This is a genomic window from Nocardia sp. NRRL WC-3656 (assembly GCF_000720265.1).
Taxonomy (GTDB): domain Bacteria; phylum Actinomycetota; class Actinomycetes; order Mycobacteriales; family Mycobacteriaceae; genus Nocardia; species Nocardia nova.
Genome location: NZ_JOJF01000006.1, coordinates 57,045 through 172,387, shown reverse-complemented (window position 1 = coordinate 172,387; position 115,343 = coordinate 57,045). Strand labels below are relative to the sequence as shown.

102 protein-coding genes and 1 riboswitch (2 of these 103 cut by a window edge) are annotated in these 115,343 nt (G+C 69.3%); of the genes, 70 read left to right on the top strand and 32 right to left on the bottom strand.

What is annotated here, in order from left to right:
• Positions 1-168 carry the beginning of a polyadenylate-specific 3'-exoribonuclease AS gene (locus IG65_RS0110820; protein ID WP_030514741.1) on the bottom strand. Its footprint begins 348 nt before the window's first position, so the window shows 168 of its 516 coding nt (coding positions 1-168); its start codon is at positions 166-168; its stop codon lies off the left edge, out of view.
• A 169-nt stretch (positions 169-337) separates the two neighbouring features.
• Here IG65_RS0110820 and IG65_RS0110815 point away from each other — a divergent pair, with 169 nt between their 5' ends.
• The 3 genes from IG65_RS0110815 (at position 338) to IG65_RS0110805 (ending at position 2,590) form a co-directional block, all read left to right on the top strand.
• Positions 338-1,723: a class II 3-deoxy-7-phosphoheptulonate synthase gene (locus IG65_RS0110815; protein ID WP_030514740.1), complete on the top strand. Its 1,386-nt coding sequence runs from the start codon at positions 338-340 to the stop codon at positions 1,721-1,723.
• Between the two features lie 13 nt (positions 1,724-1,736).
• Positions 1,737-2,129: a hypothetical protein gene (locus IG65_RS0110810; protein WP_030514739.1), complete on the top strand. Its 393-nt coding sequence runs from the start codon at positions 1,737-1,739 to the stop codon at positions 2,127-2,129.
• A gap of 146 nt (positions 2,130-2,275) precedes the next feature.
• Entirely contained in the window at positions 2,276-2,590 is a 315-nt protein-coding gene (locus IG65_RS0110805) for a hypothetical protein (RefSeq protein WP_146097653.1), read from the top strand.
• A gap of 7 nt (positions 2,591-2,597) precedes the next feature.
• On the opposite strand, the gene pknB is transcribed toward IG65_RS0110805, so the two are convergent.
• Positions 2,598-4,580: a Stk1 family PASTA domain-containing Ser/Thr kinase gene (pknB, locus tag IG65_RS0110800; RefSeq protein WP_036523989.1), complete on the bottom strand. Its 1,983-nt coding sequence runs from the start codon at positions 4,578-4,580 to the stop codon at positions 2,598-2,600.
• Positions 4,581-4,716: 136 nt separating this feature from the next.
• Between pknB and IG65_RS0110795 the strand changes: the two genes are divergently transcribed.
• Positions 4,717-5,085, top strand: coding sequence for an Rv2175c family DNA-binding protein (locus tag IG65_RS0110795; protein ID WP_030514736.1), 369 nt, complete (start codon positions 4,717-4,719; stop codon positions 5,083-5,085).
• Between the two features lie 329 nt (positions 5,086-5,414).
• Here IG65_RS0110795 and IG65_RS36765 read toward each other — a convergent pair whose 3' ends face one another.
• The 4 genes from IG65_RS36765 to IG65_RS0110775 all read right to left on the bottom strand — a co-directional run bounded on the left by IG65_RS36765 (position 5,415) and on the right by IG65_RS0110775 (position 10,991).
• Positions 5,415-6,608, bottom strand: coding sequence for a phytoene/squalene synthase family protein (locus IG65_RS36765; RefSeq protein WP_081879387.1), 1,194 nt, complete (start codon positions 6,606-6,608; stop codon positions 5,415-5,417).
• On the bottom strand, positions 6,605-8,194 hold the full coding sequence (locus tag IG65_RS0110785; RefSeq protein WP_036523986.1) for an alpha-(1->6)-mannopyranosyltransferase A: 1,590 nt from the start codon (positions 8,192-8,194) through the stop codon (positions 6,605-6,607). Before IG65_RS0110785 ends, IG65_RS36765 begins: the two co-directional genes overlap by 4 nt.
• A 110-nt stretch (positions 8,195-8,304) precedes the next feature.
• A complete protein-coding gene (crtI, locus tag IG65_RS0110780; RefSeq protein ID WP_036523983.1) occupies positions 8,305-9,882 on the bottom strand; it encodes a phytoene desaturase family protein in 1,578 nt (525 codons plus the stop codon).
• Positions 9,879-10,991, bottom strand: a complete 1,113-nt coding sequence (locus IG65_RS0110775) for a polyprenyl synthetase family protein (protein WP_231509135.1) — start codon at positions 10,989-10,991, stop codon at positions 9,879-9,881. The genes crtI and IG65_RS0110775 overlap by 4 nt, the downstream gene beginning before the upstream one ends.
• A 479-nt stretch (positions 10,992-11,470) precedes the next feature.
• Here IG65_RS0110775 and IG65_RS0110770 point away from each other — a divergent pair, with 479 nt between their 5' ends.
• The gene (locus tag IG65_RS0110770) at positions 11,471-12,463 is read left to right on the top strand and encodes a methylenetetrahydrofolate reductase (protein WP_063833572.1); all 993 of its coding nucleotides are present in this window, start codon (positions 11,471-11,473) and stop codon (positions 12,461-12,463) included.
• 150 nt (positions 12,464-12,613) lie between these two features.
• On the top strand, positions 12,614-13,321 hold the full coding sequence (locus IG65_RS0110765) for a hypothetical protein (protein WP_030514730.1): 708 nt from the start codon (positions 12,614-12,616) through the stop codon (positions 13,319-13,321).
• Here the strand turns inward: IG65_RS0110765 and IG65_RS0110760 are convergent.
• From IG65_RS0110760 to IG65_RS0110740, 5 genes are all read right to left on the bottom strand, one after another.
• On the bottom strand, positions 13,305-14,528 hold the full coding sequence (locus IG65_RS0110760; RefSeq protein ID WP_051755710.1) for a glycosyltransferase family 2 protein: 1,224 nt from the start codon (positions 14,526-14,528) through the stop codon (positions 13,305-13,307). The two genes, IG65_RS0110765 and IG65_RS0110760, sit on opposite strands and share 17 nt — an antisense overlap.
• Positions 14,529-14,597: 69 nt before the next feature.
• Positions 14,598-15,305 (bottom strand): hypothetical protein, encoded by a 708-nt coding sequence (locus IG65_RS0110755; RefSeq protein WP_030514728.1) that lies wholly within the window; start codon positions 15,303-15,305, stop codon positions 14,598-14,600.
• 74 nt (positions 15,306-15,379) lie between these two features.
• Entirely contained in the window at positions 15,380-16,141 is a 762-nt protein-coding gene (locus IG65_RS0110750) for a carotenoid biosynthesis protein (protein ID WP_308248202.1), read from the bottom strand.
• A 20-nt stretch (positions 16,142-16,161) separates the two neighbouring features.
• Positions 16,162-17,724 (bottom strand): NAD(P)/FAD-dependent oxidoreductase, encoded by a 1,563-nt coding sequence (locus IG65_RS0110745; RefSeq protein WP_030514726.1) that lies wholly within the window; start codon positions 17,722-17,724, stop codon positions 16,162-16,164.
• Entirely contained in the window at positions 17,721-18,347 is a 627-nt protein-coding gene (locus tag IG65_RS0110740) for an N-acetyltransferase (RefSeq protein ID WP_030514725.1), read from the bottom strand. Before IG65_RS0110740 ends, IG65_RS0110745 begins: the two co-directional genes overlap by 4 nt.
• A 240-nt stretch (positions 18,348-18,587) precedes the next feature.
• Between IG65_RS0110740 and IG65_RS0110735 the strand changes: the two genes are divergently transcribed.
• The 23 genes from IG65_RS0110735 (at position 18,588) to IG65_RS0110620 (ending at position 46,328) form a co-directional block, all read left to right on the top strand.
• Complete coding sequence (locus IG65_RS0110735) at positions 18,588-19,031, top strand: SAV_6107 family HEPN domain-containing protein (protein WP_227462782.1); 444 nt, start codon at positions 18,588-18,590, stop codon at positions 19,029-19,031.
• 124 nt (positions 19,032-19,155) lie between these two features.
• Positions 19,156-19,584: a DUF3040 domain-containing protein gene (locus IG65_RS0110730; RefSeq protein WP_030514723.1), complete on the top strand. Its 429-nt coding sequence runs from the start codon at positions 19,156-19,158 to the stop codon at positions 19,582-19,584.
• Positions 19,585-20,072: 488 nt separating this feature from the next.
• Entirely contained in the window at positions 20,073-20,504 is a 432-nt protein-coding gene (gene mraZ / locus IG65_RS0110725) for a division/cell wall cluster transcriptional repressor MraZ (RefSeq protein WP_030514722.1), read from the top strand.
• Positions 20,505-20,668: 164 nt separating this feature from the next.
• Positions 20,669-21,640: a 16S rRNA (cytosine(1402)-N(4))-methyltransferase RsmH gene (gene rsmH / locus IG65_RS0110720; protein WP_030514721.1), complete on the top strand. Its 972-nt coding sequence runs from the start codon at positions 20,669-20,671 to the stop codon at positions 21,638-21,640.
• A gap of 84 nt (positions 21,641-21,724) precedes the next feature.
• Positions 21,725-22,654, top strand: coding sequence for a hypothetical protein (locus IG65_RS39040; RefSeq protein ID WP_231509133.1), 930 nt, complete (start codon positions 21,725-21,727; stop codon positions 22,652-22,654).
• Positions 22,651-24,573, top strand: coding sequence for a penicillin-binding protein 2 (locus tag IG65_RS0110710; protein ID WP_081879385.1), 1,923 nt, complete (start codon positions 22,651-22,653; stop codon positions 24,571-24,573). Before IG65_RS39040 ends, IG65_RS0110710 begins: the two co-directional genes overlap by 4 nt.
• A 183-nt stretch (positions 24,574-24,756) precedes the next feature.
• Positions 24,757-26,442: a UDP-N-acetylmuramoyl-L-alanyl-D-glutamate--2,6-diaminopimelate ligase gene (locus IG65_RS0110705; protein ID WP_051755708.1), complete on the top strand. Its 1,686-nt coding sequence runs from the start codon at positions 24,757-24,759 to the stop codon at positions 26,440-26,442.
• Positions 26,439-27,959: a UDP-N-acetylmuramoyl-tripeptide--D-alanyl-D-alanine ligase gene (murF, locus tag IG65_RS0110700; protein WP_030514717.1), complete on the top strand. Its 1,521-nt coding sequence runs from the start codon at positions 26,439-26,441 to the stop codon at positions 27,957-27,959. The genes IG65_RS0110705 and murF overlap by 4 nt, the downstream gene beginning before the upstream one ends.
• Positions 27,956-29,032, top strand: a complete 1,077-nt coding sequence (gene mraY / locus IG65_RS0110695; protein ID WP_030514716.1) for a phospho-N-acetylmuramoyl-pentapeptide-transferase — start codon at positions 27,956-27,958, stop codon at positions 29,030-29,032. Before murF ends, mraY begins: the two co-directional genes overlap by 4 nt.
• A 48-nt stretch (positions 29,033-29,080) precedes the next feature.
• Positions 29,081-30,544, top strand: coding sequence for a UDP-N-acetylmuramoyl-L-alanine--D-glutamate ligase (gene murD / locus IG65_RS0110690; RefSeq protein WP_030514715.1), 1,464 nt, complete (start codon positions 29,081-29,083; stop codon positions 30,542-30,544).
• Positions 30,541-32,064 carry a putative lipid II flippase FtsW gene (ftsW, locus tag IG65_RS0110685; RefSeq protein WP_081879384.1) on the top strand — a complete coding sequence of 508 codons (1,524 nt, stop codon included), beginning with the start codon at positions 30,541-30,543 and terminating at the stop codon, positions 32,062-32,064. The genes murD and ftsW overlap by 4 nt, the downstream gene beginning before the upstream one ends.
• On the top strand, positions 32,061-33,236 hold the full coding sequence (murG, locus tag IG65_RS0110680) for an undecaprenyldiphospho-muramoylpentapeptide beta-N-acetylglucosaminyltransferase (protein WP_051755706.1): 1,176 nt from the start codon (positions 32,061-32,063) through the stop codon (positions 33,234-33,236). The genes ftsW and murG overlap by 4 nt, the downstream gene beginning before the upstream one ends.
• A gap of 98 nt (positions 33,237-33,334) precedes the next feature.
• Entirely contained in the window at positions 33,335-34,780 is a 1,446-nt protein-coding gene (murC, locus tag IG65_RS0110675; protein ID WP_051755756.1) for a UDP-N-acetylmuramate--L-alanine ligase, read from the top strand.
• A 46-nt stretch (positions 34,781-34,826) separates the two neighbouring features.
• On the top strand, positions 34,827-35,600 hold the full coding sequence (locus tag IG65_RS0110670; protein WP_081879382.1) for a cell division protein FtsQ/DivIB: 774 nt from the start codon (positions 34,827-34,829) through the stop codon (positions 35,598-35,600).
• Between the two features lie 424 nt (positions 35,601-36,024).
• Positions 36,025-37,245, top strand: coding sequence for a cell division protein FtsZ (gene ftsZ / locus IG65_RS0110660; RefSeq protein WP_030514710.1), 1,221 nt, complete (start codon positions 36,025-36,027; stop codon positions 37,243-37,245).
• 310 nt (positions 37,246-37,555) lie between these two features.
• Positions 37,556-38,281, top strand: a complete 726-nt coding sequence (gene pgeF, locus IG65_RS0110655; protein WP_030514709.1) for a peptidoglycan editing factor PgeF — start codon at positions 37,556-37,558, stop codon at positions 38,279-38,281.
• Between the two features lie 44 nt (positions 38,282-38,325).
• Entirely contained in the window at positions 38,326-39,048 is a 723-nt protein-coding gene (locus IG65_RS0110650; RefSeq protein WP_030514708.1) for a YggS family pyridoxal phosphate-dependent enzyme, read from the top strand.
• A gap of 187 nt (positions 39,049-39,235) precedes the next feature.
• Positions 39,236-40,039 (top strand): cell division protein SepF, encoded by an 804-nt coding sequence (locus tag IG65_RS0110645; RefSeq protein WP_030514707.1) that lies wholly within the window; start codon positions 39,236-39,238, stop codon positions 40,037-40,039.
• Between the two features lie 123 nt (positions 40,040-40,162).
• The gene (locus tag IG65_RS0110640) at positions 40,163-40,465 is read left to right on the top strand and encodes a YggT family protein (RefSeq protein ID WP_030514706.1); all 303 of its coding nucleotides are present in this window, start codon (positions 40,163-40,165) and stop codon (positions 40,463-40,465) included.
• Between the two features lie 75 nt (positions 40,466-40,540).
• Complete coding sequence (locus tag IG65_RS0110635) at positions 40,541-41,374, top strand: DivIVA domain-containing protein (RefSeq protein WP_030514705.1); 834 nt, start codon at positions 40,541-40,543, stop codon at positions 41,372-41,374.
• Positions 41,375-41,508: 134 nt separating this feature from the next.
• Positions 41,509-41,709, top strand: a complete 201-nt coding sequence (locus tag IG65_RS0110630) for a hypothetical protein (protein WP_030514704.1) — start codon at positions 41,509-41,511, stop codon at positions 41,707-41,709.
• 315 nt (positions 41,710-42,024) lie between these two features.
• On the top strand, positions 42,025-45,225 hold the full coding sequence (gene ileS, locus IG65_RS0110625) for an isoleucine--tRNA ligase (RefSeq protein ID WP_030514703.1): 3,201 nt from the start codon (positions 42,025-42,027) through the stop codon (positions 45,223-45,225).
• 527 nt (positions 45,226-45,752) lie between these two features.
• On the top strand, positions 45,753-46,328 hold the full coding sequence (locus IG65_RS0110620) for a C40 family peptidase (protein WP_051755754.1): 576 nt from the start codon (positions 45,753-45,755) through the stop codon (positions 46,326-46,328).
• 114 nt (positions 46,329-46,442) lie between these two features.
• On the opposite strand, the gene IG65_RS0110615 is transcribed toward IG65_RS0110620, so the two are convergent.
• Positions 46,443-47,597 (bottom strand): ABC transporter permease, encoded by a 1,155-nt coding sequence (locus IG65_RS0110615; protein WP_030514701.1) that lies wholly within the window; start codon positions 47,595-47,597, stop codon positions 46,443-46,445.
• 88 nt (positions 47,598-47,685) lie between these two features.
• Here IG65_RS0110615 and IG65_RS0110610 point away from each other — a divergent pair, with 88 nt between their 5' ends.
• On the top strand, positions 47,686-48,099 hold the full coding sequence (locus tag IG65_RS0110610; RefSeq protein WP_036523975.1) for a MarR family winged helix-turn-helix transcriptional regulator: 414 nt from the start codon (positions 47,686-47,688) through the stop codon (positions 48,097-48,099).
• A gap of 56 nt (positions 48,100-48,155) precedes the next feature.
• On the opposite strand, the gene IG65_RS0110605 is transcribed toward IG65_RS0110610, so the two are convergent.
• Positions 48,156-49,034: a UTP--glucose-1-phosphate uridylyltransferase gene (locus IG65_RS0110605; RefSeq protein WP_030514699.1), complete on the bottom strand. Its 879-nt coding sequence runs from the start codon at positions 49,032-49,034 to the stop codon at positions 48,156-48,158.
• Positions 49,035-49,270: 236 nt separating this feature from the next.
• On the opposite strand from IG65_RS0110605, the gene IG65_RS0110600 reads away from it, so the two are divergent.
• The 3 genes from IG65_RS0110600 (at position 49,271) to IG65_RS0110590 (ending at position 54,630) form a co-directional block, all read left to right on the top strand.
• Positions 49,271-50,599: a DNA polymerase IV gene (locus IG65_RS0110600; protein ID WP_231509140.1), complete on the top strand. Its 1,329-nt coding sequence runs from the start codon at positions 49,271-49,273 to the stop codon at positions 50,597-50,599.
• 112 nt (positions 50,600-50,711) lie between these two features.
• The gene (locus IG65_RS0110595) at positions 50,712-51,209 is read left to right on the top strand and encodes a hypothetical protein (protein ID WP_156055553.1); all 498 of its coding nucleotides are present in this window, start codon (positions 50,712-50,714) and stop codon (positions 51,207-51,209) included.
• Positions 51,210-51,363: 154 nt separating this feature from the next.
• Positions 51,364-54,630 carry an arabinosyltransferase domain-containing protein gene (locus IG65_RS0110590; protein WP_156055559.1) on the top strand — a complete coding sequence of 1,089 codons (3,267 nt, stop codon included), beginning with the start codon at positions 51,364-51,366 and terminating at the stop codon, positions 54,628-54,630.
• Between the two features lie 5 nt (positions 54,631-54,635).
• On the opposite strand, the gene IG65_RS0110585 is transcribed toward IG65_RS0110590, so the two are convergent.
• Together IG65_RS0110585 and IG65_RS0110580 are read right to left on the bottom strand one after the other, a co-directional pair.
• Positions 54,636-55,343 (bottom strand): sensor domain-containing protein, encoded by a 708-nt coding sequence (locus IG65_RS0110585; protein ID WP_036523972.1) that lies wholly within the window; start codon positions 55,341-55,343, stop codon positions 54,636-54,638.
• Complete coding sequence (locus IG65_RS0110580; protein WP_231509131.1) at positions 55,331-56,326, bottom strand: hypothetical protein; 996 nt, start codon at positions 56,324-56,326, stop codon at positions 55,331-55,333. The genes IG65_RS0110585 and IG65_RS0110580 overlap by 13 nt, the downstream gene beginning before the upstream one ends.
• Positions 56,327-56,438: 112 nt before the next feature.
• Between IG65_RS0110580 and lspA the strand changes: the two genes are divergently transcribed.
• The 8 genes from lspA to IG65_RS0110540 all read left to right on the top strand — a co-directional run bounded on the left by lspA (position 56,439) and on the right by IG65_RS0110540 (position 64,845).
• Entirely contained in the window at positions 56,439-57,185 is a 747-nt protein-coding gene (gene lspA, locus IG65_RS0110575; RefSeq protein ID WP_051755699.1) for a signal peptidase II, read from the top strand.
• A complete protein-coding gene (locus IG65_RS0110570; RefSeq protein ID WP_030514692.1) occupies positions 57,182-58,108 on the top strand; it encodes an RluA family pseudouridine synthase in 927 nt (308 codons plus the stop codon). Before lspA ends, IG65_RS0110570 begins: the two co-directional genes overlap by 4 nt.
• A gap of 12 nt (positions 58,109-58,120) precedes the next feature.
• On the top strand, positions 58,121-58,780 hold the full coding sequence (locus IG65_RS0110565; RefSeq protein WP_030514691.1) for a hypothetical protein: 660 nt from the start codon (positions 58,121-58,123) through the stop codon (positions 58,778-58,780).
• A 67-nt stretch (positions 58,781-58,847) separates the two neighbouring features.
• A complete protein-coding gene (locus tag IG65_RS0110560) occupies positions 58,848-59,792 on the top strand; it encodes an ADP-ribosylglycohydrolase family protein (protein ID WP_051755749.1) in 945 nt (314 codons plus the stop codon).
• A gap of 66 nt (positions 59,793-59,858) precedes the next feature.
• A complete protein-coding gene (locus IG65_RS0110555) occupies positions 59,859-62,306 on the top strand; it encodes an HAD-IC family P-type ATPase (RefSeq protein WP_030514689.1) in 2,448 nt (815 codons plus the stop codon).
• A gap of 93 nt (positions 62,307-62,399) precedes the next feature.
• Complete coding sequence (locus tag IG65_RS0110550) at positions 62,400-63,239, top strand: PhzF family phenazine biosynthesis protein (RefSeq protein ID WP_030514688.1); 840 nt, start codon at positions 62,400-62,402, stop codon at positions 63,237-63,239.
• A 243-nt stretch (positions 63,240-63,482) separates the two neighbouring features.
• Positions 63,483-64,352, top strand: coding sequence for an EamA family transporter RarD (gene rarD / locus IG65_RS0110545; RefSeq protein ID WP_030514687.1), 870 nt, complete (start codon positions 63,483-63,485; stop codon positions 64,350-64,352).
• Between the two features lie 79 nt (positions 64,353-64,431).
• On the top strand, positions 64,432-64,845 hold the full coding sequence (locus IG65_RS0110540; protein WP_030514686.1) for a VOC family protein: 414 nt from the start codon (positions 64,432-64,434) through the stop codon (positions 64,843-64,845).
• 64 nt (positions 64,846-64,909) lie between these two features.
• On the opposite strand, the gene IG65_RS0110535 is transcribed toward IG65_RS0110540, so the two are convergent.
• A complete protein-coding gene (locus tag IG65_RS0110535; RefSeq protein WP_030514685.1) occupies positions 64,910-65,527 on the bottom strand; it encodes a class I SAM-dependent methyltransferase in 618 nt (205 codons plus the stop codon).
• Positions 65,528-65,566: 39 nt separating this feature from the next.
• Entirely contained in the window at positions 65,567-66,943 is a 1,377-nt protein-coding gene (locus IG65_RS0110530; protein ID WP_369801509.1) for an alpha/beta hydrolase family protein, read from the bottom strand.
• Between the two features lie 231 nt (positions 66,944-67,174).
• Between IG65_RS0110530 and IG65_RS0110525 the strand changes: the two genes are divergently transcribed.
• Positions 67,175-68,476, top strand: coding sequence for a serine hydrolase domain-containing protein (locus IG65_RS0110525; protein WP_369801508.1), 1,302 nt, complete (start codon positions 67,175-67,177; stop codon positions 68,474-68,476).
• Positions 68,477-68,540: 64 nt separating this feature from the next.
• Here the strand turns inward: IG65_RS0110525 and ilvA are convergent, their stop codons facing one another.
• Both ilvA and IG65_RS0110515 read right to left on the bottom strand, forming a co-directional pair.
• Entirely contained in the window at positions 68,541-69,896 is a 1,356-nt protein-coding gene (ilvA, locus tag IG65_RS0110520; protein WP_030514682.1) for a threonine ammonia-lyase IlvA, read from the bottom strand.
• 147 nt (positions 69,897-70,043) lie between these two features.
• Entirely contained in the window at positions 70,044-70,487 is a 444-nt protein-coding gene (locus tag IG65_RS0110515; RefSeq protein WP_030514681.1) for a nitroreductase family deazaflavin-dependent oxidoreductase, read from the bottom strand.
• Positions 70,488-70,594: 107 nt separating this feature from the next.
• On the opposite strand from IG65_RS0110515, the gene IG65_RS0110510 reads away from it, so the two are divergent.
• Complete coding sequence (locus IG65_RS0110510) at positions 70,595-70,828, top strand: hypothetical protein (RefSeq protein ID WP_030514680.1); 234 nt, start codon at positions 70,595-70,597, stop codon at positions 70,826-70,828.
• A 95-nt stretch (positions 70,829-70,923) separates the two neighbouring features.
• On the opposite strand, the gene dnaE is transcribed toward IG65_RS0110510, so the two are convergent.
• A complete protein-coding gene (dnaE, locus tag IG65_RS0110505) occupies positions 70,924-74,469 on the bottom strand; it encodes a DNA polymerase III subunit alpha (protein WP_030514679.1) in 3,546 nt (1,181 codons plus the stop codon).
• 10 nt (positions 74,470-74,479) lie between these two features.
• Complete coding sequence (locus tag IG65_RS0110500) at positions 74,480-74,911, bottom strand: hypothetical protein (protein WP_030514678.1); 432 nt, start codon at positions 74,909-74,911, stop codon at positions 74,480-74,482.
• Between the two features lie 109 nt (positions 74,912-75,020).
• Between IG65_RS0110500 and IG65_RS34570 the strand changes: the two genes are divergently transcribed.
• Both IG65_RS34570 and IG65_RS36760 read left to right on the top strand, forming a co-directional pair.
• Positions 75,021-76,274, top strand: a complete 1,254-nt coding sequence (locus IG65_RS34570; protein WP_081879378.1) for a DUF2235 domain-containing protein — start codon at positions 75,021-75,023, stop codon at positions 76,272-76,274.
• 523 nt (positions 76,275-76,797) lie between these two features.
• The gene (locus IG65_RS36760; RefSeq protein WP_081879377.1) at positions 76,798-77,319 is read left to right on the top strand and encodes a transglycosylase SLT domain-containing protein; all 522 of its coding nucleotides are present in this window, start codon (positions 76,798-76,800) and stop codon (positions 77,317-77,319) included.
• 18 nt (positions 77,320-77,337) lie between these two features.
• Here IG65_RS36760 and treY read toward each other — a convergent pair whose 3' ends face one another.
• The 3 genes from treY to IG65_RS0110475 form a co-directional block, all read right to left on the bottom strand.
• On the bottom strand, positions 77,338-79,764 hold the full coding sequence (gene treY, locus IG65_RS0110485; RefSeq protein WP_051755697.1) for a malto-oligosyltrehalose synthase: 2,427 nt from the start codon (positions 79,762-79,764) through the stop codon (positions 77,338-77,340).
• On the bottom strand, positions 79,761-81,926 hold the full coding sequence (gene glgX / locus IG65_RS0110480) for a glycogen debranching protein GlgX (protein WP_030514674.1): 2,166 nt from the start codon (positions 81,924-81,926) through the stop codon (positions 79,761-79,763). The genes treY and glgX overlap by 4 nt, the downstream gene beginning before the upstream one ends.
• Positions 81,927-82,054: 128 nt before the next feature.
• Positions 82,055-83,020 (bottom strand): helix-turn-helix domain-containing GNAT family N-acetyltransferase, encoded by a 966-nt coding sequence (locus IG65_RS0110475; RefSeq protein WP_036523968.1) that lies wholly within the window; start codon positions 83,018-83,020, stop codon positions 82,055-82,057.
• Between the two features lie 120 nt (positions 83,021-83,140).
• Between IG65_RS0110475 and IG65_RS0110470 the strand changes: the two genes are divergently transcribed.
• The 7 genes from IG65_RS0110470 (at position 83,141) to IG65_RS0110440 (ending at position 90,388) form a co-directional block, all read left to right on the top strand.
• Positions 83,141-84,412: an adenosylmethionine--8-amino-7-oxononanoate transaminase gene (locus IG65_RS0110470; protein WP_030514672.1), complete on the top strand. Its 1,272-nt coding sequence runs from the start codon at positions 83,141-83,143 to the stop codon at positions 84,410-84,412.
• A 148-nt stretch (positions 84,413-84,560) separates the two neighbouring features.
• Positions 84,561-85,406, top strand: a complete 846-nt coding sequence (locus IG65_RS0110465) for an SAM-dependent methyltransferase (protein ID WP_197039815.1) — start codon at positions 84,561-84,563, stop codon at positions 85,404-85,406.
• A 74-nt stretch (positions 85,407-85,480) separates the two neighbouring features.
• The gene (locus tag IG65_RS34565; RefSeq protein WP_036523965.1) at positions 85,481-86,845 is read left to right on the top strand and encodes an FAD-dependent monooxygenase; all 1,365 of its coding nucleotides are present in this window, start codon (positions 85,481-85,483) and stop codon (positions 86,843-86,845) included.
• Between the two features lie 67 nt (positions 86,846-86,912).
• Positions 86,913-88,061: an 8-amino-7-oxononanoate synthase gene (locus IG65_RS0110455; protein ID WP_036523962.1), complete on the top strand. Its 1,149-nt coding sequence runs from the start codon at positions 86,913-86,915 to the stop codon at positions 88,059-88,061.
• Between the two features lie 31 nt (positions 88,062-88,092).
• Entirely contained in the window at positions 88,093-88,773 is a 681-nt protein-coding gene (gene bioD / locus IG65_RS0110450; protein WP_030514668.1) for a dethiobiotin synthase, read from the top strand.
• 57 nt (positions 88,774-88,830) lie between these two features.
• Positions 88,831-89,169: an MmcQ/YjbR family DNA-binding protein gene (locus IG65_RS0110445; protein ID WP_030514667.1), complete on the top strand. Its 339-nt coding sequence runs from the start codon at positions 88,831-88,833 to the stop codon at positions 89,167-89,169.
• A 73-nt stretch (positions 89,170-89,242) separates the two neighbouring features.
• A complete protein-coding gene (locus IG65_RS0110440) occupies positions 89,243-90,388 on the top strand; it encodes an alpha/beta fold hydrolase (protein ID WP_030514666.1) in 1,146 nt (381 codons plus the stop codon).
• A gap of 9 nt (positions 90,389-90,397) precedes the next feature.
• Here the strand turns inward: IG65_RS0110440 and IG65_RS0110435 are convergent, their stop codons facing one another.
• The 4 genes from IG65_RS0110435 to IG65_RS0110420 all read right to left on the bottom strand — a co-directional run bounded on the left by IG65_RS0110435 (position 90,398) and on the right by IG65_RS0110420 (position 94,292).
• The gene (locus tag IG65_RS0110435) at positions 90,398-91,420 is read right to left on the bottom strand and encodes an ABC transporter substrate-binding protein (RefSeq protein WP_030514665.1); all 1,023 of its coding nucleotides are present in this window, start codon (positions 91,418-91,420) and stop codon (positions 90,398-90,400) included.
• A 211-nt stretch (positions 91,421-91,631) separates the two neighbouring features.
• Positions 91,632-92,363, bottom strand: coding sequence for an ABC transporter ATP-binding protein (locus IG65_RS0110430; protein WP_231509129.1), 732 nt, complete (start codon positions 92,361-92,363; stop codon positions 91,632-91,634).
• Positions 92,364-92,491: 128 nt separating this feature from the next.
• Positions 92,492-93,523, bottom strand: a complete 1,032-nt coding sequence (locus tag IG65_RS0110425) for an iron ABC transporter permease (protein ID WP_030514663.1) — start codon at positions 93,521-93,523, stop codon at positions 92,492-92,494.
• Positions 93,524-93,578: 55 nt separating this feature from the next.
• Positions 93,579-93,659, bottom strand: a riboswitch (cobalamin riboswitch).
• A gap of 48 nt (positions 93,660-93,707) precedes the next feature.
• Positions 93,708-94,292, bottom strand: coding sequence for a TetR/AcrR family transcriptional regulator C-terminal domain-containing protein (locus tag IG65_RS0110420; RefSeq protein WP_030514662.1), 585 nt, complete (start codon positions 94,290-94,292; stop codon positions 93,708-93,710).
• Between the two features lie 99 nt (positions 94,293-94,391).
• Between IG65_RS0110420 and bioB the strand changes: the two genes are divergently transcribed.
• The 4 genes from bioB to IG65_RS38435 all read left to right on the top strand — a co-directional run bounded on the left by bioB (position 94,392) and on the right by IG65_RS38435 (position 96,667).
• On the top strand, positions 94,392-95,405 hold the full coding sequence (bioB, locus tag IG65_RS0110415; RefSeq protein WP_030514661.1) for a biotin synthase BioB: 1,014 nt from the start codon (positions 94,392-94,394) through the stop codon (positions 95,403-95,405).
• Between the two features lie 83 nt (positions 95,406-95,488).
• Complete coding sequence (locus IG65_RS0110410) at positions 95,489-95,713, top strand: hypothetical protein (RefSeq protein WP_030514660.1); 225 nt, start codon at positions 95,489-95,491, stop codon at positions 95,711-95,713.
• On the top strand, positions 95,713-96,339 hold the full coding sequence (locus IG65_RS34560) for a DUF2567 domain-containing protein (RefSeq protein ID WP_051755696.1): 627 nt from the start codon (positions 95,713-95,715) through the stop codon (positions 96,337-96,339). Before IG65_RS0110410 ends, IG65_RS34560 begins: the two co-directional genes overlap by 1 nt.
• Positions 96,340-96,490: 151 nt before the next feature.
• Positions 96,491-96,667: a hypothetical protein gene (locus IG65_RS38435; RefSeq protein ID WP_167356813.1), complete on the top strand. Its 177-nt coding sequence runs from the start codon at positions 96,491-96,493 to the stop codon at positions 96,665-96,667.
• Between the two features lie 16 nt (positions 96,668-96,683).
• On the opposite strand, the gene IG65_RS0110395 is transcribed toward IG65_RS38435, so the two are convergent.
• Together IG65_RS0110395 and IG65_RS0110390 are read right to left on the bottom strand one after the other, a co-directional pair.
• On the bottom strand, positions 96,684-97,328 hold the full coding sequence (locus IG65_RS0110395; RefSeq protein ID WP_030514658.1) for a DedA family protein: 645 nt from the start codon (positions 97,326-97,328) through the stop codon (positions 96,684-96,686).
• A 111-nt stretch (positions 97,329-97,439) separates the two neighbouring features.
• On the bottom strand, positions 97,440-98,216 hold the full coding sequence (locus tag IG65_RS0110390) for an NUDIX domain-containing protein (RefSeq protein ID WP_030514657.1): 777 nt from the start codon (positions 98,214-98,216) through the stop codon (positions 97,440-97,442).
• 94 nt (positions 98,217-98,310) lie between these two features.
• On the opposite strand from IG65_RS0110390, the gene nadA reads away from it, so the two are divergent.
• The 3 genes from nadA to nadC are packed head-to-tail and all read left to right on the top strand — an operon-like array spanning position 98,311 to position 102,027.
• Complete coding sequence (gene nadA / locus IG65_RS0110385) at positions 98,311-99,342, top strand: quinolinate synthase NadA (protein ID WP_030514656.1); 1,032 nt, start codon at positions 98,311-98,313, stop codon at positions 99,340-99,342.
• Between the two features lie 44 nt (positions 99,343-99,386).
• Positions 99,387-101,132 carry an L-aspartate oxidase gene (locus tag IG65_RS0110380; RefSeq protein WP_030514655.1) on the top strand — a complete coding sequence of 582 codons (1,746 nt, stop codon included), beginning with the start codon at positions 99,387-99,389 and terminating at the stop codon, positions 101,130-101,132.
• Between the two features lie 34 nt (positions 101,133-101,166).
• Positions 101,167-102,027, top strand: a complete 861-nt coding sequence (nadC, locus tag IG65_RS0110375; RefSeq protein ID WP_030514654.1) for a carboxylating nicotinate-nucleotide diphosphorylase — start codon at positions 101,167-101,169, stop codon at positions 102,025-102,027.
• 6 nt (positions 102,028-102,033) lie between these two features.
• Here nadC and IG65_RS0110370 read toward each other — a convergent pair whose 3' ends face one another.
• The gene (locus tag IG65_RS0110370; protein WP_030514653.1) at positions 102,034-103,206 is read right to left on the bottom strand and encodes a winged helix DNA-binding domain-containing protein; all 1,173 of its coding nucleotides are present in this window, start codon (positions 103,204-103,206) and stop codon (positions 102,034-102,036) included.
• 173 nt (positions 103,207-103,379) lie between these two features.
• Here IG65_RS0110370 and IG65_RS0110360 point away from each other — a divergent pair, with 173 nt between their 5' ends.
• From IG65_RS0110360 to hisH, 8 genes are all read left to right on the top strand, one after another.
• A complete protein-coding gene (locus IG65_RS0110360; protein WP_030514652.1) occupies positions 103,380-104,246 on the top strand; it encodes an arylamine N-acetyltransferase in 867 nt (288 codons plus the stop codon).
• A gap of 65 nt (positions 104,247-104,311) precedes the next feature.
• Positions 104,312-106,078 carry a penicillin-binding transpeptidase domain-containing protein gene (locus tag IG65_RS0110355; RefSeq protein WP_030514651.1) on the top strand — a complete coding sequence of 589 codons (1,767 nt, stop codon included), beginning with the start codon at positions 104,312-104,314 and terminating at the stop codon, positions 106,076-106,078.
• Between the two features lie 233 nt (positions 106,079-106,311).
• Positions 106,312-107,880: a serine/threonine-protein kinase gene (locus IG65_RS0110350; protein ID WP_030514650.1), complete on the top strand. Its 1,569-nt coding sequence runs from the start codon at positions 106,312-106,314 to the stop codon at positions 107,878-107,880.
• Positions 107,881-107,973: 93 nt separating this feature from the next.
• On the top strand, positions 107,974-108,579 hold the full coding sequence (locus tag IG65_RS0110345) for a maleylpyruvate isomerase family mycothiol-dependent enzyme (protein ID WP_030514649.1): 606 nt from the start codon (positions 107,974-107,976) through the stop codon (positions 108,577-108,579).
• A gap of 492 nt (positions 108,580-109,071) precedes the next feature.
• Complete coding sequence (hisD, locus tag IG65_RS0110335; protein ID WP_030514647.1) at positions 109,072-110,409, top strand: histidinol dehydrogenase; 1,338 nt, start codon at positions 109,072-109,074, stop codon at positions 110,407-110,409.
• Positions 110,406-111,539 carry a histidinol-phosphate transaminase gene (locus IG65_RS0110330; protein WP_030514646.1) on the top strand — a complete coding sequence of 378 codons (1,134 nt, stop codon included), beginning with the start codon at positions 110,406-110,408 and terminating at the stop codon, positions 111,537-111,539. Before hisD ends, IG65_RS0110330 begins: the two co-directional genes overlap by 4 nt.
• Positions 111,536-112,168 (top strand): imidazoleglycerol-phosphate dehydratase HisB, encoded by a 633-nt coding sequence (hisB, locus tag IG65_RS0110325; protein WP_030514645.1) that lies wholly within the window; start codon positions 111,536-111,538, stop codon positions 112,166-112,168. Before IG65_RS0110330 ends, hisB begins: the two co-directional genes overlap by 4 nt.
• A complete protein-coding gene (gene hisH / locus IG65_RS0110320; RefSeq protein ID WP_030514644.1) occupies positions 112,165-112,794 on the top strand; it encodes an imidazole glycerol phosphate synthase subunit HisH in 630 nt (209 codons plus the stop codon). Before hisB ends, hisH begins: the two co-directional genes overlap by 4 nt.
• Positions 112,795-112,805: 11 nt before the next feature.
• Here hisH and IG65_RS0110315 read toward each other — a convergent pair whose 3' ends face one another.
• A complete protein-coding gene (locus IG65_RS0110315) occupies positions 112,806-113,282 on the bottom strand; it encodes a hypothetical protein (protein ID WP_030514643.1) in 477 nt (158 codons plus the stop codon).
• Between the two features lie 231 nt (positions 113,283-113,513).
• On the opposite strand from IG65_RS0110315, the gene priA reads away from it, so the two are divergent.
• The 3 genes in view from priA to hisF are tightly spaced (at most 1 nt apart) and all read left to right on the top strand, a layout consistent with a single transcriptional unit that may run on beyond the window.
• On the top strand, positions 113,514-114,245 hold the full coding sequence (priA, locus tag IG65_RS0110310; protein ID WP_030514642.1) for a bifunctional 1-(5-phosphoribosyl)-5-((5-phosphoribosylamino)methylideneamino)imidazole-4-carboxamide isomerase/phosphoribosylanthranilate isomerase PriA: 732 nt from the start codon (positions 113,514-113,516) through the stop codon (positions 114,243-114,245).
• Between the two features lies 1 nt (position 114,246).
• Positions 114,247-115,089, top strand: coding sequence for an inositol monophosphatase family protein (locus tag IG65_RS0110305; RefSeq protein WP_030514641.1), 843 nt, complete (start codon positions 114,247-114,249; stop codon positions 115,087-115,089).
• On the top strand, positions 115,086-115,343 hold the start of the coding sequence (hisF, locus tag IG65_RS0110300; RefSeq protein WP_030514640.1) for an imidazole glycerol phosphate synthase subunit HisF. It continues 516 nt past the right edge of the window; the window shows 258 of its 774 coding nt (coding positions 1-258); the start codon lies at positions 115,086-115,088; its stop codon lies off the right edge, out of view. Before IG65_RS0110305 ends, hisF begins: the two co-directional genes overlap by 4 nt.

The following is a 115,343-nucleotide window of genomic DNA, read 5'->3' as shown; positions in this document are numbered from 1 at the left end:
GGGAAGTTTCGGCAATACATTGCGCCGTACCCACTGCCCGGCTCGCTCGGGGTCGAATTCCGTTGACACCGCGTAATATTCCCGACCGTCCTCGCAGACCACGCCGATCGAAATCAGATCGATCGTCACCCCGTCCTCGATGAATTCGCAGTCATAAAAATATTTCACGCGGTCGTGCCCTTTCCGATTCGGCGTACACCGGCGCTCGCGGTGATATCTCGGCCGAACCGCCCGACCCGGCCCGGCTCGAGGTTACGGCCCCGCCCGCGCCGACGTAATCATCGCCCCCTACCCTCCGGGTTACCCCGGGATTGCGGAAGGTCCGTATTCTGATCTGGTGAACTGGACCGTCGACGTACCGATCGATCGCTTGCCGGAACTGCCACCGTTGCCTGCCGAGCTCCGTCGGCGACTCGACGCCGCACTCGCCCGCCCCGCCCTGCAGCAGCCGTCGTGGGATCCCGAGCAGGCCGCCACCATGCGCACCGTCCTCGAGAGTGTGCCGCCGCTGTGCGTGCCCGCCGAGGTCGAGGAGTTGCGCCTGCGACTGGCCGAGGTGGCCCGCGGCGAGGCCTTCCTGATGCAGGGTGGCGACTGCGCGGAAACCTTCGCCGACAACACCGAGCCGCATATCCGCGGCAACATCCGCACCCTGCTGCAGATGGCGGTGGTGCTGACCTACGGCGCGAGCCTGCCGGTGGTGAAGGTGGCCCGGATCGCGGGCCAGTACGCCAAACCCCGCTCGGCCGATGTCGACGCACTCGGCCTCAAGTCCTATCGCGGCGACATGGTCAACGCGCTGGTCGCCGACGCGGCCCAGCGCGAGCACGACCCCTCGCGGCTGGTGCGCGCCTACGCCAACGCCAGCGCGGCGATGAACCTGGTGCGCGCGCTCACCGGCGCCGGGATGGCCGATCTGCACAAGGTGCACGACTGGAACCGCGATTTCGTCGCGCAGTCGCCGGCCGGTGCCCGCTACGAGCAGATGGCCTCCGAGATCGACCGCGGCCTGGCGTTCATGAACGCCTGCCGGGTGCAGGATCCCAGCCTGCAGTCGGCCAAGATCTACTGCAGCCACGAGGCGCTGGTCCTCGACTACGAGCGGGCGATGCTGCGGCTGTCCCACAACGCCGCCGGCGACCCGGTGCTCTACGACCTGTCCGCGCACTTCCTGTGGATCGGTGAGCGCACCCGGCAGCTCGACGGCGCCCATATCGCCTTCGCCGAACTGCTGGCCAACCCGATCGGCATCAAGATCGGCCCGACCACCACGCCGGATCAGGCGGTGGAATACGTCGAGCGGCTCGATCCCACCAACGAGCCGGGCAGGCTCACCCTGGTCGCGCGGATGAGCAACACCAAGGTGCGCGACGTGCTGCCGCCGATCATCGAGAAGGTGCAGGCCACCGGACATCAGGTGATCTGGCAGTGCGATCCCATGCACGGCAACACCCACGAATCCTCCACCGGCTACAAGACCCGCCACTTCGACCGCATCGTCGACGAGGTGCAGGGCTTCTTCGAGGTGCACCACGCACTGGGCACCCATCCGGGCGGCCTGCACATCGAGCTCACCGGAGAGAACGTCACCGAATGCCTCGGCGGCGCCCAGGACATCTCGGATCTGGACCTGGAGGACCGCTACGAGACGGCCTGCGACCCGCGCCTCAATACCCAGCAGTCCTTGGAATTGGCATTCCTGGTCGCCGAGATGCTGCGGTGACGGATCGGCCGTAGTGGACGTCGTATTTCGCAATGACGAGGGCCCCTCGCGCGGTGACGGCCGCCCGCGCGGGGAAGGGCCGGCCAGCGCGCAGAGCGCGCTCCGGATCGGCAACGCCGATCGCACCATCCTGCGGTTGCTGCGCGATCGCGACCGCGACGGGATTCCGTCGGAGGTCGTGCTGCGCGACGGCAGCCGCCTGCTGATCTTCAACATCTGCTGGGGCTACGAGATCTCCTGGGAGTTCGACGTGTCCCACGGCTACGCGCCTGCCGCTGCCGCCGCGCAGATCACCACCAACATCAGCCCGAGTATCGGCGGGGTGCCGGTGGAGGTGTTCACCACCGCGGCGGTGGTGGCGATCAACGATCCGGAGACCGGTGATCCGTTGCTGGCGGTCGGCTGACACCGCCTGCCGGGGAACCACGCGATCGTGACATGATCCGCAAAAGTTAGCTGTCCAGTTGCTGAACGCTCGAACCTGCACTAGGTTTCCAGGCGTGACCCTGCAGCGGCAATGGGCTGTGCGGGAAATGTGCTGAGAGGATCGCTATGCAGAGCGCATCGGTAGCCAGGGGATTGCAAACTGCGAGCAGGCCGATCGCCGCCCTCGCCGAACATGTGCTCGAGATCGACGGTGTCCCGGTGACGATCGTGATCGAACGCCCGGAGGTCGACCGCGCCGGAATCGCGTGGCGCTGCCGGGTGCGGGTGGTGCGCGGCAACGGCCGGCTCGAACATTCCCAGGTGGTGGGCGCCAGTGCCAGCGCGGTGCTGCAGCAGGCGCTCGACCTGGCCAGTCGGCGGCTGGGCATCAGCGAGGCCGAACTGCTCGGCGGCGCGGATGTGGGTGGCGTGCTCGGCTGAGCGCGGATCAGAACGGCAGGACGGTGAGGGTGACCGTGGATCCGGGCGCCACATTCGAACCGCCGAACGGGGACTGCACGCGGACCGTCCCGCGGTCGCCGCTGAACACCTGGTTCAGCACGACCTTGAGGCCCATCCCCTCGAGTTCGGAGCGAGCCACGGCGGCGTTCTTGCCGGTGACATCGGGAACCTGGATGGCGTCGGAGACGATCAGCGTCACCGTGGCGCCGGAGAGCACCTGGGTGCCGGCGGCCGGATCGGTGCCCGCGACCTGACCCGACTTGATCCTCGCGTCGAAGTCGGTGCGGGTGTCACCGACGGAGAGTCCGGCGTTCTGCAGCGCCGCCTTCGCCTCCTCGACGGTCTTGCCGCGCACATCGGGCAGCTTCACCGGCTGCGAACCCTTACTGCGGTAGACCTTCACCTGCGCGCCGGTCGGCAGAACCGTGCCGGGGGACGGATCCAGTTGCGCCACCGACCCTTTCGGGGCGGTGCTGGGTTTCTCGCCGCCGTCGACGGGGGTGAGCCCGGCATCGCGGATGAGCTGGTTCACCGTCTTCGTGTCCTGGCCGGGCTGAAACTGCGGCACGTGCGGCTGTCCGCTGGACACCAGGACGGCGACCGTCGACCCCTTCAGCACCTTCGCCCCGGCGGAGGGATCGGTGCCGACCACCCCGCCGACCGGAATGATGTCGGAGGCCTTGTCGCGCACGGTCGTCCCGAATCCGGCGTCCTTCAGCTTCGCGGTCGCCTGTTCGGTGGTCATCCCGGCGATCGCCGGCACCGACGAATAGCGGCCGACGCCCAGCCACCAGCCGCCGATGCCCAGCAGCAGCGCGAGCACCACCACCACGGCCGCCCAGATCAGCACCCGGCGCCGGGATCTGCCGCGATCGGGTACGAATTCCGGCCGATGTGGCGGGGCCGGTGGCTGGTGCGGACGCTCCGGTTCGGGCTCGGGCATCGGATGGGCCGCGGTCATGACCCGGGTGCGGGACGGTTCGGACGCGAGCCGGGTCGTCGCCTCGGTGACCGGCTGCGGGGTGTGGGCCGGTCCGGGGGCCGCGGCCGGGGTCTGCACGACGCGGTATCGCGCGGACAGGTGTTCGGCCGATTCCCGGGGGGCCGGTACCCGGTAGTCGGGCAGATGCAGCACGGTGGCGATGCGATTCAGTTCGGCGGCCATCTCGGTGGCATCGGCGAAGCGATGCGCGGGTTCGCGGGCGGTGGCGTGCGCGACCAGATCGTCGAACTCCGGCGGCACGCCCTCGATGAACCGGCTCGGGCTCGGCACGTCCTTCTCGACCCGCTGATACGCGATCGACAGCGAGGTGTCGCCGGTGAACGGCGCACGGCCGGTGAGCATTTCGAAGATCAGGATGCCGAAGGAGTACACGTCGCTGCGGGCGTCGGCGTTCCCGGCGGTGACCTGTTCCGGCGACAGGTACGCCGCGGTGCCGAGAATGACGCTGGCCGAGGTCATATTCGAGCCGGCCACCGCCCGCACCAGGCCGAAGTCGGCGATCTTCACCTCACCGGCATCGGAGATGAGCACGTTCTCCGGTTTGACGTCGCGGTGCACGAGTCCCGCGGCGTGCGCGACCCCGATCGCGCGCAGCACCGGCTCCGCGACCGCGCGCATCGCGTGCGGCGGCATCGGGCCGCGTTCGCGCAGCAGTTCGCGCAGGGTGCCGCCCTCGACGAGCTCCATGATGAGGAACGGATACTCCCCGTCGATGCCCTGGTCGTAGACCGCCACGAGCGAGGGGTGCTTCAGCTTGGCCACCGAGCGGGCTTCGAATTCGAAGCGGGTCAGGAACTGCGGGTCGCCGGCGAACTTGGGGTCCATCACCTTGATCGCCACGGGCCGGTCCAGCCGGGTGTCGACTCCCCGGAACACCATCGACATCCCACCGCGCGCGATCGGCGCGTCGATGCGGTAGCGCCCGTCCAGCGTCTGGCCGATCAACTGCTGTCCTCCGAATTTCACCTAGCGGTTGCCGCCCCCGTGACGGCACCCCCGATCGTATAGGCGTGCGCCGTCATGGTCGCTGATGACGTGCTCACGCCCCCGTCGAAACCGGGCGTACGCCGTATCCGGATGCCGACGGACTACCGTTGTGCGGGTGAGTGCATTTCCTTGCAGCGACGATGTCGTTCCCGAATCGGTAACCCTGCTCCCGTTGCCGGATGTGGCCGAACAACTCGGCATCGCGGTGACCAGAGTGCATCAGATGCTGCGCGATCATCAATTGATCGCGATCCGCCGCGGCGGTATCGCCGGTATCCCGAAAGATTTCTTCGATTCCTCGGGCGCGGTCGTCAAGCCCCTGACCGGCCTCATCACGGTGATGCGGGATGCGAAATATTCGAACGAGGAAATCCTCGAGTGGATGTACGCCGAGGACGACACCCTGCCCGGCCGTCCGATCGACGCCATGCACGGGCCGCTCGCCCGCGAGGTCGTCCGCCGGGCCGCGTCCGAACCGTTCTGAGGGGAGCGTTCGGTCCCGGATCGGGAGCGCGCCCGCTCAACGCTGCGAGTGCCGCGCGAGATAGTCGGCGGTGGCGGTCGTGCCCGCCAGGTTCGGGTGGTACGAGCTGACCATCCTGGTCGGATGGTCGAGGCTCGGGCGATAAAAACCGTCCGTTCAGGCGTCCGCCGCGCAGTGGCGGTCGGCGTCGGGCAGTTCGACCGCGGTGACGCCGGTGGCGGCCCTGAGCGCGGCCTGCAGGCCGTCGTAGGTGTGCCGCGCGGTGGTCGCCGTGTACGGGTCGAGGGCGATGGCGGGGCAGAGGTCCGTCGGTGACGGTGAGTTCGGTGTCAGGCGCGGGGCACGTTCGGCCGTGCCGTGCGGAACGCGCGGGGGACCGCGGTGTGAGAAACGCGGGGGAGCGGGGCGCGCAGCGGCGAGGCCGGATTCGCCGGGCGGCGCAATCCGGAACCCAATTCCGTGACCGCGACCCGGAGCCGCCGTGCGGTGGGAACCGTTGCGCGGCGGTCGAATACGGCGTAGTCGTGGCGCTCGATCTCGTCGAGGATTCCGCCGTACAACACGGCCGCGGTGCGAATGGCGGGGCGTACCCGCGGCCGGAGCAGATCGATGCCCGGCGCGGCGGTGCGATAGACCGCGCGGTTGGTCGCGATCAGATGTGCCAGGGCGCGGCGGACCCGCGGATCGGTCCGGCCGGTACGCCGGCAGTGAGCGAGCAGATCGGCGTCGACGCCGAAGGCCGCGAGTTCGTCGCCCGGCAAATAGATGCGCCCGCGATCGAGATCTTCGGCGACATCCCGCAGAAAGTTGGTGAGCTGGAACGCCTCACCCAGCGCGGCGGCCGCCGGTTCGGCCTCGGCCACCGGCACCACCGTGCCGAGGATCGGGAGCAGTTGCAGTCCGATCGCCGCGGCGGAACCGCGCATGTACTCCCGCAATTCGCCCATATCCGCATACCGATTCCGGAACAGCGGGCTACCCGGCACATCCATCCGCATGGCATCGAGGAACACCCGGAAGTGTTCGGGCGCAATGCGATACCGGGCGACGGTGTCGACGAGGGCGGCGAGTACCGGGCCGTCGATCGCCACGCTTTCCGCGAGCGGGGTCTCGGCCTCCGTTGTGCAGGCAGCGGCCCACCGCATCTCGGCGAGGAGCCCCGCATCCTTCAGTGCCGTACGGAGTTGCGTGTCGATTCGGTCCAGGCGCAATGCCGCCGTGAGATCGGCGTTTCCGGAATCGGGCGCGGCCTGACTGCTCATGCGACCGGAGGCGAGATCCCTTGCCGCCCCGGAGCGCTGGGCGCCGAGCGCGCCGAAATCGGCCGCGTCGCATGTGCTTTCGGCGCAATCCACGACATCGTCGACGGTACGTGCGAACGCGTAGAGCGCGTGCACCGCCGACCGCTGCGGCGGTGACAGTAACCGGGTCGCCAGGAAATAGGTGCGGCCGTGTTCCGCCGTGATGGCTCTGCAATGCCGGTATGCGGCCGCCAGTTCGGCGTCGGCGCCGCGGCCGGTCATTGCTTGGGTCTGCCCGAATCGGCGCGCAGCCGCAGCGGATCCACCTTGCGCAGCGACAGCGCCGCCACCACGGCGACGAAGGTGGCCGCCGCGACGTGCCAGACGTTGTAGAGGCCGATCGAGCCGCCCGGCTGGAACACCAGCATCAACCAGGTGCACAACCCCACCAGGATCATCAGGGTGGTGGTCGACATGGCGAACCCGGCGGCCAGCGCCAGCGGCCACGAGTAATACCAGGGCAGCGCCGCCGGCGACAGGATCACGATCGCGACGAAGGCGATGAGAATGCCCATCACCGCATCGCGTTCGGAGCTCTTGTAGCGCCACCAGGTCCACACCAGGATGGCGACCAGTGCGAGCGCGCAGAGTCCACGCGTCCACACCAGCACCTCGCCGAGATTCAGCGGCGTCACCCAGGTGACCATGTGCGCCATGATCGTCGGCAGCGAGAGCCAGTTGATGATCTTCTTCGACCCCGACAGCGCGGTCAGCCAGCCGATACCGACACCCGCGGCGGCGGAGGCGGCCACGAAGACCACCGCGAACACCGACACGCCGAGGCCCGCGATCTTGACGAAGGTCCGAATCGGGTGCGGCAGCGGCCCCTTGTTCTCCGCGGCTCGCCGCTCGCGTTCGTGAATCATCCAGATCCAGACCAGGAACGGCAGCGCCACCCCGGCCGTCGCCTTGATCGCGACACCGATCGCGACCACCACGATGCCGGCCGCGTGGTGGCGCTCCAGCACCAGGGCGATGCCGGCCGCCATCAGGCCGACCATGAGCATCTCGTTGTGCACGCCGCCGATCAGATGGATCAGCACCAGCGGGTTGAGCACCGCCAGCCACAGCGCCACCGTCGGCTTACCGCCGAGGTGTTTGGTCATATAGGGGACGGCCCACATCATCAGGGCCAGTCCCGGCAGCATGACCAGGCGCATCGCGATGGTGCCGGCCACCACGTTGTCACCGGTGATGCTGGTGATGGCCTGCCCCATGAGCAGGAAGATCGGGCCGTAGGGTGCGGTGGTGGTGGTCCAGACCGGGCTCACATTGTCCAGCAGCACACCGGGATTCACCACCGGCCCGACCTTGTACGGGTCGAAACCGTCGCGCAACAGCGCGCCCTGCGCCAGATACGAGTACACGTCCTGGCTGAACATGGGCACCGCGAACAGCAGCGGCAGGATCCAGATGCCGACGATCACCCGCAGTTCGTTCAGCGTCACGGTGCTGCCGGGGCCGCGACGGGCGCCGGTGCCGATGGTGATGCGTCCCAACCGGACCCACGCGATGATCATCGACAGCACACCCAGCCACACCACGATGGTGGCCAGCGCGTAGCCGTGCCCGAATCGCAGCCAGGACAGGTGGGCCGCTTCCAGCAGGGGATCGCTGCGGCGCACCGCGCCGGCGCCCAAGCCGCCGAAGGTGATCAGAACCGCGCCCCAGAAGCCGAGCAGGGCGGCGTGGCCCTCGGGGCTGCGGAAGAAGTCGCCGGCCCAGCGCACCCACCAGCGCACGGTGTGCACGGCCGGCTCGGGGACCGGCACGGTGGTCACCGGCACCGTGGTAACGGTGCTGGTCATCGGCGCTGTCGCGGGGGCAGTGTCCATATCGGGGGTCGGCATGGTTCGTCTTCCCCCCGGGAATGTCGGTGCGGTGCGGAACCGCGGGAGTGGTCAGTTCGCGGGCCAGTTTAATGGGTTGTCGGCAACCCTAGCGCGCCGGTCGGCGCCGTGGCGCCGTCGGCGTGCCGGAAGGGGCCGGCAATGCGTTCGGCGGCCAGTTTTCCGGACAGCAGCGCGGTCGGCACGCCGACCCCCGGCGTGGTCCCGCATCCGGCCAGCACCACGTTGGCCGGGGTGCGAGCGAGATTGCGGGTGCGGAACGGTCCGGTCTGGCGGAACAGGTGCGCGGCCGAGAACGGAGTTCCGGCGATCATTCCCTGCTCATGCCATGTCTGCGGCGTGTCGAGGTGATCGACGGTGAAATGTGCGGCGATACCCCGGTATCCGCGCTGCTCCAGCACGGCCAGCAGTTCTCGCAGGTACGCCGGTCCCAGACGCGGCCAATCCAGGGGCGCGGCATCGAGATTGGGGCACGGTGCCAGCACCGACAGCGGTTCGTAGCGGCCGGTGGGCCGTTCGACGACCTGGCCGGGATCGCTGAGCGCGGGCCGGGTGATCAGCAGCGACGGATCGCTCATCAGTCGCCCGCGGCCGCGCCGGGCGGCGATTTCGGCGAACGTCTCCTCCCAGGCCCGGCCGAAATCGATGGTGTGGTGGGCCTGTAGCGGCCACCGCGCCGCCACCTCGGCCGGGATGGTGCCGTGCGCGACCACCGCGGAAGGGGCCGCTCGCAGCGGGCGGTGCCGGCGAATGCCGAAGCGGCTCAGCGAGCCGAGGTCGGCGGTCAGGACCACCGCATCGCAGTCGAAGTCGCGCCCGTCGGCGGTGCGGACCCGCCGGGCGCGCCCGGCGTGGTAATCGATACCGCTGACCTCGCAGTTCAGTTCCAGTTGCCCACCGGCGCCGGTGAACGCGGCCGCCAGCGTCGCGGTGATCGCCCGCATGCCGCCGACCGGGTAGTAGACGCCCAGTGAGGTGTCCATATGCGGAATCGCGCCGTAGACGGCCAACGCCTGCGCGGGTGCGGTCCCGGCGTAGAGAGCCTGAAAGGTGAACAGCCGCGCCAGCTTCGGATCGCCCAGGATGCGCTCGACCCGCGGGCCGAGCCGGCCGAACGCGCCCAGCCGCACCAGTTCCCACAGCGCCGCGCGCTTCTCGGGTATGCGGACCATATCGAGCGGGGAATCGAAATTGGTGTCCATGAACTGGTCGTAGGCGCCGGCGTAGATCCGGGCCAGCCAGTCCCGCAGGTTCCGATAGCGTTGTGCTTGTGCGGCTCCGCATGCGCGGCGCACCTCGGCCGCCATCCGTTCCGGATCCGGATACACCCCGATCACGCTGTCGTCGGCGAAATGCGCCTGGTAGGCGGGATCGAGGCGGTGGATCCGCAGTCCGTGGGCCGCGGCGTCGGTGCCGACCGCGGCCAGCGCCTCGTCGATCAGCCCGGGCAGGGTGAGAACCGTTGCGCCGGAATCGATCTCGTAGTCCGGCCCGCGATAGAGGCCGACTCGCCCGCCCGGATGATCGGCGCGTTCGAGCAGGGTCACCCGGCGCCCGGCTCCGGTCAGATACAGCGCCGCCGCCAGCCCGGACAGGCCGGCGCCCACGACGACGATCCGATCGCACCGTCCGGCAACGGTTTTCACGACACCCGCCTGGTCGCGGCCAGCGCCATCGCGCGCAGCCGATCGCCGGCCTCGGGGGTGACCGAACTGGCCGCCAGCGCGCCGAGGCCCCGGTCGGTGAGTTCGGTGATGCGGCGCTCGACATCGTCGACGGCGCCGAGCCCGGTGATGAGGTCGCGCAACCGGGTGACCTGATCGGGAGCGAGGTCGGTGCCCAGCGACGAGCGCAACAGCCGCGCCGCGGCGGGATCGGTGGCGTCGGCGCGGCGCAGCGCCTCGGCGACCAGGACCGTGCGCTTTCCCTCGCGCAGGTCGTCACCCGACGGCTTGCCGGTGACGGCCGGATCGCCGAAGACGCCGAGCAGGTCGTCGCGCAACTGGAACGCGATGCCGATATCGGTGCCGAACTCCCGGTAGGCGGCGATCAGCTCCGGATCGGCCCCGGCCAGCGCGGCGCCGAGGTGCAGCGGCCGCTCCACGGTGTAGGCGGCGGTCTTGTACCGGTTGATCCGCAGCGCGGCGGCCACCGAATCGTCGGCGCCGGCCTCACCGTGCACGTCGAGCAACTGGCCGCCCATCACCTCGGTGCGCATCGCCGCCCACACCGGCGCGAACCGTGCCCGGGCCGCGGCGTCCAGGCCGGCGGCGGCGATCATGTCGTCGGCCCACGTCAGCGCGAGATCGCCGATCAGGATCGCCACGCTCACTCCGAAATGCGCCGAATCGCCGCCCCAGCCGTGGTCGCGGTGGCGATCTTCGAAGTCCACGTGCACGGTCGGGAAGCCGCGCCGGGTGCGCGAGGAGTCGATGATGTCGTCGTGGATCAGCGCGCACGCCTGCACCAGTTCCAGGGCCGCGCACGCGGTGAGCACCGATTCGGCCTGGTCACCGGATGGATCGCCGCCCGCGCCGAGCCATCCGGTCCAGGCGAACGCCGGTCGGGTCCGTTTGCCGCCGCGCAGCACGAAATCCTCGAGGGCGGCCGTCGCGGAGATGACGACCGGCCCCAGTTCGGCGACCAGTTCGCGGCGGTCGGCGAAGAATCCGGTCAGCGCCTGTTCGACCGCGCGCACCAGCGCCGCGGAGTCGTTCGGCGCCGGACGTGCCGGGCTGGCCGGACCAACGGACAACGCAACCTCCAGGTAGTTCGTCGTATCGGCGAGCCGATGCCGGGTACGCCGGGGCGGCTCCGGCGTGCCGAGGATGTGGCCGGGGCGAGACCCTGTGTATGCACCGGCGACAGCTGCGGCGGTCCCGGCCGGTCGTCGCGGGGAAGTCGTATCGCGGCGTCCAGCGGCCCATTGTGAACCTTACTGCGTCGGTTCCGTCGCCCGACAGCGCCGTAGCCGGCGCGTGACCGGCACCGCATCGCATCGGACGGGAGAGATCGCGGCCGGTCGGCCGATCCGTGCGCGACCGTCTCGTGGCGCTCGGGGTGGTCGGTCGACAGATCGTAGGCGGGTGGGGACCGCCGGCCCGGCGTCGTCGGGGCGGACGGTGGGCCGCGACGGCGATGCACAGCCCCGGCCGGAGGCGCACCAGCCGCTGGACCGGCGCGGATCCGGGCCGGGCGGCCCGTGGGGAGAGGGTGTCCTACTACACTGGACCGGTGAGTTTCGACAATGTACGGGGACGATCGACCCCAGGCCGACCTTCCCGGACGCCGTCCGGAACTCCCTCCGTGGTGGGGCAGCTGGGCCGCCGCCCCGACGGCACCATCCCGTTCTCGGTGGAATTCAATCCGCCGCGCGATGCCGCGGCCGAGGCGCGGCTGTGGCGCGCCGCCCGTGAATTCGAGCGGATGCATCCGGCGTTCGTATCGATGACCTACGGGGCGGGCGGATCCACCCGCGATCGCACCGCGCGCATCACCGGGCAGCTGGCCCGCGAAACCACACTGCTGACCGTCGCGCATCTGACCGCGGTCGGGCACAGCGTGGCCGAACTGCGGTCCATCGTCGGCAGCTACGCCGATGCCGGCATCCGCAACATGCTCGTGCTGCGCGGCGACCCGCCCGGCGATCCGCTGGGGGAGTGGCGCAAACATCCCGACGGTGTCGAATACGCCGAGGAACTGGTCCGCATGGTCTGCGAGCTCGGCGACTTCCACGTGGGAGTGGCGTCGTTCCCGCAGGGCCACTACCGGTCTCCCGACCTGGAGCACGACACTCGCTACCTGGTGTCGAAACTGCGTGCGGGAGCGGAGTATTCGATCACGCAGATGTTCTTCGACGTGGAACACTATCTGCGGCTGCGGGATCGGGTCGCGGCCTACGACGCCGAACAGGGCGCCAAGCCCATCATTCCCGAGCTGATGCCGATCACCTCGCTGCGCACCGTGCAGCGGGCCGAGGAGTTGTCGGGCCGGCCGCTGCCCGCGCGGGTCATGCAGCGGCTCGAGCAGGCGGCCGGTAACGATCCGGAGGCCAATCGCAACGCCGTGCGCGCGGTGGGCATCGAGATCGCCACCGAGATCGGGCAGCGACTGATCGACGAGGGTGCGCCCTGCCTGCATTTCATCACCTTGAATTTCGCCAAGGCGACCACCGAGGTGCTCACCAACCTCGGCTATACGGTGACCCCGGCGGCCGTCAGCGCCTGATCGGCGTTTCGCGGGCGAGTTGCCGCGCATTCGCCTCCACCGGCGGTACCCTCTCGTGCACCGTGACGACGCGGAGGTCCCCGAGTCATGCTGTGCGGCCCGGCGGACCGACCCTGGTGCGGATGTTCCGCTGAACTCAGGAGAACCCCGATGGCCGTGGTGACCAGTCTCGTCCGTCTTTCCGCAGCGCTCACCGTGACCGGTGCGCTGACCTTCGCCGGCGCCGCCGCCGCGACCGCCGCCCCGCCCGACCCTGCCGCCACCATCGCCGCCGTGGGCCAGAACCCGGCGGCGGCGACGGATTTGCTGACCGCCTATCAGACCGCGGTCGAATCGCTGAAACAGCTGGGCATGCAGCCGTTCCTGTATCCGTCCGGGTCGGCGTTCTGCCAGGACGGCAGCACCCTCGGACTCGTCCCGGCGCTGGCCGGCGCGGTACCCGGGCCTTGGCCCAAGCTGGCGGTGCCGGTGCCCGGACTGGATCTGTCCGCGGTGAAGGCCGGGCAGACGATGTTCGCCTTCGTCCCCTACGGCATGGGCCCCGACGGCGCCGACACCACCGGTATGCAGGTGGCCTGGTTCAACGTGTCCAACGGCCGCGGCGGATTCGCCGCGATGGGCCCGCTGTCCCAGGTCGTCGGCTCGATGGTGCCGCCGAATCTGCCGCCGGAGGTGCGCCCGGCGTTCGAGCAGGCGATCCGCAACTTCTTCCTGGCGGCGCTGCCGGTCGGCGGCGTGCGCGCGGTGCCGGTGGACACCGGCTCCGGAACGGTGCTGGCGGCGGTGTTCGGCACGGTCCGCAACGGCGCCAACACCTGTGCGTTCCTGCCGACGGTCGGCGTTACCTCGGTGCCCTGAGTTCGGCGCGCCCGGGCCGGGAACGGTCCGGGCCGTCCGGCACCGGGCGGCCCTTCCAGCGCAGCGCCCCGCGCCGATGCAGCAGCCACGACCGGCCCGACAGGCGCAGATACGCGCCGATCGACACCGGATGTGCCAGCGCCGCACCGATATCGGCGCCGCGCGGCAGCGTCCCGGATTCCAGTGAGCGGGCCAGCAGCCGGCTCGCGACACCCGCGCCGTAGCCGGCGACACCGATCCGCCGGACCCGGCCGCGACCGAACAGCGCGGCGAGGCCGGGCAGCACGTACGCGACCGCGGCCACCATATCCACCGCCAGGGCACCGGCCGGGCCGCCGTAGGCCGACCACAGCCAGCGGGTGTAGCCGCCCTCGACTTCGGCCGCGCCGCGGTACATGCGGGTACTAGCCAGCGTCCCCGCCGCCACCAGCACGGTGCGATGTCCGGCGCGGCGCAGCACCCGCGCCAGCGCCAGATCCTCGGTGATCGAACCGGCCACCGCCGCATGCCCGCCCACCGCGCGATAGACCGCGGTGTCGAAGACGAGGAACTGCCCACACGCCACCGCGGTCGACGGCCGCAGGCCGCGATCGGCGAGCCGCACCGGCAGCGTCGTGGCCCACGACCAGCACAGCAGCGGCTGCACCAGCGCCTCCGCGAGCGATCCCGCCCGCTGATACGGCCAGGGAGACACCGAACCCGCACCGCTGCGGCGCAATTCGCTCACCGCCGCGGCGATCGCCTGCGGGCGCAGCCGTACGTCGGCGTCGAGGAAGATCAGGACGCCGGGCGGTGGGTCGGCGGTGACGCCCGCGAGTTCGGCCAGACGCGCGCAGGCCGCGTTCTTGCCGGTCCATCCGGGTTCGGGGTCGGTGTCGGCGGCGACCACGGTGAATCGGTCGTCGTCACCGATCGCCTCGACGGCGGCCGCGAAGGTGCCGTCGGTGGATCCGTCGTCGAGGATCCAGATCCGCATGCGCGAAACACCTTGCTGGGCACGCAGATCCGCGATCAGCCGCGGTAGTCGTGGTGCTTCGTCGCGGGCCGGGACAGCGATGATCACCGGCTCGATCGCGGGGGTGGCATCTGCCCGCAGCCGCCGCATGCCGAGCCGGTTCACCAGGGCCATCGCACATCCCGCGCCGGCCACGATCGCGCCCGCCGTGACGAGCGGCTCGACGACCGACCGCGCACCGAGCCGTGTCATGTGGCCGTTCCCGGCGGCTGGGCCGAGACGGCGGAGGCGGTGCTCACGGGCGCCCATCGTGGCCCCTGATCAGGCGTCCTGCTTCACCCGCGGACGCCACGGCGGCGTGGGGTTGCGATTCAGATACGCCAGCACCGCGACCATGGCGGCCACCGCGAGGGTGATGCCGCCGACGATGCCGGCCCATCCGGCGAAGGAGCGGGTGTTCGGGTCGGCGTAGTTGACCTCGGCGCGCACGGTGCTCACATCGCCGGCCGGCAGCTTCCACGAGACCGTCGAATCGCCCTGGCGAGTGCCGTTGGTGGTGGCCACCCGGGCCGGGAAGGCGACGGTGAACTGCACGTCGGAACCCTGCGGCGGAACGGATTTCAGGTCGACCCGGCCGGTGAGGGTGACCTTGTCACCGGTGCGGATGAACTGCAGGTTGAACATGCCCTGCGTCTGATCCGACAGCGCGCCCAGCTGCTGCACCTCGCCGAAGGTCAGGTCGTCGAAGTAGACCTGGCTGCCGACGTAACCGTCCTGGCTGTAGGGCTCGACCCGGATCTTCGCGGCCAGGGTTTCGGGGGCCTTCAGCTCGGGGCCCTTGTCCTTGTCGTTGGCCGGGATCACGGCGGCCACCAGATGGCCGGACACGCGGTCGTTGGAAGACACGCCCATCGATACCTGGACCCGCAGGCAGCCGGTCAGCAACGGCGCCAGCAGCAGCGCCAGCAGGGCTACGGACCAGAGGCGATGACGCCGTGTTCGCCGCGGCGTGTGGGTCGACTCTGGCATCGATGGTGTCGGACTCGGCTGCACGGCACACATCGTGCCATGAGCCACAGTGATCGTCGGCACGCGACGGGCGTTTACGGCGGCGCGGGCAGCCGGTCGCGGTGCCGCGCCGCCCGCAGCACCCATACCGCCGTGGGTACGGCCACCAGCCCGAGACCGATCAGGCCGTACCCGGCGGACGCGGGCAGATCCAGGAACACCGCATGGGCCAGGGCCGATCCGAACCAGGTCCACAACAGCACCGCGATCGGTACCGCGGGTCCGGCGCCGCGCGGTGCGCAGCGGCGTTCGAGCACGGCGAGCAGTGTCGCCATCAGGGCGCCGACCGCGAACCAGCCGACGTAGTTCGTATACGGGATATCGCCGATTCCCGGCAGGCCCGGGTGGGCCGAACACCAGGTCCACTGCCCGTCGGCCACCATCTGCGGGTCGAGATAGAGGTCCCAGCCCACCGCCCCCACGGCCGTCGCGGCGACGCGGGTGACGGTGCGGCGGCACAGCAGCCCGGTCGCCACCCAGATCGGGTAGAGACCGCCGACCCAGGCCACCGGCACGAGCAGCGGCACCTGCGCGAGATCGGGACCCAGCCGGCCGTGCGCGTAGTGGTAGCAGCCGAACGGGAATCCGCTTGCGGTGCCGATCATCTCGGCGACCGCGCCGACGCCGCCGACGATCACCGCGTAGCCGGCCGCCCAGCCGATGCCCCGGGCCACCCAGGCGTGCAGCAGTGCGGTGGCCGCCGACAGCGCGACGATCAGGATCGTCATCCGATCGCGCGCCGAGCCGTCGGTGAGGGGATAGGCGATCTGGGCCGCGACCCAGGCCACGGCGGTCACCGCCGGCCATTGCCGCGCCGTCATCGCCGAGTGAAGCGACCGCGGCGCAGCGATCGCAGCACCAGCCCCGCCGCGGTACGCCCGCTGGCGCCCGACACCCCGCCGCCGGGGTGGGTGGAGGCGCCGGTCAGATACAGCCCGGGCGCCCCCGGCACCTTCTGTCCGGACAGTTCCGGAATCGGCCGCCAGAAGAACATCTGATCCATCGACATCTCCACATGCATGACATTGCCGCCGATGAGCCCCAATTCGGTCTCCAGATCGGCGGGTGTCTGCACATACCGCTGCCGCACCGAATCGGCGAAACCGGGTGCGTAGGAGTCGACTTCGGCGATGATGCGGTCGGCCTCGCGCTCACCGTGCGCGCTCCACTCGCTGCCGTCGGCGAGCCGGTGCGGATGCCACTGCGCCCACAGTGACAGCTGATGTTCGCCGGGCGGTGCGATCGTGGGGTCGAGGGCGCTGAAACTCATGGCCAGCACCACCGGCCGCGGCGGCAGTTCCCCGGCCAGCGCGGCGGCGTGGGCGAGTCGCAGCTGCCGTCGATCGGTCACCAGCAATTGCAGTCCGCGCGTCGACTCCTCCGGAGTGGCACCGGGGTACACGGGGAGCGCGGAGGTCGCGGTCCGCACGACCATGCCGATGCCGGGGCCGACCCGGATACGCCGCCGCCAGTCGGCGAGAACGGTGTCGTCGAATCCGCCGCGCCGCAACAACTCCAGGGTGGTGAGCACGTGTGTGCCGGAAATCACGGTGCGGGCGGACAGGTCGCGTCCGCCGGCCGTGCGCACCCGCCAGCCCTCGCCCGCGCGGCGCAGTTCGGTTACCTCGTCACCGGCCGAGACGGTGCCACCGTCGGCGCGCAGCCGCGCCACCAGTGCCGTGGTGAGCGCACCGCTGCCGCCGACCGCGCGGCCGGGCGGGAGCGTGTGCATCAGGGCGGCGAAACCGGCCATCGGCGCGGTGCCGGGTTCCGACATCGGCGGTCCGGACTGCGCGCCGAACCAGGCCAGCGCCGCCTTCAGCCGTTCGTCGTCGAACCAGCTGTCCAGCAAGGCATCTCCGGACTGCAGGAATTCACGTGACAGCGCGCTGCCGCCGCCCCGGGCGTCGAGGCCCCAGAACGCGCGCAGGAACCGGCCCGGTGTCGGCGCGCCGCCGAACGCCCGCATCACCCGTTGGGCCCGGGGACCCCAGGTGCGGACGAACCGCCGGTAGGCCTCGGCCTCGCGGGGACCGCAGGCCCGTTCGATCGAGGCGCAGGTGCGGTCGACATCGCGGTGGAAGACGATCGGCTGGGCATCCGAGCCCACCGGTGCGGGCGCGAAAGCCCAAGGGTCGCAATCGATGTAGCGCAGGCCGAACTTCTCCAGCTCGAGTTCCTCGATGATGCCGGTGTGGCGGATCATGATGTGCGCCGAGGAACCGCGGTCCATGAGATGGCCCGGGAAGCGCTCGACCGTCGATACCGCGCCACCGAGCACCTCGTCGCGCTCGAGGACCTCGACCGGATGTCCCGCGCGTGCCAGATAGCAGGCCGCGACCAGTGCGTTGTGGCCGGAGCCGAGAACCAGTGTCGTCACTGTTCGGGCGTCCGTAACGGCAGCCGGCGGCCGAGCACGGCGAAGCGCCGGGTATCGCCGGAGAAGACGAAATGCCGGACCACATCGGTGAATCCCTGCCGGCGATACAGCCGCCAGGCGCGGTTGGCCTCGCGGTCGACCTCCGGGGTGGACAGCAGCACCGCCGCCTCCGTGCGCTGCTCGAGCAGCCGGACCAGCAGGGTCTCGCCGATGCCGCGGCCCTGAGCGGACGGATGGACGTGCAGTTCGGTGAGTTCGAAGTAATCCGACAGCAGGGCCCGCGCGGTCTGCTCCGGCCAGCCCGAGCGGCGCATGCCGGTGTGGACCTGCTGATGCCACCACTGGTGTGGCGCGCCGCGATAGCCGTAGGCGATCGCCACGATCGGCGCGGTGCGCAGATCGACCTGGCCGCTGTCGTCGGGGACCACCGCGGCGACGGCCTGCCAGCCCGGCCGGGTGGTGTGTTCGGCCCACATCGGGGCGCGGTGGTGTTCGGTGCCGCGTGGATAGTCCATCGCCGCGACGTACACGGCTAGGGCGTCGTGCAGCCGGTGGCGCAACGTCGCGGCCGAGAGGTCGACGACGACGGGCGCGGGGGTGTGGCGGGGCCTGACGGCGGTCATGAGCGGGGAGCCATATCTTCGGGGCCGTCTCTGTCTGTCGAAGGTGTCTGTGGTGTCGGGGGCGGGCGTCGGAGTTGGGTGCGTGGGGTGCGGGGTCCCCATCCAGGGTGCGCGGCGCGCGTTCGGCGCGAAAGTCTGTCGGTGGTCGTCTCTATATTCACATTCAATTGAAACGTTCGAATACCTGTTCGGTTCGGCACGGTCGACCGGGCGCGGTATGCGAAATGTGGAGGTGTCGAGATGGCTGGTCGGATGGACGATCCACGACGTGCCGGCCGGGCGGGCGGACTGCTCGACCGGGCGGACACGATGGTGCAGCAGGCCTGGGCCGAACCCGATCCGCGTGAGCGGCTGCGCAGCGCCTACCTCGCGGCGCTGCGCGGGGCCGGGGCCGTGCTGGCCGCGACCGGTGCCGACCGCGCACCGCGGGCCCGCTCCCGCAACGCGTGGGTGCTGATGCAGCAGGCCGCACCGGAATTCGTGATGTGGTCGGACTACTTCAGTTCCTTCTCCGAGACCCGGGCCGCGCTCGAGGCCGGACTGGACCGGGCGATCAGCGATACCCAGGCCGACGAGTTCGCCTCGCGGGTGGAGGCATTCCTGCGCGATGTGGAGGATGCGCTGGCGATTACGGCGGCCCGGTTGCGTCCCGCTCCGGGCTGGCTCGCCGACGGCACGGCGTGAACATCGGCGAGTAGGTGGTAGCGCACTGATCGAACTCGTATCATTGGTGGCAGTAGCCGCCAAGGTCGGCTACTTGTCGTCTACCCGGAGGCGACAACCAGGACCTAGTGCCGGGGGAGGTACCGTGCCACTCTCCGAGCACGAGCAGCGCATGCTCGAACAGATCGAGAGCGCGCTCTATGCTGAGGACCCTAAATTCGCCTCGACCGTGCGTGGTGGTCGGCTTCGCTCTGCCACCGGAAGACGCAGACTTCAGGCGGCCGCGCTCTTCGTCCTCGGCCTCGTTCTTCTCATTGCGGGAATCGCCCTGCCCGTCAAGCCCGGCGGATTCCCCATCATCAGCCTGCTCGGCTTCATCGTGATGTTCGGCGCGGGTGTGCTGTTGCTGCTGGGCGGCTCGGGTATGACCAAGAGCGGCCGAGGCGGCGGCGACGCCCCCTCCGGTCCCGGTGGCATTCCCGGCCGTGCGGCAAAGGGTAAGCAACGCAAGGCCGGTGGCTTCTCCGCCCGCATGGAAGATCGGTTCAGGCGCCGCTTCGAGCAGGACAGCTGAGCCTCCGCTCGCGTCCGCGGGAGCGGAGGCGAGCGGCCGAATGTGGTTGCGCGATGATTGCCGTGCCCAGCGGCGAGTAGCCGACAACTGAACCACCTCGAACGACACGCCGTGATGTGCGGCGTGTCGTTTTTCTTTCGCGGAGTGATCCGGATCGCGTTCACGGGGTGGCGGATTCGTCGGTCCCCGCATTTCCCCACCTTTCCCCACGCCCGGTCCCCACTCTCACCCACCACCGGCCGGGGCCGCTCCCAGCTGCGGGTTTGCTGATGGTTGTCGGGCTGCCCGGCTCGCCGGCGGCGCGTGTCGGGGGAACTCGACGAAATCTCCCCACCGCGGTGATAGCTGAGCTGACCTGCTCAATCCCCGAGCCGGGGACCGAGATCACCGCGGCTTTCGATTGAAAGTGGGGGAAAGTGGGGTAATGTGGAGCGCGCACTGATAAGAGCCGATCCAGACGAGGTGATCGAGCGGGAGGTGTCGAGACTGTGTTTCTCGGTACCTACACGCCTCGGCTGGACGACAAAGGGCGACTGACGTTGCCTGCGAAGTTTCGCGACGAACTGGCGGGAGGGTTGATGGTCACGAAAGGTCAGGACCACAGCCTTGCCGTCTATCCCAAAGAAGAGTTCACCGCCCTGGCGCGGCGAGCCGCGGCGGCGTCCCGAAGCAACCCGCAGGCAAGGGCTTTCGTTCGTGCCTTGGCGGCGTCCACGGACGAGCAACGTCCCGACGGACAGGGCCGGATCACGTTGTCGGCCGAACATCGCCGCTACGCGAATCTGTCCAAGGACTGCGTGGTGATCGGTTCGGTCGATTTCCTCGAGATTTGGGACAAACAGGCGTGGGATTCCTACCTCGCCGAGCACGAGGAGGACTACTCGCTGGCAGGAGACGAGTCGCTGGGCGGAATTTTCTGATCCGAGACAGGCGAGTGCCCTGCGGCCTCTGCCCGGCACGGACCCTGACGTACTTCCCCAACGCCAGGTGCCGTGTTCGGTCAGAGACCCCGGGGCATTGGCTGTCCACTCGTTAGGCCATCCACCCGTCGCAAGCACCGTGAGCCAGGATCCGGGAGGTCGAGGTGAACCATGACAGCGACCGCCCCCGCCATGTTCCGGTTCTTTTGCGTCGTGCCGACGAAATCCTCGGCCCCGCACTGGAATCCGGCGGAGTCCTGATCGACGCCACGCTCGGTTTGGGCGGGCATGCCGAACATTTCCTGCGGACCTATCCCGCGATCCGCCTGATCGGGCTCGATCGCGATACCGAGGCGCTGCGCCTGGCGGGCGAGCGGCTCGCGCCCTTCGCCGATCGAATCACGCTGGTGCACACCAGATATGACGGCCTGCCCGGCGCGCTGCGCCAGGCCGGGCTGCCCGAACGCGGCTCCGTGCGCGCGGTGCTGATGGATCTCGGTGTGTCCTCGATGCAGCTCGACGAGGCCGAGCGGGGATTCGCCTATTCGGTGGACGCCCCACTGGACATGCGGATGGACCCGACCTCCGACCTCACCGCGGCCGATGTGCTCAACACCTACAGCCACGGCGATCTGGCCCGGATCCTGAAAACCTATGGCGAGGAACGCTTTGCGGGCCGGATCGCGAGTGAGATCGTCCGCCGGCGCGCGCAGCGACCGTTCACGACCAGTGCCCAACTGGTGGAACTGCTCTACGACGCGATCCCCGCGGCGACCCGGCGCACCGGCGGGCACCCCGCCAAACGCACCTTCCAGGCCCTGCGGATCGAGGTCAATCGCGAACTCGAGTCGCTCGAGGCCGCGGTGCCGGCGGCGTTGGCGGCGCTGGAGGTCGGCGGCCGGATCGTCGTCATGTCCTACCAGTCGCTGGAGGACAAGGTCGTGAAACAGATCTTCGCGCAGGCCTCGGCCTCGCGCACACCACTGGACCTGCCCGTCGAATTGCCCGGCATGGGACCGGAATTCGCGATTCTGACCAGGGGCGCGGAGAAGGCGAGCGAAACGGAGATCGAGGAGAACCCACGCGCGGCGCCGGTGCGCATGCGGGCCGCGGAGCGAATACAGGCGGCCGGGTGACAGCGATCCGGCGACGGGGGTATTGCCGGTTCGGCAGCACTACGACGGGCAGTCCCACAGGAAATCGGTAGGGGAGGCAGGAATATGAGCGTGCGGACACGGGTGGACGCACCACAGCGGACGCAGCGGTCCGCGCCGCGGCGAGCGCACAGCGCCGACCGCGTGAAATCCGGTGCGGCCCAACGCGCCTATGCGCGCCGGCGCAATCGGGCGGGGGAGCGCGTGCTTCCGCCGCTGCCCCGGCGCGCCGGGTCGATGATGGCCGGACGGCTGCCGTTCGTGGCGGCGATTCTCGCCCTGCTCGGCTGCGGTCTGCTCGCGACCCTGGTGCTGACCACGCATGCCGCCGAGGACAGCTATCAGCTCAGCGACGCCCGCCGCATCAACCGGCAGTTGCTCGACGAGCGCGCGGCACTGCAGCGCGAGGTCGAGGCCGCCGACTCGGCGCCCGAACTGGCCAACCGCGCACGCGAACTGGGCATGATCCCGGCCAAGGATCCCGCCCGCCTGCTCGTGGCGCCCGACGGTTCGGTCACGGTGGTCGGCAAGGAGACTCCGGCCGAGGGCGCACCGGTGCCTCCGCTGAACACGACTCCCGCCAAGCCGGGTGCGCTGCCGCCGAAACTCGCTCAGGCTCAAGGGGAACGGCTGGTCCCGGTGACCACCACCCCGGCCCCGCCGGCTCCCGCTCCCGGTCCGGCCGATCAGAATCCGCCCCCGGCGCCGACGACGACCGCGCCGCGGCCGCCGGCCCAGCCGACGCAGGTTCCGGCACCGGTACAGGCCGCACCGGCGGCGCCGGCGGCACCGCCGGCCGGGACTCAACCGGCGGCACAGGCGGCCCCGGCCGCACCCGCTGCCGAGCCGGAGCCCGCGGCGCAGGCGGCGCCGGTCGCACCCGCGGGTATCCAGCCGACGGCACCGGCCGGTCCGCCCGCACCCGTAGCACCCGCCGCGCAGCCGGCCGGCACTCAGCCGGTGGTCCAGGCGGCACCCGAGGGGGCCGATCGATGACCGGCCGCGGCGGAGGCAGAACCGGCGGAGGTGCCACGGGACGCGGCCGGGCGGGTGTGCGATCCACACCCGCCCGGCCGCGCCGCGCTCCCCGCCCGCGGGCGGGTTCGCCCGCGGATGCCTCCACGCGGCTGCGGTTCGGAGTCGGGCGCGTCCTCATGCTGGTGGCGCTGCTCGTCGTCGCGATGCAATTGCTCTGGCTGCAAACGTTTTCCGCGCCCAACCTGTCGGCCGAGGCGGCCAGCCAGCGCACGGTCCATCAGACCGACTGGGCGCAACGCGGCGCCATCCTCGATCGGGACGGCCGCAGGCTCGCGTTCACCGTCGTGACCAAGAAGCTCAACTTCCGGCCGGTGGCCGTGCGCAAGGATCTGGCCGACGCGCGGGCGAAGAGCGACAAGGCGCCCGAGGTCGACAAGCGGCTGGAGGAGATCGCCAAGACGATCCACGAGAAGCTGGGCAAGGACGCGCCCCCCGAAGCGGAACTGCTCGCCAATCTGCGCAGCGACGACCAGTTCACCTATCTGGCCTACAACGTCGACTCCCGGGTGGCCGACGAGATCACCGAGAAGTTCCCCGAAGTGGGGACCGAGCGTCAGGACACGCCGGTGTATCCGGGCGGCGCGCTGGCGGCCAACGTGGTGGGCGCGACCGGCTGGGACGGGCACGGCCAGGTGGGGCTCGAGGCGTCGATGGACGCGACGCTGGCCGGCACCGACGGTTCGCACACCTACGATCGCGGCTCCGACGGCGCGGTCATCCCCGGCAGTGAGCGCGACAAGGTGCCCGCGGTCAACGGCTCCGATGTCGAACTGACTCTCGACTCCGATCTGCAGTACTACGTGCAGCAGCAGGTCCAGGAGGCCAAGGACAAATCCGGCGCGCAGGACGCCTCGGCGGTGGTGCTGGACGCCCACACCGGCCAGGTGCTGGCCATGGCCAACGACAACACCTTCAATCCGGCGCAGGATCCGAAGTTCTGGGCCTCGGCCGATATCGGCAATCCGTCGGTGACCAATGCCTACGAGCCCGGTTCGGTGAACAAGATCATCACCGCGGCGGCCTCCATCGAGTACGGCCTGACCAATCCGGACGAGGTGCACCAGGTCCCCGGTGAGATCCACATGGGCGGCGTGGTCGTGCACGACGCGTGGTCGCACGGCGTGATGCCCTACACCACCACCGGCATCTTCGGTAAGTCGTCGAATGTGGGCACGCTGATGCTCGCGCAGCGGGTCGGTGAGGACCGATTCGCGGATATGGTCAAGCGTTTCGGCCTGGGGCAGCGCACCGGTGTCGGACTGCCCGGCGAGAGCGGCGGCATCGTGCCCCCGCGCGACCAGTGGTCCGGCTCGACGTTCGCGAATCTGCCCATCGGACAGGGCCTTTCGATGACGCTGCTGCAGATGACCGGGATGTACCAGGCCATCGCCAACGACGGTGTGCGGATCCCGCCGCGCATCGTCAAGGACGTGATCGGCCCCGACGGGCACCGCACCGGCGAACCGCAGCCGGACGGCGTGCGGGTGGTGAGCCCGCAGACCGCGAGTACGCTGCGGCAGATGTTCCAGGCCGTGGTGCAGCGCGATCCGATGGGTTATCAGCAGGGTACGGGCGCGCCTGCGGCGATCGAGGGCTATCAGATCGCCGGGAAGACCGGAACCGCGCAGCAGATCGACGACAAATGCCAGTGCTATTCCAGCGATCGCTACTGGATCACCTTCGCCGGAATCGCCCCGGCCGACAATCCGCGCTACGTCATCGGCATCATGTTGAACGCACCCGTGCGCAGCACCGACGGCAGTGGCGGGCAGTCGGCGGCGCCGCTGTTCCACAGCATCGCCTCCTGGGCGCTGCAGCGCGATCGGATTCCGCCGTCCACCGTGCCGCCGAAACAGCTTGTGCTCCAGGCGATGTAGTGGTGTGTGCGGCTGAATGTCCGGTTTCGGAACCGTGGGTGTCCGTCTGCGGCCCGCCGCACGGGCGGGTGCGGGCGCGGTGAGTCCGGGGAGCCGGTGCGCGCGAGGCGGCCACGCTGCGTGGCCGTCGATCGCCCACAGGTAACCTGACTCCCCGACCCCGAATCTCGACCCGATGCACAGATGTGCGCCCACGAAAGGAGCCTGGTGCCCGTGCAGCCCAGCCCGCAGGTGCTTCGCCCCGCCGTTGCGTTGTCGACGCCGGTGCAGGCCGCTGCCGAACTGACCGGTGCGCGGCTGAACTCCGGCGACCCGGCCGGGATCGAGATCACCGGCATCGAACAGCGCTCGAATGCCGTGCAGCCCGGTGACCTGTTCGCAGGTCTGGCCGGTGCCAAGGCCCACGGCGCCCGCTTCGCCGCCGACGCCGTGGAGCGCGGTGCGGTCGCGGTGTTCACCGACGCCGCGGGGGCGGAGCTGATCGGCGAACTGGATGTGCCGGTGCTCGTGCACGACGATCCGCGCGCGGTACTGGGCGAACTGTCGGCGGCTGTGTACGGTCACCCCTCGCGGCGACTACAGGTCATCGGCATCACCGGCACCTCGGGTAAGACCACCACCTCGTATCTGGTGGAGGCGGGCCTGACCGCGGCCGGGCTGTCCACCGCGCTGATCGGCACGATCGAGACGCGGATCGCGCGGCGCGTCGATCCGAATCCGGAGGAGACCGCGGCCGGTGCGAGCGCCACCGTCGAGTACCGCCGGGTGCCCAGCGCGCTGACCACACCGGAGGCGCCGCAGCTGCACGCGATGTTCGCGCTGATGGTGGAACAGGGCGTGCAGGCCGTTGTGATGGAGGTGTCCAGCCACGCGCTGGCGCTGGGCCGCGTGGACGGTGTGCACTTCTCCGTCGGCGCGTTCACGAATCTGTCGCAGGATCACCTGGACTTCCACGCCGATTTCGAGGACTACTTCGCCGCCAAGCGCCGGCTGTTCGTCCCGGATCCGGGCGCGCCGCAGCGACAGGTCGCGGCCGACACCTGTGTGATCTGCGTGGACGACGCCTGGGGCCGGCGGCTGGCGCGGGAGGCGGGCGGGCGCGCCCGGGTCGTCACCGTGGCGACCACGGACTGCCCGACCGGGGAGACCGAACCGGAGTGGACGGTGACCGGCGCCGCCGCACTGGCCGACGGCGGACAGCAGTTCACCGCGATCGGCCCCGCGGGCGAGATTCCGGCGCGGCTGCGGCTGCCCGGGCGCTACAACATCGCCAACGGCCTGCTCGCGATCGCGGTGTGCGCCGCGGCGGGTGTCGACGCGGCGGTGGCGGCCGCGGCGCTGGGCGAGGTGGACGTGCCCGGCCGGATGCAGCGGGTGAACGCGGGACAGGATTTCCTGGCCCTCGTCGACTACGCGCACAAGCCGGCCGCGGTGGAATCGGTGATCGCGACGCTGCGCCGGCATCTGCGCGACTCCGGCGGCCGCCTGGCCGTGGTCGTGGGCGCCGGTGGCGATCGCGACGCCGGTAAGCGGCCGCTGATGGGCGCCACCGCGGCGCGCGGCGCGGATCTGCTGGTCATCACCGACGACAATCCGCGCACCGAGGATCCGGCCGAGATTCGCGCCGCGATCCGCGCGGGCGCGCTGGGCATCGCCGAGGCCGAACGCGGTGAGGTGCGCGAGATCGGCGATCGGGCCGCCGCCATCGCCGCCGCCGTGGATTGGGCACGGCCGGGGGATGTGGTGCTGGTGGCAGGTAAGGGACACGAGACCGGGCAGGAGATTGCGGGTGTGAAGTATCCGTTCGACGACCGTGAGGTGCTGGGACAGGCCCTGGAACGTAAAACGAAAGACCTGACGGTTTCATGATCGAAATGACTCTGCGGGAGATCGCCGAGATCGTCGGCGGCACGCTGCACGATGTGGGCGATCCCGCGGTGACGGTGACCGGTGCGGTCGAATTCGATTCGCGCCGAATCAATTCCGGCGACCTGTTCCTGGCCCTGCCGGGGGAGCATGTCGACGGGCACGACTACGCGGGCAAGGCCGTGGCCTCCGGTGCGGTGGCGGTGCTGGCGGCGCGGCCGGTCGGCGTGCCGGCGATCGTGGTCGAACCCTTCGCCCCCGCGGCCGGCGCGTCGGCGAATCGTTCCTATGTGCTGGCCCACGACACCGACGGCTCGGGCGCCGCGGTGCTGGCGGCGCAGGCGAAACTGGCGCGGGCGAGTGTGGACCGGCTGGCCGCCGCCGGCCTGAACGTGGTCGGGGTGACCGGTTCGGCCGGAAAGACCTCCACCAAGGACCTGCTGGCGCGCGTGCTCGCGCCGCTGGGCGCGGTGGTCGCCCCGCCCGGATCCTTCAACAACGAACTGGGCCATCCGTGGACGGCGTTGCGCGCGGGAGCCGACTCCCGCTTCCTGGTGCTGGAACTGTCCGCGCGCGGTCCGGGCCATATCAAGGCGCTGACCGAGATCGCACCCCCGCGGATCGGTGTGGTCCTCAACGTCGGCACCGCGCACCTGGGTGAGTTCGGCGGCCGGGACGCCATCGCGCAGGCCAAAGGCGAACTGGTGGAAGCGCTTCCGCCCACCGGCGTCGCTGTGCTCAACGCCGACGACCCGCGGGTGGCGGCCATGGCCGAGCGGACCCGGGCCCGGGTGGTGACCTTCGGTCAGGCGTCCGGCGCGGACGTGCGGGCCACCGACATCGTGCTCGACGCCGAGGCGCGGGCGCGATTCACCCTGCACGCCAACGGGTCTCACACCGAGGTGCATCTGGCGGTGTACGGCGAGCACCAGATCTCGAACGCGCTGGCCGCGGCCGCCGTGGCGCTGGAATGCGGTGCGGATCTCGACACCGTGGCCCGGGCCCTGGCCGGTGCGACGGTCGATTCGGCGCACCGGATGGATGTGCGGACCCGGGCCGACGGGGTCACCGTCGTCGACGACTCCTACAACGCCAATCCGGATTCCATGCGTGCCGCGCTCAAGGCGCTGGTGTCGATGTCGCGCACCGGCGGTACGCCGGATGCGCCGCGCGGCCGGCGCAGCTGGGCGGTCCTGGGCGAAATGGCCGAACTGGGCGAGGAATCGGTCGTCGAACACGACAACATCGGACGGCTCGCGGTGCGGCTGGACGTCGACCGGCTGATCGTGGTCGGCACCGGGCGCCCGGCCCGCGCGCTGCACCAGGGCGCGGTCATGGAAGGCTCGTGGGGCGAGGAATCGATCCTCGTACCCGATATCGAATCCGCGATCGCCCTGCTGGACAACGAGATCGCGGCCGGTGACGTGGTACTGGTCAAAGCGTCGAACTCCGCCGGTCTGTGGGCGGTGGCGCAGCACGTGCTCGCATCGGGTGGGCAGGGCACGGAGGCAGCTGGATGAGGCAGATTCTGTTCGCGGCGGGGATCGCGCTGGCGGTATCGATCCTGCTGACGCCGCTGCTGATCCGCATGTTCGCCCGGCGCGGATTCGGCCAGGAGATCCGCATCGACGGCCCGGAGAGTCATCAGGCCAAGCGCGGCACCCCGACCATGGGCGGCGTCGCGATCCTGATCGGCATGTGGGCCGGATATCTGGGCTCGCATCTGATCGGGATCGGCTATCACGCCGACGGGCCCTCGGTCTCGGGTCTGCTGGTTCTCGGTCTGGCCACCGCGCTCGGCGTGGTCGGCTTCATCGATGACTTCATCAAACTGCGCAAACAGCGCAACCTGGGCCTGACCGCCGCCGGTAAGTACATCGGCCAGCTCGGCGCCGCGGTGATCTTCGGAGTGCTCGCGCTGCAGTTCCGCGGCGCGGGCGGACGCACCCCGGCCAGCCGGCATCTGTCGTACGTGCGCGAGATAAACACCGTCTCGATGAGCGTGATCATCTTCCTGGCGTTCGTCTGCCTGGTCGTGGTCGCGTGGTCGAACGCGGTGAATCTGACCGACGGTCTGGACGGCCTGGCCGCGGGTTCCATGAGCCTGGTGCTGGGCGCCTACGTGATCATCACGTTCTGGCAGTACTACCACGCCTGTGAGTTCAAGGCCGAGGCCGGCTGCTACAACGTGCGCGATCCGCTGGATCTGGCGCTGGTGTGTGCCGCGGGCGCGGCGGCGTGCGTCGGATTCCTGTGGTGGAATGCGGCTCCCGCCAAGATCTTCATGGGCGATACCGGTTCGCTGGCCCTCGGTGGCCTGCTGGCCGGATTGTCGATCACCACCCGCACCGAACTGCTCATGGTCGTGATCGGCGCGCTGTTCGTCGCCGAGACCGTGTCGGTGGTGCTGCAGGTGGCGGTGTTCCGGACCACCCGCAACCGGTTGTTCAAGATGGCGCCGTTCCATCACCATTTCGAGTTGAGCAAATGGGCGGAGACGACGGTCATCATTCGGTTCTGGCTGCTCGCCGGAATCGCGGCGGCGGTGGGTCTGGGCTTGTTCTACAGCGAATACCTCTCTCAGGTCGGGTAAGCAGCGATGGTCGAACATACTCCGCGGGCCCTGCGATCACCGGGTCCCATGCTCGAATTTCTGCGTGGCCGTGACGTTCTCGTCGCGGGATGGGGGGTGTCGGGCCGCTCGCTGATCGAGCCGCTGCGCGATATCGGCGCCCGCCCTGTCGTCACCGACGCCGGGGAGAAGGCGATGGCCGAGGCCGCCGAACTCGGCCTCGACACCGCCACCGCCGCCGAACTGGTCGAACCCGGTGCGCTGGAACGGTTCGCGCTGGTCATCACCAGCCCGGGCTGGCGACCGGGTTCGCCGGTGCTGGTCTCCGCGGTCACCGAGGGCGTTCCGGTCTGGGGCGATGTGGAATTCGCCTGGTGGGTGGATCAGGCGCGGCTCTACGGTCCGGTGCGCAAATGGCTGGTGATCACCGGAACCAACGGTAAGACCACCACCACCCAGATGACCCACGCCATCCTGCGCGCGGCCGGATTGCCCAGCGTCGCCTGCGGCAATATCGGACTGCCGATCCTGGACGCGCTGCGCCGCACCCCGGGACCGCAGATCCTCGCGGTCGAGCTGTCGTCGTTCCAGCTGCACTGGGCGCCGTCGGTGCGCCCGGAGGCAGGCGTGGTGCTGAATGTGGCCGAGGATCATCTGGATTGGCACGGCGGTCTCGACGCCTACGCCGCCGCCAAGGCGCGTGCCCTGACCGGACGGGTCGGCGTGGTCGGCCTGGACGACCCCGTCGCGGCCGCGCTGGCGCGAAAGTCCAAGGCGCGCCGCACCGTCGGCTTCCGGATCGGGGTGCCGGCCGACGGCGAACTCGGCGTGGTCGACGGCAAATTGCTGGACCGCGCCTTCACCAAGGCCGCGATCCTGGCCGAGGTCGGCGATATCAGCCCGCCCGGACCCGCCGGTGTCGCCGACGCGCTGGCCGCGGCCGCGCTGACCCGCGCCATCGACGTCGCGCCGCAGTTCGTCAAGGAGGGCTTGGCCGAGCACAAGGTGGGCCCGCATCGCGCCGCCTTCGTGCGGGAACTGGCCGGAGTCGGATTCGTCGACGATTCGAAGGCGACCAATCCGCACGCCGCGCGGTCGTCGATCCTGGCGCATCCGCAGGTGGTGTGGATCGCCGGTGGTCAGCTCAAGGGCGCCCATATCGACGATCTGATCGAGGAGGTCGCCGAGCGCCTCGTCGCCGCGGTGGTCTTCGGTCAGGACGCGCCGATCATCGCGGCGGCAATGGCGCGACACGCGCCGGATGTCCCGGTGGTCGAGCTCGGTTCGGGTGACGATGCACAGATGAGCGGGGAACCCTCCACGGCCTCTCTGGTCGCCGAGATCGACGGCGCCGACGCGGTGATGGCCCGCGCGGTACGCATCGCCGCCGGATACGCGGGGCGCGGTGACACCGTCCTGCTCGCCCCGGCCGCGGCCTCCCTGGACATGTTCGCCGACTACACCCACCGCGGCCGCAGTTTCGTGGCGGCGGTGCAGGCCCTGGACGAGAGAGATATCGGGAGCCAGCAGTGACGAAACCGGCGCGCAAGCCCGTGGGCACCTGGTTCGGTGCCTGGCTGGCGCGCCCGCTGGCCGATTTCCACCTGGTCGTCACCATCGCCACCCTGCTCACCGTGCTCGGGCTGGTGATGGTGCTGTCGGCGTCCAGCGTGGAGGCCTACGCCGACGGCGGTTCGGCGTATTCGCTGTTCATGCAGCAGGCGTTCTTCGCGGCACTGGGCGCGGCGCTGTTCTACGTGGCGCTGCGGATCCCGATGCGCGTGCTGCGGCAGCTGTCGTTCCCGCTGTTCGCGGCGTCGGTGCTGTTGCTGGTGCTGGTGCTGATTCCCGGCATCGGTTCGCAGGTACAGGGATCGCGGCGCTGGTTCGACCTCGGATTCGTCTCGGTGCAGCCGTCGGAGATCGTGAAGGTCACCCTGATCCTGTGGGGTGCGCACCTACTGGCGACCCGCCGCAGCGACCAGGCCGGCTACAAGGACATTCTGGTGCCGCTGGTACCGGCCGGTCTGCTGGTCTGTCTGCTGATCGTGCTGGAACCGAACCTGTCGACGACCATCGCGGTCGGCCTGGTGCTGGTCGCGCTGCTGTGGTTCGGCGGGTTGCCGGTGCGGCTGTTCGTGACCATCGCGGTCTCCGGTGCGGTCGCGGCGGGAATTCTGGCGCTGTCGGCCGGCTATCGCTCCGACCGCATGCGCGCGTTCTTCAATCCCGGCGACGATCCGCAGGGCATCGGCTATCAGGCGCGCCAGGCGCTGTTCTCCCTCGCCGACGGCGGGATCTGGGGGCGCGGGCTCGGCCAGAGCCGGGCCAAGTGGAGTTATCTGCCCAACGCGCACAACGACTTCATCTTCGCCATCATCGGCGAGGAACTCGGATTTCTCGGATGTGCCCTGGTGCTGGGGCTTTTCGCGCTGTTCGTCTTCGTCGGCCTGCGCATCGCCAGCCGGTCGGCCGATCCGTTCCTGCGATTGCTGACCGCGGCCGCGACCACCTGGATCACCGGGCAGGCGCTGATCAACATCGGCTATGTGGTGGGTCTGCTGCCGGTGACGGGCCTGCAGTTGCCGCTGGTGTCGGCCGGTGGTTCGTCGCTGGCGATCACGTTGATGATGTTCGGCCTGATCGCGAGCGCGGCCCGGCACGAACCCGAGGCGATCGCCGCGTTGAAGGCCGGGCAGGACGGGCGGTTCAGCCGGTTGCTGCGGCTGCCGATCCCGGAAACCTACGCACCCGCTCGCGCCGGCCGGGCCCGCGCGGTCTCCGGCCCGCGCCGGCGGGAACTGCCGCCGGCGCGCAAGCGGTCGGACAAATCCGGTCGGTCGCGCGGCGCGGGCACGTCCCGCGGGGCCGCTCAGGCGCGGGGTGGGGGTGCGGCGATACCCCGGCGGTCGATAGATTCGGATTCGGCACGACGACGCAGCGCCGACGCCGGACGGCGGGAGGCGCGCGGAGCGTCGTCGTGGCGCACGACCCGGGCCTGGGAGCCCAGCTATCCGATGACACATGCGAGAGAACGAGGTAATTCGAGGTGACAACCGGCGAGAGCGGCGGCACGACGGGTTCCGGGCAACGGACGCTCTCGGTGATCGTCGCCGGTGGGGGCACGGCCGGGCATATCGAACCCGCGATGGCGGTCGCGGACGCACTGCGCCGGCTGGATCCCTCGATCCGGATCACCGCACTGGGCACCCAGCGCGGGCTGGAGACGACGCTGATCCCCGAACGCGGCTATCCGCTGGAGCTGATTCCGCCGGTCCCGCTGCCGCGTAAACCCACCGCCGATCTGCTGCGCCTGCCCGGCCGGATCCGCGCCGCGGTCGCCCGCACCCGCGCGGTGATCGATGCGGTCGAGGCCGATGTGATCATCGGATTCGGCGGCTACGTCTCGGTGCCCGCCTACCTCGCGGCCGGTGGAGGAGTGCTGCGACGCTCGCGCCGGGTGCCTCTGGTGGTGCATGAGGCCAATGTGAAGGCCGGGATCGCGAACAAGCTCGGCGCCCGCCGCGCGGCGCGTGTCCTCGCCGCCGTGCCGAATTCGGGTGTGCACGCACGTGGGCGCGCCGACGCCGAGGTGGTCGGAATTCCGGTGCGCGACTCGATCGCCACTCTCGACCGGGCCGGATTGCGCAACCAGGCCCGCGACCACTTCGGCCTGCCCCAGCAGGGGCCGGTGCTGCTGGTCTTCGGTGGCTCCCAGGGCGCGCGCCGGTTGAACGAGGCGGTGTCCGGCGCGGCCGCGCAACTGCTGGCGGCCGGCATCTCGGTGCTGCACGCGCACGGTCCCAAGAACACCCTCGATCTGGAGGGCATCGATACCGAATCCGGTCGTGACGGCGCGAAATACGTTGCCGTGCCGTATCTGTCGCGGATGGATCTGGCCTATGCCGCCGCCGACGCCGCGGTGTGCCGCTCGGGCGCGATGACCGTGGCCGAGGTGTCGGCGGTCGGCCTGCCGGCGTTCTACGTGCCGCTGCCGCACGGCAACGGCGAACAGGAGTTCAACGCCCGCCCGATCGTCGCGCAGGGCGGTGGCAGAATCGTCGCCGATGCGGAGATGACGCCGAAGTATGTGATGGACGAGGTGATCGCGCTGCTCACCGACCCGGCCGCGCTGACGAACATGTCGGTCGCCGCCGCCGGTGCCGGACATCGCGACGCCGCGGATACGGTGGCGCGAATCGTGCTGGAGGTGACCGGACGGTGACCGGAGGAAACGAGACGGCCGCAGTGGGGGCCGCGGACCCGGTGAACCACACCGGGCAGGCTCCCGCCGAACTGCCGGAACTGTTGCAGCGGGTCCACATGGTCGGCATCGGCGGTGCCGGCATGTCGGGGATCGCGCGGATTCTGCTCGCCCGCGGCGGCGAGGTGTCGGGCTCGGACGCCAAGGAGAGCCGCGGCGTGCTGGCGTTGCGGGCGCGCGGGGCCCAGGTCCGCATCGGCCACGACGCGAGTGCGCTGGATCTGCTGGAGGGCGGTCCGAGCGCGGTGGTCACCACCTATGCCGCCATCCCGAAGACCAATCCCGAACTGGTCGAGGCGAATCGGCGCGGTGTGCCGGTGCTCATGCGTCCCACGGTCCTCGCGGAACTGATGCGCGGTAACCACACCCTGCTGGTGTCGGGTACCCACGGCAAGACCTCCACCACCTCCATGCTGGTCGTGGCGTTGCAGCACTGCGGCTTCGATCCGTCGTTCGCCGTCGGCGGTGAGCTGAACGAGGCGGGCACCAACGCCCATCACGGCACCGGCGGTTATTTCGTGGCCGAGGCCGACGAGTCGGACGGCTCACTGCTGCAATACGATCCGGACGTCGCCGTGGTCACCAACATCGAATCCGATCATCTGGATTTCTTCGGCTCCGACGAGGCCTACGTCCAGGTGTTCGACGACTTCGTGGCGCGACTGGTCCCCGGCGGGCTGCTCGTGGTCTGCCTGGACGATCCGGGCTCGCTGGCACTGGCCCGCCGGGTCGCCGAGCGCGTCGCGGCCGGGGAGCTCGATATCCGGGTGGCCGGCTACGGCTCGGCGGAAACGGTCGACGTGCCGGTGCCGATGCAGGCCCGGCTGGTGGCCTGGGAGCCGCGCGACGTGGGCGGTGTGGCCACGGTGCACTTGGGTGACGAACCCGCGCCGCGCACGCTGCGACTGTCGGTGCCCGGCCGCCACATGGCCCTCAATGCCCTCGCCGCGCTGCTCGCCGCCCGCGACGCCGGGGCCGACGTGGACGAAATCCTGCAGGGCCTGGAGGGATTCGGTGGCGTTCACCGGCGCTTCCAGTTCGTCGGGCGTGAGAACGGGGTGCGGGTCTTCGACGACTACGCCCACCACCCGACCGAGGTTCGGGCCGTGCTCGGCGCGGCGGCCGAACTGGTCCGCCAGGAGGCGGCCGACGGCGCCCGCTCCCGGCAGGGGCGGGTGATCGTGGTGTTCCAGCCGCATTTGTACAGCCGCACAGCCACCTTCGCCGAGGAGTTCGGCGCCGCGCTGTCGCTGGCGGACGAGGTCGTGGTCCTCGACGTCTACGGCGCCCGCGAGAAGCCGCTGCCCGGGGTCAACGGCGCACTGGTGGCTCAGGCGGTCACCAAACCCGTGCACTACCAACCGGATATGTCGCGGGTGGGCCGGCAGGCCGCGAGCCTGGCGCGTGCGGGGGACGTGGTGATCACCATGGGAGCCGGGGACGTGACGATGCTCGGCGGGCAGATTCTGGACGGACTGCGGGTACGCCCGTCGACGGGACGGTGAACCCGGCACCCCCGCCCGGCGGTGCCGGCCGGAGAGGGAGGTGGATATGACACGCCGCGCGACGATCGACGAGTCCGATCCGGACGCCGAGGACGAGTTCGCGGACGGCGACAACCGTCTCCGCCGCGCCGGGACCCGCGCGCGGCTGCCCTTCGACGGCCGGTGGCGGCGAATCCTGCTGTGGGGCGCGCCGATCGTGGTCGTGGTGATCGGGCTGCTCGTGGTCGCCTACTTCACTCCCGCGCTCTCGGTGCGCACCGTGCAGGTCGAGGGGGCGTCCGCGGTGCCCGAGCAGGATGTGCGCGCGGTGCTGCAGATCCCCGGCGGCCGTTCCATGCTGCGCATCGACACCGACGCGATCGCGCGCCGGGTCGCGTCGCTGCCGAAGGTGCGGGCGGCGCGGGTCCAGCGAGTGTTTCCGTCCACGGTGCGGGTCACGGTGGACGAGCGCACCGCGGTGGTGTTCTTCGACAGTCCGCAGGGACCGCATCTGCTCGACGCCGACAGCGTCGAATTCGCGATCGAACCGCCGCCGCCGGGCGTCGCGAAGCTGGTCACCGACCACCCCGGCAGCGCCGATCCGGTGACCCGGGCCGCGGTCGCGGTTCTCGACGCCGCCCCGCCGGCGCTTCGTGCGCAGGTGGGAGAGGTTGTGGCGCGGTCGGTTTCGGATATCGAACTGAAGCTGCGCGACGACCGTACGGTGGTCTGGGGCGGTGCGGACGACTCCGAACGCAAAGCCGCGGTGGTGCTTCCGGTGCTGACGCGCCCGGGAACGGTATACGACGTTTCGAGTCCCGATCTGGTAACGGTAAGATAGTGACACTCGTTGTGCCGTTGCGGTTTTCGACCGGCGGCCGGGAGTCGATGGCCGTGCGTGATGGCCGTGGCACCTGGGCCCGTCCGGGTGCCGCAGTCGCGTGCGGGGCCGGTGAATCCGCGGTCGTGCGGATATCGAGACTCGATCTCGGTGTCTGCGGCGGCCGTTTGCGGTACCATGCCCGACGGGCTCGGACGAGACGGATCACACAAGATTCTGACCCTCGTGTCGGCGCGCCTGCGCACGGATCGCGACGGGTGCGAATAGCGTTCCGCACCAGTCGGATACTTGACATAACGCCAACCCTATGGTTCAGGTTTAGGGTTTGTCCGAGTGAAACCCCGGGCGGACCGGGGACCTCGAATCGGCGCTCTGCCGAGAATCCGAAAACGACAGGCTTTGGATCGAAGGAAGGCGAGAGCCCATGACGCCCCCGCACAACTACCTTGCAGTGATCAAGGTCGTCGGTATCGGCGGCGGCGGCGTGAACGCCGTCAACCGGATGATCGAACAGGGACTCAAGGGAGTCGAGTTCATCGCCGTCAACACCGACGCGCAAGCACTGCTGATGAGTGATGCGGACGTCAAACTCGACGTCGGCCGCGAACTCACCCGCGGTCTCGGCGCCGGCGCGGATCCCGAGGTGGGCCGCAAGGCCGCCGAGGACCACAAGGACGAGATCGAAGAGGTGCTCAAGGGCGCCGACATGGTCTTCGTGACGGCCGGCGAGGGCGGCGGCACCGGTACCGGTGGCGCGCCCGTGGTGGCCTCGATCGCCCGCAAGCTGGGCGCCCTGACCATAGGTGTGGTGACGCGGCCGTTCTCCTTCGAGGGCAAGCGGCGCAGCAACCAGGCCGAGGCCGGTATCCAGGCACTGCGCGAATCCTGCGACACCCTCATCGTGATCCCGAACGACCGGCTGCTACAGCTCGGCGACGCGGCGGTGAGCCTGATGGACGCCTTCCGCTCCGCCGACGAGGTGCTGCTCAACGGTGTCCAGGGCATCACCGATCTGATCACCACCCCGGGTCTGATCAACGTCGACTTCGCCGACGTCAAGAGCGTCATGTCCGGCGCCGGTTCGGCCCTGATGGGCATCGGCTCCTCGCGCGGCGAGGGACGATCCGTGAAAGCCGCGGAGGCGGCGATCAATTCGCCGCTGCTGGAGGCGTCGATGGACGGTGCGCACGGCGTGCTGCTGTCGATCGCGGGTGGATCGGACCTCGGTCTGTTCGAGATCAACGAGGCCGCCTCGCTGGTGCAGGAGGCCGCGCATATCGAGGCCAACATCATCTTCGGCACGGTGATCGACGATTCGCTCGGCGACGAGGTCCGGGTCACGGTGATCGCCGCCGGCTTCGACGGGGGCACCCCGGCCCGGCGCATCGAACCGGCGGGCAGAACAAATATCGGCGCGGGCCGAGCCGGTGACATCGGCCAGTCCACGACCCGCCGCGAGTTCGGCAGCACCCGCCAGCCGGAGCCCGAGCGCGCGGCCGACCCGACGCCTGCCCGTGGCCCGGCCCCGTCCTACGAACCGCGCCCGGTCGCCGAGCCGACCATCGCGCACAACAGCCGCTCACACATTCAGATGCCGGACGAGGACACCGACGACGTCGACGTCCCCGATTTCATGCGCCGGTAGCAGACGCCGATCTCGCTGCCCCCTCCGACGTTTCGGAGGGGGCAGCGGCGTTTGCGGCCCGTGGAGGCCGATCGATGTCCGGGACAACGATGTGTGAGACCGGACACCGCGACGGGAGGCGTCGCACCCGGCGGCGGTGAACGCGGCGATCTCGTGTGGCGGCACTGTCGTGTGCATGAACTAGCACGCCGTGGGTACTTCGGCGGTCATGCTCGCGCTGTGCCCCACTTCGCCGCCTCGCCACATCCGTTCCGGATCATTGGGCGGCGGGCTCGACTCCGAACCGGCGCGGCCTATTAATCTCGGAGATATGACACAGGCTTCGGTTCGGACGCGACGGGTGACGACCACGCGGGCCGGTGGGTTCTCGGTGGCGCCCTACGACTCGTTCAACCTGGGCGACCACGTCGGCGACGATCCGGAAGCCGTGCGCCGCAACAGGATTCGTCTCGCGGAGGGCATCGGCCTGCCGCCCGGCCGCCTGGTCTGGATGGAACAGGTGCACAGTCGCAACGTCGAGATCGTCGACGGCCCGCGCGCCGAACCGGTTCCGGTGACCGACGCGCTCGTCACCACCGTGCCGAATCTCGCGCTGGTGGTCCTCACCGCCGACTGTGTCCCCTTGCTGCTGTCCGACGACGAGGCCGGTGTGATCGCGGCCGTGCACGCCGGACGCGTCGGCGCCCGCATCGGCATCGTGCCGAAGGTCCTCGAGGCGATGATGTCGGTCGGCGCCCAGCCGCACCGTATCGGCGCCTTCCTGGGACCGGCCGCCGGCGGCGAGGACTACGAGGTGCCCGCCGCCATGCGCGACGATGTGGAGGCCCATCTGCCCGGCAGCGCCACCACGACCCGGCGCGGTACGCCGGGGCTGGACCTGCGAGCCGGCATCCGCCGTCAGCTGGAGGCGGCCGGGGTCGGCGCGGTCGCGGTCGATCCGCGCTCCACCATCACCGACGAAACCCTGTTCAGCCACCGCCGCGGCGCGCCCACCGGTCGCATCGCCGGGGTGATCTGGATGGAGGGGGAGCGGTGAACAACGCCGAATCCGAGGTCGGCACAACAGAATCCGGGCCGGGGATGCCGCAGTCTCGCGAGGCCGAGCTTGCCGCCGCTCTCGGCAGCCTGGAAGATCGCATCGATGCCGCGTGCCGCGCCGCCGGGCGCGATCGGGCCACCGTCCGGTTGCTGCCGGTGACCAAATACTTCCCGGCCTCCGACGTGGAGATCCTGTATCGGCTCGGCCGGCGGGAATTCGGCGAATCGCGGGAGCAGGAGGCCTCCGCCAAGGTGGCCTCATTAGGCCATCTGGCGCAGATGCGCTGGCATATGATCGGCCGATTGCAGCGCAACAAGGCGAAATCGGTTGTGCGCTGGGCCGATACGGTGCACTCGGTGGATTCGGAGCGTCTGGTGAGGGCCCTTGACACCGCCACGGCGGCCGCGCGTGCGGACGGAGCGCGCGCGGATCCGCTGCGTGTGCTACTGCAGGTGAGCCTGGATCGCGATCCGGCGCGCGGCGGCGTTGTCCCGGATGATCTCCCGGCGCTCGCCGATCAGGTCGCGAAATCCGAGAATCTGCAGCTCGCGGGCCTGATGGCGATTCCGCCGCTGGGCGCGGACCCGGACCCGGCCTTCGCCGAACTGGCCGGTCTGCATCGCACGCTGCTGGCCGCGCATCCGGGCGCGACCGAGTTGTCGGCGGGCATGTCGGGCGACCTCGAGGCCGCCATTCGACACGGGTCTACCTGCGTGCGTGTCGGTACTGCTCTGATGGGCGCGCGACCGATAACCTCGCAGTAGCAAAGAAACCTCATCAGTCACATTCGAAACATATGCTTGGGGCTGACGAGGTCTGAGCAGGACTTCAACACCCCAGGTCAGTCGGGGCCGTAGGAAGGTCGACCAGGATGAGCGAGCGTAGCGAGCGAGACATCAGCGCAGCCACGAGCATGCTCGTGCTGGAGCCCAGCGTTAGTGAGGTGGGAGCATGAGTACGCTGCACAGGTTCAAGGCCTACTTCGGCATGGTCCCGCTCGAGGAATACGAAGACGACTACGTCGACGACCGTGGCCCTCGGGGTATCGACGACCGTGGTCCGCTGGGTGCGGACGACCGCGGTGTGCGCCGCTCGCGTTTCGACGACGATCCGTACGACGCCGGGCGCTCGCGTTTCGGCGACGACCGCTTCGCCGACGATCCGGGCTACCCGGAGCCGGCCTACAAGGCGCCCTATCAGCCCGGCTACACGGTGCCGCGCCGCTCGGAGTTCGCCGACGAGTCCTACTCCGACGACCGCTACGAGCCCCTGCGCCGCCCGACCCGGATCGAATCCGCACCTTCGGGCCGCTCGCGCGGACTCGGCGGTGGCACTCCGATGGTGCGTGGCACCACGCACGGTGCGCTGGCGGTCGATCCCGAGGCCGAACGGCGGATGGAAGAGCGGCGGATGGAGGAGCGCGCCCGGTTCGAGCCGGCTCCGCGCCGCGCCCCCGTCTTCGAGGACGGAGGTCCGTTGTCCAAGATCACGACACTGCGTCCGCGCACCTATGCCGAGGCCGCGATCATCGGCGAGCGTTTCCGTGACGGTACGCCCGTGATCATGGATCTGGTCGAAATGAGCAACGCCGACGCGCGCCGCCTGGTGGATTTCGCCGCCGGATTGGCGTTCGCGCTGCGTGGTTCGTTCGACAAGGTGGCCACCAAGGTGTTCCTGCTCTCACCGTCGGATGTCGATGTATCGGCCGAGGAGCGCCGGCGCATCGCCGAAAACGGCTTCTACAACCAGAAATAAACCCCGAACCGGGTGCCGCGGCGCGGCGGCGGCCCCGGTCGGGTGAGCCGCGTGGGGGGAAAGGACGCCGGATGCACGGCGCGGGGAGTTTGCAGGACACCGAATCTGAGGCAAAGTGGACAGGTGGCCTTGTTTCAGGTGCTGTATGTACTCCTGTTCCTCTTCTGGCTGTTGCTGATCAGCCGAGTGATCGTCGAGTTCATCCGCAGCTTTGCGCGCGACTGGCATCCGCGGGGGTTCGTCGCCGTCGTTCTGGAGGTGATCTTCACGATCACCGATCCGCCGGTGAAACTGTTGAGGCGCCTGATACCTCCCGTGAACTTGGGGGGAATTCGACTGGATCTGTCGATTATGGTCCTGCTTTTCATCGTGTTCATTCTGATGTCCATCGTCAGCAGGCTCGGGCAGCCGATAGCTCCGGTGTGACAGAATGGGCCGAGAAGAAGAGCTTGCTAGAAGATCTACGCTAGATCTCCGTACGAAGCGCGAAGGGATCCTTCCATGCCGCTGACTCCAGCCGATGTGCACAACGTCGCGTTCAGCAAACCGCCGATCGGGAAGCGCGGCTACAACGAGGATGAAGTCGACGCCTTCCTCGACTTGGTCGAACAGGAGCTCTCGCGCCTCATCGAGGAGAATGCGGACCTGCGCCAGCGAGTTGCTGAGCTGGATGCCGAATTGGCGGATGCCAAGAAGTCGCGTCCCGCGCCGCAGGCGGTGAAACCCGCGCCGCCGCAACCGGAACCGCCGAAGCCCGCGCCCGTTGCGCCGCCGATGCCGGTGCAGGCCGCCGCGCCGGTGGCCCCCAAGGACAACTCCGCCGCGGATGCGAACCTGCAGGCCGCGAAGGTGCTGAGCCTGGCACAGGAAATGGCCGACCGGCTCACCACCGACGCCAAGGCCGAGGCCGAACAGCTGCTCTCCAACGCCCGGGCGAATTCCGAGCGAATGGTCAGCGAAGCGCAGACCCGCTCGGACGCGATGGTCGGCGAGGCGCGGCAGAAGGCCGATTCGCTGCTGTCGGACGCGCAGACCCGATCCGACAGCCAGCTGCGCCAGGCCAAGGAGAAGGCCGACGCCCTGCAGGCCGACGCCGAGCGCAAGCACACCGAGATCATGGCCACCATCACCCAGCAGCGCAGCGTGCTGGAGAGCCGCATCGAGCAGCTGAAGACCTTCGAGCGCGAGTACCGGGTGCGCCTGAAGTCCTACCTGGAATCGCAGCTCGAGGAGCTGGAGAACCGCGGTTCGGCCGTTCCGGTCGACGGTGGCGAGGCCTTCGAGGCGGTATCGAACAGCCACGGTCCGGCGTCGTACGCCAAGGGTGGCAAATAGCTCGTCCCGGGTGCCCGCCACCCCGCCGATACGACGGGGTCCGGCGTCGCATGCCGCTGTGTGGTCGTAGTTCTGCCGAGCCGCCCGGCCCCTCGGGGGCGCTGCGGCCCGCCCTGCCCGCCTAGGGGGTGACCATGCTCGTTCTGACGCTCGTCCTGGCCGCGATCGGCTTCGCCCTGTTGGTGACGGCGTTGACGACCGGATCGGTGATCTGGGCGTGGGGTTGCATCGTCGTCTGCGTGATCGGTGCGATCCTGCTGCTGGTCAGCGCGCTGGCCATGCGTGAACCCGAGGACGGCCCGCAATCGCGTCCCGGCCGGCATGCCAAGCGCTGAGCGGGCACGGGTGCGGTGAACGGGGTGGGGAGCAGGGCACGGAAATAACGTTGCCCGCACTGGCTACAATCAAACCTGTAGATCGGCAGTGATCCGGCCATCACCGGGGAGCCTTCGGAAGAACGGCGCCACCAGCGCCCAGTAGAACCGAACGGGTGAGCCCGTCACAGCTCGCAACGAGAGGTCCGCCCGCCGGAACATCCGGCCGGACAAGCGGGGTGGTACCGCGGCAGCGGCGCACAGGCGCCGACGTCGTCCCCGTGCCCACCGACTGCGCCGAACGAGCGCACTGGCACGAGGGAGACCACAGCCGCCATGGCGGACGAGACATCCACCCGCAACGCCTATCCCCGCGTCGACTTCACCGCCGCGGATGCCGGCTCGCGGCAGGGCGCGAGCGTGTCGTTCCCGGAGCTCGAGCGCCGGGTGCTGGACTACTGGGCCGCCGACGACACCTTCCGTGCCAGCATCGACAACCGCGCCGAGGGGTGCGACGAGTTCGTCTTCTACGACGGGCCGCCGTTCGCCAACGGTTTGCCACATTACGGACATCTGCTCACCGGATATGTGAAGGATTTGGTTCCGCGGTTCCAGACGATGCGCGGTAAGCGCGTGGAGCGGCGCTTCGGTTGGGACACACACGGATTGCCCGCGGAAATCGAAGCGGAGAAGCAACTCGGTATCACGGACAAATCACAGATCGATGCGATGGGCCTCGCGGAATTCAATGCCGCGTGCAAATCCTCTGTGCTTCGTTACACCAATGAGTGGCGTGACTATGTGACACGCCAAGCGCGGTGGGTCGACTTCGACAACGACTACAAGACCCTCGATCTCGACTTCATGGAGTCGGTGATGTGGGCGTTCAAGTCGCTGTACGACAAAGGTCTTGTCTACCAAGGCTTCCGGGTGCTGCCCTACAGCTGGTACGAGCAGACGCCGCTGTCGAACCAGGAGGCGCGCCTCGACGACGCCTACCGGATGCGCCAGGATCCGGCGGTTACCGTCGACATGCTGCTCGAGGTCGCGGCCGACCATCCGCTGCACGAGCTCGACGGCGCCAACGCGCTGATCTGGACCACCACGCCGTGGACGCTGCCCTCGAACCTGGCGATCGCGGTCCACCCGGACATCACCTATGCCCACGTGCGCGGCAAGGACGGTAAGCGCTACGTGCTGGCCACCGAGCGGGTCTCGCACTACGCCCGGGAACTCGGCACCGGCGACGACGGACTCGAGGTGCTTTCGGAGCACTCGGGCGCGGCGCTGGCGGGCCTGCGCTATCGGCCGCCGTTCGACTTCTTCCTCGGCCACCCCCACGCGCACCGCGTGCTGAACGCCGACTACGTGACCACCGACTCCGGAACCGGCGTGGTGCATCTGGCGCCCGCGTTCGGTGAGGAGGACATGGACGTCGCCTCCGCCAACGGGATCGAGGTCGTGCAGCCGCTCGACGCCGGCGGCAAGTTCACCTCGATGGTGCCGCCGTACGAGGGCCTGATGGTGTTCGACGCGAATCCGGTCATCATCAAGGATCTCAAGGCCGCCGGAAAACTGTTGCGGCACGAGACGATCGAACACTCCTACCCGCACAGCTGGCGATCGGGTCAGCCGCTGATCTACATGGCGGTGCCCTCGTGGTTCGTGGCGGTCACGAAGTTCCGCGACCGCATGGTGGAGCTGAACCAGCAGATCACCTGGGTGCCCGAGCACATCCGCGACGGCCAGTTCGGCAAGTGGCTCGAGAACGCGCGCGACTGGAACATCAGCCGCAACCGGTACTGGGGTGCGCCGATCCCGGCGTGGATCTCCGACGATCCGGCCTACCCGCGGGTCGACGTGTACGGCTCACTGGACGAGCTGGAGCGCGACTTCGGCGTGCGCCCGGCGGATCTGCACCGGCCGGGCATCGACGAGCTGGTGCGACCGAACCCCGACGACCCCACGGGGAAGTCGATGATGCGGCGCACACCCGAGGTGCTCGACTGCTGGTTCGAGTCGGGGTCGATGCCGTACGCGCAGGTGCACTACCCGTTCGAGAACAAGGAATGGTTCGAGGGCACGCCCGATCGTCCGGCGCACAGCCCGGGTGACTTCATCGTCGAGTACAACGGGCAGACGCGCGGGTGGTTCTACAACCTGCACGTGCTCTCGACCGCGCTGTTCGACCGGCCGGCGTTCAAATCCGTTGTGGCGCACGGCATCGTGCTCGGCGACGACGGATTGAAGATGTCCAAGTCCAAGGGCAACTACCCCGACGTCAACGAGGTGTTCGACCGCGACGGCTCCGATGCCATGCGGTGGTTCCTCATGGCGTCGCCGGTGCTGCGCGGCGGCAACCTGATCGTCACCGAGCGCGGCATCCGCGAAGGCGTGAGCCATGCGCTGCGCCCGCTGTGGAACGCGTGGACGTTCCTGCAGCTCTACGCCTCGAAACCCGGTGTGTGGCGGACGGATTCGGCGCATGTGCTGGATCGCTACATTCTGGCCAAACTGGCCGCGGCCCGCGATGTGATGACCGAGGCGCTCGAGGTCTACGACATCGCCACCGCCTGCGACGAACTGCGTTCGTTCGCCGACGCGCTCACCAATTGGTATGTGCGCCGGTCGCGTTCGCGGTTCTGGGAGGAGGACCGCGACGCCATCGACACCCTGCACACCGTGCTGGAGGTCACCTGCCGGCTGGCCGCCCCGCTGCTGCCGCTGATCACCGAGGTGATCTGGCGCGGGCTGACGGGGGAGCGGTCGGTACATCTGACCGACTGGCCGGGCGAGACCGAACTGCCGCGCGACCCGGAGCTGGTGTCGGCGATGGACGAGGTGCGGTCGGTGTGCTCGACGGTGCTGAGCCTGCGCAAGGCGCAGAACCTGCGGGTGCGGCTGCCGCTGTCCGAGGTCACCATCGCCGCGCCGGATGCCGAGCGGCTGCGTCCGTTCGCCGATCTCGTGGCCGACGAGGTCAACGTCAAGAAGGTGGACCTGACCACCGATGTGGCCGCCCACGGCCGGTTCGAACTGGTCGTCAACGCCCGCGCCGCCGGTCCGCGGCTGGGCAAGGACGTCCAGCACGTGATCAAGGCGGTGAAGTCCGGCCAGTGGCGCGAGGACGACGGCGTGGTCAAGGCGCTGGTGCCCGGCCACGACGACGGCATCGCGCTGCTGCCCGAGGAGTACACCCAGCGCCTGGTGGCGGCCGAACCCGAATCCACCGCCGCCCTGCCCGGCAATGCGGGCCTGGTGGTGCTGAATTCGGAGGTCACCGAGGAACTCGAGGCCGAGGGCTGGGCCCGCGACCTGATCCGCGACCTGCAGGAGACCCGCAAGTCGCTGGGCCTCGACGTTTCCGACCGCATCACCGTGGTCTTGGAGGTGCCGCAGGAGCGTGCGGAGTGGGCGCGGACCCACCGTGACCTCATCGCCGGGGAGATCCTCGCCACCGCACTCGATTTCGGCGCGGCGGGCGCCGGGGCCGCCGATGTGGTCGGTGGTGTACGCGCGGCGATCACCAAGGCCTGAGTACGCGCGAATCGCGAAACGAGCCCGGTCCGCTTCTGACGGACCGGGCTCGTTCGTTACTGCGCTGCGAATTTCTGCCCGCCTACGGGAAAGGAGCGTGCGAGATCGAGGGGCGCGTGGGGTCTGGTCGCGTCCGCTGTCAAGTCGGGGTCGGGCCGCCGTATACCCAGCTAGACGGGGGTTACACATGGCCGTGGCGGGCGGCGACAGGTACGAGCGGGGCGGGCGATTCGACGATTCCCGGTATGACCTGGGGTGTGTCCTGTGGGGCCGGAGCGGATCACGGTTGCGGATTGGCACTTGTGGTGTGCATGTGACTTGCGCTAAAACAGCTATGTCGCAGCAACCGTCACTCTTTAGTTGAGCTTAGGTGTTTTTCCCGGATCGACCCCCGCTGAAAACTGCACTACCAGGTAGTTGACCGGCTGAGATGCCCGTGGGGAAGCGGCCATCCCAAGTCCATGCTGTGTGCTGTGTAATCGCCGGTCGGCGTGCCGTGGTGGATGCATGTAATGAAGGGCGAGCACATGGCACCGTCATCCGTGCGCGGATCCTCGCGCCGCAGATTCACCCGCTATCTCCTGGCCGCGATCGCCGCGGCCGTCTCCGTATCGATCTGGGCGGGTCCGGCCACCGCCGCACCCGCCGACACCGGCAGTTCCTCCCTCTCCGGCGATTCCGGGAGCAGTTCCGGGTCGGGGAGCGGATCGGCCTCCGGTAGCGCCAGCGGTTCGGCGGCGCTACCGCTGCCCAGCCCGCGGGCGTCGATCGCCCTGAGCATCGCCGGTTCGCAGGCGGGCAAGCCCTACGAATGGGGCGGTACCGGGCCCAACGCCTACGACTGCTCCGGGCTGGTGCAGTGGGCATTCCGGCAGGTCGGCATCATGCTGCCGCGCACCACCTGGGAGCAGGCCACCGCCGGCAGCGCCGTGCCGGTCGGCGCGATGATGCCCGGCGACGTGGTCATCGTGAACACCGACGGCTCGCACGAGGGCATCTACGCCGGCGGCGGCATGCTGCTCAACGCCTACGGGCCCGGCGTGCCGATCGGACTGACGCCGCTGAGCGAATTCGACATCTACGCGATCCGGCGCTTCTTCTGAGCCGAGTGTCCGGGCCGCGGGTTCTCGCGCCGCAGTCCGGACACTCGCCGACTACTCGGCGGTATGCGTGCGTCCCGAATCGCGATCTGCCGATCCGCTCGGAGGAGCGGGAGCTCAGACGCCCACCGCCTGTTCGATCTCCTCCTCGGCGTCGGAGTCCTCGTCGACATCTCCGCGGGCTGCGGCGTTCTCGGGCATCGATGCACTGAGGCGGTGTGCTTCGACAGGCATTCCGCTGGTGGCCGGGACGGCGGAGTGCGCGGCGCCGGGCGTGGCCGCGTGCGCCGGAGCATGTGCCGTGGACTGCGCGTCGCGGCGGCGTTCGTAGACGCCGCCGACCAGCACCAGCACCACACCGGCCGCGAACCACAGCGCCAGGCTCGTGATCCGGCCGCCGAGGCCGCCGTTGCCGTCGAAGTAGAGCAGGCTGCGGGCGCCCTCGACGAATCCCGCGCCGTTCCAGAACGAATGCAGGGCGCCGAAGAAGCCGTTCTGCAGTTCGGGGCGGTAGATGCCGCCGGAGGTGGTGAAGTTCAGCATCACGAACAGCACCATCACCGCGAGCGTGGTCCAGCGCTTCAGGAACGAGTGCAGGCCGATGCCGATGAAGAGGATGCCCGCGGCGTACAACCAGCCCATCGCCCAGATCGAGGCGTAGTCGTGGTCGACGACGTGGAATACCGGTCCGGCGAGCACGATGCCGATCACACTCACGACGAACGAGGTGGCCACCGCGGTGAGTGCCCGCACGGACATGCGCGTGCCCGCTCCGGCGACGCTGATCGCGGCGACGCTGCCGTAGGCGCCGATACTGAGCGCGACGAGCACGAAGAACAGGCCCTGTCCGGTCGGGTCGCCCGAGGCGGTGGGCGCGATGTCGATCGTGCGCAGCGGCAGATTCTGCTGAGCGGTCACGGCGCCGAACACGGTCTCGACGGCCATGGCGGTGGTGTCCGAATTCGCCTTGGCGACAAGCAGTTCGGGGGATTGCGCATCCGGGACGAAGGCGCCGGCCAGATCCCGATGCCGCAGCCGGTCGACGGCATCGGCGCGGTCGGCGAGCGTGACGACCTCGAGCGCGTCACCGGCCCGGTCCTTCAGCGTCTGGGCCATCACCTTGACCTCGGGGCTGTCGCCGACGATCGCGACCTGCGCGTGGTTGGGCTCGGGCTGGTGGAAGGCGCCCAGATAGGCCAGGCCCATGCCCAGGCACATGAGCAACGGGGTCAGCAGATGTCCGGCCATGTGCCGTAGCTGGTGCAGGGACATGTTCGCCACTCCAAAGGTTGGTAAATACAACTATTGTTTGTTGTACTATACAACCATGAAGGGGTCGCAGCCATACCCGTCGCGCACTGTGGCGATTCAGACAATTCAGCGTGAGCTCACCGCGTTCGCCCGTCGCGCCCGTGGTCGCGCCGCGGAACTGCATCCGGAGCTGCCGCTGGTGGCCTACAGCATTCTCGATCTGGTGATCGCGCGCGACGGCTGCCTCGCCGCCGAACTGGCCGACTACTTCGTGCTCGACAAATCCACGATGAGCAGGCAGGTGGCGGCGCTGGAGAAGCAGGGCTACCTCGTCAAGGAGGTCGACCCGGCCAACCGCCGCAATCACGTCCTGCACGCCACGCCCGACGGCAGGCGCGTCGCGGCCGACTCCGAACGCGCGCGCAGTGCCGCCGTGAACGAGCGCTTCCGCGACTGGGACGATCGCGACGTCGCCCAGCTCGCCGCCTATCTGGAGCGCTACAACGCCGCCGACGGCGGCTGAACGCCGCACTTCCCCCACGCCCGTCCCCGGAGGGGCGGGTCGTTACACCGTGCTGGTCACTCTTTGCACAGCTCGCGCAGCAGCGGCCCGTACTGGGGATGGCTGAGCGCGGAGGCGAACTGGGCGACCAGATAGTCCGCCGGATTGCCCGTGTCGTACCAGCGGCCGCGAATCACCTGTCCGTAGACCGGGTTCGAGGCGGCGAACACGTTGATCGCGTCGGTCAGGTACACCTCGCCGGTGCGGTGGGTGTACCACTTGTCGACCTGCTTGCGCAGTTCGTCGACGATGCCGGGGGTCACGACGTATCCGCCGATCGCTGCGTAGGCCGAGGGCGCGTCCTCCGGCTTCGGCTTCTCCCGCAGCCCGCTGATGCGCATCAGGCCGGGCTCGAAGGAATCCTCGACCACCGGCACGCCGTAGCGCTGGGAGTCCGCCGGATCCATCGGCATCAGCGCCAGCACCGGCGAACCGGTCTTGTTGTAGGCGTCGATGAGCTGCTGCGCCCGCGGCACCTCGGCGACGTAGACGTCGTCGGGCCACAGCACCAGCATCGGCTCGTCGCCCAGCGTGCGGGCGGCGTTGAGCACCGGAGTGCCGTTGCCGTAGGGACCGTGCTGGTCCAGATAGGTGATGTGGCCGAGCCGGCCGAGTTCGCCGACCTCTTCCACGGCGTCGGCATAGGCGGACTTGCCGTCGGCGCGCAGCTGCGCCACCAATGCCGGATTGGGACGGAAATGGTCCTGGATCAGGGACTTCCCGCCGCTCACCACGATCGTGATATCGGTGATGCCGGAGGCTACCAGCTCCCGCACAGTGTGCTCGATCACCGGTTTGTCGCCGACCGGCAGCATCTCCTTGGGGATGGCCTTGGTCAGCGGCAGCAGGCGGGAGCCGATGCCGGCGGCTGGGATCACTGCCTTGCGGATGGTCATGAACCGATCATCACACACTTCCGCTGCCGGATATGTCGGTCCCCACGCGTAGATTTCCGGGTATGCACTCTGCCCCCGATGCGGCTACCAGCGGTCTCGTGCCTGGTCAGCGCGCATCCGCCGGGGTCGGTACGGGTGCCGGGGGTGGGTCGGCCGTGCATCTGCACGCACAGAAATCCGACAGCAATTTCGGAGCCGACACGGTGGCGGCGCGCCGCTGGGTGCTGCACATCGATATGGACGCCTTCTTCGCCTCGGTCGAACAGCTGACCCGCCCGACGCTGCGCGGCCGGCCCGTACTCGTGGGCGGGATGGGCGGCCGCGGCGTGGTCGCGGGCGCCAGCTACGAGGCGCGGGTCTTCGGCGCCCGGTCGGCGATGCCCATGCATCAGGCGCGCCGGCTGGTCGGCGTCACCGCCGTGGTGATCCCGCCGCGCGGGGTGGTCTACGGCGAAGTCAGCGGGCAGGTCTTCGAAACCCTGCGGTTGTGGATTCCGGTGCTCGAGACGCTGTCGTTCGACGAGGCGTTCGGTGAACCCGCCGAACTCGCCGGCGCCGATGTCCGGCGGGTGCGCGAATTCTGTGAGCAGCTGCGGAAATCGGTGCGGGAGCGAACCGGGCTGGTGGCCTCGGTCGGCGCCGGCACCGGCAAACAACTGGCCAAGATCGCCTCGGGGCTCGCGAAACCCGATGGGGTGCGGGTGATTTCACCGGCCGAACAGCAGGCGCTGCTGGCCGGGCTGCCGGTGCGCAAACTGTGGGGTATCGGGCCGGTGGCCGAACATCGGCTGCGTTCGGTGGGCATCGAAACCGTCGGTGCGTTCGCGGCGCTGCCCGAGCCGGAGGCGGTCTCGCTGCTGGGCGGCAGTGTCGGCGCGGCGCTGCATCGGCTCGCCCGCGGGATCGACGAACGACCCGTCGCCGAGCGGGCCGAGGCCAAACAGATCAGCGCCGAAACCACCTACGAGACCGACATCGTCACGCTGGCGCAGCTACGCCCGGCGATCGAGGCGATGGCCCAGGACGCACACCGGCGGCTGCTGCGCGACGGCCGCGCGGCCCGCACGGTGGTTTTGAAATTGAAGAAGGGCGATATGAGCATCGTGACGCGTTCGCTCACGTTGCCCTATGCCACCACCGATCCGGCCACGCTCACCGCCGCGGCTCAGCGCTCGGCCATCGATCCCGTCGAACTGGGCTCGATCCGGTTGGTAGGCGTGGGATTCGGCGGTTTGTCCGCGGTGCGGCAAGAATCACTGTTTCCCGAGCTGGACCGCGACACCGGTGCGGTGGGCGCCGCGATCTTCGAAGAGCCGATCGCCGCGTCGGCGCCGGAGCCCGAGCCGGTGGTGCCGCCGCCGACGCGTTCCTACACCACCGAGTTCTGGTATCCCGGACGCGATGTCGGCCATCCCCGGTATGGCCACGGCTGGGTACAGGGCAGCGGGCACGGCCGGGTCACCGTCCGATTCGAGACCCGCTCGACAGGGCCGGGACCGGCGTATACGTTCGCTGCCGACGATGACGATCTCACCCCGGCCGATCCGCTCCTTAGTCTTCATTGAAATTTGGCGGGTAGCGTGAGGCCACTCGTGCACTGCCGCCGGTCGGGTGGGAGCTGTCACGTGAACGGAACCAGACCAACTCGAACGCAAAGGACGAGCATTGAAGCTTCAGATGACTGGACGCATCGCGGTCGCCACCCTGGCAGTCGTGGCTGCGCTCGGCATGTCGGCCTGCGGCAGCGGTGACAAGCACTCGAGCCACAAGTCCACCACGACCAAGGCCGCCGCCACCTCGGCTGCCAACGTGCCGCCGGTGCCCACGGTCGCCGATCTGAACTCGGAGTTGGCGCAGGCGCTGGACCCGGGCGTGCCGGCCGCGCAGAAGGCGCAGTGGCTCGAGGACGGTCAGGACGCCCTGACCAAGGACCCCGAGATGATGCAGAAGCTGACCGACGCCTACCAGCAGAACAACGCCAAGATCAACGTCACCGATGTGGCGTATCTCGGCGGCGACACGCTGACCGCGAAGGTGGACTTCTCCGTCAACGGCGGTGCGCCGACCAAGGCCGACGTGCCGTTCGTCGCCCAGGACAACAGCTGGAAGCTGCAGAAGAGCTGGGCCTGCGCCGGACTGAAGAACCTGGGCCAGCAGTCGCCCGCGTGCGAGTAGTTCTCGTCGTACCGGCCCGAGTCGTCGGCAGGGCGATGACGAGGCGCTATGCCGTGCCGGAGTCACAACGAAACTAAACAAAGACTGAGAAAGGTCGGACGACTTCGCTCGTCCCGGAGACCCCGCGCTAGCATCTGCCTCCGTGACCGACACGATGGTGAGGGCGGACGACACGCCCGCGGCAGGACAGGGACACCGGGTCGACCGGTCACGACTCGCTCGCTGGGCCCAGCCGATCGCGCTGATCGCAGGCCTCCTGGGCGCCCTGTGCGCCATCGCCGTACCACTGCTGCCGGTCCAGGTCGACCACACCACGCTGTCGTGGCCGCAGCAGGGCTCGACCCGCGGCATCGACGCGCCGCTGGTCTCCTACGCCCCGCTGACCTTCGACGCCACCGTCCCGTGCGCGGCGATCGCTCAGTTGCCCGCGCAGGGCTCCACGCTGACCGCGACCATGCCGGCCGGCGCCCCGGACCTGGAGCGCTACGGTTTCGTCGCGCGGGTGCGGCCCGGCACCGACGGTAAGCCCGGTCAGTTCGAAGCGGTGCTGCGCAATCAGTCTCTGGCCAGTGTGCCGGTGGACCGGCTGGGCGGCGACTGCGCGTTCACGGTGCATTCCGAAATCTCGCACACCACAGCGACTTTCACCGGCACCGACGCGAAACCGGTGACGCTGCAGGGTGATTGGCGACCGCAGCTGGTGGGCGTGTACAGCGACCTGACCCGGGCCGCCGGAACCAGCGTCACCGCCCAGGTCGACAGCCGATTCTCCGTGGTGCCCACCGTGATCAAGCGGATCGCGACCGTGCTGGCGGTGGTGTTCACCCTCATCGCGCTGGCCGCGCTGTTCCGCCTGGACCGCCTCGACGGCCGTCGCATCCGGCGCTGGTTGCCGCAGCGCTGGTGGAGCTTCGGCGCGGTCGACGCCGTGGTCCTGGGCGGACTGGTGATCTGGCATTTCATCGGCTCGACCACCTCCGACGACGGCTATCAGTTCGGCATGGCGCGCGCGTCGCTGGTGTCGGGCTATATGGCCAACTACTTCCGGTTCTTCGGTGTGCCCGAGAACCCGGTCGGCACACCGCCGTACGACATCATCGCGCATATGACCGAGATCAGCACCGCGAGTCCGTGGATGCGGATTCCGACGCTGCTGGCCGGTGTGGTCACCTGGCTGGCGCTGAGCCGGGAGGTGATTCCCCGCCTCGGGGTGGCGGTGCGCCACGACCGGGTGGCGGTGTGGACCGGCGCGCTGATCTTCCTGGCGGTCTGGCTGCCCTACAACAACGGTCTGCGGCCGGAACCGGTGATCGCGGTCTGCGTCCTGCTCACCTGGTGTTTCGTCGAACGTGCCATCGCGACCCGGCGCCTGCTGCCGTATGCGATCGCGATCCTGGTGGCGGCGTTCAGTTTCACCGCGGCGCCCTCGGGCGTGATCTGCGTGGCGCCGCTGCTGGCCGGGATGCGCTCGGTGTTCCGCTTCGGCAGTGCCCGGGCGCGCGAGCTGGCCGCCGATCCGCGGACCGGTGAACCCCGCTCCCGCTGGGCCGTGGGGTACGGCTACGGCGCCCTGCTCGCGCCGCTGGCGACGGCCGGTGCCCTGGTGCTGGCCTTCGCGTTCGCGGTGCAGCCGCTCTCGGCGATGTTCGAGATGCGCCGCGTGCACACCGCGGTCGGCCCGTCCGACCCCTGGTACAACGACTACCTGAACTATCAGTGGCTGTTCATGCCGACCGCCGACGGTTCGATCGGGCGCCGCTTCGGCATGGTGGCGATGTGGCTGGGCCTGCTCGTCTGTGTCTTCGTCCTGCTGCGCAAGGGCGGGCGGATCCCGTTCACCGCGGGTGGGCCGGCGCGCCGGTTGCTCGGCATCACCTTCGCGTCGATGCTGCTGATGGCGACCACTCCCACCAAATTCACTCACCACAACGGCGTGTACGCCGGACTGGCCGGTGCGGTGGCGGTGCTGACCGCGGTCGCGGTCGGCCCACGGGTGATGCGGTCGCCGCGCAACCGGGCGCTGTTCGGCGCCGTGGTGGCCTTGGTGATGGCGCAGATCTTCACCAGCGTCAACGAATGGTGGTACGTGTCCAGCTACGGCATTCCGTGGTGGGACAAACCGCCGTCGGTCCACGGCTTCGGGCTGAGCAAGGTCTTCCTCGCCGTGGCAGTGGTGCTGCTGGCACTGGCCGGATGGTGGCATGTGCGCGCACCGGAACCCGGTACTCCGCACCGGATTTCGCGACCGGCGTGGCGATGGGCGAAGATCCCGCCGCTGACCGTGGCCGCGGCGCTGCTGGTGGTGTTCGAGATGGCCTCGTTCGCCAAGGGGGCGGTCGCCCAGTATCCGGCGTTCTCGCTGGCTCGCTCCAATGTGGATGCGGTACTGGGCAAACCGTGCGGGCTGGCCAACGATGTGCTGGTCGAAACCGATCCCAACGCCTCGATGCTGCCGCCATTGACCGGTGACCCGCAGACGACCTTCACCGCCGGCGCCACCGGATTCGTGCCCAACGGGGTCGGCGATCTGACCCCGGAGGGGGAGCCGACCAACAGCAGCAGTATCTCCAGCGCCTTCGACAGCGGGAAGAACCAGGGCGAGGCCGGCACCCAAACCGCCGGTGCGCCACTGCCGTACGGCCTGGACTCGGCCACACCGGAACTGGGCACCGCCGGTGAGCAGGATCCGGCCGAACTCACCACCGGCTGGTACCGGTTGCCCCCGGCCGCCGAGCGCACCGGCATCGTGGCGATCACCGCGGCCGGGCGCATTCGCTCGGTCGACAAGGACGGCGTGGTCACCCCCGGCCAGCGCGTCGAGATCGAATACGGCACCAGCGACTCACCGACCGAGGCGCATGCGCTGGGCTCGGTGATCCCGGTCGATATCGGGCCGAGACCGTCGTGGCGCAACCTGCGGGTGCCGTTCGGCCGGATTCCGCCGCAGGCCGATGTGATCCGCATCGTCGCCCAGGACAGCAGCCGCGACCCCAACCAGTGGGTGGCGCTGACGCCGCCGCGCGTCCCGCGCACCACGACCCTGCAGGACATGGTGGGCTCGCGCAGCCCGGTGCTGCTGGACTGGGCGGTGGGACTGCAGTTCCCGTGCCAGCGGCCCTACGATCACCGCGACGGGATCGCACAGGTTCCGAGCTGGCGCATCCTGCCCGATCGTACCGCCGCACACGACACCACGCTGTGGGAGAGCCACGACGGCGGCGGCCCGCTGGGCTGGAGCCAGCAGTTGCTGAGCTCGCAGACCCTGGCCACGTATCTGAAGGACGACTGGCGCCGGGACTGGGGTGAGTTGCAGCGGCTGACACCGCGCGACACCTCCGCGACCGCCGCGGTGCCCACGGTGACTCGGGAGACCCACGGCGGCATGTGGAATCCGGGCCACATCAACACCGCCTGGGGGTGAGGCCCTTACGGTCCGGCGACGCCTTCCAGTCGCCGGACCTGCTTGGTGGTGAGGTCCTGCAGCGAGGACGGGTCCACCTGCGCCGGTGCGGTTTCCGCGATCTGCACCACGCTGCTGCCGACGACGGCGATCGTGGCCGCGGAATACAGCGACATGCCGCCGCTGGTTGTGCGGATCTGGAACGAGGTCGACGTGGAACCGGCCTTCGGCTGATCGAGCCCGCCCAGCCGGTAGTCGACGGAGGTGCCGTCGGCGTCGGTGCCGGAATAGCTGCGGCAGTCGCGCAGCAGCTTCTGCGCCGCCGCGAACGCCTGCGCCGCATTGCCGTCGGCGTAGCTGGCGATATCGATATCGATGCTCGCGAAGTTCGGCGACGAGTAGTGCACCGCGCCCCGGGCGGACGGCCCGCTGTACAGATCACCCACGGGTGCCAGCACTTTCGCGCATTCGGCCGGATCGGTGCGGGAGCGGTCCGGCGGCGTCTGCCCGTTACCGGCCGAGGCGTCCTCGAGCTGCGTGAAACCGGGGGGAAGATCGGCCGGAGTGAGCAAGTGCGCCCGCAGCGCATCGGAATCGGTGACGGCCGGGGCGGTGATCGGCGGTACGGTCGCCGTCGCGGGCAGCGACGGCAGCGAATCGTCGTGGTGCCCGCATGCGCTCACCCCGACGACGACGCCCGCGAGCACGACCGCGGCGCGATTCACTCGCCCCATCGCACCTGCGTCCGGACGTCCTGGCGCAGCAGCACATCGGTGTGCGGATCGCGGTAGCACTGATTGCCGCCGATGGTGATCGCGCCCGAAACGGGAAGCGGCAGGCCGAGATCCACGGTGATGGTGCCCGCACCGTGCATCAGGTAGTCGATGATGTCGAGGTCGCCCGAATTGTTGGGCAGCTGCCAGGTGGCCGTTTTCGGCGTCTGGGTGATGTCGAGGGCGATGGTCAGCAGATTGCCGTCGCGCTTGGTGAGCGTCGCGGTCGTCATCTGGTCCAGCGGAACCACTCCCGAGACGCGCTGATGCACCGTCCACACCGCACCCTCGCCGACCGCGTCGGCGGGGAAGGCGATCGCCTCGTACACCGCCTGGTAGAAGGCTTGTTCGATGGCGGCGCGCGCGGTGTCGGGCGTCGACGGGGCCGGTGCCATCCGCAGCGCGGTGACGGCGCCGAGGTCGGTGAACTCGATGCCGGCGTGGGATCCGTCGGCCGCGACCAGTTGCTGATCCAGGGCCGGGTCCGGTGACGTGGCCGTGCCGAGGACGAGGTCCACGCCGTCGGCCTTCGCGTCCGCGGTCAGCGGAATGGCCACCGACGGCGGTGAGAAGTCCCGCACCGCCTGATCGTTGATCTGTTGTTCGACGTGGTGGTCGGTGCGCAGGGTCACCTGCTGGGAGGTGCCGGGGCGCACGGCCGGGCGCAGCGGAGCGTGCGGTTCCTCGCCCGGAGTGACCAGGGTGGCGACCGCGGCGGAGATCGGCAGGGTGACCTCCTTGCCGAAACCCGAGGGCTCCACCTCGGCGTCGCTGGTGGCCTCGGTCCCGTCGCTGCAACCGACGCCGAGCGCGGACAGGGTCACCGCCAGCACCATCAACAGCACTCCCGAGCGCGCCGCGCGCGGATTCGGGCCCCGGCCGGACGCGCCCGCGGGGCGCGGACCGGTCACCGAGGCGCAGGAGTGGGAAGACAACACCGTCACGCCGAACAGGGTACGACCGGTTCCTGAAAAACAGCTTTGACTCCCGTCCGGCCACGCGCTGGGTGACAGCACCGCGAACCGGCGATGACGTGATAAGGAATGATGTCTAGCTGTGAATACGGACCGGCCGCGTGAGCAGCACCTCGACGACCCCGACGAACCCCCGCGCGAATCCGCGGCGGATCGGGGCGCCGACCGCGACGACGGATCCGGCACCCGCGGCGACAGCGCGGATTCCGCGACGGCGCCGGGCGGCTCGGGCGCCGGCGCTCCCGGCGATTCCGCGACGAACGGGACCTCCGGCACCCCGGCGGCCTTCCCGCGCCGCCTGCCGTGGCTGCTGTTGATCGCGGCCGTCGTGCTGGCCGTGGACCTCGGCACGAAGGCCCTGGTGGTGGCGAAGATGACGCCCGGCGAACCGATTTCGATCTTCGGCGACGTGGTGCGGCTGACCCTCATCCGCAATTCCGGCGCGGCCTTCTCCATGGCCACCGGCATGACGTGGCTGCTGACCCTGATCGCGGTCGCCGTGGTGATCGGGGTGATCCGCATCGGCCGCACCCTGCGCTCGCTGAGCTGGGCGGTCGGTCTCGGCCTGGTCCTCGGTGGTGCGCTGGGCAATCTGGTGGACCGGCTGTTCCGTTCGCCCGGCCCGCTGCAGGGACATGTGATCGACTTCATCGCCGTCACCAAATGGTGGCCGGTGTTCAACGTCGCCGATTCCTCGATCGTGTGCGGGGCGATTCTGCTGGTGGTGCTGACGGTGTTCGGATTCGAACCCGACGGCACCCGCGCCGGCCACGACGATGACGAGGGCGCCCGCGCCGGTGACGATCAGGACGGGAAGGCGGGCGAATGAGAGAGACACGAGCCATGCCGATCCCCGACGGTCTGGACGGCATGCGGGTCGACGCCGGACTTTCGCGGCTGCTCGGCCTGTCACGGACGGCGGTCGCCGCACTGGCCGAGGACGGTTCGGTGCAGATCGACGGCGCCGCGGCGGGGAAGTCCGATCGGCTCGTGGCCGGGGCCTGGCTGGAAGTGGAGTTCCCGGAACCGAAACGGGAGCTCACCGTCGAGGCCACTCCGGTCGAGGGCATGAAGATCCTCTACGCCGACGACGACATCGTCGCGGTCGACAAGCCCGTCGGCGTCGCGGCGCACACCGGTGTCGGCTGGTCGGGTCCCACCGTGGTGGGCGGACTGGCCGCGATGGGGTACCGCATCTCGACCTCCGGCGCGCACGAACGCCAGGGCATCGTGCACCGGCTCGACGTCGGCACCTCCGGGGTGATGGTGGTGGCGCAGTCCGAGCACGCCTACACGGTGCTGAAGCGGGCCTTCAAACAGCGCACGGTCGACAAGCGCTATCACGCGCTGGTGCAGGGACATCCGGATCCCTCCAGCGGCACCATCGACGCCCCGATCGGGCGGGCCCGCGGCAACGACTGGAAATTCGCGGTCACCGCCGACGGCCGGCCCAGCGTCACCCACTACGACACCGTCGAGGCGTTCCAGGCCGCGAGCCTGCTCGACATCCACCTGGAGACCGGGCGCACGCATCAGATCCGCGTGCACTTCTCCGCGATCCGCCACCCCTGCTGCGGTGATCTCACCTACGGCGCCGATCCGCGACTGGCCGAGCGGCTGGGTCTGCAGCGGCAGTGGTTGCATGCGCGCAGTCTCGGCTTCGCCCATCCCGCCGACGGCCGCTGGATCGAGATCACCAGCGACTATCCCGACGATCTGGAGCATGCCCTGGATGTGCTGCGCGCGGTGTGACGGGTGCGGCCGGTGAGTGAGAAGTGGCGCCCCGCAATCGGTTTCGCGGTCGTGGTGGTGCTGCTGATCGCCGTCGTGGTCCTGGGCTGGGCGCGGCCGCCGCGCGCGTCGGTCCTCGGCACCGACCGGCTCGGGCCGGACTCCGGTGAACGCGTCGCCGACTATCTCGAGCGCGCGCACGAATCGCTGTCCGGCGCCGACACCGCCCCCCGCTGGGCGCTGGTGACCTCCGATACCGGCCTGAACACCGATGCCGTCGTCGACATCGGTGCGGGACTGCGTATTTCGCAGGTGCTCTACCACATTCCGATCGAGCGCGTGTATACCCCGGTGATCACCGTGCCGGTTCCGGCCGGGACCGCCGCGCTGCGGTCCGCGCAGGCGGCGGCCGCCGGCGCGATGGATCACGTGCAGGCCGACGACGACCGCTCCCGGCGCCTGGCGGCGGTGCTGGCCGCGCGGCTGCACTCCGGCTGCGCCTGTGCGGTGAACTTCGTGGTCCGCGGCACCCTCGCCGAGCTGCGAGGTCTGGCCTCGCGCAGCGGGATTCGCAGTGTGCAGGCGCTGCCGCCGGATGCCTCCGCGGGCGCGTTCGCGGTGGTGCCGCTGCTGCCCGAGCACGTCGACGTCGTGGCGCCGGGACCCGACGACGGCCCGATTCCCGACCACTGAGGCCGGCCTGCGCTGTCGGTGCCGCGCGGCATAATCGAGGCGGCGGGCGAGGGGAGAGGATGTGCCGGTGGATCGAGACGCAGGGCAGCGGGACCGGGCGCAGGGGGTGCTACTGGGGACGGCCGCCGGTGACGCACTGGGCGCCGGATACGAATTCACCCATCCGGCACCGGATTCGGTGATCGAAATGCGCGGCGGCGGCTCGCTGCGGTGGGAACCGGGGGAGTGGACCGACGACACCGCGATGGCGGTGGGTATCGCGCTCGCGGCGGCCGAACACGGTGCGCTGCACCACCCGGCGGGCCTGGACGCCGTCGCCCGGGAGTTCGTGCGCTGGTGGGACAGCCGGCCCAAGGACGTCGGATATCAGACGAGTCAGGTGCTGCAGTGGCGCAGCGCCGACGCCGCCGATATGCGCCGGCGCTCCTTCGAACTCGACGGGCTCACCGGCGGCAACGGATCGCTGATGCGCACCGCGCCGCTCGCCCTGTGCTATCTCGACGACCCGGACAACTGCGCCCGCGCCGCCCGGGCGGTGAGCGAACTCACCCACAGCGACGTCCGGGCCGGTGAGGCGTGCGTGCTGTGGTCGTGGGCGATCCGGCATGCCGTGCTCTACGGCGACTACGACGGCGTGCGCGGCGGCCTGGCCTTCGTTGACGCCGATTTCTGGGCCGCGGTACTGGACGAGGCCGAATCCGGCACTCCCGCGGACTTTCCGAAGAATGGCTGGGTGGTGCACGCGCTGCAGACGGCGTGGTGGGCGATCACCCATACCGAATCCCTGCCGGCCGCACTGGAAGCGGCCGTGCGCGCGGGCGGCGATACCGATACCACCGCCGCCGTCGCGGGCGGGTTACTGGGCGCCCGCTGGGGTGCGTCGGCGATTCCGCCGCAGTGGGTCGCGCTCCTGCACGGATATCCGCGGCTGCGCGGCGACGATCTGGTCGCGCTCACCCGCCGCATCGTCGATCGCCGGATCGCACCGCGCGTACGGCCGGATGCCGGATGATTGCCCGCCTGTGGGGCCGGGACCGCGTGCCGTCCGATTCGCCGGAAACGCTCTAGGCTGTCGGACATGTCGATCACCGAGCAGCAAGCGCGCGCACCGGGCCTGACCGCGGCCGAGGTCGCGCAGCGCGTTCGCGACGGGCAGACCAACGATGTGCCGGATCGGGCGAGCCGATCGGTTGCCGACATCGTCCGGGCCAATGTGTTCACCCGGATCAACGCCATCCTCGGCGTCCTGTTCGTGCTGGTCCTGGCCACCGGATCGATCATCGACGGCATGTTCGGCCTGCTGATCGTGGCCAACAGCGTGGTCGGCATCGTGCAGGAGCTGCGCGCCAAGCGGACCCTGGACAAACTCGCCATCGTCGGCCAGGCCAAACCGGTGGTGCGCCGCGACGGTGCCGCCACCGAGGTCGGCCCGAAGGATGTGGTGCTCGGCGATCTGATCGAGCTGGGGCCCGGTGACCAGATCGTGGTCGACGGCGAGGTCGTCGAATGCGAACTGCTCGAGATCGACGAATCCCTGCTCACCGGTGAGGCCGATCCGATCGACAAGTCGGTCGGCGCGAAGGTGATGTCCGGCAGCTACGTGGTTGCCGGATCGGGCGCCTACCGAGCCACCAAGGTCGGCAAGGACGCCTATGCCGCGCAGCTGGCGCACGAGGCATCGAAGTTCACGCTGGTCGATTCGGAGCTGCGCAGCGGTATCGACACCATCCTGAAGGTCATCACCTACCTGCTGATTCCGGCGGGTCTGGTCACGATCTACAACCAGCTGTTCTCCAGCCATCAGAACTGGCAGCACGCGCTGAACGGTATGGTCGCCGCGCTGGTCCCGATGGTGCCGGAGGGCTTGGTGCTGATGACCTCGATCGCGTTCGCGGTCGGTGTGGTGCGGCTCGGCCAGCGCAAATGCCTGGTCCAGGAGCTGCCCGCGATCGAGGGCCTGGCCCGGGTTGACGTGGTCTGCGCGGACAAGACCGGCACCCTCACTGAGAACGGGATGCGGCTGTCGGAACTGCGGGTCGTCGGCGATGTGCCGCAGGACCGGTTGCGCTCGGTGCTGGCCGCGCTCGCCCACGACGATCCGCGTCCCAACGCCAGCGTGCTCGCCATCGCCGAGGCCATGACCGAGGATCCGGACTGGTCGTCCACCGCGGTCGCGCCGTTCAGCTCGGCCAAGAAGTGGAGCGGCATCTCCTATGGCGAGCACGGGAACTGGCTGCTCGGAGCGCCGGATGTGCTCCTCGACCCGGATTCCGGCATCGCCGCCACCGCACAGGACATCGGCGCGCAGGGGCTGCGGGTGCTGCTGCTGGCCTCCTCGGATCGGCCCGTCGACGATCCGGACGCGCCGGGCACGGTGACGCCGCAGGCGCTGGTGGTGCTGGAACAGAGGGTTCGCCCGGACGCGCGCGAAACGCTGGATTACTTTGCCGGCCAGGACGTCTCGATCAAGGTGATCTCCGGCGACAACGCGGTGTCGGTGGGCGCGGTGGCCTCCTCGCTCGGCCTGCCCGGTGGTGAGCACGCCGTCGACGCGCGCCGATTGCCCACCGCCCAGGCCGAATTGGCCGATGTGCTGGACCGCGAAACCACCTTCGGCCGGGTCCGCCCGGATCAGAAGCGGGCGATGGTGGGAGCGTTGCAGTCGCGCGGGCACACCGTCGCGATGACCGGCGACGGCGTCAACGACGTCCTGGCGCTCAAGGATGCCGATATCGGTGTCGCGATGGGATCGGGCAGTCCGGCCACCCGCGCGGTCGCGCAGATCGTCTTGCTGGACAACCGTTTCGCCACCCTCCCGTACGTGGTGGGGGAGGGCCGGCGAGTGATCGGCAATATCGAGCGCGTCTCGAATCTGTTCCTCACCAAGACGGTGTACTCGGTCCTGCTGGCCTTCCTGGTCGGCGTGGCCGGCATCGGATCGCAGATCTTCGATTACGCCCCGCTGTCGTATCCGTTCCTGCCGCGGCACGTCACGATCGCCGCCTGGTTCACCATCGGCATACCGGCCTTCATCCTGTCGCTGGCTCCCAACAACGAAAGGGCGCGAACGGGTTTCGTCCCGCGGGTGCTGCGGCTGGCGGTACCCTCCGGCACGGTGATCGGGGTGATGACCTTCATCGCCTACCTGATCGCCTACTGGAGCGCCGACCAGAGCCTGCCGACCGAGGCGCGCGAGGTGCAGATCGGCACGACGGCGCTGATCACGCTGCTGGTGATCGCGGTGTGGGTGCTGGCGATCGTGGCGCGGCCGTGGAACTGGTGGAAGATCCTGCTGATCGCCGGTTCGGTCGCGGGTTATCTGATCCTGTTCACGGTGCCGTTCACCCGCCACTTCTTCAAACTCGACCCGTCGAATGCCGAGCTGACCGGGGTGGCGTTCGCCTGCGGCGCGGTCGGCGTCGTGCTGGTGGAGGTGGCGTGGTGGGTCACCGCGATGGTGACCGGTGAACAGCGGCACCTGTTCCCGGATTCGCCGGGCCGGAAGCCGCTGGGGCGCAAGGACTGAGCCGCGTCGGCGCGTCAACTGGTCGCATGGTATGGCGCGCCGTGAACGTCCTTGTGCCACGCATCGATTCGCAACGCGGGTACCTTCGGCAGTATGGAGGTCCTGCTGCATCAGATCGATGCGTTCGCGGATGCGCCCTTCACGGGTAATCCGGCCGCGGTGATGCCGCTGCTCGGCTGGTTGCCCGACGAGCTGCTGCAGCGACTGGCCGAGGAGAACCGGCTGTCGGAAACGGCCTTCTACACCTCGGCGCTGCCGGTGGAGGCCGGATTGCCGCCCGGTGACGGCCCGGCCTTCTGGCTGCGCTGGTTCACTCCGGCCACCGAGGTCGACCTGTGCGGGCACGCCACCCTCGCCACCGCGGCGCAGATCTTCGACGATATGCATCCCACCGCCGACCAGTTGTACTTCTACACCCGCAGTGGCTGGCTCGGGGTGAGCCGCAGTGGCGACGAGCTCGAACTCGATCTGCCGCTCGTGGAATCCGTGGACACCGTCCCGGACCCGGATCTGATCGCGGCCCTCGGGGTGCGGCCGCTGCGCGTGCTGACCGGACAGGACGAGGTGGTCGTGGTCGCCACCGAAGCGGAAGTGATTCGTGCCCGCCCGAATTTCGCCGCCTTCCCGGTGCTGCGCCGCGGGGTGATCCTCACCGCACCCGGCGACCGCACGGATTTCGTTTCCCGCTTCTTCGCCCCCGGCGTCGGTGTCGACGAGGACCCGGTCACCGGCTCCGCGCACGCCCAGCTGGCACCGCTGTGGGCCCGCGATCTGGGCCGCGGCGATCTGTCGGCCCGCCAGCTCTCCGCCCGCACCGGCCGCCTGCGCTGCACGGTCAGCGGCTCGCGCGTGCTGCTCACCGGCCGCTGCCGCCGCTACCTCGACGGGGTGGTCCGCCTGCCGCAGACGGAAATCCTGCCGACCTCGCCCTGAACGAATCCGCTCCCGGCGCCGGATCGGGCCGGCGATCGTCGGGCGCCTGTGACCGCGGCGGTCCGCGGCCGTGCCGACGAATGAGCGCGTGGTCCGAAACCGGCTCGACAGGCATTACCGGATGGAAGTAGCGTGCGGCTGGTGCGGGTGCGTGGATCGGTGAACGACGTGGAGGAGGCGACCGGCGCGGGAGGTGCCGCCGGGGGCCGAGGACGGTGGGGGCGCTCTCCGGCCGGTGGCGGTGTGGCGGTCGGCGCGGGGGCGTATCTGATCTGGGGCATGTTCCCCGCCTTCTTCGGATTGCTCGGTTTCGCGGGGCCGGTGGAGATCCTGGCGCAGCGGATTCTGTGGACCCTGGTCGTGGTGCTGGTGTTGCTGCTGGCGGCCGGGCGGTTGCGCGAACTGGGAGCGATCGACGGCCGGACCTGGCGGCTGGCGGCGGTGGCCGCGACGGCGATCTCGATCAACTGGGGGACCTACGTCTACGGCGTGACGTCGGGGCACGTGGTGGAATGCGCGCTCGGCTACTTCATCAACCCGCTGGTCACGGTCCTGTTCGCGGTGGTGCTGTTCCGGGAGCGGCTGGTGTGGCCGCAGTGGGTGGCGCTCGGGCTCGGCGGCGCGGCGGTGGTGGTGTTGACCGTCGACTACGGCAAGCCACCGGTGATCGCGCTCGTGCTGGCCTGTTCCTTCGCCACCTACGGTCTGGTGAAGAAGGTGATCCGGCTCGACCCGATGCGCAGCGTCGCCGCCGAGGGTGTGGTGTCCGCGCCGTTCGCGCTGGCGGTCGTCATCGCGCTGGGGGTGCGCGGGGACGCCGAGTTCGGGCACGGCGCCGGCCACACCGCCCTGATGGTCGCCACCGGCCCGGTGACACTGATTCCGCTGTTGCTGTTCGCCTTCGCCGCCTCGCGGGTGCCGCTGTCGACCATGGGAATTCTGCAATATCTCACTCCCGCACTGCAATTGGCGTGGGGTGTGCTGGTGGGGCACGAGCCGATGCCGGCCTCGCGCTGGATCGGATTCGGGCTGATCTGGACGGCTCTGGCGGTATTCACCGCCGACGCGCTGCACCGATCCCGGCGCTTGGCACGGCGGGACGCGCTGGGTTAATGTCGGATTCGTGGCGATGCTCCCGTAGGCCGACGAGTACCGGTCCGGGGTCGGGATCGTCACTATCAGAGGAGAAATCCTGTCCATCCAGTTCAACCACACCATTGTCGGCTGTCGTGACAATCGGGAATCGGCGCAGTTCTGGGCCGATATTCTGGGACTGAGCGTGGGAACGCCCTGGGGGCCGTTCATTCCGGTCACCGTGCACAACGGTGTCACCTTCGATTTCGCTCCGGTCCCGCCGCATATCACCGAGATTCAGCCGCAGCATTACGCCCTGCTGGTGTCCGAATCCGAATTCGACGCGGCCTACGCGAAGATCCGGGATCGGGGCCTGAGGTTCTGGGCCGATCCGCGGCAGAGCCGGGAAGGCGAGATCAACCACAACGACGGCGGTCGCGGTATCTATTTCCTCGACCCCAGCGGTCACTACATGGAGTTGCTGACCGTGCCGTACGGCGGATGGCCCGCGGCGACCGGCGAACACCGATAGTGTGCGACCGGCGGCCGAATTCGCTTCGGCCGCCGGTCTTTTCCTCGATCGAATTCCCCCGTTGTCAGGGCGAAACCGCGATACCCAGCGACAGTGCGGCGAAGGTTTTCGGTGCCGGAGAATCGTAGAACCGATCCATTTCGGTGATCTCGAATCCGGCCTCGTCCAGTAATCCGCGGATATCGCGATTGAGGTGGCATCCACCGGCGATCACCTGCTGAACCGGATCGAGCCGATGCTGCCAGGCACGCACGTTCGCATCCGGTGCCAGCCCGTGCTCGACGAAATGAAATGTGCCGCCGGGCAGCAGAACTCGCCGCACCTCCCGCAGCGCGACGGCGATATCGGGAATCGTGCACAGCGTCCACGTCGACAGCGCGCTGTCGAAACTGTTGTCCGCGAACGGCAACGACTGCCCGTCCAGGCCCGCCCGCTCCACCGGCACCGGCGAGTCCGCGACCCGCGCCGCCGCCAGTCGCCACCCCAGATCCGCCGGCTCCACGGCGCTGACGCGACTCACCCCGGCGGGGTAGAACGGCACGTTGCGACCCGAGCCGAATCCGATCTCCACCACCCGGCCCCGCAACCCCGCGCACACCCGTCGGCGCAGCCGATCGTTGGCCGGCACTCCACAGACCCGATCCGTCAACCGCGGCAGCACCCGCTCGCTGTAAATTCCCACCCTCTCACTGTGTCAAGTCGCCCTGCGCGCCGCTACCCGTCAGGGCACGGGGGTGACGTATTTGCCGAGCCATGTGGTGATGTAGCTCAGCACCTCGGGTGCGATGGTGGTTTCGATGGTCGGGTATTCCTTCGGGCTGCCGGTATCGGCCGGCTGCATCAGATGGTTGAGGCCGTCGAATACGTGGACGTCGGCATTCGGGTTGCCCGCCAGATCCGCCCGCGCGGCCGGGGCGCTCTGGGCGGCCGGAACCTGCATGTCCTTGGTTCCGTAGAAGGCCAGCACCGGAATACGCAGTGCCTGCAGGGCCGGCGCCGGGTCGTAGTCGACCAGGGCCTGGAAATACGGGGTGGTCAGCTGATCGATCGCCGATTGCGGCTGCCGCTGCTCCGGTGGCAGGGAGTCGTTGTGCTCGGTGGCGAAGCGGCGGATCTGTTCGTCGTCGCCGGCGCGGATCAACGTGGTCAGGGTGGTGATGTAGCCGACCTGCTTGCGGATGGCGTCGGCGTCGGCGTGCTCGCTGCGCAGCAGCAGGTCGTTCTGCGCGAGCAGCACATCCGAGCCGGAGACGGCCGGTCCGGCCATCATGATCACGAAGGCGAGCCGGCTGTCGGGGCGGGTGGCGGCCAGCGGCGCGAGATAGCCGCCCTCGCTGTGGCCGAGCAGGCCGATGTGGTTGCCGTCGATATCGGGACGGCTGCGCAGATAGCCCAGCCCGGCCATGATGTCGTCGGTCAGGTCGGTGTAGCTGCAGGTGTCGAGTTGGCCGCCGGTGCCGCCCACGCCTCGGTCGTCGGTGCGCAGGACGGCGTATCCGGCGCGCGTGAGGGTATCGGCGAGCAGCAGGAACGGTTTGTGCCCGGCGATCTCCTCGTTGCGATCCTGGGGGCCGCTGCCGGTCACCAGGACGACCGCCGGGAACGGTCCCGGCCCGCGCGGCCGGGTGAGCGTCCCGGCGATGGTGATGCCGTCGCTGCGATAGGTCACGTCCTCGGAGAGGTACGGCCACGGCGGGTGCGGCTCCTGCGGGCGCAGCGGAGCCGGCACCGTCCCCCGATGCATGGTCAGTGCCAGATCGTGATCGGACTGGGTGAAGGTTCCGGTGACGGTATCGGCGCGGCGGTCGTAGCGGCCGGTGAAATGCGGATCGCCCGGCAATCCGGGGATCGTGAAGGCGATCGCGTCCGGGTTGGTATCGACCTGTTCGAGCGGCAGATCGAAGATGCCCTGCGCCGGAACCGTCACGCTCCCACCGTCTTCGGTGAAGGTCACCCCGATCGGCAGCTGCTGGTTCGGCAGCGGCAGGACGCCGTTCCAGTCACCGATGACGGGGGCCGGGCGCGGCGTCGCGGTCACCTTGTCGGAACTCGAGCAGGCGGCCACCAGGGCCACGGCGAGCAGCGTGGCCACTGCCACGATCAGATCCCGATGCCGCCGCGATCTCGGCGGTGTTCCCGCCCAGCCGCGGGATTCCGGCAATTCGGACCTCGTTGACCGCAACGATCGCATGTCTCAACCATGACACACCGCAGCGGGTGTAGAGGTGTTTCGGCAGGTCACGACACTGGGTGGGCATGTGGTCCGAAGATCACGGACAGGGTCGGCGCCGTGTGCGGTCCGGCTCGAACCGGTCTCGGGGGTGTCACTGTGCGGACAACGTCGTTGCCCGCACAACGGTACGCCCGTACCGTAGGGTATGTGAGCAACGACGCTTTACCCGCAGGTTCTGCGGCTCTGCCCGCAGGTGTGCGTGGCTCGGCCGCGGTCGAGTTCGAACCCTTGGTGCGCAATTTCGCGCGTATTGTCGGGGGCCGTGCCGGAGCCGGAGGCGGTCTGACCGTGCTTCGGCACGGTGAGCCGGTGGTCGATGTCTGGACCGGCTACTCCGATCTCACCACGCCCTGGACCCGCGATACGGGTAGCGTCGCGTTCTCCGCGACCAAGGGCATCGCCTCCACTGTGATCCACCGCCTGGCCGACCGCGGCCTGATCGACTACGCGGCGCCGGTGGCCGAATACTGGCCGGAATTCGGCGCGGCCGGAAAGTCGCGAATCACGGTGGCGCAGTTGCTCACTCACTGCGCAGGACTGTCCTCGCTGCCGGGTGTCGCCGGCGGACTGGACGAGGTGCTCGACCACGAACTCATGGAACACCGGCTGGCCGCCGCCGCGCCGGACCGGTTGCTGGGGGTGCCGGCCTACCACGCCCTCACCTATGGATGGCTGCTGGCGGGACTGGCCCGCGCGGTCACCGATACGAGTATGCGCGAGCTGTTCCGCACCGAAGTCTCCGAGCCGCTGGGCATCGACGGCCTGCATCTCGGGCGCCCGGCGCCGGACTCGACCACCACGGTCGCCGCGCTCGCCGGTTCCCGGCTGGCGGTGGCCGGCACCGCACTGGGTGCCCTGCTCCTCGGGCAGGCCGGGCGTTTTCCGGGTCCGCCCGGCGCCGCGATTCGTGCGCTGTTCCTGCCGGGCGTGCATGCCCTCTTCGACGGTGACGAGCCGTCGATCCTCGCGACCGAAATGCCCGCCGGCAACGGCGTGTTCACCGCGGGCGCACTGGCCTCGGTCTACGGCGTGCTCGCCGACGACGGCATGATCGCCGGTCGCCGGTATCTGTCGGCGCAGACCATGCGTCATATCCGGCGCGTGCAGACGCGCCGGCTCGATCACGCCCTGTTCTACTTCCCGATGATGTGGCATCTGGGCTATCACACGTTCCCGATTCCGGGGGCCTCCTCCGGATTCGGCCATATCGGCCTGGCCGGATCCTTCGGCTGGGCCGAACCGCGGCTGGGCCTGTCCGTCGGCTTCGTGCACAACCGGTTCACGCCCCAGTCGTTCGTGTGGGATCAGCTGGCCGCGGCCTGGGTGCTGCCGCTGGTGATTCGCGGCGCGCGGGCCATGCGCGACGGCCGTCGTTCGTCGCAGCGCCGCGCTGCCTGATCGGACGCCGAACTGCCCTGTGCCGCAGAACATCTCGCGGCACAGGGCAGTTCGTTCGTAGAGATCAGGTGAGGTACTGGTAGGTGGGGGAGTCGGGATCCAGCTGCTGGCATTGGATCGGCGAGGCCTCCATGCGCGCCAGCAGTGCGTCCAGGCCGGACGGCGCGCCCAGTTCGATGCCGACGAGTGCGGCCCCGGTCTCCCGGTTGTTGCGCTTGACGTATTCGAAGAGGGTGATGTCGTCGTCGGGGCCGAGCACCTCGTCGAGGAACCGGCGCAGCGCGCCGGGTTCCTGCGGGAAGTTCACCAGGAAATAGTGTTTGAGGCCCCGGTGCACCAGTGACCGTTCGATGATCTCGCCGTAGCGCGAGATGTCGTTGTTGCCGCCCGACAGCAGGCACACCACCGTCGACCCCGGCTCGATATCGATCTCCGCCAACGCCGCCACCGCCAGCGCACCCGCCGGTTCGGCGATCACACCCTCGTTCTGGTACAGCTCGAGCATGGCGGTGCAGATGGCGCCCTCGTCGACCTGCATCATTCGGAAAGAGCCCGCGCCCCTGGGGGATTCGGTACCGATGAGCAGCGGCAGCGACGCATGCGACACCACGCGCCCGCCGAATTTCGAGACCGTGGCATAGGGCAGGTCGCCCACCCGCCGCACGGCCGCGCCGTCGACGAACGGATCGATCTGCGGCAGCGTGACCGGACCGCCCGCGACGAGGGCGGCCGTCATCGAGGCGGCACCGGCCGGCTCGACGCCGAGGATGGCGGTGGCCGGCGAGCGGTCGCGCAGATAGGTGCCGATGCCGGCCAGGCACCCGCCGCCGCCGACGGGGATGATCACCAGATCGGGAGCGCTGGGCAGCTGTTCGAGGATCTCCACCGCCACGGTGCCCTGCCCGGCCGCGGTGCGGGCGTCGTCGAACGGCGGGACCATGGTGGCGCCGGTGCGGGCGACGTCGTCGGCGGCCGCCGCGGCCGCCGCGTCGAAGGTGTCGCCGACGGCGATCAATTCCACGAAATCGCCGCCGTGGGCGAGGATGCGGTCGCGCTTCTGCTTGGGTGTGGTGGTCGGTACGTAGATGCGGCCCTGGATCCCCATCGCACGGCAGGCGAAGGCGACCCCCTGGGCGTGATTGCCGGCGCTGGCGGTGACGACTCCGGCCGCGCGTTCGCCCGCATCGAGCTGAACGATCAGGTTGTAGGCGCCGCGCAGCTTGTAGGAGCGGACCGCGGTGAGGTCCTCGCGCTTGAGGTAGACGTTCGCGCCGGTGGCCGCCGACAACCGCTCGATTCGCTGTAGCGGCGTCGGCTCGACGATGTCGGAAATTCGCTTGGCGGCCGCGTCGATCTCGTCCGCGCTCAGTTCGGGCAGCGGAGCGGATACTTTCTCTACGACATCCAGCGGTTCAGACACCCGAACATGCTATCGGTCGCGCTCGGTCCGGCGCGCGGCAGTTTCCGTAGCGGTCCGGAACGCCCGGAAACCGGCGACGCCCGGACCGTAGGCCGGGCGTCGCAGCGGTGATCGTCGTGGACCGGTGACCGTCGTGATCCGGGTGAATCAGGACTTCGGGGTCAGGACGAAGACCGGGATCTCGCGGGCGGTCTTCTTCTGGTAGTCGGCATAGTCCGGGTAGGCCGCGACGGCGCGCTCCCACCAGACTGCCTTCTCCTCGCCGGTCACCTCGCGTGCGGTGTAGTCCTTCACCACATCGCCGTCGCGCAGTTCGACGGTGGGGTTGGCCTTGAGGTTGTAGTACCAGACAGGATGCTTCGGGGCGCCGCCCAGTGAGGCCACCGCCGCGTACTCGCCGTTGTGCTCGACCCGCATGAGCGGGGTCTTGCGCAGCTTGCCGGTCTTGGCGCCGATGCTGGTGACCAGGATGATCGGCATCCCGCGGTCGAGCAGGGTATTCGCTTCGGACCCGTTGGAAGCCTCGTACTTCTCGGCCTGCTCGCGGGCCCAGTCGGATGTGCTGGGTGCGTAATCTCCGGTGAGTGGCATTCCCGGCACAACATCGACGGCCGCGGATGTGTTCCCCACGTCCTTCGTGACCGGATCGCCGCAAATGTTCGGTGGACCGAAATTCCGGATACGTGTAGCCTGACGACATGACAGCGGTCAGCCCCATCGTTCGCCCGGTCCGCCGTGCCACGCATACGGTGCGGATCGCGGGTGTGCCGTGGCCGGTGTACAAACTCGAGTCCGTCGCGCTGGGCGCGCTGCTCGCGCTGATTCTGGGCCTTATCACCGGTTCCGCAGAGCTCGCCGTCCTTGTCGCCGCCGGCGCAGCGGCGCTGCGATGGATCGTGGGAGCCGTTGCCCATCGAGGTAGCACCGCCTGACGGCGACACCACCCGGCGCACGGTAGCCGAATCCACGTGCGCCAGCCGCCTACGCACGGACCATAGAGGAGTCCGGCGTGGCGCCCCGGTGTGCCTCAGCTCGCCAGGCAGCCCGGGCCGAGCAGCGCTTTCAGATCACCCATCAGTGCCGAGGACGGGGAGACCCGCAGGTTGTCGGCGACCTTGAGCATCGTGGTCTTCTCGCGTGATCCGACGTGGCGGATGTGCACATCGGCGGTGCCGGGGTGGCTGGACAGGACCCGCTTGAGCGCGCTCACCTTGTCGGGGGTGCACAGCCGGGTCGGGATCGTCACCGACAGCGGCTTCTCCATACCGATCGACGACAGATCCGGCACCACCAGATCGTTGGCGATCAGCGAGATCCGGTCGTCGCGCACCGAGACGCGCGCCTTCACGAGCACGACGGCGTCCTCGGCGATGTCCATCCCGTACACCGAATAGGCCTGCGGGAAGAACAGCACCTCGATACCACCGGTGAGGTCCTCCAATTGTGCCGAGGCCCAGGGCATTCCGTTCTTGTTGACGCGCCGGGTCACCGAGGCGAGGATGCCGCCGATGGTCACCTGGGCGCCGTCCTTGACATCACCCTGCAGAATCGCCGGAATCGGCGTGTCCGCCTGCGCCGCGAGGACATGCTCGACCCCGTTGAGCGGATGGCCGGACACGTAGAGCCCCAGCATCTCTCGTTCCAGGGCCAGCTTGTGCTTGGCCTCCCACTCCTCGTCGGGCACCTTGACGTCGAAGACCGAGGAAATCGAATCGTCGGCGTCGTCGAGCCCGCCGAACAGGTCGAACTGCCCGATCGCCTCGGCCTTCTTGGTGGCCATCACCGCGTCGATGGCATCGGAATGCACCAGCAGCAGGCCCTTGCGCGGATGTCCGAGGGAGTCGAAAGCGCCTGCCTTGATGAGGGATTCGGTGACCTTCTTGGTGCAGGCGATGGTGTCGATCTTGTTCAGGTAGTCCGAGAAGTCGGTGAACTTCGACTTCTCGGTGCGTGCGGCGATGATCGAAGAGACCACGTTGGTGCCGACGTTGCGCACCGCGCCCAGGCCGAAACGGATATCGGTGCCGACCGGCGCGAAGTTCTGTTCCGACTCGTTGACATCGGGCGGCAGCACCGTGATGCCGAGGCGGCGGCAGTCCGACAGGTAGACCGCGGCCTTGTCCTTGTCGTCGCCGACGCTGGTGAGCAGGGCGGCCATGTATTCGGCCGGATAGTTGGCCTTGAAGTAGGCGGTCCAGTAGGAGACCAGGCCGTAGGCGGCGGCATGCGATTTGTTGAACGCGTAACCGGCGAACGGGAGGATGGTGTCCCACAGCGCCTTGATCGCGGCCTTGGAGTAGCCGTTCTCCAACATGCCTGCCTCGAAGCCCTCGAACTCCGCGGCCAGCACCTCGGCCTTCTTCTTACCCATGGCGCGGCGCAGGATATCGGCTCGTCCGAGCGAGTAGCCGGCCACTTTCTGGGCGACGTGCATGATCTGCTCTTGGTAGACGATCAGACCGTAGGTTTCGCCGAGGATGTCCTTGAGCGGTTCCTCGAGCTCGGGGTGGATCGGCTTGACCTCTTGGCGCCCGTTCTTGCGGTCGGCGTAGTCGTTGTGCGCGTTCATGCCCATCGGGCCGGGGCGATACAGCGCGCCGACGGCCACGATGTCCTCGAAGGCGGTGGGCTGCATGCGTCGCAGCAGATCGCGCATGGGCCCACCGTCGAGCTGGAACACACCCAGCGTGTCACCGCGGGCGAGCAGTTCGAACGTTTTCGGATCGTCCAGCGGCAAGGCGTCCAGGTCGACGTCGACGCCGCGGTTGGCCTTGGCGTTGTCGATCGCGTCACCGAGCACGGTGAGGTTGCGCAGGCCGAGGAAGTCCATCTTCAGCAGGCCGATGGCCTCACACGACGGATAGTCCCAGCCGGTGATGATGGCGCCGTCCTGGGCTCGCTTCCACACCGGGATCGCGTCGGTCAGCGGCTCCGAGGACATGATCACCGCGCAGGCGTGCACGCCGGCGTTGCGGATCAGGCCTTCCAGACCCTTCGCCGTGTCGTAGATCTTGGCGATATCGGGATTGGATTCGATGAGGGTGCGGACCTCGGCGGCCTCTTTGTACCGCTCGTGCTCGGGGTCGGTGATACCCGACACCGAGATGTCCTTGGCCATGATCGGCGGCGGCAGCGCCTTGGTGATCTGATCGGCGATCGCGAAGCCGGGCTGGCCGAACAGGACACGGGCCGAATCCTTCAGCGCCGCCTTGGTTTTGATGGTGCCGAAGGTGATGACCTGGGCGACCCGGTCGCTGCCCCACTTCTCGGTGGCGTAGCGGACCATCTCACCGCGGCGGCGATCGTCGAAGTCGATATCGATATCGGGCATCGAGACGCGCTCGGGATTGAGGAACCGCTCGAACAGCAGACCGTGCGGCAGCGGGTCGATATTGGTGATCTTCAGTGCGTAGGCGACCAGCGAACCGGCGGCCGAACCACGGCCCGGCCCGACCCGGATCCCGACCTCGCGGGCGTGGTTGATCAGGTCGCCGACGACGAGGAAGTAGGCCGGGAAGCCCATCTTCAGGATCACGTCGATCTCGTACTCGGCCTGATCGAGGTACTTCTGCGGGACACCGTCGGGGAAGCGGTACTCCAGGCCGCGCGCGACCTCCTTGCGCAGCCACGAGGCCTCGGTCTCACCCTCGGGCACCGGGAATTTCGGCATCCGGTCGCGGTGGGTCCACACATCCTCGTAGGACTGCACGCGCTCGCCGATCAGCACGGTGTTGTCGCACGCTCCTGGGACCTCGCCGTCCCAGATCTCGCGCATCTCCGCGGCCGACTTCAGGTAGTAGCCGCTGCCGTCGAATTTGAAGCGGGTCGGGTCCGACAGCGTCTTACCGGTCTGAATGCACAGCAGCGCTTCGTGATTCGTGGAGTCGGATTCGTGCACGTAGTGGCAGTCGTTGGTGGCCAGCGGCGGAATGCCCAGCTTCTTGCCGATGTCGATCAGGCCCTCGCGCACCCGGCGCTCGATGGACAGCCCGTGGTCCATCAGCTCGAGGAAGAAGTTGTCCTTGCCGAAGATCTCCTGCCACTTGGCCGCGGCCTCCAGCGCCTCGCGCTCGTGCCCCAGTCGCAGCCGGGTCTGCACCTCGCCCGACGGGCAGCCGGTGGTGGCGATGATCCCCTCGGCGTACTGGGCGATGATCTCGGCGTCCATGCGCGCCCACTTGCCGAGCTGGCCCTCGATCGAGGCCAGACTCGACAGCTTGAACAGGTTCCGCAGACCGGTCGCGGTCTCGGCGACCATCGTCATATGGGTGTAGGCGCCGGAGCCGGAGACGTCGTCGCTCTTCTGGCTCGGGTCACCCCACTGCACGCGCTTGGTGTTGAACCGGGACTCGGGCGCGATGTACGCCTCGATGCCGATGATCGGCTTGATGCCCTGCTTCTTGGCCGAGTTGTAGAACTCCGAGGCGCCGTACATGTTGCCGTGGTCGGTCATCCCGACCGCGGTCATCCCGAGCCGCTCCGCCTCCTTGAACAGGGGCGTGATCTTGGCGGCGCCATCGAGCATCGAGTACTCGGTGTGATTGTGCAGATGTACGAATCCCGAGTCGGCCACGCGAGGAATCCTAGTCGACCGGACCGACAGCCGATGCCAGGGAACTACATGCGTGCAATTCGAAGCTCGGCGTGTCGGGCGAGTCTCCCGGAATCGCCGGGAATGCCCCGGCATCGCCGTGGCGAACCTCACCGCCGCGACCGCGGCGGGCGGGCGATAGCCGGAACGGATTCGATTGGCACCGGTAACGCCGCGCGGGCTCGATGGCGATAACCCGGCTGCGAGAGACGAACGGTCCGGAAGGGCAGATCGGTGCGTCACGGCGGTCGGCGGTCAGCGTGCCGCTCCCCGTCTCGCCGATGACGGTCGACCGAGACGAGGGCGGTCGGCCGTCATCATTCTCTTCGCCATTCTCTTCGCTGCCGTCGTTCTCTTCGCCGTCGAACGCCGTCTGAGGTAGTTGCCGGCGGATCGCGGACGGCCAGGCGCCCGCTACTCGCATTCCTGCCCTCCGATGCGGGCGAGCATTAACGTAATCACGCGCCCGGCGGGATAATTCGAGTAGTTCGCTACTCGCGAGCGGCACGGTACGGGGCGGGAGGATTGCCGGTATGAAGCGTTTGGTTGTGTGCTGTGACGGCACGTGGGGATCGGAGAGCAATCCGACGGTCTCCAATGTTGTGAAGATCGCCGAGTCGGTGCGGTCGAGCGCCGTCACCGACGCGGGCGACCATGTGGGACAACGGGTTTTCTATGTCGACGGCCCCGGTTCCCGCGGCTATCTGGCCGATAAACTGCTCGGCGGCGCGTTCGGGCTCGGCCTCGACGCCAACCTGTCCACGATGTACTGGCAGCTGGCACTGAACTGGGAACCGGGGGACGAGATCTACGTCTTCGGCTTCAGTCGCGGCGCCTATACCGCCCGCAGTCTCGTCGGGATGATCAACCGGCTCGGGCTGCTCACCGCCGACGCGATGGTCGAGCGCGCCTATCCCGAGGCGTTGAAGATCTACCGTCAGCGCAAAGTGGATCCCGACGGTCCGGATCGGCCGGAGTGGATCGAATTCCGTGAGCGCAACTGCATCTATCCGGTGCCGATCACCTTCCTCGGCGTCTTCGACACCGTCGGCGCGCTCGGGGTGCCGCTGCTGACGTCGTGGCGCTACCGCTTCCACGACGTGCGGCTGTCGCGAAATGTGCGGTACGCGCGGCAGGCACTCGCGATCGACGAACGCCGCCGGATGTACGCACCGTGCCTGTGGGAGATCACCGACGACCCCGAGGGCGGCCCGAGCGGCGCCGACCGGGTGCAGCAGGTCTGGTTCGAGGGTGTGCACACCGATATCGGCGGTGGCTACGCCGACAGCCGGCTCTCCGACATCACGCTGCGGTGGATGGTGGAGCAGGCGCGGACCGCGGGATTGAGCTTCGACGACGAGCGCATCGAACAACTCCTGAACCGCCCTGCCGCCGTGCCCCCAGTGCCATCGGCCGCGGCGCCGGAGTCGGCGGTCGCGGTGCCGGATTCGCCTCCGCGGGCGCACGATTCGCTCACCGTCTTCTACCGCGTCCTCAATCGCGTGGGCTGGGCGCTGCATCCGCGCAACCCCCGCTTCTACGCGGATTCCTGGCGCCGTCTGTTCGCCCCGGGTGATCGACGAGTCTACCTCGCCGACTGCGCCGCGCCGTGCGCGACCTACCGCCCACCGAACGTCGTCCGCTGGGCCGAGCAACTGGACGGACCGTTGCCCACCCTGCCGGTCGGTGAGAGCGACGACAGCGTCGACGATCACCCGGCAGGCGAACCTGTCGCGAGCGGACAGCGCTCGGCGGGTAGCGGCTCGGTGGCCGGCACCGCCGCCTGATCGGCGCCGCCCCTCACGGCCTTCGCCGAGTGCGTTTGCCGCGGTGCGGAGCTACGGCCCTGCTGATGCGCCGGAAATGACCGGTTTCGGCAACCGCCGGGGTGGTCGACGGCGAATCGGCAGCGTCTCGCTCGCCGTGTGGCGCTGCCGGTTGCCGGGCTGTGCCCGTCGGCTGAACCTGTCCCCGGGCGCGCTCGCTGCGCGCCCGGGTTCGCTTGTGTCTCAGCGCCTTAGGCGGGCGCGGCGACCCGAGTTCCGCATGCGCCGAGGGCGCGTGACCTGATCGAGATAAACCGGGCGTGTGATCGGTCGCACACATCACTGCAGGTCCAGCCGATTTTTCTCAGCGTAATAACATCTGTTGTTCACTTGACGTTATGTTTACGTTAACTTGCCGCAATCATTCTGTGACTTGCCAAGAAGCAGACAAACGGTCTGTTTTCACTGCGGCGAGCGGGCTTTTGTTCTGTAGATCGTCGCGTTGGTCCCACCACCGTTCGACGCATCCGGAGTTCATATCGCCATGCAGATCAGAAGACTGTTACCCCTCGCCGTCCTCGCCGCCGTCGTCACCGTGCCCGTCGCGGCCCACGCCGATGCCCCCGCTGTGCCGCCGCAACTGCAGCAGTTGGTGCAGGGATTGCCGCAGACGCAGCAGGACCAGGCTCAGCAATTCCTGCAGACCCTGCCGCAGCCGCTGCAGCAGGTGGTCCCGCAGACCTATTCCGACAACCTCGACGGCTGGATCAAGCACGCGCTCTTCGTGATGGGGCAGCACGGCATTCCGGGCAGCTACGACGGCATCTACCGCAATGCCATGCGCGAGTCGGGCGGCAACCCGCGTGCCATCAACCTCTACGACTCCAACGCCGCGGCCGGCATCCCCTCCAAGGGCCTGATGCAGGTCATCGATCCCACCTTCGCCGCCTACCACGTCGACGGCACCTCGGGGGACATCTACGACCCGGTCGCCAACATCGCCGCCGCCTGCAACTACGCCGCGCACCGCTACGGCTCGATCGACCACGTCTTCTCGGCGTACTGATCCGGGTTCGATCCGGCCTCAGCGCACCAGTAGCGCCACCGGCAGGCGGGCGAACAGCTTCTCCAGCCGGGTGCGACCGGTGAAGGTGTGGCCGGTGAGGCGGTCGGTCCAGGTGCCCGAGGGCAGGTCGAGGACGGTATCGGCCCACCCGCCCTCGGTCAGGGCCACGCTGTAGCGGGTCGCGGCCACGATCACCTGCGGCGCCTCACCGCTGCGGCCGCGTGCGTATCCCACCAGGTGCTCGCTGCGGTCGCCGCTGCCGAACAGCGGTGTGTAGGAGCCGCCGACGAAGCAGTCGGGCCGCTCCCGCCGCAACCACAGGGCGTAGGCGACGATCCACATTTTCGCCGCGCCGGAGTTCTCCAATTCCGGTGTGCCCGTGAGCGATTGCAACATCGCCAGGCGATGCCCGAAATCGACCGGCCGCCGGTTGTCCGGGTCGACCAGCGAGTCCTCCCACAGCTCGCAGCCCTGATACACATCGGGGATGCCGGGACCGCAGAGCTGAAGCAGCTTCTGCCCCAGCGAATCCGACCACGCGTGCGGTGCGAGGCGGGTCGCCAGCTCACCGAGTTCGGCACCGACCGGCCCGTCGATCACGGTGTCGAGCCAGCGATGCACCTCGGCCTCGAAGTCGACGTCGGGTTCCTCCCACGAGGACCGCAGACCGGCCTCGCGCACCGCCTTCTCGGCGAACAGGTGCAGGCGTTCGCGAAACCGCGGCACCGTGGCGGGGCGCCGCCCGTCGACCGGCCACGCACCGAACATGTTCTGCAGCAGGAAGTTCGCGGTCGGCCCGTCCGGCGCGGGCGCGAGTTCCAGCCAGGCGCCCACCGCCTTGGCCCAGCTGTCGGCCACCTGCGACAGCACGGTGATGCGGGCGCGCACATCTTCGCCACGCTTGGTGTCGTGCGTCGACAGCGTCGTCATGGTGGCCGGGCGGCGCACCGCGCGTTCGGCATTGGCGAGATGGAATTCCAGCACCGAACGGCCGAACCGGCCCGGGTCACCGCCCATCTCCTGCAGCGACACCAGACGTGACGCCTGATAGAACATGGTGTCGTCGACCGCCTTGGCCGCGACCGCGCCGCCCACCTGATGCATCCGCCGCGCCGCTTCTCCGCCGGCGGCCAGGGCCCGCACCAGGACCGACAGCGGGGCGGTCAGCTCCCGGTTGCGCTGCTGCACCTCGGCCACCACGGTGCCGAGCACCCCGGACAGGGGTGCGTAGTCGGTGCGGTACACCGGCATATGGGACAGCACCTCGATGGTGGCGTTGGTCAGCGCCATATCGCTGATCGCGGCGGAATCGAATCCGTTCACCGCCGCGTCGCGCTTCACCGCGCCGACCAGTCGCCGGACCTCGGGCACGAGCAGGCGCTCGGCCACCGCGCGTTTGATGCGGTGTTCGGTATCGGCCATCCAGGCGGCATCGCTGCCGTGTCCCGACATCCGCCGCGACAACTCGGTGAGCGCGTTCTCTCCGGCTGGATCGACGAAGATGCCGCCGACCTCCGCGAGCGCTTCGTATCCGGTGGTGCCGTCGACGGGCAGGGTGGCGTCGAGCGGTTCGTGGCGGCCGAGCACCTTCTCCACCAGCAGCAGCCGCTGCGGGCCGATCAGCCGGCGCAGTTTCGCCAGATAGGCGGCCGGATACGCCAATCCGTCGGGATGGTCGACGCGCACCCCGTCGATGAGATCGTGTTCGCACCAGGCGGCCAGTTCGCGATGGGTCAGGTCGAAGACCGCCGGCTCCTCCTGCCGGATCGCCGCCAGCTCCGAGACCGCCAGGAATCGCCGATAGCTGCAGATCCCGGCCTTCCAGCTGACGAGGCGATAGTGCTGGCGGTCATGGATGCGCAGCGCGTTCTCCCCGTCGGTGCCGGGCGCGATCGGGAAACGCAGATCACGCAGGGCCAGGACCGGTTCGGGGCCCGAGCGGTCGACGGTCAGCGCGGCCGGATCGTTCTCGCTGTGCAGTACGGGCAGCGCCAGCCGCCCGCCCGCGCCGTTGCCCGGGCTCCAGTCGATGTCGAAGAAATGCGCGAATTTCGAATTCTTGCCGTTGCGCAGCACATCCCACCACCACGGATTGCGCCGCGGATCGCCGACGCCGACGTGATTGGGCACCAGATCGACGATCAGGCCCATGCCGCGGCCGCGGACCTCATCGGCGAGCGCTTTCAGCCCGCCCGGCCCGCCCAGTGCCGCCGACACGGTGGTCGGATCGGTGACGTCATAGCCGTGCGCGGAACCCGGCATCGCGGTCATCACCGGGGACAGGTACAGATGCGAAATACCCAGCTGCTGCAGATATTCGGCGATCGCGCGGGCATCGGCGAAGGTCAGGGCGTCCGGGCGCAGCTGTAGCCGGTACGTGCTGCGCACGGGGGTCCGGCGGGCGATCGGGCCGGTGCGGTGTTCAGGGGAAGGGGTGTCTGTCATCTCGATATCGGTGTGGATTCGGTACGGCGGAGAACGAGCAGGCAGCGAGCGGGTACGGCGACCGTGGCCGCTGCGGGGTAGGTGGCATCTGTGCGCCCGGTGGGTGTCGAGCAGTCCAGCGCCACCGTCCAGTGCGCGCCGAATTCCGGTCCGGGTACGGCGAATTCGAGGGGTGCGTCGTGGGCATTGAAACACAGCAGGAAGGAATCATCGCGCACTCGTTCCCCGCGCGGGCCCGGTTCGGCGATCGCCTCGCCGTTGAGGAACACCGCCAGGGAGCGGGCGAAGCCGGTATTCCAGTCGGCGGTGGTCATCTCCGTGCCGCCGGGGGTGAACCACGCGATATCGCCGGCGCTGGGGAGTTCGTCGGGTACGGCGCCGGGGAGTTCGCCGGGGGTGCCGGGACGTCCGTCGAAGAAGCGCCGGCGCCGGAACACCGGATGGGCGTGGCGCAGCGCGAAGGCGGTGCGGGTGAACGTCAGCAGGTCGGCGTATTTCTGCGCGGCGCCCCAATCCATCCAGGACAGTGGCGAATCCTGGCAGTAGGCATTGTTGTTGCCCTGCTGGGTGCGCCCGATCTCGTCGCCGTGCAGCAGCATGGGTGTGCCTTGCGACAGCGCCAGGGTGGCGATCATGTTGCGGCTCTGGCGATCTCGCAGTGCGCAGACCTCCGGATCGTCGGTGGGACCCTCGATCCCGCAGTTCCAGGACCGGTTGTAGTCTTCGCCGTCGCGATTGTCCTCGCCGTTGGCGTGATTGTGTTTGTCGTTGTAGGACACCAGATCTCGCAGCGTGAACCCGTCGTGGGCGGTCACGAAGTTGATGCTCGCGCCGGGGCGGCGGCCGGTGGCCTCGTACAGATCGGAACTGCCCGTGAACCGGGAGGCGAATTCGCCCAGGGTCGCCGGTCGGCCGCGCCAGTAGTCGCGCACGGTATCGCGGTACTTGCCGTTCCACTCGGTCCACAGCCCCGGAAAGTTCCCGACCTGGTAGCCGCCCTCGCCGACATCCCACGGTTCGGCGATCAGTTTGACCTGACTGACCACCGGGTCCTGCTGCACCAGATCGAAGAAGGTGGAAAGCCGGTCCACATCGTGTAATTCGCGCGCCAGCGTGGCCGCCAGATCGAAGCGGAAGCCGTCGACGTGCATCTCGAGAATCCAGTACCGCAGCGAATCCATGATCAGCTGCAGGGTGTGCGGATGGCGCACATTGAGGCTGTTGCCGGTGCCGGTGTAGTCCATGTAGTGCGCCGGATCGTCCTCGGCCAGACGGTAATACGCCGCATTGTCGATCCCGCGCAGGCCGATCGTCGGTCCCAGGTGATTCCCCTCGCCGGTGTGGTTGTAGACCACGTCGAGGATCACCTCGATGCCCGCGCTGTGCAGTGCCCGGACCATCGCCTTGAATTCGGTGACCGCGGCCCCGGCCCGCGGGTCGGCGGCGTATTCGTGGTGTGGTGCCAGATAACCGAAACTGTTGTACCCCCAGTAGTTTCGCAGTCCGCGGTCGAGCAGGATCCGGTCGTGCAGGAACTGGTGGACCGGCATCAGTTCGATCGCGGTGACGCCCAGCGACAGCAGATGGTCGATGATCGCCGGATGGGCGATGCCCGCGTAGGTGCCGCGCAGTCGCTGCGGAATCGCCCGATGCGTCATCGTCATACCCTTGACGTGGGCTTCGTAGATGACCGTTTCGTGATAGGGCCGCCGCGGTGCGCGGTCACCGGCCCAGTCGAAGTACGGGTTCACCACCACGCCGGTCATGGTGTGTCCCAGAGTATCCGCGCGGTAGGTGTGCAGGGTGGCGTCGGCGGCGAACCGGCCCGCGAAGGCCTTGCCGTAGGGATCGAGCAGTAGTTTGCTGCTGTCGCAGCGCAGACCGCGGGCGGGATCGTAGGGGCCGTGCACGCGGAACCCGTAGCGCTGCCCGGGGGCGACGGTGGGCAGATAGGCGTGCCAGACGTACCCGTCGACCTCGTCGAGCGGGATGCGGTGCTCACCGCCCGCACGATCGATCAGGCACAGCTCGACTCGCTCGGCAACTTCGGAGAACACCGAGAAGTTGGTGCCGGCGCCGTCGTAGGTCGCGCCCAGCGGATAGGCGGCACCCGGCCAGACGCCGAGAGGCGTCATCTCACCGGATGTATCGGGCCGAACCATATACCGACAGTAACCGTCGCGCCGGAGCCGCCGGTGCGGGTGGGCCGGGTCGGGCCGGGCCGGTAATCCGGTGGCTATCGATGGCCCGGCCGCGGCCGACGGTCCGCGCGGGTTGCGCGGCACCGCGGTTACCGCAGGCTGCGCCGCCAGGTCTGGCCGACCAGGTCGGCGCCGAAACTGTGGTGCGGCCGGGAATCGACGAGCTCGAATCCGGCGCGCTGGTAGATCCGCCGCGCCGCGGTGAGCACATCGTTGGTCCACAGCACCATGTCCTGATATCCGGCCTCGCTCGCGAACCGCAGGCACTGCTCGACCAGTGCGGTGCCGACGCCGAGCCCGCGCGCCGACGGTTCCACGAGCAGCAGCCGCAGCCGGGCGGTGGTGTCGTCCTCGCGCACGCAGAACACCGCACCGGCCGCCGCGCCGCCGGCCTCGGCGATCCACGCCCGCTCGCTCTCCGGATCGTGCCCGGCCAGGAAGTCGGCCACGATCTTCGCGACCAGCGCCTCGTAGTCGGTGTCCCAGCCGTATTCGGCGGCGTAGAGCACCGCATTGCGCTGGATGATCCAGCCGTAGTCGCCGGGACGGGGACGTCGGAGGCGGACCTCGCTCGCGCCGTTCGCCGCGGGTGAATCTGCGCGGCTCGCCGCGGTGGCCGGGTCGAGCAGTTGTTCGATCGTGCGCATCGCGGTGCGCAGGCGACGCCGGTCCGTGGCGCTGTGCCCGGCCAGCAGCGCGGCGATGTCGTGCGCGGAGCGGCGGTCGAGATCGTCGGCCGCGGCCCGCCCGGCGTCGGTGAGCTGGACGAGTTGCAGGCGAGCGTCGGAGTCGGAGCGGTGCCGGCGCACCAGCCCGGCGCTCTCGAAGCGGGCGAGGATCCGGCTCAGATAGCCGGGGTCCAGGCCCAGGTCGGTGCGCAGCGTGCGGACGCCCAGCGGTCCGGAGTGCGCGAGTTCGAACAGGATTCGCGCCTCGGTGAGCGAGAAGTCGCTGTCGAGCAGATGTTCCTCGAGGACGCCGATCAACCGGGTGTAGCGGCGGTTGAACGCGCGCACGGCGCCGACGTCGTCGTGATCGAGTGCGGGGATCGTCACGGCCCTCCCTTCGCAGTTCTTTGACCGAGTCAAAGATATCGCGCGGCGGCCCCACGCACACCCGATTCGCCGCGGTGATAACTTGAACGGCGTTCAAGACCATTTCGTGAAGGGATCCGCGTGGCCCTGACAGCCGACCAGATCACCGCCCTCGACGCCGCGCACGTCTGGCATCCCTACGGCGGCTTCCCGGCGAGCACCGAACCGCTGGTGGTCGCCTCGGCCGCGGGCACCCGCCTGACCCTGGCCGACGGCCGCGAACTGGTCGACGGTATGAGTTCGTGGTGGGCGGCGGTGCACGGCTACCGGCACCCCGTGCTCGACGCCGCGCTGCTCGAGCAGTCGCAGCGGATGAGTCACGTCATGTTCGGCGGACTCACCCACGAACCGGCCGTGCGGCTGTCCCAGCTGCTGGTGGAGCTGACTCCCGACGGTCTGGACAAGGTGTTCCTCTGCGATTCCGGTTCGGTGTCGGTCGAGGTCGCGGCCAAGATGTGCCTGCAGTACTGGCGGGCGCTCGGACAGCCGGAGAAACGGCGGCTGTTCACCTGGCGCGGTGGGTATCACGGCGACACTTTCACCCCGATGAGCGTGTGCGATCCCGAGGGGGGCATGCATTCGCTGTGGACCGATGTGCTGACCGAGCAGATCTTCGCGCCCGTACCGCCGGTCGACTTCGATCCCGGCTACGTCGCGGAGCTCGACCGGATGCTGGCCGCGCATGCGCACGAGACCGCGGCGGTGATCGTCGAACCGGTCGTGCAGGGCGCGGGCGGTATGCGTTTCCATCATCCGCGCTACCTGAACGAGCTGCGCCGCCTGTGCGACGAGCACGGCGTGCTGCTGGTCTTCGACGAGATCGCCACCGGATTCGGCCGCACCGGAACGCTTTTCGCCGCCGAGGCCGCCGGGGTGGCGCCCGATGTGATGTGCGTGGGCAAGGCCATCACCGGCGGATATATGACCCTGGCCGCCGCCTTGTGCACCACCCGCATCGCCGAAACCGTCAGCGCGGCCCACGGCGGGCTCATGCACGGGCCCACGTTCATGGGCAATCCACTGGCCTGCGCGGTCGCGGTCGCCTCGGTGGAACTGCTGCTCTCGCGGGATTGGGCGGGCGAGGTCGCCGCGATCGAAGCGGGGTTGAAAACGGGACTCGCTGCGGCACAGGATGATCCGCGCGTGGTGGACGTGCGTGTGCTCGGCGCGATCGGGGTGGTGGAGCTCGACCACGCGATCGATATGGTCGCCGCGACCCGCGCCGCCGTCGAGGCCGGCGTGTGGCTGCGGCCGTTCCGCAATCTGGTCTACACCATGCCGCCGTTCATCAGCAGTGCCGACGATATCGCCCGCATCGCCGCCGGTGTGGTCGCCATCGCCGCGGCCGGTTGAGCCGAATTCCCTTCCGGCGCGCGGTTCGTCGTATATCGGAAATTTATTTTCGTGTGATATGGTGACAGCGAGCACGAAAATTCCTGTCTATCATCGGCATTCGCGCGGTGATATCCACCGGCTCCTTCGGACGGTGAAAGGGAATTCGATGATCGGCACCGAACCCAGTCGCACGGCGATGATGGCGGCCGCGGCCCGTGCGGCCCACCTGCTGATCGACAGCGAGCCCTATCTGTTCCGCGACACTATGGCATCCGCCCTGCTCGGCCCGCATGCGGAGGAGCTCATCGGCTACCACCTGCAGCACGGCGACCATCCGCTGCTCGCCGCGGTCCGGGCGCAGGCGACGGTGCGCAGCCACTGGGTCGAACGGCGCCTCGCGGAATCGGCCGCGGCGCAATATGTCGTTCTCGGGGCGGGACTCGACAGTTTCGGATATCGCGATGCGGCCGAGGGGATCCGGGTATTCGAGGTCGATCATCCCGGCACCCAGCGGTGGAAAAGGGAAATTCTCGCCATCGGCGATATCCGCCCGGTCGGGGAGGTGGTTTTCGTACCCGTCGATTTCGAACGCGACGATCTGCCGCGGCATTTGTCCGATGCCGGATTCGAGCCTGCACGTCCCGCGGTCATCAGCTGGCTCGGCGTCAGCATGTATCTCACCGCCGAGGCGATCGGCACCACGCTGGCCGGCCTCTCCGGTCTGGCCCCGGGCACGGAACTGGTGATGGAGTACATGCTCGATCCGGCCCTGCGCGACGGCAACGGACACGCCTACGCCGAATCCGTCCAGCCCGTCACCAGTGCCCAGGGCGAACCGTGGCTGAGCACCTTCACCCCGGAAACCCTCGACGACGTCCTGCATCGGTACGGATTCACCACGGTCGAGCACATCAGTCACCGGGCGGCCGTACCGGCAGGCTGGTGGCAGCGCGCCGATGCGCTGCAACCGGTGGATCTGTGCCGGATGGCATATGCGCGCATCGGCGGGTGACCCCGCCGTGGCCTGCGGTGGTGGGCGCGGTGTGTTTGGCTGGACTCCGACGCCTAGGAGCCGAGGAGTGGGGAATGCGGGCACTGCGAGTGATCGTCGTCGGCGGGGGAATCGGCGGAATGGCCGCCGCGATCGCGCTGCATCGGGGCGGGCACGACGTCGAGGTCTGGGAACGGGCCGCCGATATCGGCGAGGCGGGGTCGGGATTGACACTGTGGCCCAACGGATTACGTGCCCTGGACGCGATCGGAGTGGGGGCGCAGGTGCGCTCGCGCGCGATGGCCGACACCGAGGGCGGAATCCGTGACCGCTCCGGCCGCTGGCTGACCCGCACCGACACCGCGAAAATGGCCGAGCGGTACGGCCCGATGGTGGCCGTGCATCGCGCGGACCTGTTCGACATTCTGCGCACCGCACTCGGAGACGACCGGCTGCGCCTGGGACGCACCGTCACCGGCATCGACATCGAAGGTAGTTGGGAGACAACGGCGTCGGGAAACGGCGGCCGCACCGGCGACCTGGCGCCGGCAACGCGTGTGCCCGGGCGCAACGCCGCGGAAGACGAGCCTGCGGAGGCGCGTGGCACCACCGGAGATATCCGGGCGTCCAATGGGGGACGGATGCCGGATGCCGCCGCGGACGCGCGGGAGCCGGTGCGGGATGTGCCCGCGGAGCGCGCGGCGAGCGAATGTGGCGGGCGGGGAGCGCGGGTTCTGTATGCCGGGGGAGTGGAAACGGCGGATCTGGTGATCGGGGCCGACGGTCTGCGCAGTGTCGTGCGGGCCGCGGTCTGTCCGCACGCCCGTCCGCCCCGCTATGCCGGATACACCGCCTGGCGGATGGTCACCGCGCCGCGGCCCGAACTTCGCCAGGGCGGCCAGATATGGGGCAGCGGTGAGATTTTCGGCATCGTCCCGCTGTCCGACCACCGGGTGTACATGTTCGGCGCGGTGAACGCCGCCGAAGGTGAGCGCGGGGCAGACGGCGAATTCGCGGAAGTGCACAGGCGTTTCGGTGAGTGGCCGGATCCGGTGCCGCGGCTGCTGGCGGCGGTGTCGCCGGAATCGGTGATGCGCCACGACATCTACGAGCTTCCCGACCTGCCGACATTCGTGCGCGGTCCCGTCGCGCTGCTCGGCGACGCCGCGCACGCGATGACGCCGAATATGGGACAGGGCGCCAATCTCGCCCTCGAGGATGCCGCCACCCTGGCCGCGCTGCTCGACGATCGCGAGGTCGAGGACGCATTGCGCGGCTACGACTCGCTGCGCCGCCCGCGTACCCGCGCGCTCGCTCATCGCTCGCGGCGGATCGGGACGGTCGCGCAATGGTCGTGGCCGCCCGCCGTCCGGGCTCGCGACACCGCGCTGCGGCTGATGCCCGGCTGGGCCATGCTGCGTGCCTTCGATCGGGCCCTCGACTGGAACCCGCCGCGCTGACCTGTGCGGTTTGGTCGAGGCCCCCGCCGCAATCGTCCTGAACGGCGTTCAAGTATGCTTCCGAGCTGTGAACGAGGATCCGTTGAGCTGGTTGGACGAGCGTGCGGGTGACCGAGTGCGCGCCGGATTGCGGCGGCAGCTGCGGGCGCGACCGGCGCACAGCGATCTCATCGACCTCGCCTCCAACGACTACCTGGGTCTCTCGCGGCACCCCGAGGTGATCGCGGGAGCGGTCGAGGCGGTCCGGACCTGGGGCGCCGGTGCGACCGGATCGCGGCTGGTCACCGGCACCACGGTCGCGCACGAGGAATTCGAGGCCGACCTGGCCGACTTCGTGGGGGCGCAGGCGAGCCTGGTCTTCGCCTCCGGCTATGCCGCCAACCTCGGCATCGTCACCGCCTTGGCCGGGCGCGGCGCGCTGGTGGTCTCCGATGCCGGCAGCCATGCCTCGCTGGTCGACGCCTGCCGGCTCTCGCGGGCGCGGGTGGAGATCGCGCCGCATCGCGATGTCGAGGCGGTCGACCGGTTGCTGTCGCATCGCACGGAGGACCGCGCGCTGGTGCTCACCGACTCGGTGTTCAGCGCCGACGGCGACCTCGCGCCGCTGGCCGACCTGCATCGGGTGGTCCGCGCGAACGGTGCGGTGCTCATCGTCGACGAGGCGCACGGCATCGGCGTGCGCGGCGACGGTGGCCGCGGCCTGGTGCAGGAACTCGGCCTGGCCGGGCAACCGGATCTGATCGTCACAGCCACCTTGTCGAAAGCCCTTGCCGCGCAGGGCGGAATCGTGCTGTGCGACGAGCGGGTACGCGCGCACCTCATCGATACCGCGCGCACCTTCATCTTCGACACCGGATTGGCGCCCGCCGCGGTGGGCGCCGCACATGCGGCCCTGCGGCTGCTGCGCAAGGAACCGGAGCTGGGCGGGCGAGTGCTCACCCGGGCCGCCGATATCGCGCGCATCGCCGGTGTGCCGCAACCGGATTCGGCGGTCGTCTCGGTGGTGCTGGGGCAGGCGCAGGTCGCCTACGACGCCGCGCAGCAGTGCCGGGAGCGCGGTCTGAGCGTGGGTTGTTTCCGGCCGCCGTCGGTGCCGGAAGGCACCTCGCGGCTGCGGCTGACCGCGCGTGCCGACCTCACCGATGCCGAGATGGAGACCATCGCCACGGTGCTGGACGAGGTGCTGACCGCGGCGCGGGATCCGCAGGCCGCCTGAGTGATGCGAGGAACGACAGGAGCGAGGCGTTATGAGCAGGTTGATCGTCACGGGAACCTCGACCGACGTCGGGAAGACCGTCGTCACGGCCGCGCTGGCCGCGGCGGCGCGGTCGGCCGGGCGCACGGTCGCGGTATGCAAACCCGCACAGACCGGCGTGGCTCCGGACGAACCCGGCGACCTCGCGGTGATCGAGCGGCTGTCGGGCGTGACCCGCACGCTGGAACTGGCCCGCTATCCCGAACCGCTGGCCCCCGACACGGCCGCTCGCCGCTGCGGGCAACCGTTGCTCACCCTCGGTGAGACGGTGGCCGGAATCGACTCGCTGGCAGATGCCGACCTCACGCTGATCGAGGGTGCGGGCGGACTGCTGGTTCGCGTCGGGGAGTTCACGCTGCTCGAACTGGCGCAGAAACTGGACGCACCGGTACTCGTGGTGGCGGCCGCGGGCTTGGGGACCCTCAACCACAGCGAACTCACCACCCGAGCCCTCGCCGCCGCCGGTGTGCGCTGCGCGGGACTGGTCATCGGATCCTGGCCGAGCGCACCGGATCTCGCCTCCGAATGCAACCGCACCGACCTGCCCGAGGTCACCGGTGTCGAGGTCGTCGGGGTGATTCCCGAGGGCGCCGGACAGTGGCTGCCCGAGCGATTCGCCGATACCGCCTCCGGCTGGTTCCACGCGGACTGGATGCGGCGATACCTCGGCTGAGTCGCCGTGGCGGCGACGCCCCGGTTCGTGTCGGTGGGGCCTGGCAGGATGCGGGGCATGAGCGCAACCGGGGAGGATGCCCGCGACTATGCCCTGTCGCTGCCGGAGACGTCGGAGCAATTCGCCTGGGGGATGCCGATTTTCCGCGTCGCGGGCAAGCTGTTTCTGACGCTGCCCGAGGCAGAGACCTCGATGGCGGTGCGCTGCCCGATCGTCGACCGCGACGAACTGGTCGTGGCCGAGCCCGGGAAATTCTGGATCGCCGCGCACGAGGCCGGTAACGCGTGGGTGCGCGCCCGGCTGGCCGCCCTGGACGACCGGGCCGAACTCGAGGCGATCATCCTCGATTCGTGGCGCCAGGCCGCACCCCGCCACCTCCTCGACGACCAGCAGTAATCGACATCGGGTATCACCGCGGCGCGGCGCGGAGGGGATGCGCCGGTCGCGAACGCCCTTACAGTGGGTGGGGATGTCCATGCGAGATCGGCACCCTTCCACGGTCGCGGATTACGACGATGCGCGACGGCGGGCCCGGCTGGCCGAAACCCGTGTGGGGCACCGCTGGCGGACGCTGGAGCGGACGCGGCGCGTGCTGCTGCGGGCGGCGCTGGTCCCGATCGTCGTGCTGGTCGTGTTCGCGCAGTACTGGCATTACGACGTTTCCCCCGAGCAGGCACGGCTGGCGCGCACCGATCCCGCGGTGCTGCCCATCTCCGGCCCGGCCGCGGCGAGCGACCGCGACACCGCGGTGTTCGACCTCGTCGGCCTGGGTTCCCTCGATGCCTCCGATACCGCGCGCGCGTTACCTTCACTGCGGCAACTGGGTTCGGTGTGGGCGGTGCGATACGACAACACCGGTATCGACACCAAGGTCATCAGCGATCTGATCATCCGCGTCACCGAGGCCGCCCGCATCCACAAGGTGGTGCTGGTCGGCCACAGCATGGGCGGGGTGATCGCCCTCGAGATCGCCAAACACATCCACACCCACAGCACGCGCACCCTGTCGGGGGTGATCCTGGACTGCACACCGGTCAACCTGGCCGCGGTGCGGCCGGAAAGCCGCGACCAGGGCGAGGATCTGCTGCGCTGGTTCGGCTGGTTCCCGGGCACGCGGGAGAGCCGGGGGCTGCGACTGCTGGCGGAAACCTATTCCCGGCGTGACCAATTCGTCGACTACGGTTCCAGTCCGCCCGGCATCCGGACGGCGTCGCTGCGCCGTACCGTCACCGATGTGCTGCGGCAGAAGATCTTCAACACCGACTCCGCCAGCAACGGCCTCATCGAAGATCAGTTCAAGGCCATCGTCGCCAGCGGTGCGATCGACGACCTGCGCGCGCTGGCGAAACCGGCGGCCGGCAAACCCCGCCCGGCCGTCGTGTTCATCCGCCCGCACAATCCGTACCGGGATTCCGTCGTGGACGACGTATACACCCATCGCGCACTGATCGACACCGTCGGCGGTGTCGACGGCACACTCCTGGTGGTACTGACCCGCAGCACGGGCCACGCCGATCCGCGCCAGCACCCCCGCGAGTACAACACGGTGATCGCGCAGCAAGTCGTGCCGTTCATCGGGCTGGTGCACTCCGAGCAGTCCATGGGCATGCCGTGAATCGGCGGTTCAGCGCACGGCGTCGTCGAAGGCCGGGCGAATTCCCGAGGGCGGCAGCATGTTCCACCGCTCGAGATGGGCCCGCACCTGCTCGGCGGCATCGATATTGAGTGGGCTCGACGTCCACAGCACATAGGGCAGATCGAGAAACCGCTGGTGCGTGACGGCGCGCAGCCGGTTGATTCCGGGTTTGGCGCGCAGCGCTTCCACCTTCTGGGCGAAGCTCTGCCCCGGATAGTCGACGAAGACGATGGCGTCCGGGTCGGCGGCGGCCAGGCGTTCCCACGACACCGTCGTCCACGTGTCGGCCACATCGTCGAGTGCGTTGCGGGCACCCGCGGCCTCGAGGACGGCCTGGGGTCCGCCGAATCTGCCGCTGGAGAAGATGGTGTCGCTCGCGCTGTCGAAGACGAACACGGTTGGGGGTGTCGCGGCCCGCGGTGCCGCGCGCAATCGATCGAGGCGGGTATCGATGTCGGCGACGAGTGCGGTGGCCCGATCGGGACGGCCGGTGATCGCACCCAGGTTCGACAGATCCGCGCGCAGCGCCGCCCACGGCTCGACGGTGCCGCGCTGCCGCTGACCGGCGTGCGGGCGGCAGCTCTCGGTGAGGATGTAGGGCGCGATGCCGTGGGCGCGCAGCGTATCCGGGGTGAGGTCGGTGGCCTCGCTGTAGCCGTAGTTCCAGCCGGCCACCATCACATCGGGGCGCTGGGCGAGCACCGTCTCCCGCGACGGTGAGGTCGGCGCGACATTGTTCAGGCGATCGACCACGTCACCGTAGTGGCGCCGCAGGGTCGCGACGTCCTGTTGCAGACCGGCCACGGCGGCCACCGAATCCTGTGCGCCCAAGGCCAGCGTCATCGCGACCATATTGGTGTCGTTGACGAACATGCGCTGTGCCGGAGCCGGAAAGCGTGCCTGTTCACCGCAATTGGTCAGGGTCAGGTTGCCGTCCGAGGGCTGCGCGGGGCCGCACGCCACCAACGACGCGACGGTCGACCCGACGGCGAGCCAACGCAGAATATGCATATCGTCCACCTCCAAGGGTTTTCGGGACTACAGCTGCCGGGTTCGCGGCGCCGGCGAGGTTCGTGCACGGTGGACGGCCGGCGTATGCGCCGCCGTTTCTCGACAGCGGTGAGCCGGGTGGTGCCGGAATCGCGATGACCGACGTCCGCGAGCGGCGGGTGGGCCCCGGCCGGCGTCGGTCGGTTCGGGTTACCGCAGCGGTGCCGGTACCTCATCCCGCAGCCTCGGAATTCGGTTCCAGCAGTAGATGTGTCGCACCGGTCTCCGGATGCCGCACGCGCGCCGCGCGCACACCGAAGACGGTGGCGAGGACCTCGGAACTCAACGCCTCCCGGGGTGGGCGCGGATCCGATGCGGATCCGTCGTGTACGACCAGCACCCGATCGCAGTAACGGTCGGCCAAGGTCAGATCGTGCAGGGCGACCATGACCGTGCGGCGCAGTCCCCGAACCAGATCCAGCAGCGCGAGCCGGTGGGTGATGTCCAGGTGATTGGTCGGCTCGTCGAGCAACAGCAGCGGACTCGCCTGCGCCAGCGCCCGGGCCAGCAGTACCCGCTGCCGCTCACCGCCGGACATCCGCCGCACCGGCCGCTCGGCGAAGCCGTCGAGATCGACCGCCGCCAAGGCCTCGCCGACCGCGCGGCGTTCGGCCGGACTACCGGCGCCCCACGGCGGCAGATACGGCGTGCGCCCCAAGGCGACCACCTCACCGGCGCACAGATCCGCCGGCGGCTGGTCGTCCTGTCCGACCATGGCGACCAGGCGCGCGCGCCGTCGCGGCGACATCGCGTGCAGCGCTTCGCCGTTCACGAGGACCCGGCCCTGCCGTGGGCGCAGCAGTCCGCCCAGTGTGCGCAGCAGCGTGGATTTCCCGGCGCCGTTCGGCCCGACGATGCCGACCACTTCACCGGGCTCGACGCCGAAATCGACGCCTGTCAGCACGTCCCGGTGGCGGGGCCCGCATGCCAACTGCCGGACCCGGAGAACAGCGGGCGCGGACTCCGCCGCCTTCGCAGCGGACAGCCGCGTTCCGTCCACAGGTTCGGGCTCGCGGGTCCGGAGACGGCGGATCATGCCGCACCGAACCGGTAGGGCCGGCGGCCCATCAGCAGCAGGAACACCGGTGCGCCGATCAGCCCGGTGAGCACACCGACCGGAATTTCGGTGGGCCGCACCAGGACCCGGGCCGCCGCGTCGGCCACGACCAGGAACAGCGCACCGCACAGCGCGGCGACCGGTAGTAATCGCCGATGGGTGGAGCCCACCAGCATCCGCGCAGCGTGCGGTACCACCAAACCCACGAAACCGATCCCACCGGACACCGCCACCAGCACGCCGACCAGAATCGCCAGCCCGGCGAACAGCCCGTAGCGCACGGCCCGCACCGGCACTCCCACCGATGCGGCGGTATCGGCGCCCACGCTCAGCGCGTCGAGCCAGCCGTGTACGGCGAACAGTGCAGCGCCCGCGACCGCGACCACGGTGGCGGGCACCGCGATTCGGGTCCAATCCGCCCCGGCCAGGCTGCCGAGCAGCCAGAACAGCACCGACTGCGCGGCCTTCGGATCGGCGCTGCGGAAGATGAGATAGCTGCTCAGTGCCGAAAACGCCGATCCCAGCACCGTTCCGGTCAACACGAGACGCAGCGGCGTCAATCCGCCCTGCGCCATCGCGATCGCGAAAACCGTTGCCGCCGCGACGAAAGCACCGACGAGCGCGCCGCCCGACAGCGCCCAGATTCCCGCCGCCGCGAACAGGCCCGAGGTGATCACGGCTGCGGCGCCCACCCCCGCGCCCGAGGAGACACCCAGCAGATAGGGATCGGCCAGGGGATTGCGCACCAAGGTCTGCATGGCGGCACCGGCGAGCGCCAGTCCCGCGCCGACCACGGCGGCCAGTATCGTGCGCGGCACCCGCAACTGCCACACGATGGTGTCGAAGGCGGAATCGGCCGCACCGCCGCCGCTCAGATGTCCGCCCAGCACCTCGACCACCGCTCGAATCGGCAGCGGTTCGGCGCCGCACGCGGTCGCCATGACCATCGCGACGAGCAGCGACGCCAGCGTCAGGGGAACGACGATCGTTGTCCGGACGCGGTTCATCGCCGGAACTCCACAGGCATCACGCGACCTTTTCAGAGCAGTGCCCGGCGACCGAGGTCTGACTCCCGCACCGGTCCGCATCAGCGGACACCGCGGTCACAGTGGCGCGACCGTCCCGGATTCCCACCGGATTCCCGCGCCGCCGGGGATGACGGTCCCGAATACTACCGTCCGAAATGTCCGGCTAGCGCACCCGGCTCCCGAGGAGATGCAGTACCCCGCCCACGAACAACTGCAGTCCGAAGTCGAACCGCTCGGTGGCCGAGGTGTTCTCGTAGAGCGGGGAATCCTCCTCCGCCAGTGCGCCCGCGGAGTCCATCTGCATCCGCGACTGCTCGTCCACCGTCTCGCCGAGTACGTAGTACAGCAGCGTGTAGGCGGCCAGATCGGCCTCCTCGCGCGTCATGCCGCCGCGAATCATCGCACTGGCCAAGCGTTCCCGGCCCTTGCTGGTGGTCAGCCGGGAAGCGTAGGTGGCCGAGACCACCTCCGCGCCGTCGCGATACGCCAGCAGGCACGAACGCAGCCGATGCGCCAGTTCGCTGATCTGGCCCGGCCAGTCCTCGGCGGCGACGGGCTCGTCCATCGGGGTGAGGATGCGGTCGGCGACCGCGCCGAGCAGCGCCTGCTTGTTCGGGAAATGCCAGTACAGCGCCCCCGGCTGCACGTGCAGAGCGGTGGCGAGGCGGCGCATGGTCAGATCGGCGAGCCCGTACTGGTCGAGGATGGCGATGGCGCCGTCGATCACATCCGCCCGATGTAGCTGCACTTCTACCCCTCGTATGTTTTGACTCACTGACCCCGCTACCCTAGCCTGAACACCGTTCAAGTTGCACGGCCGCACCGGCCGGGAGAAGGGATTCGTGCTGTGACGCAGGCACCCGTGAAGACCGACATTCTGGCCACCGCGCGTGAGCAGGTGCTCGAACGTGGCGTCGGACTGACGCAGGAGCAGACCCTCGAGGTGCTGCGTCTGGGCGACGACCAGCTCGAGGCGCTGCTGGAGCTCGCGCACGAGGTGCGGATGAAGTGGTGCGGCCCCGAGGTCGAGGTCGAGGGCATCATCTCGCTCAAGACCGGCGGCTGCCCCGAGGACTGCCACTTCTGCTCACAGTCGGGTCTTTTCCAGTCGCCGGTGCGCGCCGCCTGGCTCGACATCCCGAGCCTGGTCGAGGCCGCGAAGCAGACCGCCAAGACCGGCGCGACCGAATTCTGCATCGTCGCCGCCGTGCGCGGTCCGGACGAGCGGCTGATGGCGCAGGTCGCCGCCGGCGTCGAGGCCATTCGCAACGAGGTCGACATCCAGGTCGCCTGCTCGCTGGGCATGCTCAACCAGGAACAGGTCGATCAGCTCGCCGCCATGGGCGTGCACCGCTACAACCACAACCTCGAGACCTCCCGCTCGCACTTCCCGAACGTGGTCACCACCCACACCTGGGAGGAGCGCTGGGACACCCTGCGCATGGTGCGCGAGGCCGGTATGGAGGTGTGCTGCGGCGGCATCCTCGGTATGGGCGAAACCCTGGAGCAGCGGGCCGAATTCGCCGCCAATCTGGCGGAATTGGAGCCCGACGAGGTTCCGTTGAACTTCCTGAACCCGCGCCCGGGCACCCCCTTCGGTGACCTCGAGGTGCTGCCCGCGGCCGACGCGCTGCGCGCCGTCGCCGCGTTCCGGCTCGCGCTGCCGCGCACCATCCTGCGCTTCGCCGGCGGCCGCGAGATCACCCTGGGCGACCTCGGCGCCAAGCAGGGCATCCTGGGCGGGATCAACGCCGTCATCGTCGGCAACTACCTGACCACGCTCGGTCGTCCCGCCGAGGCGGACCTGGACCTGCTCACCGATCTGAAGATGCCGATCAAGGCGCTCAACGAGACCCTCTGAGCGCCCGCGGCAGCGGCGGTTCGGGTATTGTCGAGCAGCTGGAGAGCTGCACTTCATAAGGGGTTTCGCGAATGGTGGTCCAGATGCCACAGCCTGATATGCAAGAGCGCTACAACCCGTACACGGGGAAGCGGATCGTCGTGGGTCTCGACGATCCGGTGCCGGCGGCCGCGGCCCTGGGCCTGGAACCGCCGCGTTACTGCGAGCACTGCGGCCGCCGGATGATCGTGCAGGTGAGTCCGGACGGCTGGTGGGCGAAATGCTCCCGGCACGGGGTGATCGATTCCCACAGCCTGGACCATCGCTGATGACCTCCCGCGGCGCCGCCGCAGCCTCTCCCGCACCGCGCGAGCTGCGCGCGGCGCTGGGAATCGTCGCGGCGGTGCTGGTGGTCAGCATCATCGGCGGCGGGGTGTGGGCCATGCTGGCCCCGACCGAGAAGGTCTTCGTCGTCGAACCCGGTAGCGGTACGGCGCTCACCGGTGAAAGCGCGCACCGCTTCGACGCGGTCGCGATCTTCGGCTGTGTCGGCTTCGTGGCCGGCTTGCTCACCGCCGCCGCGGTGTGGCGCTGGCGCGTGATGCGCGGGCCGATCATGCTGTTGAGCCTGCTGATCGGTTCGCTGGCCGGGGCCTGGGTGATGTCGTGGTTCGGCGAACAGGTCGCGCGCTGGATCCACCCCCGCTCACACAACCCGCCCGTGCACACCGTCGTGGAGCTCGCGCCCACCGTCGAAGGCTGGACCGCTCTCCTGCTGCAACCGCTGATCGCCGGACTGGTCATCCTCCTGCTGTCGGCGCTGAGCACCTCCGAGGACCTCGGGAGCGGCCGCGGTGACACGGCGGAACCCGCACCCCGCACGCCACTCTCCGAGGTGACCTACGGGCCCTACCATCGGCCCGGGTCCTATCAGAACGCCGATTCGCAGCGCTGAATCGCGCCGACGGCGTTGCGCTACTGGGTGATCCGTCCGTGCGCGGCCCGGCTGACCGCTGCCGGCGGCCCGGATCGCCGGTTATTCGATGGCGATCCGGGCTCGCGGTGGTTACCGTTGCGCCGGATCAGCCAGGAGGGGAGGTGTACGAATGGCAGGAACGAACGCGCGAATCGGAAGTGATTGCGCGGCAACCGAACAGCTCGAACGGCCCGATCTCACCGCATGGCGGCGTCGGCACGAACTTCGCCGGTCCGCTGCGGCGCAGCCGGTGGCGAACAAGCGCACCTATCGGCGCACGGTCAAGCATCGGGATCGGCAGTGGTGAGCCGGCGGTAGAAGATTCACCGTCCGTCGTGGGTGGCGTGGTATTCGGATTCGATCTTCTTCTCCTGGCGTCGTTCCCGCAGCTTCCACACGATCAGCGCCACGACGACGATCACCACGACCGCGATCGCCATATCGCGGCCGACGGTCTTCGCCACCTTCTCGTAGGAATTTCCGGCGATGTAGCCGAGGACCACGAAAGTCGTTCCCCAGACGATGCCGCCGAAGGCGTTGAACGAGAGGAACCTCGGGTAGGGCATGCGGGAGGCGCCCACCAGCGCCGGCATCACCGCGCGGAAGAAGGCGGTGAAGCGGCCGAGGAAGACCGCCCAGCCGCCGCGGCGGGCGAGGAACTCCTGAGCGTTGTCCAGGCGACCGCGGTGCTTGTCCAGGTAGGAGGCGGCGAGCAGGCGGCTGCCGAAATGTTTGCCTACCTCGTAGCCCACCGAGTCGCCGATGATCGCCGCGGCCACCACCAGCAGGATCATCACCCACAGCAGGACATGCCCCTGGCTGGCCGCGACACCGCCGAGGACGGCCGCCGTCTCGCCCGGAATCACGAAGCCGACGAAGATCGCGTCCTCGGCGAAGACGAGCAGGCCCACCGTCAGGTAGATCCACACCGGCGCGATATCGAGAATCCGGTGCATCAGCGATTCCATTCCGCCGACGCTACCGTGCGCGGACCACAGGGGTCGGCGGCGGTCGGCGCGCATCGTTCGCAGTGACCCCGCTGCCCGCGGGCGGTCCGCTCACACAGCGGCGGAGACCGCTCACCCCGGGGGGCGCAACGCCGCGAATTCGTCGGTGACCCGAATCTCGTCGTCGGTGAACCGATAGACCGCCGCCGGCCGCCCGCCCGACTTACCCGGCGCGGCGGTCTCCCCGGTCGGCGTGATCACTTTGCGGCGGCTCAGCACGCGCTGCAGATTCGTGGTGTCGACCTCGTAACCCAGAGCGGTGCAATAGATTTCGCGCAAGGTCGACATGGTGAACGTCGAAGGCGCCAGGGCGAAGGCGATATTGGTGTACGACAGCTTCGCCGCCAGCCGGGTGCGGGCGTGATGGACGACGGTGCCGTGGTCGAACGACATGTTCGGCAGCGCGGAAACCGGATGCCAGCGGGTGTCGGCGGGCAGTTGCGGGTCCGCGGTCAGCGGCACCAGACCCAGGTAGGCCGAGGCGATGCGGCGCACCCCGGGCACGCGATGCGGATCACTGAAGACGGACAGCTGCTCGATATGCCACAGCTCCCGCACGTCGACCTTCTCGGCCAGCTGACGGCGGGCGGAGGTGTCGAGATCCTCGTCGTCGCGTAGCCGGCCGCCGGGCAGCGACCAGGTGCCGGTCTGCGGTTCCATCGCCCGCTGCCACAGCAGCACCCCGAGTTCGGTGCGTCGCCCGTGATTGCCGCGCGGACTCTGTGGATCCACCGGTTCGCTCGCAATTACCGAGCGATCACCCTCCGGACCTGCGGTGACGGTGTCCATGAAGCGACGAACCTGGAACACCGCGGTGAGCGATTCGTGAATGGTGCTACTATGGGCCACGTTTTCGATTGTAAGTCGAAAACCGGGTTGAAGCTAATCGGCCCGGGGTGATGCGACCGGTGAGGGTGCCGGGCGCATGAGGAAGGAGCATGCCATGGCGTCACCGACGCAGGCATTCGCAGCGCAGGTCGTCGACGGTCCGGCCGGTTACGGCGGAGTCGAGGCCACACCGGAGTGGGCGGCCGAGATCAAGCGACTCGCGCGCGAGCGCAACGCCACCATCCTGGCGCACAACTACGAACTACCCGAGATCCAGGACATCGCCGATCACGTCGGCGATTCCCTCGCACTGTCGCGGATCGCCGCCGATGTCCCCGAGGACACCATCGTGTTCTGCGGTGTGCACTTCATGGCCGAGACCGCGAAGATCCTGAGCCCGGACAAGACCGTGCTGATTCCGGATCAGCGCGCCGGATGTTCGCTGGCCGACTCCATCACCGCCGACGAGCTGCGCGCGTGGAAGGCCGAGCATCCCGGCGCCGTGGTGGTGTCGTATGTGAACACCACCGCCGCGGTGAAGGCCCTCACCGACATCTGCTGCACCTCGTCCAACGCCGTCGACGTGGTCGCGTCGATCGATCCCGGCCGCGAGGTGCTGTTCCTGCCCGACCAGTTCCTCGGCGCGCACGTCAAGCGCGTCACCGGTCGCGAGAACATGCACATCTGGGCGGGTGAATGCCACGTGCACGCGGGGATCAACGGCGACGAGCTCACCGAACAGGCCCGCACCCATCCCGATGCGGAACTGTTCGTGCACCCCGAGTGCGGGTGTGCCACGTCGGCTCTCTACCTCGCCGGCGAGGGTGCCTTCCCGGCCGACCGGGTGCACATCCTGTCCACCGGCGGCATGATCGACGCCGCCAAGAACGCGCAATCGAAGCAGGTGCTGGTCGCGACCGAGGTCGGCATGCTGCATCAGCTGCGTAAGGCCGCGCCGGACATCGACTTCCAGGCGGTCAACGATCGCGCCGCCTGCAAGTACATGAAGATGATCACCCCGGCGGCGCTGTTGCGATGCCTGACCGACAACGTCGACGAGGTGCACGTCGATCCGGAAACCGCAGCACTGGCACGTAATTCGGTGCAGCGCATGATCGCCATCGGCAATCCCGGCGGCGGCGAATAGCACCGGCACCCGCCTCCGGGCGGGCCGGAAAGGTTCGATCGATGATGATGACGCCTTCGATCGGCTGGGAAGCCGAAGCTGATCTGGTGGTGATCGGTGGCGGTGTCGCGGGTTTGACCGCGGCCCGCACCGCCTCGCTGCGGGGGTTGCGGGTCCTGACCCTGAGCAAGGGCGGCCCGACGGATACGTCCACGCAATACGCTCAGGGTGGGATCGCGGTCGTCGCGCCGGACGGCGACACCGTCGACTCTCATGTCGCCGACACCGTCGACGCCGGGGCGGGACTGTGCGACGCGCAGGCGGTGCGCTCCATCGTGGCGGGCGGCCGGGATGCCGTCGCGGCGCTGACCGACCTGGGCGCGGTCTTCGATCTCGGCCGCGACGGCCAGGTGTCGCGCACCCGCGAGGGTGGGCACAGCACTCGCCGCATCATCCACGCCGGTGGTGACGCCACCGGCGCCGAAGTACAGCGCGCGCTCAACGCCGCCGGCCTGCCGGTACTGTTCGGCACCGCGGCCCTCGACATCGTCACCGGGCCCGACGGTGTGCGCGGTGTGATCGTGGTGTCGGACCAGGGTTTCGGCATCGTGCACACACCGGCGGTCCTGCTGGCCACCGGCGGTCTCGGCCAGCTCTACGCCTGCAGTACCAATCCGCCCGGGGCCACGGCCGACGGCATAGCGCTGGCGCTGCGGGCCGGTGCGCTGGTCGCCGATCTGGAATTCGTGCAGTTCCACCCCACCGTGCTGTTCAGTCCCGGCGGGCTGGGCCGGCGTCCGCTGATCAGCGAGGCGGTGCGCGGCGAGGGCGCGGTGCTGGTCGATTCGAACGGTGATTCGGTGACCGCCGGTGTCGATCCGCGGGGCGATCTGGCGCCGCGCGATATCGTCTCCAAGGCCATCGCCGCCCGGATGCGACAGCTCGGCACCGATCACGTGTATCTCGACGCCCGCGCGATCGACGGTTTCGCACAACGGTTTCCGACGATCACCACCTCGTGCCGCGCCGCGGGCCTGGATCCGCGTGCCGACCTGATCCCGGTCGCGCCGGCCGCGCATTTCCAGTGCGGCGGGGTCGTCACCGATACGCACGGGCGCACCGCCGTCGCCGGTCTGTACGCGGCCGGCGAGGTGGCGCGCACCGGTCTGCACGGCGCGAATCGGCTGGCATCGAACAGCCTGCTCGAGGGCCTGGTCGTCGGCGAGCGAGTGGGTGCCGCGGCGGCCGAGCGGACCTCCTCCGCATCGGAGGTGACCGCGGTGCCGGAGCTGTCGCTGCCGCGCATCGACCGCACCGCCCTGCAACAGTTGATGTCGGCACACGCCGGCGTGGTGCGCGACGGTGACGGGCTGCGTGGGGCGATGCTGCGCGTCCTGCATCTGCGCGGTGGCGGATCCGGGAAATCCGAGGCCGCGGATGCTACGGAAGGCGCTGTGACACCAGGGGTTCCCGGCGCGGAGCCGTCCGATCCCGTGGACGACGGAGGCGGCCGCGCGCCCGCCGCGCCGGAAACGGCCGCAGTGCAGGCGGTTTCGCGGCTCCACGGCGAACAGTCCGGCGTGCTGGCCGCGGTGGAGGACGCCGCCCTGACCCTGACCGCGCGGACCCTGCTCCTCGCGGCCACCGCCCGCGCCGAAAGCCGCGGCTGCCATACCCGTTCCGATTATCCCGATCCGCGCGAGGAGTTGCGGCGCAGCGTCGCGATCCGGCTCGGTGACGACGGCCGCCCGCAGGTCGTCGCCGATCCGCTCCCCGCCGCGGACCCGCTGCCGGCGGTGAGCACCCGATGACCGCCGCCACGCACCACCTGCTGAGGAGTAGATGATGGCACTGGACCCGCAACTCGACCCAGGGGAGCTGCGCACCCTGATCCGCACCGCCCTCGACGAGGATCTGCGCTACGGGCCCGACATCACCTCGGCCGCAACGGTTCCCGCCGAGGCGACCGTCAAGGCCGCGATGGTCTCACGCCAGCCGGGCACGGTGGCCGGCATCGACGTCGGGCTGCTGGTGCTCGACGAGGTGATCGGCGCCGGGAACTACGAGGTGACCGATCGCGTCGCCGACGGCACCCGCGTCGGCCCGGGCGACGCGGTGCTGACGGTCGTCGCGCCGACCCGGCAGCTGCTGACCGCCGAGCGCACCATGCTCAACCTGGTCACCCACATGTCCGGAATCGCCACCGCCACCGCCGCCTGGGTGGACGCCGTCGAGGGCACCGAGTGCCGCATCCGCGACAGCCGCAAAACCCTGCCGGGGCTGCGTGCGCTGCAGAAGTATGCGGTGCGCGTCGGCGGTGGCGTCAACCACCGGATGGGCCTCGGCGACGCCGCCTTGATCAAGGACAACCACGTCGTGGCCGCCGGATCGGTGGTCGCCGCGCTGCGTGCGGTGCGCGAACTGGATCCCGATATCGAATGTGAGGTCGAGGTCGACAGCCTCGATCAGCTCGACGCCGTCCTCGCCGAGGATGTGGAACTGGTGCTGCTGGACAACTTCCCGCTGTGGGCCACCCAGGCCGCCGTCCAGCGCCGCAACAGCCGCTCGCCGCGCACGAAACTCGAATCCTCCGGCGGGCTCTCCCTCGAGTCCGCCGCCGACTACGCGCGCACCGGGGTCGACTATCTGGCGGTCGGTGCCCTCACTCATTCGGTGCGGGTGCTGGATCTCGGCCTGGACATGTGAGGCGGATCAGCTGGTGAGTTCGCGCTCCAGCGGGGTGCGGAAGCGGGGGACGGCGCGCACGTCGCCGTACCAGGCGGCGGTGCGCTCGACCTCGGCGTCGATCAGCGCTTTCGCGTCGGCGCCGACGTCCTCCAGCAGCCGCCAGGCGATCTCGCCGTCGGCGCGCTGAGCCCAGCCGCCGACGATGCGGCCGTCCACCCAGATGCTCGGGCCGATATTGCCGTTGGTGTCGAACAGGGCCGGGGCGTGCGGGCCGAGGAACCAGTCGCGCGACTGCCAGCCCATCGGAGTCGGATCCAGGGCCGGCAGGAGCGCCGCCCACGGTTCGGTTTCGGGTTCGGGATCCGGATCGTCGGACAGCATCACTCCGGGCCTGCCGTCGAGGTCGACTTCGGTGAGGTCGAGACTCGAAAGCGTCTTGCGCACATCCGTTTTCGTCCACCCCGTCCACCAGGTCAGATCGTCGACGGGAGCCGGTCCGAAGCTGCGCAGCCAGCGGCGGGCCAGTTCGGCGCGCGCCGCGTCGAGTGCGATCGGCTCGGCGTCGGCGGGTAGCCATGCCTCGCGCGGCGCCCAGGTGTACTGGCTGCTGGTCCAGCCGCCGTTGGGACGGCCCCGCACGATCAGCCCGTCGCACCCGAGGATGAGCAGCACCCAGGTGGTGATGTTGGTGGGTTTCGAATACGGCTTGCCGGGTGCGGTGTCGACCTGGGTGCGCAGCCGGGGCACGGCGGCCGACAGTTGCGCGCCGGTCGCGCTGCCTCGGGCCAGCAGTTCGCGATGGGTCTCGTCGGCCACGTCGGCCAGCCAGGCATCGATATCGCCCTCGACGGCCTGGGCCAGATACTTCCCGTAGGCGCGGCGCTGCTTGATCGCGAGCGCGTCGGCCACCGCGGCCTGCAGGACGGGAACCAGGCCGACCGGCACGACGAACATGGTCCGGCGCATCGCCAGCAGCCGCAGCAGCGACCGATCCTCGTAGAGGGCGCGCTCCACGTCCGCCGGAGCCAGGCCCCGCGTGCGGGCGCAGACCGCGAGGTACACCGTCGCGGGATCGGTGGCGTGCAGGGCGACCATCGAATCGGCGATAGCCGCGGGATCGGTACCTCGGGATTCGACAGCGAGCCGATGCCGCCGCGTCAGCCGCGCGCGTCGCTGAGCGACCGTAATCGAACGCATGGGCGAATCCTAGCCTGCTGGGTCGGCGTCGAGGACGACATCCGCACCGGCAGTAGTGGGAAGGATGTGGGACACGTTGTCGTTGATCATGAGGCGAACGACGGTCACCGAGACCGCACCCTGCACGCGGGCGGCGGCGCGCCCTCCGGACGCGAGACCACACAGGAGAACTCATGACGGAAAACCCGGCCCCGGTCTCGAACTGGGACGGTGCGGCACTGGATCTGCCGGCGTATTTCGCCCGCATCGGCTTCACCGGAACGCCGGCGCCGACCCTCGACACCCTGCGCGCGCTGCAGTACGCGCACACCACCACCATCCCGTTCGAGAACATCGAACCGGTGCTGAAACGTCCGGTGCTGCTGGATCTTCCGTCGTTGCAGGACAAGATCGTCCGATCCCGCCGCGGCGGCTACTGCTACGAGAACGTGGGCCTGTTCGCCGCCGCGCTGGAACGGATCGGCTTCGGCGTCACCGGCTTACACGGGCGCGTGAGTATGGGCGCGGGCGGTGAGATCCGCCCGGCGACGCACGCCCTGCTGCGTGTGACCACCGCCGACGACGAGCGGGTGTGGCTGTGCGATGTCGGTTTCGGTTCCGGGCCGCTGGCCCCGCTCGAGCTGAATCCCGATGCGGGGGAGGTGCGCGCCGGCGACTGGCGATTCCGGCTGGAACGCACGCTGGGCGAACTCGATTCGCAGCTGTGGGTGCTGCATCACTTCGCCCGCGACGGCTGGATCGACCGCTACAGCTTCACCATGAATCCGCAGTACCGCATCGACTACGCGGTCGGCAATCACTTCGTCTCCACATCCCCGCGCTCGCCGTTCGTGACCCGGCCGTACGTGCAGCGATTCCGGCCGGACCGGCACGACGTCATCGACAACACCACCTGGATCACCGAATATCCGGACGGCACTTCGCACACCCGCGATCTGCCGCCGGCCGATCTGCCGAAGATCCTGGCGGCCGAATTCGATATCGAACTCGACGACGCGGACGCGGCGACACTGGCGGCGGGGGAGTGGCTGCGCCGCTGAACGGCGGCCCGCGCGGGGCGGGCGATTACCGCACCGCGGCGGCGCGCGGCGGTAGTGTCGGCCGCGTGCGCACCGGATCGAAGTTGTTCGCCCTGCTCGCCGCCCCGATTCTCGCTGCCGCCGCCTGTTCCGGAGACAGTTCCGCCGACCGGCTCGACCGCAGCGTGCACACCTTCGCCGAGGCGTTGAGTCACGGTGATCCCGCCGCCGCTGCCGCCGTGACCAGCGATCCGGCGCAGGCCACGACCACCCTCGGCGCCCTCTTCGACAGCCTCGGCAAGAAGGTGCGCGTCGACGTGCACTCGGTGGACCGGTCCGACCACCACGCGACGTTCGGCCTCGCCACCACCTGGACCTTCGGCACGGCCGGAAATCAGTGGACCTACACCACCACCGGCACCGCCGACGAATCCGGCGACCAGTGGAAGGTCCGGTGGAATCCGGCCACCGTGGCGCCCGGCCTCGAGACCGGGCCGCTGTCCTACGACACCGTGGCCCCGCAACCGGCCGCGCGCGTGCTCGACCGCGACGGCGCGGAATTGATGACCCAGCAGGTCGTCACCCTGGTGCAACTGGCGCCCGGCGCCGACCCGAATGCCGTTGCGGCCGTACTGGGACCGATCGATCCGAGTATCACCGCGGCGAGCCTGCGCCAGGACATGGACAAGGCGCAGGGCAAACCCGTCACCGCGATCGCGTTGCGGGCCGATGATCTCGCCCCGGTGCAGGATCGGCTCGCCGGGCTGCCGAACGTCACGCTGGCACCGCAGACCCGGCTGCTCACCGTCGACAAGACGCTGACCTCACCGGCCCTGTCCGGCGTGAGCGACCTCTGGCAGCACAGTACCGACGCCGCGGCCGGCTGGGCCGTGCGCGCGCAGGCCTCCGACGGCGTCCACACCGTGGGCGGACAGGACCCGAAACCCGTCGCCGACATCCGGACCACTCTCGACACCGCAATGCTGCGCCGCGCCGAGGCGGCGCTCGCGCCGATCCCGACTCCGGCCGCGATGGTGGTGCTGCGACCGTCCACGGGTGACGTTCTCGCCGTGGGGCAGAACGCGCCCGCCGACGCGCAGGGGCCGATCGCGCTGACCGGGCTGTACCCGCCGGGTTCGACCTTCAAGACGGTCACCGTGTCGGCCGCGTTGCAGGCCGGGCAGGTCACCGCCGACACGATGCTCGCCTGCCCCGGCACCGAGAACATCGAGGGCCGGCAGATCCCCAACGACAACAACTTCGACCTCGGCACCGTCGCCTTGCACACCGCTTTCGCGCGGTCCTGCAACACCACCATGGGACGGCTGGCGGTGAACCTGCCGCCCGATGGGCTGACCCGCGCGGCCGCGCAACTCGGCCTCGGTGTGGACTTCACCGCCCCCGGCATGACCACGGTGACCGGAAAGGTGCCCACCGCAGACACTTCCGCGCTGCGGGTCGAGGAGGGCATCGGCCAGGGCCGGGTGACGGCGTCGCCGTTCGGCATGGCGTTGGTCGCCGCGACCGTCGCCCACGGTTCGATGCCGGCGCCCACCATCGTGGCGGGATCGCCCGGGACCGCGGACCGGACGCCGGAGCCGGTGCCCGCGCCGGTACTCGATCAGGTGAAATCCATGATGCGCGAGACGATTACGAACGGCACGGCAACCAGTCTCGCCGACATTCCCGGCATGCTCGGCAAGACGGGCACGGCCGAATACATCGACGACACCCACGCGCACGGCTGGTTCGTCGGCATCGACGGCGATCTGGCACTGGCGGTGTTCGTCGCCGATGCCGGCAGCTCGACGCCGGCGGTCGAGGCGGCCGGACGTTTCCTGCGGAATCAGTAGTAGCATGCCCCGCGATCGAGTGAAGTTCGTCACATATACTCTCGCTGTATAGCGGAGTGATCTCGACCGCATCGCATGGTGGTCACACATATTCCGCACAGATCTCGCTCCGGCGTCAAAGCGGCCCGTCACGCCCGCTACACTCGTCCGGGAACACGCGCGGGACCTGACCCCGCGCGCGGTAAGTCACGGATCGCGGAGAAACTCGGAGTAGTGCCATCGAAACCGGCCAAGTGATCGCAGGGCATTACCGCCTGGTCGAGCGGATTGGTAGCGGCGGCACAGGCGTCGTCTGGCGTGCCGTCGACGAACGACTCGAACGGTCGGTCGCGATCAAGCAGATCCTCACCCAGCCCAGTCTGCCGCCGGGTGAGAAAGAGATCGTGCGTCAGCGCGCGTCTCGGGAGGCCCGCAACGCGGCCCGCTTCCAGCACCCCAACGCGATCGTGGTCTTCGATATCACCGACCACGAGGGCGATCCCTGCCTGATCATGGAATATCTGCCGTCGCAGAGCCTGGCCGTGGTGCTGTCCTCGCAGGGGACGCTGCCGCTGCTCCAGGTGGCGCGCATCGGCGAGCAGATCGCCTCGGCGCTGGTGGCCGCCCATCGCGCCGGCATCGTGCACCGAGACATCAAGCCCGGCAACGTGTTGCTCGGCGACAACGGCACCGTGAAGATCACCGACTTCGGTATCTCGAAGGCCAAGGGTGACGTCAACCTCACCGCCACCGGCCTGATCTCCGGCACCGCCGCCTATCTGGCTCCCGAGGTCGCCCGCGGGGCGGAACCCAGCCCGGCCGCCGACGTATTCGCCCTGGGCGCAACGCTTTTCCATGCCCTCGAGGGAGAACCGCCCTACGGCACCAATCCGAATCCGCTGGCGCTGCTGTACGCCGCGGCCAACGGTCAGCTGAGCCAGCCGCGCAACGCCGGCCCGCTCACCGATCTGCTGCTGGATCTGCTGAGCTTCGAGCCGGAGGACCGGCCGAGCATGACCGACGTGCGCGATCAGCTGGCCGATTTCGCGGATCAGGCCGCCGATGCCGAATCGACCCGGATGCTGGCCACCCACCGCGGCGGTGGTCGCCGGCAGGCCACCCGCACACTGGATCGCCGCGCGGCACAGGCGGATATCTCCACCGCGGAGATGATGGCCACCGCGGCGGTGCTCTCCGAGCCGGAGATGCAGCCGGTGCGGCCCGCCGCGGCCGCGGCGCATCCCACCCGCTCCCATCCGGTGCCCCCGGCTGCCGAGCCCGCGCCGACCCGCAATGCGAAGCCGTGGGTGTTCGCCGGTGGTTTCGCCGCCGGTCTGGTGATCGTCGCCGCGGCGCTGTATCTGATGTTCGGCGGCGCCAAGACGGAATCGCCGGGCTCGCAGGCACATTCGCCGGCGGCGACCGCCACCGCGCAGGCGGGTACCTCGACGCAGAGCGTCGCGGCCGTGGGACAGACCAAGAGCGCCGGGAAGACGGATGTCGGCTCGGCGGCCGGTGTCATCCAGAACTTCTACGACGCCCTCGTCGACCAGAACACCGGCACCGCGTGGAATCTGCTCACTCCCGCGGCGCAGCAGGTGTACGGCAGCCAGCAGGCGTTCGCGACCTACTGGAAGCAGAACCAGATCACGGCGTACAACACCATCGAGGGCGCGCGCGGCGGCGGCAGCAGCGCCAATTCCGACGGCTCGGTGGATATGTCGGTCGCCAGCATCACCTACGGCGGTCAGTCCAGGTCGATCGAACTCCGCGTCGTGGTGGGCAGCAGCGGGAAGCTGCTGATCGACAGCGATACCCACTGATTCCGCCGCGTGCGGTGCCTCCGCCCACGGGCGGAGGCGTCGATCCGTCCGCGGTAGCTGTCACGCCCGGTGTGCCCCCGGTAGGGTCGAGGCGTGAGCACTCGGCAGCTGCTGAACGACGAACGGGCCGAACTGATTACGCTTCTGCGTGATCTGAGCGACGACGAATGGGAGGCGCCCTCCCTGTGCGCGGGGTGGCGGGTGCGTGATGTGGTGGGGCACCTGCTCTACGACGAGATCTCCCTGCTGGGCTACGCCCGCTTCGCCCTCGGCCACCGGCTGAACACCGACCGGGTCAACAACGGTCTCGTCGACCGGGTGCGCGACCTCACTCCGGCGCAGCTCATCGAGCGATTCGAGAACTCCGGACAGCGCATCACCGGCAAGTGGCCGAGCCTGGGCCTGGCCGACATCCTGGTGCATCAGCAGGACATCCGCCGTCCGCTCGGCCGGCCCCGCACGATCCCCGCCGACCGCCTGGTCGCGGTGCTGCGCCATCCCGACCCGTTCGCCGGCCCGCGCAAATACACCCGCGGCCTGCGCTTCGTTGCCACCGACGTGGAGTGGTCCGCCGGCGCCGGCCCGGAAGTCCGCGGGCCGGGCGAGGCGCTGGCGCTGGCCGTGGTGGGCCGCCCCGTCGCCCTGGAAGACCTCTCCGGTGAGGGAGTGGCGACGCTGCGCCGCCGTCACGGCGTGTGATCCGCCGCAGCGGCCGCCGATCGCGAATGCCGCTGTTGCGCAGCGGTTTCGGTCTCGGCCGGCCAGTCGGCGAGTAGGCGCGAAGCGGTCGCGCTCGGCGAGTCGGGCTCGACCGTGTAAGCGATCAACGCCTGATCAGGGTCGTCGCGCAGTCGGCGAAGACCGGGCCGTACGTGTTGCTGCGGCCGGCCCGCATGGTGGTGGGGCGCCGGCATGGGCCCGACGCCCTCGAGGCCAGTCTCGCGACGCCACACTTCCGCAATATCGCCGAGGTCCCGGACGTGATCCTGGCCGAGCCGGTGCCGCTGTATCGCCTGGTGCCGGAACGAGTCGCCGCGGCCGGGGCCGGGGGTGGGGGCGTGCCGCCGCATCCGGCTCGGGCGGCGGATATCCACTGGCGCCGACCCGATAGGCTGGTAGGCGGTCCGGAGCTTTCGCTTCGATGTGATGACCAGCACAGACCGGCCGGACAGACAAGGATTTCACACCGCTATGACTAGCCGCATCGAGCTCGCCCGCGTGGATCTGCGCGGACGTACGCCCTCCGCTGCCGAACTGCGCGCGGCCCTGCCGCGCGGGGGAGTGGACGTGGACTCGGTGCTGCATCATGTGCGGCCGGTGGTGGAGGCGATCCGTGATCGCGGGGTCGAGGCGGCGCAGGAATTCAGCGCGAAATTCGACGGCATCGCCCCGGCGAGCGTGCGGGTCCCGGCCGCTGAACTCGACACAGCCCTCGCCGAGCTGGATCCGGCCGTGCGTGCGGCGCTCGAGGTGGCCATCGAACGCACCCGCAAGGTGCATGCCGATCAGCGCCGCACCGACACCACCACCGAGGTGGTGCCCGGCGGTACCGTCACCGAACGCTGGGTGCCGGTCGAGCGCGTCGGTCTCTACGTGCCCGGCGGCAATGCCGTCTACCCGTCCAGTGTCGTCATGAACGTCGTCCCGGCGCAGGCCGCGGGCGTGGACTCGCTGGTGGTGGCCTCGCCGCCGCAGGCGCAGTTCGGCGGACTGCCGCATCCGACGATTCTCGCCGCCGCGAAACTGCTCGGCGTCGAGGAGGTGTGGGCCGTCGGCGGCGCCCAGGCGGTCGCGTTGCTGTCCTACGGCGGCACCGACACCGACGGCGCGCAGCTCGCGCCCGTCGACATGATCACCGGCCCGGGCAACATCTACGTCACCGCCGCCAAGCGGCTGTGCCGCGGCCTCGTCGGCATCGACGCCGAAGCCGGCCCCACCGAGATCGCGATCCTCGCCGACGCCACCGCCGACCCGGCACACGTGGCCGCCGATCTGATCTCCCAGGCCGAACACGATGTGCTCGCCGCCAGCGTGCTCGTCACCGACAGCGCGGCGCTGGCCGATGCGGTCGACGCCGCGATCACGACCCAGCTCGAGGTGGTCAAGCACCGGCAGCGGGTGTCGGAGGCGCTGTCCGGCAAGCAGTCCGGCGTCGTGCTCGTCGACGATGTCGAGCAGGGGTTGCGGGTGGTCAACGCCTACGCCGCCGAACACCTCGAGATCCAGACCGCCGACGCGGCCGCCGTCGCCGGACGGGTCCGCAGCGCGGGTGCGGTCTTCGTCGGCGCGTGGTCGCCGGTGAGCCTCGGCGACTACTGCGCCGGATCGAATCACGTGCTGCCCACCGCCGGGTGCGCGCGCCACTCCTCGGGGCTGAGCGTGCAGACCTTCCTGCGCGGTATCCATGTCGTCGAATACAGCGAAGCCGCGTTGAAAGACGTTGCCGGACACGTGGTCTCCCTGGCCAACGCCGAGGATCTGCCGGCGCACGGTCAAGCCGTGCAGGTGCGTTTCGAGGCCCTGTCATGACCGCCACCGCCGATATCCCGGGCGCCGCGGCGACCCTCGACGATCTGCCGCTGCGCGAGAACCTGCGCGGCAAGATCCCGTACGGCGCACCGCAACTGGCGGTGCCGGTTCAGCTGAACACCAACGAGAATCCGCATCCGCCGAGCCGCGCGCTGATCGACGACGTGGCCGAATCCATTCGCGCCGCCGCCGTCGACCTGCACCGCTACCCCGATCGCGACGCGGTCGCGCTGCGCACCGACCTGGCCGCGTACCTGACCCGTCAGACCGGCGTCGCCGTGCAGACGGCGAACGTGTGGGCGGCCAACGGATCCAACGAGATTCTGCAGCAGCTGCTGCAGGCCTTCGGCGGTCCCGGCCGCAGCGCACTGGGCTTCGTGCCCTCGTATTCGATGCATCCGATCATCTCCGAGGGCATCGACACCGAGTGGATCGAGGCCGAGCGCAACAGCGACTTCTCCCTCGACATCGACTACGCGGCCGCGGTGATCGCCGACCGCCGCCCCGATGTGGTGTTCGTGACCAGCCCGAACAACCCGACCGGGCATTCGATCGCCCTCGCCGATCTGGAGCGTCTGCTCGAGGCGGCGCCGGGCATCGTGGTGGTCGACGAGGCGTACGGCGAGTTCTCCGCCGCGCCCAGCGCGCTCGCGCTCATCGACCGATATCCGGCGAAGCTGGTGGTCAGCCGCACCATGAGCAAGGCCTTCGCCTTCGCCGGTGGGCGGCTCGGCTATCTGGTCGCCGCGCCCGCGGTGATCGAGGCGATGCTGCTCGTGCGGCTGCCGTACCACCTGTCGGTGGTCACCCAGGCCGCCGCCCGCGCCGCGCTGCGCCACGCCGACGAAACCCTGGCCAGTGTCGCCGAACTCGCCGCGCAGCGGGAACGGGTGGCGACGGCGTTGCGCGAGATGGGGTTCGAGGTGGTGACCTCGGATGCGAACTTCCTGCTGTTCGGCTACTTCGCCGACGCACCCCGCACCTGGCAGCGCTATCTGAACGAGGGCGTGCTGATCCGCGACGTCGGCATTCCCGGCTATCTGCGCACCACCATCGGACTGGCCGCCGAGAACGACGAATTCCTGCGCGTGAGCGAGATGCTGGTGGCCACCGAGGTGATCTCCCGATGAGTACGGAAGCGAGTATGAATCGAACCGCCCGGGTGGAACGCACCACCCGCGAATCCAGCATCGTGGTCGAGCTGAATCTCGACGGCACGGGCCGGACCGACATATCCACCGGCGTCCCGTTCTACGACCACATGCTCACCGCCTTCGGCCAGCACGGCAGCTTCGATCTGACCGTGCAGGCCAAGGGCGATATCGAGATCGAGGCCCATCACACCGTCGAGGACACCGCCATCGTCATCGGGCAGGCGCTCGGTGAGGCGCTGGGCGACAAGAAGGGCATCCGCCGCTTCGGCGACTGCTACATCCCGATGGACGAAACCCTCGCCCACGCCGTCGTCGACGTATCCGGCCGCCCGTACTGCGTCCACGACGGCGAGCCGGAACGGCTGCTGCACACCGTGATTCCCAGCGCCGGTCCCGGTGCCTCGTATTCCACGGTGCTGAACCGGCACGTCTTCGAATCGATCGCCCTCAACGCCCGCATCGCGCTGCACGTGCGCGTGCTGTACGGCCGCGACCAGCACCACATCACCGAGGCCGAATTCAAGGCAGTCGCACGGGCTTTGCGCGCCGCCGTCGAACCCGACCCCCGGGTCACCGGTGTGCCGTCCACGAAGGGAACGCTGTGAAATCGGTTGTGCTGCTGGACTACGGCTCCGGCAATCTGCATTCCGCGGCGCGCGCGCTGGCCCGCACCGGCGCGGAGGTCACCGTCACCGCCGATCCTCAGGCCGCGCTCGACGCCGACGGCCTGGTCGTGCCCGGTGTCGGCGCCTTCGCCGCGTGTATGGCCGGACTGACCCAGGTGCGGGGGGAGCGGATCATCGGCACCCGTCTCGCCGGCGGCCGTCCGGTGCTCGGCATCTGTGTGGGCATGCAGATCATGTTCGAGCGCGGGGTCGAATTCGGGGTCGAGTCCGAGGGCTGCGGGCAGTGGCCGGGCACGGTGGAACGGCTTCCGGCGCAGGTACTTCCGCATATGGGCTGGAACACCGTGCAGGCGCCCGCCGACAGCGTCCTGTTCGCCGGGATGGATCCCGAGACGCGCTTCTACTTCGTGCACTCCTACGCGGCGCAGAAGTGGGAATGGGACGACAACGGCACCATCGCCCCGGCGAAACTGATCTGGGCCGAACACGGCGGCCCGTTCCTCGCCGCGGTGGAGAACGGGCCGCTGTGCGCCACCCAGTTCCACCCGGAGAAGTCCGGCGACGCGGGGGCGCAGCTGCTGCGCAACTGGGTCGGCTCGCTGTAGGGGCTGTAGGGCTACGTCTGCGGCGGCAGGGTGTCGACCCGCCCGGCGAGCCAGCGGCCGTCGACGTTGTCCAGGAACACCCGCAGCTGGGACCGTTCGGGGCGGGGCAGGCCCAGCGTGGCATCGCTGCGCTCGGATCGATCCACGGTCACCACGACCTGCGAATGTTCCGGGTCGGCCACATCGGTGCGGCATTCCACCGAGTTGGCCTCGGAGCGGACGTGCACCGAGGTCACGTGCGCCTGCCGATCGGGCGCGGACGCGGCGAACTGGTCGTGGAACGCGCCGGTGGACAACTCCAGGACCCGGCGGTCGTAATCGTCGTAGCCCGCCCAGTCGTAGGTCGTGAACTGTCGCCCGAAGTCGCAGGCCGCCAACTGAATCGGGTCGGTGGGCGCGGCCACTGCCGTCGGGGGCACGAGCATCGCGGCGCCTGCGGCCCCGCACGACAACGCGAACATGATGGGCCGCAACGTGATCCGCGACATGGGTGAAGATCCTCTTCGTCGACAACGATGGCAGTACGTGCCCCCGACCCAGGGTACGTACGCGGAGACCGTCGGTCCGGACCTCCTGCGCACAGTGACACACGCAGTCTTCGGATTGCCCGGCGTTGTCCAGTTCAAACGTGTGATGCGCCTCCCCGCAGGCAGTGACCGGCGTCCCATTTGCGCCATCCCGGCACCGCGACGCCAACCGGTAGCCAGTAGGCTGCACACGTGAGTCTTGTGCTGCTACCCGCCGTCGATGTCGCCAATGGTGAGGCCGTGCGCCTGGTTCAGGGGGAGGCCGGCAGCGAAACCAGCTACGGCGCGCCCCGCGATGCCGCGCTGGCCTGGCAGGAGGCCGGCGCCGAATGGGTGCATCTGGTGGATCTGGACGCGGCCTTCGGGCGCGGCTCCAACCGCGAACTGCTCGCCGAGGTCGTCGGCGAGCTGGATGTGAAGGTCGAGCTGTCCGGCGGGATCCGCGACGACGACTCGCTGAAGGCCGCGATGGCCACCGGCTGCGCCCGGGTCAACCTGGGTACCGCGGCACTCGAGGATCCGCAGTGGTGCGCCCGCGCCATCGCCGAATACGGCGATCGGGTCGCGGTCGGGCTGGACGTTCGGATCATCGACGGCGACTACCGGTTGCGGGGCCGTGGCTGGGTCAGCGACGGCGGTGACCTGTGGGAGGTGCTCGAACGCCTGGAGCGCGACGGCTGCGCCCGCTACGTGGTCACCGACGTGAGCAAGGACGGCACGCTGCAGGGGCCCAACCTCGACATCCTGCGGCAGGTGTGCGCGGCCACCGAGGCGCCGGTGATCGCCTCCGGCGGTGTCTCCACTCTCGACGATCTGCGTGCCATCTCCGGGCTGGTGTCCGACGGGGTGGAAGGCGCGATCGTCGGAAAAGCCTTGTACGCCGGGCGTTTCACGCTGCCCGAGGCGCTGGACGCGGTTCGCTGACGTGACCTCCGCCGTCTCCGACCCGGCCGCGCTGCTCGCGACGGCGAGCGAGATATTGGACGGTGCGGCACCGCGTTTCGTCGAAGGGTTGGGGGCGCCGAGCGCGGTCCAGAAGGGCCGCGGCGACTTCGCCACCGCACTGGATCTGGAGCTCGAGCGCACCCTGTCGCAGCAACTGGCCGACCGCACCGGAATCCCGGTGCACGGCGAGGAATTCGGCGGGCCGGAACTGAGCTCGGGCACCGCCTGGGTGCTCGATCCCATCGACGGCACCTTCAACTACTCCGCGGGCCATCCGCTGTCGGCGATGCTGTTGGCGCTGGTGGCCGACGGGCAGCCCGTTCTCGGTCTGACCTGGCTGCCGCTGCTGGACCGCCGGTACGCCGCGGCGGCCGGCGGGCCGCTGCTGCTCAACGGAAAACCGTTGCCGCCCTTGGAACCCGGCCGTCTCGCGGAGGCGATGATCGGCTTCGGCGCGTTCAACATCGACGCCCACGGCCGGATCCCGGGCCGGTTCCGCTTCGACCTGCTGGGCGCGCTGAGCCGGCTGTCGAGCCGGGTGCGCATGCACGGATCCACCGGCATCGACCTGGCCTACACCGCGTCCGGGGTGCTCGGCGGCGCGGTCGTCTTCGGGCACCATCCGTGGGACAACGCCGCCGGAGTGGCGCTGGTGCGCGCCGCGGGCGGTGTGGTGACCGATCTGCGCGGCGACGAATGGTCGATCACCTCCCGGTCGGTGCTGGCCGCCGCGCCCGGGGTGCACGAAGAGCTACTGGACATGATCGACAGCGCCGTCGACCGCGCCTACGAGCGCAACGAGAATTCGGAAGGGACGCAATGACACTGGCGGTACGCGTGATTCCGTGCCTGGACGTCGACGCCGGCCGGGTGGTCAAGGGCGTGAACTTCGAGAATCTGCGCGATGCGGGCGACCCGGTGGAACTGGCCGCCGCCTACGACGCCCAGGGCGCCGACGAGCTGACCTTCCTCGACGTCACGGCCTCGAGCGGTGATCGCGGCACCATGATCGACGTGGTGACCCGCACCGCCGAGCAGATCTTCATCCCGCTCACCGTGGGCGGTGGCGTGCGCACC

What these genes read in the sequence shown, in the direction of transcription:
- IG65_RS0110735 (WP_227462782.1), top strand. Translation starts at nt 18,588, where the DNA reads ATGGCTGGTCGGATGGACGATCCACGACGTGCCGGCCGGGCGGGCGGA.
- ftsZ (WP_030514710.1), top strand. Translation starts at nt 36,025, where the DNA reads ATGACGCCCCCGCACAACTACCTTGCAGTGATCAAGGTCGTCGGTATC.
- IG65_RS0110510 (WP_030514680.1), top strand. Translation starts at nt 70,595, where the DNA reads ATGACAGCGGTCAGCCCCATCGTTCGCCCGGTCCGCCGTGCCACGCAT.
- nadA (WP_030514656.1), top strand. Translation starts at nt 98,311, where the DNA reads ATGGCGTCACCGACGCAGGCATTCGCAGCGCAGGTCGTCGACGGTCCG.
- hisD (WP_030514647.1), top strand. Translation starts at nt 109,072, where the DNA reads ATGACTAGCCGCATCGAGCTCGCCCGCGTGGATCTGCGCGGACGTACG.
- murD (WP_030514715.1), top strand. Translation starts at nt 29,081, where the DNA reads ATGCTCGAATTTCTGCGTGGCCGTGACGTTCTCGTCGCGGGATGGGGG.
- IG65_RS0110445 (WP_030514667.1), top strand. Translation starts at nt 88,831, where the DNA reads ATGAGCGCAACCGGGGAGGATGCCCGCGACTATGCCCTGTCGCTGCCG.
- bioD (WP_030514668.1), top strand. Translation starts at nt 88,093, where the DNA reads ATGAGCAGGTTGATCGTCACGGGAACCTCGACCGACGTCGGGAAGACC.
- IG65_RS0110755 (WP_030514728.1), bottom strand. Translation starts at nt 15,305, where the DNA reads ATGCCAGAGTCGACCCACACGCCGCGGCGAACACGGCGTCATCGCCTC.
- IG65_RS0110705 (WP_051755708.1), top strand. Translation starts at nt 24,757, where the DNA reads ATGTGCGCCCACGAAAGGAGCCTGGTGCCCGTGCAGCCCAGCCCGCAG.
- IG65_RS0110370 (WP_030514653.1), bottom strand. Translation starts at nt 103,206, where the DNA reads ATGCGTTCGATTACGGTCGCTCAGCGACGCGCGCGGCTGACGCGGCGG.
- IG65_RS0110650 (WP_030514708.1), top strand. Translation starts at nt 38,326, where the DNA reads ATGCCGCAGTCTCGCGAGGCCGAGCTTGCCGCCGCTCTCGGCAGCCTG.
- IG65_RS0110500 (WP_030514678.1), bottom strand. Translation starts at nt 74,911, where the DNA reads ATGCGAGTAGCGGGCGCCTGGCCGTCCGCGATCCGCCGGCAACTACCT.
- IG65_RS0110330 (WP_030514646.1), top strand. Translation starts at nt 110,406, where the DNA reads ATGACCGCCACCGCCGATATCCCGGGCGCCGCGGCGACCCTCGACGAT.
- IG65_RS0110645 (WP_030514707.1), top strand. Translation starts at nt 39,236, where the DNA reads ATGAGTACGCTGCACAGGTTCAAGGCCTACTTCGGCATGGTCCCGCTC.
- IG65_RS0110615 (WP_030514701.1), bottom strand. Translation starts at nt 47,597, where the DNA reads ATGTCCCTGCACCAGCTACGGCACATGGCCGGACATCTGCTGACCCCG.
- IG65_RS0110435 (WP_030514665.1), bottom strand. Translation starts at nt 91,420, where the DNA reads ATGCATATTCTGCGTTGGCTCGCCGTCGGGTCGACCGTCGCGTCGTTG.
- IG65_RS0110585 (WP_036523972.1), bottom strand. Translation starts at nt 55,343, where the DNA reads ATGGGGCGAGTGAATCGCGCCGCGGTCGTGCTCGCGGGCGTCGTCGTC.
- IG65_RS0110785 (WP_036523986.1), bottom strand. Translation starts at nt 8,194, where the DNA reads ATGACCAGCACCGTTACCACGGTGCCGGTGACCACCGTGCCGGTCCCC.
- IG65_RS0110425 (WP_030514663.1), bottom strand. Translation starts at nt 93,523, where the DNA reads ATGAACCGCGTCCGGACAACGATCGTCGTTCCCCTGACGCTGGCGTCG.
- hisB (WP_030514645.1), top strand. Translation starts at nt 111,536, where the DNA reads ATGAGTACGGAAGCGAGTATGAATCGAACCGCCCGGGTGGAACGCACC.
- IG65_RS0110360 (WP_030514652.1), top strand. Translation starts at nt 103,380, where the DNA reads ATGACGGAAAACCCGGCCCCGGTCTCGAACTGGGACGGTGCGGCACTG.
- IG65_RS0110670 (WP_081879382.1), top strand. Translation starts at nt 34,827, where the DNA reads ATGACACGCCGCGCGACGATCGACGAGTCCGATCCGGACGCCGAGGAC.
- treY (WP_051755697.1), bottom strand. Translation starts at nt 79,764, where the DNA reads ATGACAGACACCCCTTCCCCTGAACACCGCACCGGCCCGATCGCCCGC.
- IG65_RS0110515 (WP_030514681.1), bottom strand. Translation starts at nt 70,487, where the DNA reads ATGCCACTCACCGGAGATTACGCACCCAGCACATCCGACTGGGCCCGC.
- IG65_RS0110765 (WP_030514730.1), top strand. Translation starts at nt 12,614, where the DNA reads ATGGCCGTGGTGACCAGTCTCGTCCGTCTTTCCGCAGCGCTCACCGTG.
- IG65_RS0110410 (WP_030514660.1), top strand. Translation starts at nt 95,489, where the DNA reads ATGCCACAGCCTGATATGCAAGAGCGCTACAACCCGTACACGGGGAAG.
- IG65_RS34560 (WP_051755696.1), top strand. Translation starts at nt 95,713, where the DNA reads ATGACCTCCCGCGGCGCCGCCGCAGCCTCTCCCGCACCGCGCGAGCTG.
- IG65_RS0110555 (WP_030514689.1), top strand. Translation starts at nt 59,859, where the DNA reads ATGTCGATCACCGAGCAGCAAGCGCGCGCACCGGGCCTGACCGCGGCC.
- IG65_RS34570 (WP_081879378.1), top strand. Translation starts at nt 75,021, where the DNA reads ATGAAGCGTTTGGTTGTGTGCTGTGACGGCACGTGGGGATCGGAGAGC.
- IG65_RS0110600 (WP_231509140.1), top strand. Translation starts at nt 49,271, where the DNA reads ATGGACGCCTTCTTCGCCTCGGTCGAACAGCTGACCCGCCCGACGCTG.
- glgX (WP_030514674.1), bottom strand. Translation starts at nt 81,926, where the DNA reads ATGGTTCGGCCCGATACATCCGGTGAGATGACGCCTCTCGGCGTCTGG.
- IG65_RS0110465 (WP_197039815.1), top strand. Translation starts at nt 84,561, where the DNA reads ATGATCGGCACCGAACCCAGTCGCACGGCGATGATGGCGGCCGCGGCC.
- IG65_RS0110635 (WP_030514705.1), top strand. Translation starts at nt 40,541, where the DNA reads ATGCCGCTGACTCCAGCCGATGTGCACAACGTCGCGTTCAGCAAACCG.
- IG65_RS0110380 (WP_030514655.1), top strand. Translation starts at nt 99,387, where the DNA reads ATGATGACGCCTTCGATCGGCTGGGAAGCCGAAGCTGATCTGGTGGTG.
- IG65_RS39040 (WP_231509133.1), top strand. Translation starts at nt 21,725, where the DNA reads ATGAGCGTGCGGACACGGGTGGACGCACCACAGCGGACGCAGCGGTCC.
- IG65_RS36765 (WP_081879387.1), bottom strand. Translation starts at nt 6,608, where the DNA reads ATGACCGGCCGCGGCGCCGACGCCGAACTGGCGGCCGCATACCGGCAT.
- IG65_RS36760 (WP_081879377.1), top strand. Translation starts at nt 76,798, where the DNA reads ATGCAGATCAGAAGACTGTTACCCCTCGCCGTCCTCGCCGCCGTCGTC.
- nadC (WP_030514654.1), top strand. Translation starts at nt 101,167, where the DNA reads ATGGCACTGGACCCGCAACTCGACCCAGGGGAGCTGCGCACCCTGATC.
- IG65_RS0110740 (WP_030514725.1), bottom strand. Translation starts at nt 18,347, where the DNA reads ATGACCGCCGTCAGGCCCCGCCACACCCCCGCGCCCGTCGTCGTCGAC.
- IG65_RS0110710 (WP_081879385.1), top strand. Translation starts at nt 22,651, where the DNA reads ATGACCGGCCGCGGCGGAGGCAGAACCGGCGGAGGTGCCACGGGACGC.
- IG65_RS0110440 (WP_030514666.1), top strand. Translation starts at nt 89,243, where the DNA reads ATGTCCATGCGAGATCGGCACCCTTCCACGGTCGCGGATTACGACGAT.
- IG65_RS0110605 (WP_030514699.1), bottom strand. Translation starts at nt 49,034, where the DNA reads ATGACCATCCGCAAGGCAGTGATCCCAGCCGCCGGCATCGGCTCCCGC.
- IG65_RS0110590 (WP_156055559.1), top strand. Translation starts at nt 51,364, where the DNA reads ATGGTGAGGGCGGACGACACGCCCGCGGCAGGACAGGGACACCGGGTC.
- IG65_RS0110395 (WP_030514658.1), bottom strand. Translation starts at nt 97,328, where the DNA reads ATGGAATCGCTGATGCACCGGATTCTCGATATCGCGCCGGTGTGGATC.
- IG65_RS0110595 (WP_156055553.1), top strand. Translation starts at nt 50,712, where the DNA reads ATGACTGGACGCATCGCGGTCGCCACCCTGGCAGTCGTGGCTGCGCTC.
- IG65_RS0110620 (WP_051755754.1), top strand. Translation starts at nt 45,753, where the DNA reads ATGGCACCGTCATCCGTGCGCGGATCCTCGCGCCGCAGATTCACCCGC.
- pgeF (WP_030514709.1), top strand. Translation starts at nt 37,556, where the DNA reads ATGACACAGGCTTCGGTTCGGACGCGACGGGTGACGACCACGCGGGCC.
- IG65_RS0110315 (WP_030514643.1), bottom strand. Translation starts at nt 113,282, where the DNA reads ATGTCGCGGATCACGTTGCGGCCCATCATGTTCGCGTTGTCGTGCGGG.
- IG65_RS34565 (WP_036523965.1), top strand. Translation starts at nt 85,481, where the DNA reads ATGCGGGCACTGCGAGTGATCGTCGTCGGCGGGGGAATCGGCGGAATG.
- IG65_RS0110760 (WP_051755710.1), bottom strand. Translation starts at nt 14,528, where the DNA reads ATGACACGGCTCGGTGCGCGGTCGGTCGTCGAGCCGCTCGTCACGGCG.
- ileS (WP_030514703.1), top strand. Translation starts at nt 42,025, where the DNA reads ATGGCGGACGAGACATCCACCCGCAACGCCTATCCCCGCGTCGACTTC.
- murF (WP_030514717.1), top strand. Translation starts at nt 26,439, where the DNA reads ATGATCGAAATGACTCTGCGGGAGATCGCCGAGATCGTCGGCGGCACG.
- IG65_RS0110550 (WP_030514688.1), top strand. Translation starts at nt 62,400, where the DNA reads ATGGAGGTCCTGCTGCATCAGATCGATGCGTTCGCGGATGCGCCCTTC.
- IG65_RS0110630 (WP_030514704.1), top strand. Translation starts at nt 41,509, where the DNA reads ATGCTCGTTCTGACGCTCGTCCTGGCCGCGATCGGCTTCGCCCTGTTG.
- mraY (WP_030514716.1), top strand. Translation starts at nt 27,956, where the DNA reads ATGAGGCAGATTCTGTTCGCGGCGGGGATCGCGCTGGCGGTATCGATC.
- IG65_RS38435 (WP_167356813.1), top strand. Translation starts at nt 96,491, where the DNA reads ATGGCAGGAACGAACGCGCGAATCGGAAGTGATTGCGCGGCAACCGAA.
- IG65_RS0110570 (WP_030514692.1), top strand. Translation starts at nt 57,182, where the DNA reads ATGAGAGAGACACGAGCCATGCCGATCCCCGACGGTCTGGACGGCATG.
- IG65_RS0110805 (WP_146097653.1), top strand. Translation starts at nt 2,276, where the DNA reads ATGCAGAGCGCATCGGTAGCCAGGGGATTGCAAACTGCGAGCAGGCCG.
- murC (WP_051755756.1), top strand. Translation starts at nt 33,335, where the DNA reads ATGGTCGGCATCGGCGGTGCCGGCATGTCGGGGATCGCGCGGATTCTG.